We start from the raw sequence: 115343 nt of genomic DNA, 5'->3' as shown, positions 1-115343 counted from the left end.
AACGACTCTTGCAATCGTCACCAACGGAAAAACCGAATCGACGGAAGAAGAATCGAGATCTCGCACCGCAACTTCCGATCGGTCGGTAGAATTCCGAACGCCAAAACTCAATTCCCAAAAAGAAAGGCCTTCTGCGTTGATCGATTTTCTACCGTAAAGCAAAGCCGCTTTGATCGTCTTGGCGGGCGGTTTTAAAAGAAGGAATTGCGATTCGCTCGGATGAAAAACAAGCGCATTTACATTCAGAAAATCGAATGTTTTTGATTGGTTCTCGCCGAAGCCGGCTGGAAAAATTTCAGGCTCGACATAAGATTCAGAATTGTCTGAAGAAGTTATGATTTCCGGCTCGGCATAAAATTCCGGATTATCCGATGAAACTCTGATTTTCCAATCCGCCGATTTCTGCGGAACGAGATTCCATTCTACCAAAGAAAGGAATCGGAACTCTTGATCGAAAATCAAATCTAAAAAAATTCTTCGCTCCGCAATCGAATGGTTCGAAAGATTTTTCCCTTTATATTTCAAAATATCATAAATTTCAAATATAGATTCGGATCGATTCGCGGATATCCAGCCGATAAGAACCGCCGGTTCTTGAATTCGAGAAAGTTCTTCGATTATTTGCGGAATTTGGTTCCGGTATAAATATCCGTCTTTCGTCCAAGCGGCAATTCCGAAAGAATCGAAAACAATCTGCGCGAGGATCGTATTCCGCGGAATTGAAAAGTAGGAATAGTCTTCCGCATTTTTGTAGTCCGGAAACGGAAGCGGTTCTTTCCAAGCTTGAGGCAAGGAAGGATCGATTCGTTTGAGAACTTCACGGAGAGAAAGTCGACTTAACTTTCGATCGGGAAACCAGAGGGCCAATGTTTTCAAAACCGAAGACGATTTCCAAGGGTTGCCTTTCGCCGCCGCTTTTTCCAAAAGAACTCCCGTTTCCAAATCGAAACAATCGGCCAGAACGAAGAGCAAAACGGAATCTTGAACTTTCAGAATTCTTTTTCCTAAAAGGATCAGATGCAGAAAAATTTTTTCAGGAACGGAAGCCGAGTTCCAAAGAGAGAATAAAAGATCTTTGGAACGTTTGGATTGCGCATCGGATCGGATTTCTTCCACGATCGCGATGAGGAAACGGATTTCATTTTGCGTCGAACGGCTGGAAACGTTCTCCGATTGCGTTAAACCGACTTTCTTTCCGTCGCGCCCAGGATCGTCTACGTCCTTCTTCGTCTTTTCCTGAAAATTTCCCGTCAAAAGCGAGATCGTCTCCGAAACATCTCCCACTTCTTTGATAGAAGTTTCGATCATCCAAATGGGTTGTTGTAAATATTCGGAAGCGCAGGCAGTCAGTTCTTCGACGGACAGAATCGGTTTTTCTTTTTTACCGCTCAGATAGGCAAGTGCGGGATCGATTTCTTCCGGGTCGCAAAAACAAAAATAATTCGTCAGAAGACGCCGTTTCCGCGCCGGATCCGATTCTTCTTTGAGTTCGAGAACGAGTTGAAAAAAGGAAATCACCGCGAAAATTATCTCCAAAACAGGATATACGAAATTATAATTTTTAATCGATACACATTTTATCAAAAAGGATTTCGAAAAAGGAAATCCGACTAAAACTTTTCTTGCTATTCGAACCGTTTTGAGTAAGCTCCTTTCGCTGAGAAATTATAAAAACTGGTTAGGCTATGAAAAATTTGATCGATCGTTTCTTCGATTTTTGGAATCGAACTCCCGTCTGGATCCGCAGATCCTTGGTTAGCATTCTCGTCCTCATCGTTCTTGTAAAAGTCGTTTTTTCCCTTTTGATCTTTTGGAAGGCGCCTCGTCTTTCTGGGGAATTGAAGGCTCCCGGACTTGCAAAGCCCGTTTCCGTGATTCGAGATTCTTACGGTGTTCCGCATATCCGATCGGAGGATTCTTCGTCCGCCTACTTTGCGTTAGGTTATGTAAGCGCGAGCGATCGTTTGTTTCAAATGGAAATTCTCCGAAGAGCCGGAAAGGGGGAGTTATCCGAAGTTCTCGGGGCCGATTTGCTTCCCGCGGATATTTTTTTAAGACAGATTCTTTTACGGAGAACGGCGGAGAAGATGTTGCAGGAAGCGACCAAAGGAAACCCGCAGATTTTGAAAGAGCTGGATTCGTTTTTGGAAGGGATCAATTTCTTTTTAAAAACCGAACCGCTTCCGATCGAGTTTACGATTCTGGGTTATCAGCCTAAGCCGTTCGATCGGCTCGACGTTTTGAGCGCATTATCGCTGTTATCTTTTTCGTTTGCGGAAGCGTTACGAACCGATTCTCTTTATACGATTTTGGAGCGAAGACTTCCGAATCGAAACGTCGCCGAAGTGTTTCCGCGACACGATACGGAAGATCCGTTTTCGATTCAGGAGAATCAACCTTCGTATTCTTCTAAAAAATTGACGGAACGTACAAAGGGTTTCCTGCCCCTCGTTTCCGAATCGAAATTTGCTAAAGCGACATCGAACGAACTTTCCGAATTCGGTCATGTGATTCAAAGAACGAACAAGATTCTCTCGGATCTTCCGCTGTTTTTAGGGAGCAATTCCTGGGTGATCGGACCCTCCCGTTCTTCCACCGGCGGCGCGATTCTCGCGAACGATCCTCACATCGGTTACGGCAATCCCGGAACTTGGTACGAGGTTCATATCATCGCGGGCGATCACGAAACATACGGATATCATCTTCCGATCTTTCCGTTTCCTTTGATTGCGCATAACGCGAAAAAGGCGTGGGCTTTGACTATGTTGGAAAACGATGATATGGATTTTTACGAGGAAGAATTGCATCCTGCTAAACCGAACTTGGTAAAAGAAAAAGGAAACTGGGTTCCCGTTCAGGTTTTTCCGGAAACGATTTCCGTAAAAGGACAAGACCCGGTTTCGATTCAGGTTCAAGTCACGTCTCATGGTCCGATCGTTTCCAAGCTGATCCACGGTTATACGGGTCCGGTCGTTTCGATCTATTGGATCTTTCATCATCTTTCCGTTCCGATCTTGGAAACGATTTACTCCTTGGGACGTTGTGCGTCCTTGGAGGAATGTTCCGCCGTTGCCGCAGGTTTGCCTGCGCCGGGGCTCAACGTTTCGTATGCGGATGCGAACGGAAACATCGCATGGTGGGGTGTGGGAAGATTTCCGATTCGCAAAAAGAAAACGAATACGCGAAGAATCTTAAACGGAGCGACGGGAGAAGACGACGTGATCGGTTATGTTCCGTTTGCACAGAATCCGAAGCTCATCAATCCGCCGGAAGGAATCATTCTTACCGCGAATCATGTTCCCACATACGAAATCAAGGGATATGGAAAACCGGAAGGATATTGGCAAGAATCGGATCGGGGAAGAAGGATCTACGAACTTCTTTCTCAAAAGAAAGAATGGTCCGTGGACGATATGAAAAAGATCCAGACCGACGTTCATTCTTTTTCCGCGAGAACGATCGTGCCTTTGATTTCTCTGGAATTGGAAGAGGATAAGAATTGGGTCGGAGTGTTTCGCGAGGCCTTGGACATATATCGTCGATTCAACGGTGAAAACACGTTGGATTCCGCCGGCGCGACGATCTATCATACGCTCAATCAATTCGTAATGTTGAATCTATGGACGGACGAGTTCGGAGAATCCGATTTGAGCGTGTTCGGCGAAAGCGCGGAACGATGGAACGCTTATAAATCGCTTCTTGCTAATCCGAAGTCGGATTTTTGGGACGATCTTGCGACCGTCGAGCGCAAAGAAACAAGAAGGGATATTCTGATCCGTTCTTTTTCGCAAACGGTGCGTTATCTTGCTAAAGAACACGGAGGTTCTCCTTCTTCTTGGAAATGGGGGGACGCTCATAAGATCACGTTCGAACATCCGATGGGAAAGGTGCCCTTGCTCGCGGGAATTTTCAATCAAGGGCCGTTCCCCGTCGTTTCGGGCGAATCCGTGGTCAATCTGATGAATCAAAAGGAAATCAATCCTAAGATGACTCCGAAAGTCGGTCCGTCCAAACGAAGAATCATCGATCTTTCTCATCCTGAAAATTCCTGGTCCGTGTTGCCGACCGGAAACTCGGGAAACATGGGTTCTCCGTTTTACGGGGATCAGATTCGTATGTTCTTAAACGGAGAACATCGTTCGATCCGATTTACTCAGTCGCAGATCGAGCAGGATTCCAAATACGTATTGAAATTCGTTCCGTGACAATTCTTCGTTTCGGCCGTTTATCGGTCGAAGCCGAAAGTATATGCGATCTTTCTAATACGTATGATCGATCATTCTCGCTTCGAAATTTTTGGAGCGTTTGAGGCAATCGAAGGCTTTTCGTTTCCGGAGGCCTTCGAACAGTTTTTTCATCGCTACCGCATACGGAGAATTTTCGTCTTCGCCCATGGAATCGTAGTGTTCGCGCCAAAGTTGAAAATCGAAACCGTGCTCCTGTTCGAAGGAGGCAAAGCCTTCGTATTTCCAATCTCCCACGTAGTAGTCCGGATCGAAAAGATCGCTCATACTCATCGTCGCTCCTTCGATGACGAACTGAAAGACGCGCGCGTTCGGATTCTCCCTCGCAAAATCGCGGATCGCGTTTTCCGCAAAGTCGATCATCTTCTCGACCTGAAACGATCTTTCGAACGGGTCCTTGGAAAGTTGAATTCCTTTTTTCGTTTCGAGAAATTTAAGAATCTCTTTTCTAGTTTTCGTATCCGCGATGCTCAAAGCGGAATTCGGATTTTCCAAATCGGGATTCGCGCCGTTTTCCAAAAGGTATTTAATGATCGGAGTTTTGTCTTGAGGGCCGGGGCGGCAGGCAAAGTGAAGCGGGGTATAAGCGTACGAATTCGGAATCCAATCGGAAACCGCGTTCAAGTCTCCTCCGTGTTTGTGTAACAACTTCAGAATTTCCAAATGATCCGAAGGATCGTGACTGAACGGTCCCAAACACGCTTCGTGAACCGCGTTTCTTTCGTGGATCTTGACGTTCGGATCGGCGCTTTGTTCTTCGAGCAGGTAACGAACCAAATCGAGTTTTCCGAGATTGGCCGCTCTGGGAAGAACGGAATCCTCCAGTTTTACGCCTTGGTCAAAAAGAAATTTCACACATTCCAATCCGCTGAACGCGGCGATTTCCAGAAGTGTGTAACTGGAGTTTTTCAGGTTCGGATCTTTCAGATCGATTCCCTGTTTCTGATATAATTTTAGAATGTCGATTTTTCCGGCGTTAGCGGCTTCAACGACGTCGGCAGGATCGGGCAGAATCTTTTTTTGAAGAAGATATTCGACGACTTCCGTTTTACCGCGATCCCTGCAGGCATAAAAATGAAGCGAGTTTTGATTGGAATCGCGCGTATCTAAGGAAAACCCGAAGGTTTCCAATAACTCCAAAACGGCGGGGCTGTTTTCGCTCGCTGCAAAGAAAAGCGGAGAATTCCCGTAAAACTCCGTTCCTCTGGATTCGAGTTCCTCTTTGATTTTCAGAACTTCGTTCTTTTGAATCCATTGTATCAAAGCGTAACGATGTTCCGCTCTCGCCTTCTTCAACTTGGGTTGTTCGGTTTCGTTCATAGATTAGCTCCCCGTTTGACAACCGGAATTGATTCAATTTTTGTAATGAAAAATTCAAGCGAATCCGGAATCGGAGATTCCATTCTAAATAAATTTTTTCCAAAAATCCTACCGCCTTATAATTAGAAGCGAATCGTCTTTTTTTCAAGAGAGCAAAAGAAAAGAATATTATAATTTTAAACTATTGAGGACTTGTTTCGAAGTTGAAATCCGCGGCGGTTCCATACGTTCCGAAAATCCCCGGAGAAATCCTTCGAAAGAATAAGTGTGGGAACTCCTTCAGGATTCGAATTCTTCAGAATGAAACTTCGTTTTGAGCGTTTTTGCGTTCTTTCCCGTTTCTTTCAAATAACGAACTATGTCTTTTGTATCGCCGTGCGTGAGAAGGATTTCTTCCGCTTCGGTCGCATGAATCGTTTCGATCAATTCGTTCCAATCCGCGTGATCCGATAAGACGAAACCTTTGTGAAAGCTTCCGGCCTTTCTGTTTTTGGAAAGCTGCATCCATCCCGAACAAAACGCGCTTCGAATTTTTTGCGATTTCGGGTTCGGAATCGGAACGCCGGGAGGTGCGACAAACACGAACGGATGTTTGACCTTCTCCGTAAACTGATCGATGGCTTTCGCTTTCGGAAGAGAAATCCCCGATTCTTCGTATCGTTTGTTCATGGAAAGAATCGAATCGTGTACGTAAAAATCCAACGAAGTTCCGGCGGACTCCGCTGCGAGCGAAAGTCCTTTGAGAATTCTTTGCGCTTTCCCCAAGGAATATCCGTATAGAACGGTGATTTCCCCCAGCGCGTGATTTTCCAAGATATAGTTTAGAATATTCTGAAATACGAATTTCGGTTTTTCCCAAAGATAATACGGTTTTGCAAAGGTGGCTTCGGATAAAAACGTATCGCATCGTAAAATTTCGATGGGTTCGCAGGTCGGATCGGGAACCGTTTTGTAATCTCCGCTGATCACCGTGATTCTTCCCTTATATTCGATCCGAACCTGGGCCGATCCCAAAATATGACCGGCGGAATGAAGACTGATCTTAACCCCGTTGCGATAAACGGCTTGTCCATAACGAAGAGTTTCCACGTTTACTTTCGGTCCAAGCCGTTCCAGCGTGAGAGAAAGACCGGGTTCCGCACAAAGATAATGACGAGAACCTCTGCGAGTATGATCGGAATGTGCGTGCGTGAGAATGGCTCGGGAAACTCCTTTCCACGGATCGACATATACGTCCGCTTGGGGTACATACAATCCCGCTTCCGTTAGGACGATCATTTCCATTGACTCCAGAGAAATTCTTTTTCAATTTGGATGGAACGTATTTTCGATGAGCAAAGAAGAAAAACTCAGAAGACTCGCCCTCGTTCAATCCGAGGTTTCCGCCTGCAAACTCTGCAAGCTTCATACGACTCGAACCCAAACCGTTTTCGGGGAAGGAAATCCGGATGCGGAGGTCGTTTTTATCGGAGAAGGTCCGGGCAAACAAGAGGATCTCACCGGCCGGCCGTTCGTGGGTCGAGCCGGTGAACTGCTGACGAGAATCATCGAAAAAGGAATGGGAGTTCCGAGAGAATCCGTTTATATCGCGAATATCGTAAAGTGCAGACCCACCTTGGACATGAAGTTCGAAAAGGATCGCCCGCCCGAGGAAGAGGAAACGAGAGCTTGCGCTCCGTATCTTTTGAGACAGTTGGAAATCATTCAGCCGAAAGTTCTCGTTACGCTCGGAAATCCTTCCACAAGATTTATCTTAAATACCAAGGAAGGAATCACCAAACTCAGAGGAACCTGGGGATCGTTTTTCGGAATTCCGGTGATGCCTACGTATCACCCGAGTTTTGTGATCCGCAACGGCGGGGAGAACAGTCCTCTCAAACGCGAGGTTTGGGAGGACATCAAAAAAGTTATGGATTTGCTGGGGTGGAAACGGCCTTCGTAGTTTCCGGTTCTTTTTCCTTCAACCAATCGGCGATTTTCTGATAAATATCGCCGGGCGCGTCTTCGTATGCGAACAATCCCAAGTGATCGTAGTCGATCGACATTCCGTTGTCTCTTCCCGCTTCCAGATATTCCTTCTTTCCTTTTTTCCGTTTGTAAACGGGATGAATGCTTTCCGTAGGAGATACGTTGTCGATTCTTCCTCCGATAAAAAGGGAAGGAAACGTGGTCGACTCGAACGACTCCCAGGTTTTCGGATTTTCCTCAAGCGCGGGCAAGTAGTTAAAAAGATTCTGATATACGAATAAAGTCGTAGGATCGTCCTCGTCGAAGGATATGAACCGTTTGCAGAAGCTTTCCTTGTTTTTGCAGGAGTTGCTCAGATCGGTTCCGAATCTTTTTTCCGTCTTCATCTGTTCCAGAAAGCTATCGTTGTATTTGTAATCCATTCCCGTTCCGAGAAAGAACGCTTTGGAGATGTCGGGAATCTTCTTCGCTTTAAAAGAATGTAATACGGCTTGTCCTCCGAGGGAAATTCCGCCGAGGATGTATTCTTTTTTTCCGGTGACTTTCTGGATTCTCGCGATCACGTCGGGGATCAGATTTTCCCCGATTTCTTTGAGGTTCACCGATTTATGATCTTCGAAATGAAGAAGCCAAACCGAAAATCCGTTTCCGTTTAACACTCCGATCAAACCGGATTTATCACCGAGATACAAAGCTTTTTTATTGATGAACACGGGATCGACGAGAAGCACCGGAGGATAATGAGAATTCTCATAGGAGAAGGTCGTCAAAAAAAGATTCGGTCCTATGTTCGCCGTTTGAGAGGTGAATTTCTGTTCTGTAATGACCACATAACGCGTACATCCGAAAAGAAGCGCGATCAGCAACGAAGCGATCGCTGCGGTTTTTAATCGTATAAATTTCATTTTTGAGTCCAATTCGATTAGTTTCTTTTATCCAGCCATGCGACGAGAGGAACGAAAACGTCTCTGTCCGCATTCTTCCCGACGATCAAATCGGTGTGACCGTAGTCGTCGGAATGATTGTTCGATCTAGACGCGATGAACAACGTTTTATCTTCGGAACCGATATTGTCGTATGCGTAACGAAGAGAATAAGACATTCCTAATTTATCCCTTCTTCCGGCGATCAACAAGGTCGGAATTTTGATATTCTTGAGTCCGTTCGAATACGAGATCTTGTGATCCAAGCTGCGGATTTCCCCGCTTTCGGCCAGATCTTTGAACTGTAGAATTTCGTTCTTTGCGCCGGGGTTGATCGACGTCGTTTTTACGTCGGAAAGAATCGAAGATTCGATGTTCGGTTTGTGCCAGAAAAGTTCTTCGAACGATTTTTGAGGAAGAAACGGAATTCCCGTTCCTCCTTGGATTCCGGCCCAGGTTTCGGCGGGAACCACCGGCCAAAGATTCATCAGCCAAGTTAAGGAAGTCCAGCGTTTGAGCGCGGAATTCGGGGGGTCCATGATCGCGGGCGATCCGATCGCTACGAAGTTCGCGATTCGTTTTTCGCCGAGGCTTCCGATTCTGGAATAGATGATCATCCCGCCCATGCTGTGACCGACCCAGTTTACCTTATCTTTTCCGGTCGCATTTAACACGTGTTTGATGGCCGCGTCTACGTCGTATCGGATATAATCGTCCATGCTGTATGAAAACGTCTTATCTCCGAAGAATAAGGAAGGATAACCCGCGTCCCTTCTTCCTCTCAGATCCAACAACCAAACGTCGTATCCTTCCTTTTGAAGTCTTCCCACGATGGAACTTTTCTCGTTGATCTTAAGATAGGTTCTGTTTGCGATCAATCCGTGACAGAGAATCACGGGATATTTTTTTGGCGGATGACCCGCTAACGGAGGAAAGTGTTCGAGAGTTAAATCCCAACCGTCTTCCGTTTTGGGATGATGCATTTCACCTTGCAGCTGAATGCTCGCCTTACACTGGGAAAGAAAAATTCCCAGAAAAAGAATCCAGAATGTTCTTCGAATTTTCGCGTTCATTGAAGAAGCAGTTTATCGTTGGTACCAAGAGGATCAAGTAGAATTTAAGATTCAAACTTGTTCCTCTTCTTTTGCGAAAACTCGAAACGAATATTAGGAATTTACCTTTTTGACCTTAAAGCCGGTCTTAAGATATTTATCGATCTTCGGTTTAACAACGTAGTGGCAATACGGTTGTCCCGGATTGGATCGAAAATAATTCTGATGGTAATTCTCCGCCGGAAAGAATTCTTTCAGAGGTTCGACCTGCGTTACGATCGGATCCGAAAAATGCGAGCCGGCTTTTTGAATCGATTCTTCCGCTTGTCGTTTTTGTTCGGGAGAATGATAGAGAATGATGGAACGATACTGCGTTCCCACGTCGTTTCCTTGTCGGTTTAACGTAGTAGGGTCGTGACAGATCCAGAATATCTCCAAAATTTCGGGATAGGAAATCACCTTCGGATCGAACGTGATTTGAACGACTTCCGCGTGTCCGGTCGTTCCCGAACATACGGAACGATAATCGGGGTTGTTCGTATGTCCCGCGGAGTAACCGGATACGATGGTTTCCACTCCATCCACCATTTGATACACTCCTTCGAGACACCAAAAACAGCCGCCGCCTAATGTTGCTTGTTCCATACCTTACGATTCGAACCGCAATGCGAAAGGTTTCAAGAAGTTTCCTCTTTATTAAAAAACGATTTTATATCTTTATGGAAACCGCAAAAACAACGAACTTCTCCTCCTTGGAATTCGATTTGTCCCGGTCGAACACGGCGTCGTACGAACGGAAATATCTTCCTTCGAGACGGACCATCGCGTTTTCGTTCGGGATATAATCCAAGGTCAGGGTCGCGCCGGACGTCAGGAATCCGTTCTTCGTCGCGGTCGTGACGATCGTCTGTTCGGGATCGTACATTCTTTCGAGGCGGACCGAGGTTCGGAAGACTTCGATCGGTCGGTAAGTGATCCAAAACGTTCCATGATACCACTGCCGATACGCGTTGACTCCGGGATCGGGAACGCGCTGAATCCCAACGTCCCCCGACGCCGCGACAATGAAGAATTTCGTAAAATTGTATTGGAATATTATATTATTATAATATCTTGTCTGGCGCGGCTGATTGTCCGGCGCTTCGTTCCCCACGAAGGTGTTGTGGACGACCTTGAACTTATCCGTGAATTTGTATTCGATCTGCGTTCCGATCGCTTTGTCACGGTTGGTTTCGGTGATATTGGACCATCCGTTCATCAGATGGAGTTGAAAGGAAAGTTTTTCGGAATATTGATACGAAAGACGAAAGCCGCTTGAATAATACGGAACGTAGTCGAGGGCAAGCGCGCGGGTATAATTCCAGTTCGAATGCGAGATCCAGCTTTCGAGCCCGATATTCCCGAAATAAATTCCCGCGTCCAACCAGAGATTCTTTGCGAGTTTGATTCCCGCATAGCCTTCTTGAATGTTGCGAACGGAAACCTGATTGGAATTTTTTTCGGAACTGACTTCGGCTTTATAGTTTGAGTTCACCGAATTTCCGAATTGAAACGCGAGTCTTCCTCTGTATCGATCTGTTTCGATTTTACCGTCGATATGCGCTAAGTTGACGTTGATCTCGTCCCAACGCGCGGGTTGCGTCAGATATTTGTTGTCTCTCGAAGTCGGGCGATACGGATTGTGCGCGTAATACGAATCGACAAAAAATCCGAATTGGGGAAGGTGTTTGTTGTCCTGTTCTTTTTCCGAATCGGATTTTGCGGAAGGATTATTTCCATTTTTTGAATATTCCGGATTTTGCACGGATTCCGCGGGGATCCGTGTTTTTTTGGAGAAATCCTTTTTGTCGGCGGGGTCGTTTTCTTTATTGGGAGCGGACTCTTCGTTTTCCTCTTTTTGTTCCTGAGAGTAAAGCGTTCCTATGTCCGAGGTCACGTCGGCAAAAACGATCAGCGCAAGAATTAGGAATAAGTTCCGGATGGGACGGCGATCGGAATTCTTTTTTGCTTTCGAAAAAAAAGAATCCGATTCTTTTCCGATCGAAGATCGGGGGTCATAGATCGATGTTCGTCGAGATTCTAACTGAGAAAAATTCTTTTTTTGGTTCATGATTGAATCTTAATGAATCGATCTCAAAATGCAAGAGGTCGGTCTCGAATCTCCGATAAGGAAACCGCTCTTTTAAGTTAAGAAAGAATTAAGATTCTGCATTCGACACCTTTAAAAATCCAGCTAAAAAGAAGGATCGTTTCCGAAATCGTCGGAAACGGTCCCTGAGTAATCATTTTAAAATTTTGCTACGTAACCCAGACTCACGATAAAGTGATGTTTGGGAAGGTGTTGCTGCTGATAGGAGTTCAGCAGATAGTTCTTGGAAGCAGTATCCAAAGCGAGGGATTGGATTGCGGAAGTCATCGTCTGGTTGTAAGTCCCGTGAATTTTGGACGGGTCCGTTTCTTTGCCGTCGTTCGCGTTCGTATCGGAAGCGACTCCCGTAGGTTTCGAGTAGACGCGGTCGTTGTCAAAAAGATATTGATCCGGTCTATAAACGTCGCTCACGCTTACGTTGACGTCCTTGAAGTTCAGTTGAACTTTTGCGGTGACATCCGTGACTCCCGATCTGCGATCGGTGTTGTTGTTGAAATATTGATAACCGACTTGCATCCCCGGTGTGAGTTTCCAATCCTTTGTAAGCTCGTATTCGTGACTGATCGCTGCTCTGTGATGACTGTTTCCCTGATTGACCCCGTTCGTTTCCGAAGACACGCGGAAGTTGGAAACGAGTTCCGGTTTGAGGTAACTCAAATACGAAGGCTTCCAACCAAAAGTATAATTAAAAAGACTCGCGTTTGAAGGATAGTTCGCGCTGTTCACCGTTAAGAATCCGGTAAAGAACTGACCGATCGAAGTATTCCATTCGTAAACGATCTGACCGATAAAATAATCCCTAACGCCGTTGTTTTCCTTTCGAGGGCGAACCTGATTCGGATCGTAACCGAGCTGACCGGATTGCAGGGATTGAACCACCTTGTTCGTTTCATCCGGACCACCGGGGTTCGATTGGTAAAAGAAGTCGTTGTCCGTGTTGTTTCTTCCGATCAACGGGTTCGCCGAAATCAAATTTAAACGGAAGCCGGGAATCGGAGTGAAAAAATTCACGAACGTTCCCAAAATCAAACCCTGAGAAAAATCGGAATACGATTCGTTGTTTCTACGGCTGAGTCTTTCGCCGAATAAACTGTTTCCTAAAACGAAGACGTCGTTGGAAAGGGACTGACTGAAGCCGAACTCGGGTTTTTTATCCGTCGCCTTTGGAAGATTTTGCGCGTTGTCCTCCGGAATCCCGGAGTTGATATCCGGACTTTGTTTGTCTTGCGCGGAAATCGAAGTTGCGATAAGAAGAAGTGGAAGAATAACTCTAATTATATGTTTCATTTTTTTTGTTCCGTTAATTCGCCGCGGACGTTTTTATCTCCGGGCTCGTTTGTATTTTTTTCGCGCTTGAGTTGACCACGAAAATTCCGGTAATCACGAGAAGAGCCCCGAGAATATCGAAGACGTTCGGAGATTCTCCCAAAAACCAAGTCGTTACCATCGCGACGACCGGAACCAAGTTTCCGAATATGGCCGCCTTATCGGGACCCACTTTTTGAATTCCGTAATTCCAAAATAGATAACCGAAAAACGTCGTGAACACGGCCATATAAAGAATCGCAAACCAAGCGTTGATCGGAAGAACGGACCAGTCTAAATTCGATTCTCCCGAAAAGAGAAGAAACAAGACCAAGGCGATCATTCCGAAAAAAGAAGTGAAAGTTGTTATCTGGATCGTGGAAACTCCTTTGAGATATTTTTTGATTCCTACCGAATAAAACGCCCAACAGATCGCGGCGAGAAAGATGTAAACGATTCCTTTTCCTTCCAGGATATGTCCGAGCGCGGCCCAGTTACCGTCGGAGATGACCAGAAGAACTCCTGAAAAGGAGACTAACGTTCCGAAACATTGGATCCACGTGATCTTCGTTTTCAACAGAAAGTAGGAAAGAAACGCGGTGATTGCGGGGCCGAGTGCGATCACGATCGCCGCGTTTACCGGGGAAGCGTTCTTCATTCCTAAAAAGAAAAACGAGTTGAATCCGAAAACTCCCGCGATTCCGAGGAGAAGCAGACTTTTGAGATGTTCTCTGTCGACTTTGAGAAGTTTTTTATCCGTAAAGAATACGAAGGCGAACAACAACACGGAAGCGATCGCGAAACGAACGGCTCCGGTCTGTGCGGGGGTGAAGTGGTATAACGCTTGTTTGGCGACTTCGAAAGTCGTACCGGTGATCAGCGCGAAAAATATCAGAAAAAGATACGGCCTGAATGATTTCATCTTAATTTTGTTCCTCTTGGGAAAGACGTGTTTCGAATTCCTTGATTTTGTTTTTTGTGAGTTTGATCGTAATCTCTAGATCCTTCTTTTTTTGTTCCAGAGTCGCGAGGTGAGAAGAAAGAATTCGGATTCTTTTGTTCAAAGGAGGTTTCAGGTTTTCACCTCTGGACATCTTTTCCAAAAGACATCCTTCCTTTAGGAATTCCTTAATATCCTTCAGAGGCATGTTGAGTTCTTTGAGAGTTTTAATGTATTTTAGATAATTCAAATCCCTTTGAGAATACTTCCGATCTTTTCCATGATTTCTTTCCGGCTTAGGAAGAATCCCCATCTTTTCGTAATAGCGCAGAGTATGCTGACTGAAATTCGTCATCTCTGAAATTCTGGAGATACTGAGTGAGAGAGGTTGGTTCAAGAGGATTCTCCTTAAATCTAAAAGTTGGACGAACCTAGAGTCTACTCTAGGTGAGTAAAGGTTCAAAAAAATTCGATTTTAAAAAAGAATCAAAAAAAGATTTCGTTTTTGTTATGTTTTTATGACACAGAAATCGATTCCCTCCTTTACAAAAACCGATCTTTCCTCCGGGAAGTTGGCCGAAATCATAGCCGATCGGATGTTGGTGAAACAGTCGTATCGCGATTCTTTTTGGAAAGCGTTCGAATCCAAAAAAAAGAAAAAGCTTACCTCCGCATTCTTGGATCAATTCGAAAAACTGCACGGGTTTCGTCCTCCCGAAGAAATTCTGGAATGGGAAAACGTCCGCATCGCCTATCAGGAAATCATGTACAACGTGAGCGATATTTGGAATATGATCGATCACGGAAGCGGACTTCAGGACGAGGAGGACTACGAAGAAAATTACGAAGAGGAGCTCGACGAACAGGACGAAGACGAAGAAGGAGATTCTTATCCCGATTACAGAGCGGTCTCATTCCAAAAATTCCTTCTAAGTCAATCGAATACGATCGAAGAAAAAGTGAACGCTTTGATCGGATCGTATCAAGGTTTGATGTTTTTATTTACAGGAGTCGCTCATTTCGGATCGGACGGAGGAGGGGACAGTTGCTGGGTCAATCTCCTTCCGCACGCGGAAGGTTCCGCGGAAGTACATCGTTACAATCACGAAATCGGAGAACTCGAAGACGAACCGTTTTTTTCCATCAGCCATTTTATCGCCGCAAATTGGTCGAACGAAGACGACGACTACGACGATGACGAAGATGAGGAAGAGGACGATGAAGAATCCGTTCCGGATATAAGAGTAGAATCCGTGATGGATTCTAAGGTTATCAAACAATACGAAAAAGAAGCGCAGAAGAAATACGATCAAAGACCTTTTTACACAAAATCCTTAGACCTTTTTGAAAGAACGTCTTGGTTGCTCGGACACAGCTACGGAGATCCGGCTTACGCGTATGCGGAAAAACTCGCTTCCGCACCGAACTTTAAGGATTGGGAGGAAGAAAAAAAGCTCCTAAGTAAATCGCATTCTCTTGCCGCGTATTGGATGCTCGCGCACTACTTTATGAAAAATGAAAGCGCTTGCCGCGAAGCTTGCGAACTTTCCCAAAAACTTCCGGGTGAAATTCTTCCCGCGCTCGCAAAGAAGATTCTTTCTCTTCTCGACGGTAAAAGCGATTCGATCGGGAAATTGAATGCGAAGAAACTTCAGGAATTACGCGAACAGACCTTCCGCAACTGCGACTCGAAGCAGATCGAACCGGCCAATCGAAAACGTTTGGAAGAAGCGACGGGACTTGCCGGAAAGAAAAAGATCTCGACCGCCGATCTCAAAAAAAGAATTCAAAACGGAGACGATCCTTTGTCGATCCTGGAAGAATTTCCGGAGGACGTGGAAACGCACGACTTTCTTTTAAAGGAGATCGGTAAAAAGGATACGAAGTTTGGTAAACTCGTAGAGCAATATTTCAAAGAAAGAACGGATTCGAGTTATAACGAATGGCCCTATAAAAAAGAGGATTTGGATCCGCGGCTCTCTCTTCCCGTGTCGGCGGCCTTTCGTCAGGGATTGCATTACGATTCCGAAAACAAAAAAGCATACGCAGGAATCATCAAAACATTAGGAAAATTTGATGATGCGAACGCGATGAGCGCGTTTCGGGACGCGATTCAAAAATTGAAACAAGACGACAAACGTCTGGAAGAGGTGATCGAATGCGTTTTGGACAGCGAACGGGAAGAAGCGCTTACGATTCTTACCGAAGCAGCTTGGAAATTTTTCGAGACGATGGACGCAGCTTTGGAAAAAAAGAAGAAGGTGCAGGACGAAGGGCCGAACCTCAACAATATCTTTACCGTTTTCAGTTATTTGCAACGTGCCTTGAACGAACGTCTTCTCACCGGCGATGAGGAATCGGGAAAACTTGCGAACAAAGTTCTTACCTACCGCAACCAACTCAGCATTTTCGGAATCGCATTGGGATATTCTTTCGCCGTTTCCGCAAAGCTCGGCTTTAAAGAAAATCTGGAATACATTCGCACCTATCTGGAAATGGGTTCGGAGATTAAGGGAAGCGGAGGACGCGATTCTTATCTTGAATTCAATCAGTTGGTCAATCTTTCCGAGGGCGCGATGGCTTGGACTGTTCTGGATCCGGCGTCCGCAAAAACGGGACTCAAAGAACTTTTGGACAAGGCGGAAAAGAATTCGAGCCCGGGAATTGCGATCGATCTTCAGGCTTGTTATCTTTCCGGCCTTCTTCTTTTGGAACCGAACCGGGAAGAATGGATTCAATTAGGCCATAGAATTCTCGGAAACAGAGGAGAAGAATATCGAGCTTACGGTCCGATCCGCGCCGTCGGTAAGGCGAAGATTCAGGAGTTGAAACAGCATTTGTATTATCACGTTTATGCCGATCCGAATCCGATGGTGGATTACACTTGGACTTACATAGAACACGTTGCGCGTCATTCCTGGTTTCAACTGACGGAAAAGGAATTGCCTCCTTTCGACGACGATGACGAATATGCGAATCGGCTCGCAAAAAATCCGAAGGACCTTCCCGGAGGAATTTTAAAACCGGAGAAATACAGCATTCAACACGTATTTCAGAATATTAAAGAAAAGAAATATAAGAATGCGGACGTGGTAAAGATCGGCGGACCTTGGCTGGAGGAATCGCTTCGATATTCTTGCGACGAATATCGATACGGAGGCAATTACGATCGATGGGAGGCGATGAAGGCTCTTTTTATCCAAGGCGAAGCCGCGATTCCCGTTTACGCAAAAATATTAGAACTTCCTTATGCAGGTTCGGATTGGAAATTGTATTGTCTTCAGTTTCTGAGATTTATCGAGCCGGAGGCGAACAAATGGTCTCAGGTTCTGGCGATGGACGAAAATACGATCGTTAAAATTCTTCAGACAAACCCTTCCGAATGGGCCGCTTGGGGAGATTTGTTGAGCGCGAAGTTGTTTCTTCTCAAAGGGAAGGAATCCTTCGATAACTTCTTTTCTCTGCTCAAACGAAGACTCGGTTTTACCAACCCTCACAGTTATACTTCCTCTTCGACCGAAGAAGCGCTGGCTTCGAGGTTGCCGGGAATTCTCCCTTGGTTCGGAAAGGAAGGGGATCAAACCCTGGAACGTTTGTGGCAGGAATCCAAAAAAGAATCCGAAGCTCGTTATATTCTCGATGTCGCCGCTCGGAAAAGTCCCGATTTGGAACTGAAAGAACTCCCCGAAATTTCCGAAGAAGGAATCGAACTCGAACAGAGAATCAACGGGGGAGAATACGGTCCTCGTGCTTGGATTTTTTTGAGTCCGAAAGAAGTTCGATTCGGAATCGAAGAATTTCATCTGCACAGCATTTTGGAAAACTCCAAAACGGAATCGAAATTGGATTCTTCTCTGCTTAAAAAAGATTCCGCAAAAACCTTGTCGGAACTTTGGAAGATGGCGCAAATTCTCGGTTATACGGTCGTGAAAAAGAAGCCCAAAAAAAAGCGCTAGAAATTCGCCGAGTCGTCGTTTGTCGGTCCTTTGCAATGGGGTAGGCATCGATGACAAGGAATCTGCGGAAATGAGAACGGGGAACGACGAAAGATGTGTAAGTCTCGTCGAAACCCCGATCGATTCTGCGGAGGTCGCGGTTGATTCTTGGAAATTGGTCGGAAGTCCGGCGGCTTTCCCCGAATTTACGGGGTTCGTTCCTGCGCTTCCCGTAGGAGTTCCCACAAAATCGGCGCCGAGTTCACGAAACAAACGCTCGGCGTCGGTAAAACTTCCTTTTGTCTCGTTTTAAAATGTGGGAACTCCCACATTTTTCCTTTTCTCCCCCTTTCCGATCGCTTACACTGGTGGAATCCACGGAGGTTCCATGATTCAGAACAATTATTTTTCGGACACACAGGATATTCAGGATCATTTCGAACACATTCTCCCCTGGACAGAAATCATACTCGATTACGAAGGCGATTTTTCCGATAGCTCCGACGGAGGTCCGACCAACCCATCCGAAGCGAAAGAATATTATAAAACCGTGTTGGAGACGGTGGGCGATCTCGCCGGAAATATTCTTTCGCCGCACGTGGCGGAACTCGATCGCGAAGGGCTCAAATTCAAAGACGGTAAGGTCGAGTTCCCGCCGAAGATGCTCGAACTTGTCGCAAAGGTGGTCGAAGCCGGAGTACAAGCCTACGGATTTTCCAGAAAATACGGCGGACTCGGAATTCCCTGGTCAGTGAAATCATTCATTTCAGAAATCTTTTATAGAGTGGACGCGTCACTCGCCATTGCCATCGGCTGCGTGAACCTTGCCGAAATCGTGGAACGTCACGCGAGCCAAGCTATGAAGGACGAATGGATTCCCCGCCTCGCAGCGGGAGAATTCGTCTGCGCGATGGGATTGACCGAACCCGATCACGGATCGGACCTACCGAACCTTCGAACCAAGGCGACCAAGGATTCGAACGGGAACTGGGTCTTAAACGGAACGAAACGATTCATCACGCACGGATGCGGATTCGGAGACATACCCGCGATTCTTTTAACTCTTGCACGTTCGGGAGAAGTCGGCTCCGGCGCGAGAGGGCTTTCTTTCTTTTTGGTCCAAAGCACGGACGTTCAGATCGCCGGAATCGAACACAAACTCGGACTTCATTGTTCGCCGACTTGCGAGGTCGTATTCGAAAATTCTCCCGGACTTTTGATCGGGGAAGAAGGATACGGACTCGTAAAATACACGATGGGTATGTTGAACGGAGCAAGAATGGGAATCGCTCAACAATCCACCGGACTTGCGACCGCGGCATATTATGAAGCTCTAAAATACGCAAAGGAAAGAATTCAGTTCGGCCGACCGTTGATCGAAATTCCCGCGGTCAAAAAAATCGTCGACCGAATCGAAAGGGAAACGATCGCGATGCGTTGTCTAACGTTGGAAGGTTCTCGCGTAATGGATCGTTATTACTGGAGGGCGATGCGTTTGGAAAAACAAGGAGCGAGCGAAAAGGAAGCGAAGAACGATACGGTGGTTCGTTACTGGGAAAAGATCGCGAACGTGCTTACTCCGATCAGCAAATTCTATTGTTCCGAATCCTGTTTGAAGGTCGTCAGCGATGCGCTTCAAATTCACGGAGGATCGGGTTATACCGAAGACTACGATATCGCAAGAATCTATCGCGACGCGAGAATCACCACGATCTACGACGGAACTTCTCAGATCCAGATCAACGCAAGCATCGGAGGAATCACTTCCGGTTTGACTCATACCTTCGGAGAATATTTATCCGAACTCGTAAATCAGTCGGACTCATCCCTCACTCATAAATTGTTCCACGGATTTCAGGAACTGGTCGGGTTATACAAAGACCTTCCTCGAAGAGAGGACAAGGATACTTACGCGGAAGAAATCGTTTTTACTTGTTCGAGACTTTTAGCGGGGATGCTTCTAGAAATTTCCTGCAGAAGAATTCCCGAAGACCGCAAACAAATCCGTCTTAAACACGCGAAGGATTATCATCTTGATACTCTTTCCGCGCTGGAAGGAAATCTTGCAAAACTCAAAGAGGTAAGCGGAGTCCCCGCTTAAACTTCTTCGGTCGTTCAATTTCGGAATTGACTTGGAAATAGGATGGATCCAATCTGGATCCATCATGAGCCTGTAAAACCCGCCTCGATTTCGGGAATATTCTGTTTTCCGAATATTCTCTTTTGCTTTTCAATTTAAATAAAAGAAGAATCGCTACTTCGTTTCCGAGGAGGCGGGGCCGAACTTTTATCGGCAAACCCGTTTTCCAAATTCGTACTTACGCTTCCTAAAAAGAGCCCGGTCGATTGCGTTGGCAACGAGCGATTTCGAACAGTTACCCGTGTTCCCTTTTGCGATGGGAGGTTTATCCATGCAAGATGTAAATTCGAATTCATACGGACCCGATCCGTCCACGCCGCATCCGTTTCCTCAATTTTCGAGAATCGGATTCTTAAAAAACTTCATTCGATCTCCTTGGATCGAAGTGGGAGATTATACCTATTACGACGATCCCGATGGGGCCGAACATTTTGAAACGAAGAATGTTCTGTATCATTACGACTTTCGAGGCGATAAACTCATGATCGGAAAGTTTTGTGCGATCGCGACCGGCGTGAAGTTCATCATGAACGGGGCTAATCACAAGATGGATGCGTTCTCTACTTATCCGTTTGCGATTTTCGGAAATGGATGGGAAAAGGTCATGCCCCGACCGGAAGACTTTCCGGATAAAGGAAACACGATCGTCGGCAACGACGTTTGGATCGGAACCAACGCGGTGATTCTTCCCGGCATAAAAATCGGGAATGGCGCGATCATCGGTGCGTATTCGGTCGTGGCGCGAGACGTTCCGGATTATGCGATCGTCGGCGGAAACTCCGCTCGGGTGATTCGAGAACGATTTCCTCAGGACGTTAAAGAGAAACTCTTAAAGTTGCAGTGGTGGAATTGGCCTCCGGAAAGGATCACGGCTTCCTTGGAGTTCTTGACGAATCTCGATTTCGAAAAATTGGAAGAATTCGCTTAACAAAAAAGATTTCGGCTTATTTTGTGATTTCGCTTAACAAAGTAAGCTGTTCTTTCCTGCATCGTAGAGCCGACGCAATCTCGCCCGCAAAAAAAAACTCTATTCCATTTTTTGAATGCAGGAACGATTTTTTCGATCGAAAGGATTCTCCACTTTTGAAGCGTTCGTAATCCATTGTTTACCGGATTTCGAACAATGATAAAGAACGGCTCCGGAGCGATCGTGATAACCGATCACTTCCTTTAAAAGAGCGACGAGTTCCGAGTAGAGTTTTCGTTTTGCAGACGGATCGGAAGTTTTTCCGAGTTCGATCAAGATCGGAAGCGCTTTGCGGAAAATTTCCGAATCTTTTTCTTTTTCTCCGCCTTGTCGAAGCAGTGTTTCAAGGGCTTCCACCGAGGTCGGTCCGGGATTTTCAAGGTCGATTTGATCGGTGAGTTTCGAAAATTCTTCCAAAACGAAACCGGGTTTTCCTTTATGCGCAAAAACGGAGTGGAAACAAACAAAGATAAGTGAGATAAAGACGATTCTAAGATTTTGAAATTTCGGATACATGGCCGTATTTTATTCAAAACACATCCCTTAGGAAGCATTTTGCTAAACGGACGGGGAAATTATAAGATCGGTCGATAGAATTTCCTAATTCGTTTAACATGAATCGGAATTCGTCGAAATGATAATTCTGAAGATTTGGAATGGAAGGAAAAGAATATGAAATACGAAGTCGCTTTAATTACGGGCGCCTCCGGCGGACTCGGAAGAGAGTTTTCAAAACAACTCGCAGAACGGGGAACGAACCTGATTCTAACCGATATTTCCGCCGCTTCACTCAAAGCTCTACAAAGTGAATTGGAGAAAAAATACAAGATCAAAGTGGAAGCGGTAGCCGCGGACCTTTTCAGCGAGGAAGGAAGAGAAAAGATCGTTTCCTATATAACCCGCAAAAAAATAAAACCGGATCTTCTCGTGAATAACGCGGGACTCGGATATATCGGAGATTTTGCAACCGAACCGGAATCGAGCTTTTTGACTACGATTCGAGTGAATGTAGAAGGACTCGTGCATCTTACTCGGAAAATTCTTCCTCTTTTTTTGGAACAGGGTAAGGGAAGAATTCTAAACTTAGCCTCGAGCGCTTCGTTTCAACCCGTTCCGTATTTTACGATTTACGCCGCATCCAAAGTGTTTGTCGTATATTTCACGGAAGGGCTGAGCCGGGAACTTATTGGAAGCGGAGTCACTGTACATGCGGTTTGTCCGGGGCCGATTCGAACTCCATTTTTTTCCAAAGCATTTCCGGCCGGGTTTCGAACGCCCGAGTTTATATGGCTCACGCCGGAAAATGTCGTAAGAACCGCTCTTACTGGAATGGACAAGAATCGAACGATAATCGTTGTAGGATTGGTCAATAAAATTCAAAAATTCTTAGCCTCGCTTCTGCCGATCGGATTTTCAGCTTGGTTGGGTTCTTTGTTGTTTTCCGTCGGAAAGGGTAGAAAGAATTAGAATTTTTGAATATCTTTTTAAACTCCGTTACTCGCCGTTAAAAGAATCGGCTTGTCGTCCGTAACGACGATCGTATGTTCCTGTTGCGCGACGTAGCTTCCGTCGCGAGTGACCAGCGTCCAACCGTCCGAAGTCTCCAAAGCGATTTCGGATTTGGTTGAAATGAACGTCTCGATCGCAAGGACCATGCCGGATTTTAATTGTTGAGAATAACGTTTGTCCTCGTAACAAGGAATGTATTTCGGGGCTTCATGCAGGCTCGAACCGGTTCCATGTCCCATGAGATTTTTGATGACTGTGAATCCGTAAGACTTCGCTTCTTCGTGGATTGCTCTTCCGATATCGCTGATTTTATTTCCGGTCTTTGCGGCCGACAAACCCTTGTAAAGCGAGGTTCGGGAACAATCGACTAATGAATTTAAAACGGGATGACCTTGTCCTAAAAGGAAGGAACTTCCGTTGTCGCCGAAATAACCGTCTAACTCGGCCGAAACATCGATGTTGATGAGATCCCCGTCTTTCAGGATTTTTTTGGAGGACGGAACTCCGTGCGCGATCTCGCGGTTCACGCTGATGCAAGTCGCACCGGGAAAGTTGTATGTAATCGCGGGGGCGGATCGAGCGCCATATTGTTTCAAAAGTTTTAGTCCGAATTCATCCAGTTCTTTCGTGGACATTCCGGACTTGGCAAAGGATTTCATTTCTTTCAGAACGAGTCCGACGATTTTGCCGATTTTTTTGAGTCCGATCAGATCTTTTTCCGTTTCGATAGACATACGATTTCTCCGTCCCCAGCTTTTCCCTCGTTGATTTCACGTCAATGGATTCTAAATCGAATTCTCCATTTAAAAAATGATATGACCGCTGTTATCATAAGACAATCGGTAATCCTTTCGGGTTAATCGGGAGAATGCGGCCCTTTTTTTAAAAATAGTTTAAGAATCCCATCAATTGATTCGTCTCTTTCTTTAAAATTTAATATAAGAATTCGTAACGATGCCACCTGAATCACCGAACTTACTCAATCACATTCAACCGATCGATTATTCAAAAGGCCAGATTATCTTTCGTCAGGGAGATCAATCCAAGGATCAGATGTTTTTTATCTCCAAAGGTTCCGTCGTTCTTTCCGAAACCGTGGATCACAAAGAGCGTGCGATTTGCCGCATCAGCGAGAATAATTTTTTCGGGGAAATGGCGCTATTGACCGGAGGAAAAAGAACCGCCTCCGCAATCGCGGCATCCGACGGAACTCGTTTGATTTCCTTGGACAGCAGCATCATCGAGAATATGATTCACAAAAATCCCAAGTTTATGTTTCGGCTTTTATTAACCGCCGCAAGCAGGCATTATAGGGAAGAATTGAATTTCACGAAACTTAGTTCTTTTATTAAGATCGATCCGTCTGATTTGGAATTTGCGAACGATTATGAAACATGCAGAATTCATAATTTAGGAGTTATTACGAAAATTTACGGACATCTCAGCAATTATTATTCTCCCGGAAAATACGTTTTTCATTCGGGAGAACCCGCGTCCGAAAAACTTTGGTTCGTTTTGCAAGGAAAGCTGGTGTTAAGCAAGGTGGCAAAAGACGGGACCGAATCCGAAATCCGCGATTATCACCCCGGAGATCTTCTCGATCTTTCGTCTTTGATCGGTTCCAATCCGAGAGTTTTTTCCGTAAAAGCGGTGGACGACGTCGCCGTGATCACTTCGATCGATCGAAATCTTTTGTATCGAGTTCTTACCTTAAATTCGAAACTTTTCTTCAACGTCTTTAAGACGATCGTCTATGACTTTACGATTTTGAATCACTGTTTCAAGCTCAGTAAAGAAGCCCAAGCGAATCTTGGGAACGCACCATCCGAAGCCGTGGCCGCCGTAGCGCAGGAAGCGGTAAGCGAAGAAGTCAACGGAGAAGGATTGGACAAATTAGCGGAGCAGGCATCGAACGCGAGCGACGCGGAGTTGCAGACCGCGGCTTCCGATCCGGAACCGGAAACCGCAAATTCATAACATTAGAAATTTATTATGTTCTAAATCCGAAGAATAATTCCTCGGAGGGGGATTTTTTTCGCTCGGTCAGGATGAACGTATCGACTTTTCCTTTTCCTTTGATTTCGACGTCTTCTCTTTTCTCCATCGAGAATTCTTCAGAAATCAGATTCGCAGTCGACGGAGTGACTTGGATTTGTCCGCTGAGTCCGTGCGATTCCATTCTGCTCGCTACGTTGACCGCGTCTCCCCAAATGTCATAGATGAATTTTTTGGTTCCGATCACTCCGGCTACGACCGGCCCTGTGTTGATTCCGATCCTCATATCCAATTTAAGATTTCCTTCTCGGATTCGGAATCGTTTCAATAGATCCATCATTTCCCAAGCCATATGAGCGATCGCTAATGTATGATTCTGCCTCGGCTGAGGAAGTCCGCCCACGACCATGTAGGCGTCTCCGATCGTTTTGATCTTTTCCAATCCGTATTTTTCCGCCATCAGATCGAAGGCGGAAAATACCTTGTTTAAAATCCGCACCACCTTTTCGGGGTGGAATTTTCCCGCTATTTCGGTAAAACCCACGATATCCGCGAAAAGGATCGTCGCCTCGTTAAAACTCTGCGCGATTACGGAACTGTCCTTTTTGAGTTTATCGGCGATCGGTTTCGGCAATACGTTTAACAATAACTTCTCGGCTCTTTCCTGTTCCTTCTGAACTTTCGCGTAAGCCTTTGCCAATTCCTTCCTAGCTCTTTCGTTTTCTTCCAAAGTGTTTCGGACGGTTCCGAGAACCTGATTGTAACGGTTCGCGATCTGACCGACTTCGGTAAACGGTTCTACCGGTACGTCGTAACTCAAATCTCCGGTCCGTTTCTGATGTTCCATTACTAAAAAGAGATCGATGAGTTCGGTGGTCGCCTTGTGTTCGGAGATGTTGAGTCCCTGGTATTCTTCCTCCGGATCCACTCTGAGTTTAAAGAATCGATTGATGATCGAAAAAAGAATATAAGAAGTTCCGAATGCGAACGCTCCGATCGATACGATTCCCACCAATTGAATCTGAATTTGCCCCCATCGAGTCAGACCCGAGTTGAGGATCTGGAGATTTCCGAAAACCCCCACACAGAGCGTTCCGAAAATTCCCATTCCTAAGTGAACCGGAACCGCGCCGACCGCGTCGTCAATTTTCAGTTTTTCTAATATATCTTCGATGGGGGAAACGAGCATCCCCGCAAAAAGTCCGATGACTCCCGCTTCCACAGCGTTCACAACGTTCGCACAGGCGGTGATCGCCACGAGTCCTCCGAGAGATCCGTTTAACGGGAGAACCGCATCCGGATATCCTTTACGGAACCATCCGATAAACAAACCGGAAAACATCGCGGCTCCCGAAGCGAGAACCGTATTCAGTAAAACCGTGGGAACGTGACGGTCGAAAGCGAGCGTGCTTCCTCCGTTGAATCCGAACCAGCCGACCCAAAGAATAATTCCGCCTAACATTGCTAAGGGGAGATTGCTTCCCGTCACTTTTCGCGGTGCTTCTCCTTCCACGAATCTTCCGGCGCGCGGACCGACCACGAGCAAAAACGCGAGAGCAACCCAACCACCGACGCTGTGAACGACGGACGATCCGGCAAAATCACGAAAACCTAATACGGATAACCATCCGTGGGTTTCGGATTGATACAATCCAGCCCAGACCCAATGTCCCGCGATCGGATAGATAAAACCGGAAATGAGTATGGTCGATATGACGTAAGAAACGAATTTCAATCGTTCGGCGATCGCACCGGAAACGATCGTCGCGGCTGTTCCGCAAAAAACCAATTGAAACAGAAAGAATGCCGGGCTCCAAACGTCGTCCGGAGGAAACACAGGAAGATACCAGGATGTTCCCACGATTCCTTTCCAGGAATTTCCGAACATCAGACCGAATCCTATGAACCAAAAGAGGACCGTTGCGATTCCGAAGTCGGCGATGTTTTTGATCGCAACGTTGATCGAATTCTTTGCCCGAGTGAGACCGGATTCTAAGATTAAAAATCCGCCCTGCATCAATAGAACCAAACCCGAGCAGAGTAAGATCCACAAAACGTCCGTTAGTGTTTTTTCAGTCGCGCCCATAAACATCAAATGCATGCATACTTCCTGTAGAATTGAATCCCGTAGTCTCTATTTCTTTGTTTATAAAATCGGCAAACGAACGTTAGTCTTTGAAAGAATAACGTAGATCGCTTTTTGAATCTTGTTTAGATGAATGAAAAACAGAAGCTCATAACGTTGTAAAACGATTTCCTAAGTTTTCGAAAACTTAATTCTTGTTTCCGATAAGAGGAATTATACGATTCGAATTCGGGTTTTAGACAATGATTTTAAAACGACATTCCTTTTTTGTATTACGAACGTTCCATTAAGAGGCGAACATTATGATTAAAATTGAATACGTTTTTTAAGGATTGGATCGAGATAAAGGCAAGCTGCGGATTCTTTCGGAGATTTGTTTATTTCTTCGGCAGCATTAAAAGAATTCTTCCTTGGGTTTGAATCCTTCCGGCTTGTTCTTCCGCGCGTTGCCCTGTGCCTAAGAAATAATCCAAACGTCCGTGCCCCGTAATCTTAGAACCTCGATCGTGAACGAACACGATTCGGTTCGATTCCGCGAGCAAAGGAGAGTCGAACGTAAGCAAAGCGGGAATTCCTAAAGGAATGTTCGGGTCCATAGCGACGGATCGTTTAGGAATCAATTCGATTCCTCCGCTTCCTCTCGGCGCGGACGATTCCCGTTTAAAAAAAACATATCTCGGATTTTGGAGGATTGCGTCCTTTACTTCTTTAGGATATTCTTGTATACAATCCTTGAGATCCGAAGGGATCAGACTTTTGCAGATTCCTTGCAAGGATTCGGCCGGACTTCGATATTCCTTTCCGTTATCCGAGGCATACGTTATGCGAAACGGATTACGTTGGCGGATTCGAACCACGGCGGAACCTTCGAGTTGTGCGAGATGAAGATCGGTGATCTTCACGAATGCGATGGCCTTCGATTTGCTTTTCCAAACGGAAGAATCGGATAATTCCGCTCTGGAGTCGTAAGGGACGAAGTCTCCGTTTACGATTTTACCGATTCGTTTTCCATTTGCCTCCTTTTTAACGATCAAGTCGGAAGGAGTTACCAGGATCGGGTACAGAAATTCTCCTTCGGGCGCAAGTCTTCCGTCTATTATGACTTCGTAATATCCGGTGATCTTTCCGTTTTGGAGATCGGCGGTTTCCAGAAACTCGAAGGATTCTTGAAGTTCCTTATTTCTTTGCTTTCGATTTTTCCTTTGGAAAATTCTTTTTAATTGTCCGATGGACTTCAGCATTTCCTTTTTATCGTAAGAGGTTTTGCGAAATTCGATCTTCCAATCGGAAGGAAGACGTTCGTAATACGATTCGGATTCTTTTAAGGCTCGATGAAGTGATTGTAGATCATCGTGATGATACAACGAAGGAATTTCCCTTACGCCGATAAAACCGGATTCTTCCAAACCTTTTGCGGAAAAAGAATACGATTGAACGGCGAGAAAAAGGATTACGATCGAACGGAACCGCATTCTTAGATGGATTCGGGGAATAGCATCAGTTTATATTCGGAGGGAGTCATTCCAGTCAAAGTTTTAAACGATTTTTCCATTTCTCTTCCCGAAACAAAGCCCGCCCTGTGCGCGATTTCCGATTGTTTTAGATCCGTTCTGGTTTTCAAGAGATGTTTCGCTTCTTCTACTCTGAATTGATTGACATAAATTTCGAACGATTGCGCTTTCGAAACATCCTGAACATAATTTTCCAAATCTTGAGGAGTGATCTTGAGGATGCTCGCGAGGTCTTCCTTGCTCAATTCGGGATTCTTGAAGATTCTTTCCACTTTCAAAAGATGATCCAAGCTGAATTGGATCGAGGGGGTTTTGTTCGGAAGTTCCCGTTCTAATGTGCGGGGAGGAGATTTAAGTTTCTCCTGCATCTGCTGGATGTCATACGCCCGACTGAGATTTTTTCTTCGTACGAATTTTTCCCGGTCTACGATGCTGACCATGACGACTACATAAATGGAAGGAAGCGACAGCACATAAGCATGAACCAAATATTCATGATATTGAATAAAGTCCAAATAATACAAAACGGAAATCAACACGCTTCCGGCGATCGGAATCATACAAAGCGCGATCTTTCTAGCGGGCCCGAAACTGCGGATGACGCTCAGAGTCGAAAGTACGATCAAAAATGAAACGCCAAGGAAGGTCCAAGAGAACGTTTTCACCACAAAAGGTCGATCCGCGATAAAGGAGGTGAACACGGCGACGAAAACGATCGCGATCGACACTACCGATAATAGCGAACGAAAGATTTTATGAAGCGAAGAAGGGGATAAAAACTGAACCATAAAGTAAGTCGAACAAGCAAGAGCTAAAAATGCGAAAAGAGGAGGAGCGATGTTTTGAAATTCGGGGGCGTTCGGCCAGAGATATTTATATCCGTTCGCATAACACGCCCAACCTTCCAAGGAAACGAAAACCAAAAATCCGACGATGCTCAAATAAATCGGATCCAAGGTTTGTCGATAGATAAACCCCGTGAGAAGAGTGATGAACAAACTTAGCACCAACGTGAACAGAATCAAAAGATTTCTATAATAGTTTCCTTTTTGGTATTCCAAACCCGATTCGAGTAGAATCGGAAAGTTGATGATGGAAGAAGTTTTGATCCAAAGGTAGTATTCGTCGTTTCCGTTTCGAACTTCCGAAGGTTCGAGATGGAACACTGGATAATAATCGTCGATTGATCTGTCAGAATATTGAAATCTATCCCCTGAAATCTGAACCGAAGATTTGGAAAACAAAACCGCCGAGTCCAGCGTTACTTGAGGAATCCGGATAAAACATCTCGATCTAGGATGTTCCTTTATGCTAAACCGAAGCCAAACGGATTCCTTGATAAAACCCAATTTCAAAAAGGAATCCTGTTTCGAGGAATATTCAAGATTTCGATTGGGTTCTTTCGGAATTTCCTTTACGGATGCGGAATCGAATGCGATTTCCAGGCGATCGAACGCGCAAGCTTCTACGTTAGGCGTCGTATGCGCCGTTTTCGGAAGAACGAAACAAAGGAACAACCCGGCGAATACGAGAATGCGATTCCCCCTTACGGTTCTAAATTTTGTTAAGCGAAGAGACATCTGAATCAATATTTTTTAATATCGGAAAATTGAATGCTATTTGCAACGATTTGACGGAATTCTATTTTTATTTTCTTACACGCCGGACCTAAGTCAGATAATACTATCAGAGCTTATCTTACAGTCAAGATTTCAAAATAAATTAAGAGTTATTTTGGAATTTTATTTTGTTATGCGAAGAGGAATCGCTCTAGTAGTTCGTTCGGTTTATTTTATTTCGAACATCATGCTTTCAACTTTGCGAATGCGCGTTTATCGCCCGATCCAATGGGAAATATCTTTTTATATTTTTTAGGATGCTCGCTTCTTTGCGGGATTTAGCGCTGCCTAGAACGATGATTCCAGGAAATTCGATTTTCGAGAGAAAATCCTTATGTCGCTTTTTTAGACATTCTGTGGTAAAAACCGGCTAAATTAGAATTGACTTATCTACCTACTGGTAGGTAAGTTGGCTTTATGAAACTCGAAGGGGATACAAAAGAAAAGATCGTAACTCTTGCCAGGCATTATTTTCAAAGTGTAGGTTTCCAATCGTTCAGTTTTCAGAATATCGCGGACGATTTGGGAATCCGAAAGGCGAGCATTCATTATCACTATCCTTCCAAGGAAGAATTGGGTTTGGAGGTTCTCGAAGTATATTATAAAAACTTTGAGGAGTATACTCAAACCCTGAAGGAGAGACCTCCGCGCGTCCGGTTGTTCGGTCTTTTCAAACTTTACGAAGGGTATACGGGAGAAAACGGAAAGATCTGTCCGTTCGGGGTCGTCGGTACGGAATATCACGTTCTTTCACCCGCGATCCGGGAAAAAACTCTCGTTCTACACAATCAACATCGCGATTTTCTAATACAGACGTTGCACGACGGAATGAAGGAAGGTTCTTTCATTCTTCCCTTAAACGTTAAGGAAACCGCGGATCTGTTTATGTCTGCGATTCAGGGTTCTATGCAGATCTCTAGAATCCGCAAGGACAAGGAATATTTTCCGAAGATGATCAAAAATCTTAAATCGATGATACAAATCAAGGAGCATAAAAATGCCGGTTTCTGAATCCACAACTAAAGCATGGGAAGATATGAATAAGATGGCCGATAAAATGGCCAAAGAATACGGACTGAGTCTCGAACTTCCTCCGAAATCCTTTCAAGAGATGAAGGCCGAGTTCGTTGAATTTGAGGGAGCAAAAAGGATTGTGGTTAAGATTCCGTACGACGATCGTTTTATGAACCCGATCGGGATCTTTCAAGGAGGGATGTTGTGTACCGCGATCGATAATACGTTCGGCCCACTTTCCTATCTCGCCGCAAAAAGACCTTGCGTGACTACGGACTTGTCGACTCAGTTTTTTCGATCTTTTTTTCCGAAAGACGAATACGTTTTGATCGAAGCGAAAGTCGTTTCCAAATCTCCCGCGATGATGACGATGCAGGCGGAAGTCAGAAACCCGAAAAACAAACTGATTGCGATCGCGACTTCGAGCGTTTTGATTCTTCAGGAATCCATGCTTAAAAGAATGACGAGCAAACAGGAACAGGAAGATTAGAATTCTTCCCCGCGGTCAGTTGCAATCGATCTGGCCGCAGTTTTCCCGTTCTTCCTCGGTTTCCAAAGTTACGTGCGCGATTCTCAGTTCCTTTAAAATTTCCCTCGCTTTCGATTTGATGATTCTCTGACGTTCCGAGGAAAGATCGTTTTTCAAAACGAGATGCGCCGTAAGGGCGTTTTCGGTCGTACTCAGCGACCAAATGTGAACATGATGAATATTTAATACTCCTTCGATCGATTTGAGCCCGCGTTCCACGGCTTCGGATTGAATCGCGTCCGGCGTGGAATCCATACTCAATCGCAGGCTTTCCTTAAACAAAGGAACGTTGCCGTAAAGAATCACCAAGCCGATCAAAAGACCCACGACCGGATCGATCCACAAATAACCGAACCAATGGATCAATAAACCCGAAACGATGACTCCGAGCGATACTAAACCGTCCGCGAGAAGATGCAGATAAGCGCCCTTCATATTCAGGTCTTCGTCCTTGCTCTTATGAAACAAAAACGAAGAAGAGAAATTTACCATAACTCCGACTAAAGCTACGATCGCGATCGTTCCACCGGGAACGGGAGCCGGTCTGGACAACTTTTCGATCGACTCGTAGACGATAAAACCGACCGTGCTGAAAATCAAAATCGAATTGAGAAGACTGACCAAGATCGTGGACTTCTTCCAGCCGTACGTAAATCTCGGAGAAGGGCCTTTTTCCTGAAGTTTGATAGCGATCCACGCGAGCAGCAAAGAACTTACGTCCATCAGATTGTGGCCCGCGTCCGAGATCAATGCGAGAGATCCCGACCAAAGACCGATTCCCGCTTCGATCGCCGCATAGAACAGATTCAGAAAGATCGCGATTACGAGAGTTCTGCTCGAACTTCCCGCTACGTGATGATGATCGTGGGAATGATGCGAATGATCGTGAGAATGTCCGTGCGAGTGATGATGGTGATGTCCCATGAGTGCTTCCGAGTTTTTGAAGAATACATTTCCCAGAATAGCGGACCCTCAAGAGTGTAAACAGAAAAAAGAGTTCGTTGTTGAGAACCGGTTCTCTTAAAAGAGGCCTTCCGTTTCGGAAAAGATCGATCCGCTTTTTATTAGACTTTTCTAAACAAGAGAATGGATTACGGGCCGTGGTTGCGATGGAACGTTTTTTTACCGTTTAAGGAATGAAGGATTTCTTCTAACTTTGCGATCCGATCGGAATTCTTCAAACCTTTGTAAGCGCGGATCAAGTTCTTCAGATTGCGTACGTGTTTCGGATTTCGGGTTCGAAGTCTTTCTCCCACGTCCACAGCTTGATTCATATCTCCGGCTTTGCGAAGCATTCTCGCAGTATAACCCAACATGATTTCATCCGAAGGAACGGCGGTCAGATATTCGTGCGCGCAGAATGTCGCTTTATCGTATTCTCTCAATCGAAAGTAGGAAAGGCTTAGTTCGCGATACGCGCCGGGATGAGTTTGTTTTCCGTTTCGCAGATCGGAAAGAAACTGATCCAAAGAATTCTTATCCTTCCGGGAAAGATTTATCTTTACGTTTTTAGGAACTTGACCGTTCCATTCGATTCTCATCATGGAAAGATCGTCCGTAAGAACTCCTTCCCGATTGAGTTGAGAATTGATTTGTTTCAAGTCTCCTTTGCATTCTTCCACGATTCTGAGAATTCTCGTTTCGTCGTGGTTCATGTTTTTCTTTCCGTCCACGTCCAAGAGAATATCGTCCCTTCCGTCCGATCCGTTAAACAGAATATCTCCGGGCATAAACTGAAACGTCTGCACGGACAAGGTTCCTTCCACGAGCTGAGAACCGAGTTTTCTATAAAAAAGATTCTCCCCTAAAAACGAAGCGACCCCGTCTCTGTAAAGAATCGAATACGGATGTTCCGCGTTCATGTAATACGTAAAACCCGTGTCGTCCTCGATCACGCCTAACACGATGGATACGAGCATGGAACCTTCGAAACTTTCGAAAACTCTATGCAATTCTATGAATGCGTTTTTGAGCCATCGTTCCGGATAAAGATCCTTCATAAACGAACTGAATCTCGTCCTTTCGATGATCGATTTGAACACCGCTCCCAGTACGAGCGCGCCTCCCGCTCCCTGCATCGACTTGCCCATCGCGTCGGCGTTGAAAAAAACCGTGACCCTTCTTCCTCGAAGAAGAATGCTTTCCGTTTTACAAAGATCTCCTCCGATCTCGTTGTTTCGGTTCTTGAAGTTGAATTCCTTTTTTTGTTTTAGAAAGAATTCTATCTTTACGCTTCTGCTTTCCGCGGCGTTTCTTCCGAGCGGATTGATGAGTAAAGAAGTGAGAAAGTAGTCTCCGTCCTGTTGATCCTTGAGTCTGCTCAGGTTGTCGAGAGTTTCGGAAAGTTCCCTGGTTCTTTCTTCCACTCTTTGTTCCAATTTTGCATTGAGTTGTTCGGTCTTTTCGTGAAGTTCGCTGAAACGTTCCGCGAGAATGGTAGCGATTCCCATCACATAAAAAAAGAATCCGTATTTACTGAACGCGATTCCGGTGTTGAAGATCATAGAATCCAAAACGTCGAAGATCGCCGTTCCAGTGATAATCACGGTTCCCAAAAAGAGCCGTTTGGCCGCGGGGAGCCTGTGCTGAATCCCTCGGATGAGAATATAAAAATTCACCGGAACCGCAAAACAAATCGCTCCGATCTGCCAGATTCTTAATAAGTATTCGCTCATGTACATCGGAATTACGAGAGTAGGGACCGCGAGAAGAACGTTAAAGATCGAATAGTAAAAGATCATCGGAATCGTTTTACGGTAAAAAAGCTGGCTCATAAAACCGAAGTAGCACGAAATACAAAAGTAAAGAGCGATCAGTTCGATTCTTTGTATGATCGTCGAATCGATTTCGTTTTCGAAAACGGCCGCCGATCGGGTATAGATATAAAGTCCGAGCAACAACGCGAACAGACCGAACGTGAGGTTGTGTTTTTCCCTTCTTCGTTTAATAAAAAGAAAAAGATGATACAACCCGGTCGTGATGTAGATCCCGATCAGAATCAGTACGATCCGGTCCTGTTCCTTGTATATGAGTTCTTTATAATATCCGATTTCGTAACCGGACGTCAGATAAAATCCCGTGTGATCGTATTTCGGATCGCCCGAGAGTTTGATCGTCAATCGGTTGTTTTTTTGTTTTAGGACTTTCCTATCGATTTCATAGACTTGTCCGCGGACGGTCCGATGATAAACGACGTCGGTTTCGGAGATTTCCCCTTCTTTCGCGATTCGTTGTCCGTTGATGTAGATTTCAAAAACCTCTCCGATTTCTCCGAAACGGATTCCGGGTTCCAAAGGACTTTCTAAAAATCCGGGAGGAAGATCGAACTCGGTAAAAAAAGCGAACGTATGAAGTTTCGATTTGTACGGATAGAGTTTGTTCGTCCAAATCGGAAACGAATCGACGCGTTTCCATTCCCCATCGGGGGAGAATTCTTCCGTTAAAAAACGTTCCTCGAATCGATCGAGGACGTTCCAGACGTTACCCTTGCAGACGTCATTCGCGTCGCAGGTTTTTACGAGGTTGACCGAGGAGTTTTCGGCTCGTAAGGAAAACGAAACAAGTTGGAGGAAGACGAAGGTATATGCAAAAATTCTAAATTGATGATTCATCTGATTCTATCAGGATCGGAAATATTCCGTTCGGAAACCGCAGGCCGTTTTTTCCTTCAAGAGGTCAAAGCGGGCGGCGAAATCGACGAAAGTGTCGATTTTAAAATCGATTTTCAATTTGTAAAAAGACCCAGGGGAGAATGGATCGGTACGCTCGTTTTACAAGCATATTTTCGAATTCCGAACACGGTTCTTTGTTTCCTTTTGTTGCAAACTTTCTGTAAAAAATGTCGGGAAATTTGACGTAGAAGGAAACTATTGTTGCAATTGTTGTTTAAAAAAGTATTTATTGTCGATTTATGTTTTGGAAGAAATTGACTCAATTCTTTTCCATTCTCCTTTTGCTGTTATGTCGCAGTCTGAATGCGTATCAAGAGGACGGACATTTCTATACGGTTCAAACCGTTCTGAACAACTTTCATAGTTCCTCTCCCCTTACCAAAGACGAAATCGCGCTTGTTGCGTTTTGCACGCAGCTTCCGGACGAGGTTCCCGAGTTGGATGCGATTTCCGTTTATCAGAAGTTAGCCTTTAAATACCCGTTCGATTTTCTTCTGTGGGTTTTTACCGATCGCGGTTCGCCCGACGTTTTAGGGAGAATGGCGGAAGTGCAACAGTTGCTCCACGGTTTGACCGGAGGAAGCAGCGATCATCTTCGCGGCGTTGCGATCGTTACCTTGGATCAGCTTCGTGCAGATCTCACTTCTAAAAAACAAAGATCTTCGGAAGAACTTTGTGCGCTGGGTTTTGCGTTTCATCTTTTGGGAGATTCGTTCGCTCATCGCAAATTACGGAACGATAAAAAGATGTATCCCACGGGAAGAGGTCACGCTTCCGACATGACGTTGCCCGATCATCCCGTTCACAGCGATTCACGCGTCGCCGATTGGGAGAATTATGCGAAAGGAATTCCGAATCTATTCCGATCCGATTTGAAAGAAGTCGTCATCAAAGACGATTTTCCGAAAGCGAAAGAACTCGCGAATAACAATCCTTGGCATTGTATCTTCGGAACGAAATGCGAGGATCGTTTGAGAAAGATTTTATTGAATCGTTTACGGGAATCCGATTCTTCTCCGAAATACGATCCTCTTCAGAAAGGACGTTATCCGGCCGCGACTTGTCAGGAATACGTGCAGAAGGTAGTCGAGCAGAAGGACATTCCGTTTACTCCCGATTGCGGCAAAACCTGGAAGATATACAAACGGACTTCTTTGAGCGTTTGGAAACGACTCGGTTATTTTCAGGATGAAGACTCGCGCAAACAAATCGAACTCTACGGCGGAGACGACTTATGGCAGAATCCTTAAGCGAAGAAAATCCTAGAAAAAAAAGAAAGAAGAAGGTTAAGAAGAAATCGATCTGGGGAGAAGTTCTGATCGTATTCGCCGGATTTCCGATTTTAATCGCGTGGATTTCGTTTCGTACGTTCTTTTGCTGGGGAAACGTGAGTTATACGAGCGAGGTTTTCTGCACCGTTTCCGGGGTCGTCAATCCGTTGCTGTTGGTTCTTACTTTGGTGCTTCTTCTTTTGACTTTTGTGGATCTTCACAAACTCGGGGACGAACTCGAGGATCTTCCGAAATGGTCGTCGAAACGGATCTATAAAGGATTCCGTTCCCTGGAAAAATGGGATAAGATCCATTTCCTGTTTTCCTTCGTTTCTTTTTTGGGAGCGTTGATCATCGGCATCTATCTCTGGAATCATTTCGAATTTAGCTTATTTTAATATACAGATTGATTTAGTCTTAGGGTTGTTTATGAAAAAATATGAAGCGGTTGTGATTGGAACCGGTTTCGGCGGAGCCGTGACCGGATGTAGACTGAGTAAAAAATGGCCGGGCCAGGTTTTGATTCTGGAGCGAGGTAAACGGTATCCGAAGGGTTCTTTTCCGCGTTCTCCTCACGATATGTCCAAGAACTTTTGGAACGTTCCCGAGGAGAACAGTTCCAAAATCCGTCCGAAAAAACTTTCCAAACTCAATCAGACCGGTTTGTTCGATATTCGGAACTACAAGCACATGGACGTGGTAATCTCCGCCGGGTTAGGCGGGGGATCGCTGATCTACGCGAACGTCTTTTTGGAACCGCCGGATCATATCTTCGACGAACGTTGGCCCGCGAACGTAAAGAAGAAAAGTCTTACGCCGTATTACAAAATCGTAAAGGAAGTTCTGGGTTCGAGACCGATTCCTATCGGCGACGATCCGAGACGAAAAATCGTACGCACAGAACTCTATCAGAAGTTCGCAAAGTCGGCGGGACGAGAATCCAAACTTGCGGACATCAACGTATTTTTCGGGAACGATTTTAAAAAGCCCACGCCGATCGGACTTCAGGAAAAAAACCGTTACGGAGCGGTTCAGACTTCCTGCACGTATTGCGCCGAATGCGATATCGGATGCAACACTCATTCCAAAAACACCCTGGATCTGAATTATCTTTTCGTGGCGGAAAACAAATACAGAGCGGACATTCGCACGGAGCATCTCGTTCATAAGATCGTTCCGATCGGAACGGACGGGAACGACAATCCTTCCGCGCACGGAGAAAACGGTTATAGAATTTATTTCCGAGATCTTTCGGGAGACAAAAGGGGAGAACTCGTTTCCGTCGTCACGAAACGCGTCGTCGTATCCGCGGGAACGTTAGGCAGCACCGAACTTCTTCTTCGATGCAAAGAAGAATTCAAAACTTTGCCGGACATCTCGGATCATCTCGGTAAACAATTTTCAGGAAACGGGGACTTCTTATCCTTTGCGGTGAACGGTAAGAAAGAAGCGAACCCGAATTACGGTCCGGTTATCACTCAATACACGGATTATAATTTATTCAAAAGCTACGATAGCCAACGCGCCTTCGTTTTACAGGATGCGAGTTATCCGGTTTTTGCGGCGTATTTTGCCGAAGCGGCGATTCCTTGGTTCTTGCGGATCGGATTCTTCTTTCATATGTTAGGCGAACTCTTCAAGCGATTCTGGAGCGGAAAGATTTTCGGTAAGGTCGGCTACTTGATGAGCGAACTTATGAAAGGCGACTTATCTTATACTTCGGCCGTATTGCTTTGTATGGGAATCGATCGTTCGGACGGAGCGATGGTTCTCGATCGAAAGAAAGGATTTCAAGTTCAATGGCCGCAAAAGAACAGTATGTCTCTTTATAAGGCGATTCTCGGAGTGATGAAGGATTTCGCTTCGTTTATCAATGCAAAATCTTATTTTCCGCTTCCGACTTGGGCTTGGCCGATCCGCAACAACGTTTCCGTACACCCATTAGGCGGTTGTATACTCGGAACCGCGAAAACCAACGCTGTGACTTCGGCGGATTCCAAGACATTCGGCCAGGTTTTTTCGTATCAAGGGTTGTATGTCGCAGACGGAAGTTTGTCTCCGACCGCGGTCGGGGCCAATCCATCGATGACGATCGCCGCCCTTTCGGAACGAGTCGCCGAGGGAATTACGGGAATCAAGCCGACTGCAAAACTTTGAGTAAAAAATTATAATTCTGCAATCAAGGACACAATATGGAGATTTTTTAGCCAAAAATATTCGTCTAACTGGCTTGCAGAATTAAATACACAAAAATAACATTCGCTTTTAGGATTATTATGAATAGCGCAACGGAATCCATCAAAGACACACTGGAACTGATCAGACCCTATCTTCCCTCCGCGATCGTTCGGAGATTGGGGGATTCCAACGAATCGAAGCTGCAGAGATCGCAGTCCTTCGAAGGCGCCGTTCTATTCTTCGACGTTGTCGGGTTTACCCCCACCACACTCGCGTTAGCCGCTAAAGGTACGCGAGGCATCGACGCGTTGCAAACCGTTCTTTCCAATTACTACACCGCTTTGTTGAAACATTTGAATCAATGGGGAGGCGCGGTGTATCAGTTCGCGGGTGATTCCGTGCTGGTGAGTTTCGAAAAAAAAACGGACGAAACGGATGCGGAAGCCGCGCTCCGCGTAGCGAATTGTGCATTAGGAATCTTTCATTCGATTTCGGAGTTCAGCTCCAACGAACTCTTAGGAGAAACGGTAAACCTACCCGCGAGAGTCGGATTGGCTTATGGAGAATATCAGGAATTTATTTTAGGGGAACAGGATCGTTTTCTCAGAGCGGTGATCGCAGGAACCCCCGTGGATCAATCCATCTCCGCCGAAAAACACGCGTTAGCCGGCGATATCGTTTTGAGTTCTTCGATTTGGGATCTTTTACCGGCATCCAAGACGGGAGAAGCACTCGGTGAAAACTTCTATCGTTTAACCGATTGTGAACGGGTGGAAAATACGCACGTTCCTCCTTCCCGCTCGACCGCGGACGATCGAATTTCCACCGAACGATTTTTCAAACGATGCAAACGTTTTATCGTTCCCGAGTTGTATCAAAGAGTTACGAACGTTCATAGCGCGTTCTCCGGAGATTATCGCGAGGTCGCATCGGTTTTCGTACGCATCGACGCTCCTTTGGAATCCAACGCCGATTCCAAAAACTTCAACGATTTCTTTACGTACGTGCAAGGGGTTGCGGCGGCTTGTTCCGGAACCTTTGTTCTTACGGATCTTTCTGACAAGGGGGGAATCTTCAGCATTCTTTTCGGAGCGCCTGCCGCGCTGGAGAATAAGGAAGCTCTTGCGGCGCGTTTCGCGATTCGATTGATGGAGGGAGCTTCCTCCTATTCCGCTGCAAAGAATATTCAGATCGGAATATCGACAGGAATGGCGTATTGCGGAGATTTAGGCGCGCCTTTCCGAAAGGATTTTACCGCAATCGGTGAGATGATGAACATCGCGGCCCGACTTGCGACTTTAAACGGTCACGATGGAATTCTGATCGATTCTCAGACGAAGAACAAGTTGGGAAAAAATTTCGTATTTCACGAAATCGGAGACGTGGAACTCAAAGGCGTTTCCGGAGCCAAGAAGGTGTTTCAGCTAACGTCCGAACAGAAGAATATTCCGGGACTTCTGATTCAATACAGGGATACGATGATCGGAAGAAAGGAAGAGATCGATCGTCTTCATAAGATGTTGGACGCTTGCATTGAAAAGGGCGGAGTCGTTTGTCGGATCATCGCCGACGCGGGACTCGGTAAATCCAGATTGACCAATACGTTTATCGATCAGGCTTACGATCGGAACGTGGAAATTCTTATCGGTTACTGTTATCCTTACGAAAAATTCACTCCCTTCTATCCTTGGAAGGAATTGTTGAGTCTGTTCTTGGGAATTTTCGAGGAAGATTCGGTGGAAACGCGCGTTTCTAAGGCCGAAAAAGCATTAGAGAATTTGAATTCGTTTGACATCGCTTGGGCCAAGGCGCTTGTCGCGTTGATGGGCGTTCCCGTGGAGGAAGATCCTCTTACGAGAGAAATCGACCGAAAACAAAAGAATGAAAGATTGTTCGAGATCATCATTTCCCTTCTTCAGGAACGCGCTTTGAAAAAACCTTTGATGCTGATTTTCGAGGACGTTCACTGGATCGACGAACTTTCCAGCCGTCTTTTGGAAAAACTCGCGTCCCGTTTGCCTTCGATGAAGGCCATGTTGATTCTAGTGTCGCGGCCGGAAGGACAGTTCGCGGAAGAAGCCGTCTCACCGAACGAAGAACTGATCCGCCTGAAGGAATTCAAACCGGAAGAAGCGAGAGATTTTCTCATTCATAAATTTCACATGGATACGAGTCAGGAAGAATTTTTGGATCAGATTCTCAACCGATCCAGCGGGAATCCGTTTTTTCTCGAGTCCATCGTTCACAACCTGATCGAGGAAGGAACTCTCAAAAAATTAGAGGATGGAACCCTTTCTCCTTCGGATAAAACGCGGGACATTCAAATTCCGAACACGTTGAACGACGTATTGCTCGCGCGAGTGGATCGTTTAGCGGAACGGGAAAAGATCGTATTAAAAACGGCTTCCGTGATCGGACGTTTGATCAACGTCGAAACTCTCAATCATCTTCTTCCCGTGGAGTTCCGCTCCGAGATTCAGAATATCCTTCAGAGTTTGGAAGGTTTGGATCTGACTCCGCTGGAAATCACCGATCCGCTTACGTATATCTTCAAACACATCGTGATCCGCGACATCGTCTACAACACTCTTCTTCATTCGACAAGAGAGGATCTTCATAAACGAATCGCTTCGTTTATCGAAAAGGAAAACGAAAGCAACGTGATCGAGATGGCGGATATTTTGGCGTTTCACTACCGTCAGTGCTCCGATTTCGAAAAGGCTTCCCAGTATTCTTTGATGGCCGCGCGTAAGGCGCGAAGCCGTTATGCGAACCGCGACGCGATCTATCACTACGGTCAAGCCCTCGAATCGATGTCGCAATTTACGAAAGTAAACGGCGAGACGTATTACGAAATCAAACAGGAATTGGCGCACGTTCATCGTCAGCTCGGAGAATACGCGCACGCGGAATCTTTGTTTAAGGAATGTCTGGAAAATAAATCCACGCTCAATTTGATCCGCACATATACCGGACTCGGTCAAGTATATCAGGAACAGGACGACATTCCGCGAGCGATGGAAACTTTGGAGAAGGCGCTTCGAATCACGGGGATTCGTCCGCCGGGAAGTAGACCGGATACGATTTTCAAAATCGTTTTACAGCTTCCGTTCGTTCTTCGTTTTTCCATATTCGGTTCTTCTTATACTTCTGCGAGCAAGGCGGAACGTCTTCGGCTGAGATGTTTGATCTTAGTCACTCTCGCAAAGATGTATATCATGAAGGACATTAAGAAATTCGGATGGTCCGTTTTTACGCAATACAACGCGACACAACGTTTCGACGATCCGGTCCGTCAGTCTTTGGCGGAATGCGCCCTCGGTCAGGTTTTTGTGGGAATGAATCTTTTCGGACCATCCAAACATTTCTTGATTAAGGGAAGAGAACTCGCCGAAAAAACGGGAGATCCGTACGCAAAGGCGATTAGTCTTTTGGTTCAAGGCGTATATTACATGATGCTAAATCGTCCGGATCAAGGTCTTCCGTATCTTCACGATTCGATCGCGATCTATCGGCAGGTCGGCGAGAAGTGGGATCTTCTTTCCGCGCTTTCGTCCGGAGGATTTTTGTATTACTTCCAATCCGATTTCAGAACAGCTAAAAAATATTTCGACGATATCGGCGAGATCGCGGCGGATCTAGGCGCGCAGTTGCAGCTTCGCTGGACGAGAATCTGGTCCCCGTATTTCGGTTATCTTCTCGGGGAAGTCGATCCTCTCGAACTCGAAAAACGATTGTTAGTCGAAGTCGAAAGGGCAGCTCTGGAAAACGACGTGATGAACGAACTTTCCACGATCAATAAACTTCTTAAGCTTGCGATCTTGGAGGGTTGGCCGGAAAAAGCGGCTCATTGGTCCAAACGAAGTTACGCAGGATTTTTAAAGTGCGAAGTGAAATTTCCTCAGCTTCAGATCGGAAACGTATATCTTGCGGAAGCCGCACTTTATGCGCAGCGTGAAACCGGGGATAAGAGTCTGACCAAGATCATCAACTACGGATTAAAGAACGGTTTGAAACTAGGTAAATCGCTTCCGTATTTATACGGTCCGGCGCTGATGCTCAAAGGAAAATTGAAATTTTATGCGGGCGACGCTAAAAAGGCGGAATCCATTTTTAAGGAAGCGGAATCCTTCTTATCAAACACTTTAAATCAATGGGAATACGCGACCGCCTTGTATGAAGCGGGAGTTCTCTTAAAGGATCAGGATCGGATTTCGACCGCGAAGGGAATTCTTCAGAGACTCGAAGCCAAAGCCGATCTCAAAAAGCTGGCGGAGAGTTTGGCGGAATAAGAATTCGAGCGGGTTCAAAGAAACTCGCTCGGATCTCGATCTCATCGCTTTTTTTATCTTGTATCCATCATGGCCGATTGCGGCGAAATTCCTACTTCGCTTTTTTCCCCGCGAAGAACGCGATCGCACCGATCACATACAATTCGTAGTCTTTGAAATTTTCCTGGAGAGCCGCTTCGAGATCCGGAAGAGTATCCTCCGTATTATGGAACACGCCTTTCCGGTTTAGATTTTTCATTCCTCTTCTGGATAAAAGATGTGTTTGTCCGAGATCGTGTAAACCGGTCGCACCAAAGATCACTCCGTCCGGTTTACGGATCTTTAAAAGATTTTTGAAAGCGGTGGAAGCCTTGGTTCGGATCGCTCCTGGAACGCAGTGAAATAAAAAGCTCATCCCGATCGAATCGAATTTTTCCTTCGTGTTGATCGGCTCGAGAATATTCGCGCGATATGCGTTGAACGTTCCGGCGAGATGGGAAAGTCTCCTTCTCGCTTCGATCAGGCTGTTTGCGTTTAAATCCATCACGGAGATGGTAGGTTTTTCGACCGGAAACTTCGCCTTCTGCAAAAGATATCCGGTGCCGACTCCGATATCCAAATGATTTCCGGTTAAATATCGATCGTAAAGATCGACCATGTTTTGCGGCGGACAGCGCCATAACCATCGGCTGATGATATGTAAAACGATCAGATCGTAGAATTTAAGAAAGCTCGTCGTGTAAACTTGTTGTCCCTCGATGACTTCTCGACTGTATTGATTTTCCGAAAGGCCGAGATCGGTATAGAGTTGATTCTGCTGCATTAGGAATCCTTTTTCTTAATGTTTCGTTCTCTCATTCGCTTCGTTAAGAAATGGTTTTTTACACGGAGAATTCTTCAAGTATATTCCTAAATTAAGATATTCTTGTATTTAGGAAATGGGAATTGCAATAAGTTTATGGATAGAATCGATGTGCCGGATTATAACCCGGCACAAATTGAAGCGACTGTGTGTTCCGCCACCGCAGAAATTGTCATTACCGGATGAAATCCGATCGAAGAAGGGATTACCGATCCGTCCGCGATAAAAAGATTCTTATAACCGAAGACTTCTCCCGTTTCGGAAACGACGCCCTTTTCAGGGGTTGCCGCAAGAATGCAACCTCCGAGAGAATGCACGGAAAGAATCCGGTTGAACAGCAAAAACGTCGCCAGCGGTCCGAATTGACCGCCGTACGCGTCGCCGACTTGCTGCATCGAAGCCGTCATGTCTTGGATGAGCTTGCGGTTCTCTTTGGAGTAATTCCACTTGATGTCTATGTTTTTACCGCAACGAACGATTTTGCCGTTCGCGTTGTCTCTTCCGATTGCGAAAAGATTGGTCATGTATTTCGGATCTCCCGCACCCGGTATACCCGGAGGAAGAGGTTTGGAAAGAAGTCCCTTTTTAAATATAAACGGAAGAATCCATTCCAGACTTTTCCAAAAAAGAGGACCGATCAGTCTCAAAAACCAATTCGGTTTATTGATTCCTAAGGAGGCCAGCACGGACATCACGGGTTGGTTGAACGTCGGGGCAGCCATCGTGAATTGAAATCCCTGCGGAAAATAATTGATCACGGTCGTTACGTCCGGTCCGTCCCAAGGTTTCAGATCCGTTTTGCTCGATTCGATTCCTCCGAGAAAATCCCCGTTTCCGGAATATCCTTTTCCGAGATGTTTGCTGATGTTCGGAAGAGTTTTGTATCTGTCTCGACTATTGAAAAGAATCCGATTGGTTCCCAAGGTTCCCGCTGAAAGAACGACTCGTTTCGCGTAAACGGAACGTTTCTCTCCTGTTTCCGTGTTTTCGTAATAAACGACGTAGCCGTTTTGTGGATCGGGCGCGATATGCGAAACCAAAGAATCCGTCTGAAACACCGCCCCGTTTTTTTGAGCGTCAGCAATATAATTAAAATCTAATGTATTCTTCGCGCCGTGATTGCATCCGAATTCGCACTCGGCGCAACGTTCGCAGACGGCTTGTCCCGGCCGGGAAGGTTTGAGCCAGCTTACCGCCTCGTCGGGATCGAAATAGGTGTGACGGTTCAGCTCCGCTGCGGCTCTGAACTTGTTGCGTTTCGGAAGATCCCATTCGGGCGGAACGGGTTTTACGTCGAGTTTGGAAGCGACCTTATCGTAATACGGGTCCAAAAATTTGCGATTGAATGGAGCGGGCCAACGGGGATCTTCGAAAACTTTTTGATCGGGGCGAATATGAATGTTCGCATAGATCAACGAACCTCCGCCCAAACCGGAAGCGGTCACAGTGCCGAGCCCGCTGAAAAAATTCAGTTCGTATAAACCCAGGGATTTTCTTTTTTTCGGATAACGCCAGAGAAGATTGTCCGTTTGACGCACGTCTCTCGGGAACGAACCGGGGGCGTATTTTTTCCCGCGTTCCAAAACCAGCACCTTCTGTCCTTTTTCCGAAAGTCTCAAAGCGCTGATGGAACCTCCGAAACCGGAGCCGATGACGATAGCGTCGTAATATGAATTGTTTTGTGGCATTCTTTTTTCCTAAACTATATTAGAATTTAATAATTTTCCGGATTCTTCAGTAACTGTTTAAGGACTGAAGAATCAGAGGATACACGTCTTTATGCGCGTTTTTACCGAACATACAATCGATATGACCGTAGTCCGGGATCACGTGACGTCTATACTGGTTCGGATTGAAACGATCGATCAGCGATTTGTAAGTTATCTCGGTGCTTTCCGGAAGATAACACTGATTTTCCGCTCCGTGGATGAACGTGATCGGGAGATTCAGACGGTCCAGATTCGGAACATACACGTCTTTGCCTTCCGCGTTTACCACCTTGTGTGCGCGGATCATTTTGGAAAGATGTTCGAACGCCTTGATGTTGGACACGCCGAACATTTCTCCCAAACCGTAGTGATAGGTTTCTTCATTCAAGTTTTCTAATTTATAGAGACTTCCGTATAGAAAGGTGATTCTTCTGCTGACCGGATTCACGTCGTGCGAAAAAAGCGACTGCGGTTGAAGAGCCAAAACGGAATTGAAGAATTTATCCAACCATCCGTCCTTGTCGCTCGTATAAGCGGTCATGTCTTCGACCCCGAGCGCGTCCAAAATCTCCGCGGTGTGAAGACCGACTTTGATATCCATGGAGGTGGGGACTTCCACGTTAGCCGAAATTTGAGAAAGAACGACGGAGCGAACTCCTTCCAGACCTGCGAGAAGCGCCATCGTAAAGGTCGTAGCGCCGAAACAATGCGCGACAACCTGGATCTTGTCGACCTTGGTAAGTTCGCGGACTTTATTCACGGCCGCAGGATAATCCTGAACCGCGATCACGTCTCCCGTATTCGGAAGAGGCGCTGAAGGAAGAGCGATCGACGTTCTGTAATCGAAGAGCCAAACGTCGTATTGGTTTTCAAAAAGATATTCCAAAAGATTGGTGTCGATCGTGTCGATGCTGAAGATCAAACTGGAAACGCCGAGACCCGGCGATAAAAGAACCGGACCTTTTTTTCCGCCTTTGTAGCGTAACAATCGGAGATCGGCTCCATCCGCAGCTTTGAAAAAATGAACTTCCGGCGCGGAAACACGCAAGGGTCGTCTGGTTCGGTGTCTTGCGTCTTTGTCCCAAGGAACGATCGAACTCGCAACTCCGCCGTAAACGTCGTACAATGCACCCGCAAAGAACGCACCGAACTTAGCCATTCCCTTTACGTCGTCGAGAATCGATTTCGAATGGATGACCTTCATCGTGGTCATTTGTTTTGCAAAGTCTTCGGGAAGAATGTGAAGAATTCCTTTTCCGAATACGGGAGAATTCTCCGTTTCGCCGTCATAGATCGTCGTAAAGAGCGTGCTCGTATCTCTCCAGATGTTCGCGAGCCCGTCGTTCTGAATCCACTTCGCTCCCACGAAAAGATATTTCTTACCTTCTTCCGTGTTGAGGATCATACGATAGACCATGTTTCTCGTTTCGATTCGATCCTCTCTCGAGACGAACAGAAGGAATTCACCGCCGGTAACGGTGATGATGTCTTTTGAAATTACGGGGGCGCGTACGGTGCCGAATAACGTGGCCTTGTGATCCGGATTATCGATCATTTCCTGGAGATTTTCGCTTCGGATCGTTAATAAGAATTCGATGGAGGAACCTTCGTCCTTGCCGATCTGATAACCGCGTTCCGTGTCCTCTTTCGATTGAGTGGAAAAGAATCCTCTCATACATTCCGTGAATTCGATTCCCAACGTAGTCTCGTCTGCGGTGTCCGAATGTTTCGGATAGGACGGAAGGCTGTAATTGATCCGAAGTCCTTTCCCTGCGACTAACTTTTCGCACGCTCTTTCGGAGATCGCGCAGATCGTCAGAAGCGGATTGACTCCCAAGGATCTTGGGATCACCGAACCGTCCATGACGTATAAACCTTCGTGTGTCGCTTTTCCGCTTTTGCCGGAATATACTTGGCAGTTTTCATTGACCACGGAAGAAGAAGCGTCTTCTCCCATCGGACAACCGCCGAGAGGATGAACGGAAATCAGATCCTGATCGGTTAATTTGTTCCATACCGGATTTTTAATATACGTTCCCTGGAGAGGAACGGTGGATTCCTTCAGGATCGTGCTGATCTTTTCGAAGATCGGTTTCTTGCCCACGTTCGGCCAGGAAATTCTCAAACGATCGTCCTTCAAAAACATGGTTCCGTCGTTTCCGTCGTGTGCCATAACGAGATAGGTTTGCGTGTTGCGGACCGCGCCCCGATACGGACCCAAAATGATACTTAAGAATATTCTAATTTTCTCAACAATCCACTGGATGATTCCTTTTTTCGTCTTGACTCCCGTGAGTTTGGAGCTGAGTGCGAAGGCCGCGGGTAATTGAGCGCGGATCGCACCGGGAATCGAACCCTCTTCGATGATCATTCCTTCGTTCAACGGAGCGCCGATGCGCGTGTCGATCACGCCGGTGATACAAGGACCGACATCGGCGTTTCCGTTCGTTTTTTTGCTTCCAAAGCCGATTCCGTTGATCTTTGTGTTTCCGTTGTAAGAAAAGCCGAGCATGTCCCCGTTGCCGCTAAAACGAACTCCGACCGCGTCCGAAAGGTTCAGTCCCTTCTCTTTGGAACGGAGAAGAATTTCGGTCGAGCCTAAGGAACCCGCCGCAAGAATCACGTTGTTCGCACGGATGAATAATTCGTCTTTGCTGAATTTTTCGCGATCCATTCCCAGCGGAATAAAATGAACCAGCCAATAGCCGTCCTTCTTTTCGATATAACTCACTTTGACTTCGGTGAAAATCTGCGCTCCGAAGTTGACGGCGTCGGGAAGATAATTCATCAGCGTCGTGTTTTTGGAGGAAACGTTGCAGCCGGTAACGCAATCCCCGCAGTTAGTGCAGGCGTCCTGCATCACTCCGACGTGATTCAATTTGGATTCGAACGTGACGTTGATCGGAGTCGGATAGAATTTCTTTTTGATATAATCCGCCGAACTTTTGAGGGCTTTATGTTTTGCTAATGTTTGATATTTTGCGGGAAGAATATTCGGTCTTAACATCTCTTCCGCGCGGGAATAATACGGATCCATTCCGTGTTTGCCCGCTTCCTCCCGAATGGAGGCCGGCCAAGCGGGATCTTGGAAAACTTCGGGTACGGCTCTGAGACTTACGTTCGCATTGATAAGCGAAGTTCCACCCAAACCGCAGCCGACCAAAACATTGATGTCCTTGTTGATGTGAAAATCGTAAAGACCGCTTTGGGAACCGATATGTTTGTCTTCGTAGTTCGCTTGAACTTCCGCGATGGCGGGGATTTCCCGATTCGGAAATTCTCCCGGCCGGATTTCCTTGCCTCTTTCTAAAAGACAGACTTCGATTCCCGCGCGCGAAAGGCGGGATGCGGCGATTCCACCGCCGTAGCCGGAACCGATAACGACCGTTTCATATTGACTTTTGATTTTTTCTATGCGTTGGGAAATTTTTTTAATCAATGTTTTTGCCTGGGTTAAATTGGCAAAATATTTCCAAAAAAGGAAAATATTGCAAGAAGAATCGAAGGGGAAGGATTTGAATTCTGTGAAATAATCCGATCGTTCTTTGATTGACGAAAGATCGAAACTCCCTCACGCTGTGTTCAAGTCGCATATGATTGTTTGATTCCATTCTGAAATTCTGAACGTTCCGAATCCCTCCGAGGGGAAGGGGCGTTATGTATCTTTACTCCAATAAATCAGAAGGAATCACATGTCACAATCAAACTCAATCCTTGCATCCTATGGATGGGACCCGGAATTTTTTCTTTCGGAAGTCCCTTTGTTCGACGATTTAAGACCGGGCCGAGTGCTATCCGTCTACGGAGAATATTCAAAAATTCTAACGGACTCGGGTGAACGTAGGGGAATTCCCTCGGGCGCGTTATCCGTTTCCGGAGAATTTTTAGTGGCCGGAGACTGGACGCTCGTGCGCGAAATCGACGGAGAAGATCTCTGTATCGTAGAGCAAATTCTCCCTCGAAAAACGTTTTTACGGAGAAGCAATCCGGGAAAACGAAATCAATCGCAGGCCATCGCATCGAATATCGATCTTCTTCTCGTGATCATGGGCATGGACAACGATTACAGCCCGCGAAGAATCGAACGTTATTTGTTCTTGGCAAAGGCCAGTCGCGCGGAAGTCGCGATCGTTTTAAACAAGCAAGATCTTTGTGAAAATCCTAACGAACGATTCGAAGAGATCAAATCGATCGCGGGAGAAATTCCGGTCGAGATGATTTCCGCTTTGGACGGTTCGCAGATCGGCAAGATCGCTTCGTTTATCAAACCTGGAAATACGATCGCGTTTTTGGGTTCTTCCGGCGCCGGAAAATCCACAATCATCAATTCTTTGTTAGGCGAAGAAGTGCAGAAGACGAACGAAGTAAAAGCTTCGGACGGAACCGGAAGGCATACTACCACACATCGGGAACTTTTCCTTCTCTCGGAAGGCGGAGTTCTGATGGACAATCCCGGAATCCGGGAAGTCGGTCTTTTTGCGGGAGGCGACGAGGACGAACTCGAATCTATTTTTCCGGAGATCGCGATCGCCTCGGAAGAATGTCGTTTTAACGATTGTTCTCATAACGGCGAACCGGGTTGCGGAGTCGCGGCCGCTTTGGAAGACGGAAGAATCAGCGAAGAACGGTTCGCTTCTTATTTGAAATTGAACAGAGAATTACGAGCCTATAAAGTGATGACCGATCCCGAGGAAGCGAGAAAGAAGAAGCAGGTGGACAAACAGATGTCCAAAGCTCTGCAAAAGCGACTCAAGGATAAGGGAAGAATCTAAACGATGCGATTTTCTTCGGGGTTACGGAGGTTAAAAGCGTTCCGAATCGCGGAAAAAAAACTTTTTTCCGCAAAAAACCCCGGAGAAGATCGTTTTTTAAGAACTGCGACGGAAATCCGAGGGACTTTAAATCGTATGAAAGACAAATCCTACATTCAACTTTTGGAACACGCGAAATCCGGCGATGCACAGGCTTGGACCCTTCTGCAAAAACGGTTCTCGCGTTTTGCGCTACGACATGCGAATCGGATTCTTCGAGACGAGGATCTTTCCCAGGATGTCGTGCAGGAAACCTTTTGGGACTTATATGTAAATTGCGGAAAGATCCGCACGCCGGAAGCGTTTCCGAGCCTGCTCAAACGGGCGATCGTCAAACACAGCGATCGGATTCTCCGTAAAAAAGAAAACCAACGGCTTGTTTTCGAAGATCCGAGACAAATCGATCAGACCGCGGGCAAAATCCATTCCGACTTTTTCGAAAAGGAACGTTCGGAAACGATCCTTAAAAACATCGATCGATTGAAACCCGAGGATCGAACCCTGATCGAGCTTCATTATTATCGAAATTTTACGTTAGACGAAATATCGAAGTCTCAGGGGAAAACCCTTTCGTTTATCAAAAAACGTCATTTGAAACTCAAAAATATCCTGAGAGACGGCATCGGCGAAGCGTACAGACCCGAGGCTTGTTTCAGAATGTTTTTGGCGGCTTAGGAGAAAATCTTGGAAACGACATTACTTCCTCCTTCTTCGCAAATCGAATCCGTTTATCTCGAACAAAGAAAGGTTTTTCTTTGGGGAGAAGTGAACGATAATTCCGCTCGTTACTTGATCGATCGTTTTTTGTATCTGGAAGCGGTCGATCCCACGAGACCGATTTCTCTTTACATCCATTCTCCCGGAGGGTCGACGTACGCGGGTTTGGCGATTCTCGACGTGATGAATTCGGTAAGTCCTCCGGTTTATACGACTTGTTTGGGAATGGCGATGTCTTTCGGCGCGGTTTTGCTTTTATCGGGCGATCGCGGAAATCGTTCGGCGTATCCGCACAGTAAGATTTTGATCCATCAACCGCACGTAATGGGAGAATTCAAAGGCCCCGCGGAAGACATACGAATTTTCGCCGAGTCCGTAAAACGGGAAAAGGACTTATTAAACGAAATCATGGCAAAAGCCACGGGACAGCCGTTGGATCGTATCATCCAAGATACGGATCGGGATTCCTGGTTTTCATCGAAGGAGGCTTTGGAATACGGAATGATCGATAAGATCATTCTGAAATAGTTGCCGGAATCGCGGAAAAAAGCTCGTCTTATCATTCTATCGGTCCTAAATATGCGGGACCGGTAAAAACATTTTTACCCTAAAAACGGATGTCGCAAACTATAACCAAATCCACGAGTCATCCGTCCTTATGATTCGATTCTTGATAACGGTTCTTTTTTCCTTTGGTCTCGCATTTCCCGTGTTTGGCGAAGGCGCGCTTCCGGATTCAGGAAATATTTCACAGCTTCAGAAAAGCGGATCGTTCCGTTCTTTTGTTCATTATTTCAGCGACGTGGACGGAACGGATCGGAAGGAAAGAATTTTTTCCGGTGATTCTTCCATTGCGTTTCAGCACATTCCTTCCGAATCCTTTTCTCTCGGTTTTACTAAAGCGACGGCTTGGTTTTATATTCCTCTTAAAAACGATACGGCGCGCGACTACTACGGAAAGTTCGAAGTTTACAATCCGTTTTTGGAGGAAGTGGACATTCACTATCGATACGCTCACGAAGGAAAAATCCACGACATCCGCGCCGGTTCCACGCGCTTCTATGAGGAGAATTTTCCCACGCTGGATTTCTATCTTCGTCCGGGAGAGGAAGTCCAAATCGTTTGCAGGATCAAAAGCGGAACCCCTCTTCGTTTTCCTTTCGTGTTGGAATCGGAAAACAAATACGGATTCACGAAACAATTCCGTTCGATCATCGTAGGTTTGACTCTCGGATTCGGAATCGCGATGAGTCTTTACAATCTTTCCCTCTATTTCTTTTTTCGGGCGAGATCCTATTTGTATTACTTTATTATGATTTCCTTCTTTACGGTTTATTTGACCGCTTGGGACGGATTGACTTTGCCGTTGTTTAAACCGGGATACGGGACGTATTATCTTCCTATGACCCTGATTCTGGTTTACGCGTCGGCTTTGTTTTTGTTCTTATTCTCCCTTGAATTCTTATATCCGGAAAAAAAGGACAAACGGGCGGAAATCACGACTTGGATTTACGTAACGTGTAATATTCTGCTGTTTCCGGCTTCGATCCTTTTTACGAATCAGCTCAATCAGTTTTCGTATTATTGGATTTTGATCAATAATCTCATCATCGTTTACTTCTGCGTTGTGAGGATTCAGGACGGTTTTAAAACCGCGAAGATTCTTCTTTTGATCCACATGATCTTTCCGACGGCCGGTATCGTCACGAACCTCAGCGCCTCGGGTGTGATCTCGATGAATTATCTTTCGCTTCATATTCTTAAATTGGCGTTTATCGCGCAGTCGATTCTGTTTTCGATCATGCTCGTTCAGAGAATCAAGGAATTGGAATTCAGACTCAAGGACGGATTACAATCCGAGATTCATAAGAACATCGTACTTTTAAAAAAGGAAATCCAGCAAAGAAGAGAAACGGAATGGGAATTGATTCAAGCGAAGGAGATCGCGGAAAAAGCTTCCAAAGTTAAGAGCAGCTTTCTCGCGAACATGAGTCACGAAATCAGAACGCCTATGAACGGGGTTTTGGGAATGGTTCAGCTTTTGGGAACGACGAGACTCAACGAAGAACAGAAGGAATACGTGAAGATTCTTTCCGGTTCGGCGAAATCGCTTCTTCAGATCATCAATGATATTCTCGATTTTTCAAGAATCGAGGCCGGAAAAATTTCGCTCGATAAGGAAGTTTTTTCGATCCGTTCGGTCTTGGATGAAATCCACGATCTTTTATATCCTCTTGCAAAACGAAAACAGATCGGTTTTCATCTGGAAGGAAAATTTGAAATTCCGGAATACGTTTCGGGCGATCAATTGAGGCTGCGTCAGATTCTTTGGAACTTGACCGGAAACGGAATCAAGTTTACCAATCACGGAGAGGTTGTTCTTAAAGTTTCTCAGAAAAAAATTTCCGATTCGAAAGTGGCGATCGAATTCGTCGTTTCGGATACGGGTATCGGAATTCCTCAGGAAAAACAAAAACAGGTATTTGATGCGTTCTCGCAAAGCGACACTTCCACGGTGAGAAAGTTCGGCGGCTCCGGTTTGGGTCTGAGTATCACGAAACAATTGGTGGAGCTGCAAGGCGGGGTTCTCGGTTTGGAAAGTAAGGAAGGAAAGGGCTCCAAATTTTTCTTTTCGATCGAATATGATATTCCTTCCGAATCCGAAATCGAAAAAATTCTCGGGCCGGACACTACGCGCGATCTTGAAAACGTTTATGCGGAAACGATCCCGAAAAAGATCCGTATTCTCGTCGCGGAAGACAACGAGACCAATTGTCTTTTGATCGAAAGGGCTCTCAAAAAATTAGGTTACGATCCGGCCGTCGTTCATAACGGCAGGGAAGTGATCGAAAGAATGCAGTTGGAAGTATTTGATATAATTCTAATGGACATTCACATGCCCGAAGTCGACGGCATCGAAGCGACGAGATGGATTCGTTCCCGAAAGGAGAACGCGGATCTTCCGATCATCATCGCTCTTACCGCCGACGCGATCGAAAGTAGTAAGGAAAAATACGTTTCCAAAGGAATGAACGACTGTTTGGTTAAACCTCTCGATCTTGTGGGATTGAAAACTACGTTGGACTTTTGGGTGGAACAGGTGGAAGAATCTCACTGGAGATTGTAAACGATCTTCGCGTTCGCTCGGAACATACTTTTAAAATCGTTGAACGCGATTCCGTATCTTTTTAACGCCGGAAGAACGTAAAACGCGGTCCATTGTCTGAGATAAAACGGTTGATTGACTACGAAGTGATGGATTCCGTGGGTCGCGCCGAAATTAAAACAGAAAAGATGAAACGGAAAAACGATCCAGGAATTCAACACCTGGGTTTGATTGTATACGTTCGGAATATTTCCGTAGTAGTGCATGTTCGAGGAAACGATCTGAATCGATGTTTGCCGAATCCAATTCGGAATCAGAAAAACGACTGCCGCCGCATTCAAAAATATTCTTGTCGATTCGATAAACGCGGGTTCCGTGAACGGGTTTTGAAAAAATAGATTCAAAAAATGGAATGTATTTAACAAGAGAAAGGAATACCAAAGCAGAAAAAAGATTTCCCGATACGGTCCGACGATTCTGGGGGTTTTGATTTTTCTGAGCTGCGAATATGCGTCTTTGGCGACTTTTCTTCCCTGGAGAATCAGCGCAAAATTTCCGTCGATCATAGTTAGAATTCTTCGCAAACCGAAAGGCATTCCGTTGCCGATCATTCTCTCTTCGACGTCCTCTTTATTGCCGGAAAGTTTATGATGGAGAAGATGAATTTCTCTGCGAAACCAGGGATTGACCGTGTTCGCGCGAAACAGCCAAACGATCCAAAACATAAAATTCTGTATCTTTGCGTTTCCTTTGTAGTATAGATTATGGATGAGGTCGTGTTCGATCTCGTGTAAAAAAGAAGCAAGAATCGCATTGCTTACGATACAAATCCAAAACGGAATTCGATCGGATAGATAAAGAACTGCAAAGAGAATCATCCCGGCAGCGGACAAAAGCGTAATTCCCAAACCGATCCGATCCTGATATAACGATAAGAAAGGATGTTTTTTTTGAATCCGATCGTTCCGAAACCGAATCCATTGGATGATCTTCCGCGTTTTTTCCTTTTCGGAAAAACGTTCGTAAGGTTTGTTACGGGTTTCCATTCGAGAATTCCCGGCGTTTCCGCCTAACTCGAAATTCTAACCTAAAATCGAGGAATCGGAATCTTTTTTTAATCCGAAGTCGAATAATCGAAACCCGATTTTACCGCTTTTTCTGAATGCGCTCCATTCCATTCCTGCAGGTCGATCGTTCCTCCGGAAAGAGTCGCGACGATTTCCAAACCGGAAAAAACCCTTTGAAAAATTCCGTACCGAAACCGATCCAAAGCTACGAATTCCGAATTTACGGATGCGTATAACACATGTTCATCGATAAGTCGGCGGAACAATCGCACTCCGGTTAAAGAACGGATTCCCGTGTTTTCCAACATTCCTAAGGCTTTCTCCAAGGATGCGGATTCTCCGTTGGGAATCGGAGCGTTTTTGAGAAAGTTTAAAATCCGCGTTACGATAAAAAGAGAATAGAGATCTTCCCTTTCAAAATGTTCGGAAGGAATCGCCATCGAAGTCAGCCTTGAAAGAAAAATATCGGATTCGTTTCTTTCCGGGAAACCGGAAGCGATCGGAGAATTCGGCGTAAGATAAAAAAGCGAGGCTCCCATCAAGACCGGTTGAGCCGCGTTGAATTGAAGCGTCTGAATCATAGAATCCAGACTTTCCATCGGAAGACCGAGAATTTGATACGAAGTGATTTGAAATCCTAAGTCGAAACCTTCCCGTACGATTTGAAGATATTTTTCGATCGTATGCGGTCGTTTGGTGGTTTCCCGTACGAGTTTATCCGAACTGACCAAGGCAAGATTGAGATTCGTAAATCCGGCTTCTTTCATCAAATGAAGCAGTTCGCTGTCCAAGCTGATGTAGGAAATTCCGTTCATCGCCACGAACTGAACGTCTTTTTGCGGAAAGGCCGCGATCAATTCTTCGCAGAGCTGTTTCATCTCGGGCCGAAAGAACGTAAGATTGTCGTCTTCAAAATCGAAAACACGATAACCCAGTTCGTAAGAATCCTTGATTTCGTTTAACACGTTCTCTACGGTGTTTCTTCTATACTTGGTTCCGAAGGTTGTGTGGACCGAACAAAAACTGCATCTGTGCGGACAACTTCTCGAAGTGATGATAAAACGCATCGGCTTTCCTTCGAAAAGATAGTGTTCTTTTTTTAAGGAGGAAAGATCCGGTGGTGGCAACTCGCGGATCGGATAATTTTCTCCGATCGGATTCAGTCGGAGTTCTCCGTTTTCTTTCCAACCGAGAGAGTCAACGAGCGCATAACGTTTGTTCGTCCGAAATTCGTTCAAAAAATCGCAGAGAGGTTTTTCTCCTTCACCTCGAACGATGAAATCAACGTTCTTGTGAGAAAGCATCAGTTCGGGACAAGCGGAAACGTGCGAGCCGCCCATCAAAATGGGAACGTCCAAAACTTGTTTTACCGCATCCGCCGTCTTTAAGGCTTCCCGATAATACGGAGAAAAAAGCGAGGAGATTCCCACTATATCGGGTCGTATCGATTTCACTTCCTCCGCGATGTCTTCGTACGAGGCTCCGAAATGAAAGTATTCGAAAAACGTGGAGAACGGACTTTTATCAGGAACCGGATAATATTCCTTTAAGTATTTGAGTTCGGGTGGAATCGGAACCGTTCTTCTTCCCGCGAGTTTGTTGCCGAGACTTTTGTGAAAATCGCGGAGAATCACTTCTACGTCCGGTAAAAATTTTTGAATCGCTCCTTTCAAATAACAAAGACCGATCGGTTGCAATCGTATATCGGTATCGTAAAAATCTTCTACGGGCGGTTGAATGAGAAGGAGCCGCATGTCGTCATGGAAACGGAGAGAATGGAAAGATCAAGTCTCTTCGTTCTTGAATACAAAGTGAGAATCGGATTTTAACCGTTGACTAAAGCGTGTTTTCGGGTTATACTTCGCGGCACATAAGAGGAGAAGCGAAAATGCCCTATAAACCCACTCAACCGAGTATGGATCTGAGTAAATTGCTGGTTCGACTCGCGAAAGATACTTCGGTTGGAACCTTGGAAGGTGTGCGTTCTATTTTGACCGAATCTTTCGACTGGTCTTCGAAACAATTATCCAAACTTTCGGACGCTCCTCTGATTCAAAACACGAATTTCGCGGAATTCCTTTCCAAATCGGGAGAATCGCTGAAGAACGCCGGCGAAAAAACGGACCAAGGTCTGACTCAGGCTTTGACTTCCACAGCCAAGGCGATGCACCAAGCGTTAGACGCGCTTGATGCGGCCGACGTCGTTGTTAAGCGAACTCTTTTTGAGAACATTCCAGTATCCAGCATCGTGGGAGAATCTTTCGCAGGACTTGTTACCACTTCCCACATTCAAGCGTCCTTTCGTTTGACCGGAAAGGACGCGGGAGTCGCGGAAGTGTTGGGGGATTGGAAGAATTCCAAACTTCCGAAGTTGATCCTTTGTATTCCGGGACTTTTTTGCGACGAAGGACTTTGGAACGCTAAGGGCGAAGTTCCGGTTTCAGATACGATGAAGGAATGCGGTTATTATCCGATCTATCTTCGTTTTAATCCGGGCGTCCATCTATCGACAAACGCAAAATACATGCTGGAACTTGTGGAGAATCTTCTGGGTTCTCCCGAACTTAAAAATCATACGTTAGACGTCATTGCTTACAGTCAGGGCGGTCTGATTTTAAGGAGCGCTCTGTATCAAGCCGAACGGGAGAATTCTTCCTTTCCTAAAAAGATTCGTCACGCTTTGATCATCAATTCCCCGGACGGAGGATCGTATATCGAAAAGATCGGTTTTTGGCTCGGTCTCGGCGCGGAATCGTTGCCGATTTTACCCGTGAGCATCATCGGATTTATCGGAAATCAGAGAAGCGACGCGATCAAGGATCTTTCACACGGAATTATACGGGAAGAGGATTGGATCAAAAACGATCAAATCAAACGATACGTCAACGATTCGTATTTCGGGGAATTGGACGACGTGAATGCGACTCAGATCTATAGTCTTGTAACCGAAGAGGAATCCAAATGGTCTTCTTGGATCGGAGACGGGATCGTGGAAAAACCGAGTTTGACTTTGTTAAGCGACAAAGTGTATCGGAAGAAATCGAACCCTGAATCGAGGGTTTATCGTCTTTTGGAGACTTCTCATTATCAGGTGATGACTCATCCGGAGACGAGAAACATTCTTCGGAAAGTTTTGACCGAACGATTTTGATAGGATTGCAAGTTTTATTTTTGTCGATGGTTTGTCGGAACAATTAAAGAATTCCGATTGTCAAAACGAACCGATTTAGAAATTCCTCGACGTCCGTTTCGAATTTTACGCTCGACTTTCTATTAAAGACGCGGCCTCATTCGAGACCGCCACCTTAACGGTTCGGGTTCGTGTTGCCGGTTGAATTCGAACGCTTATGAAAACGGTTGATCGATCAGGATCGGTTTTCGTAAGATCGCTCTCAAAAGCAGATAACTGAGTAACCCTAAAGGACCGAATAGGAATGTCGCGATCTGACAAGGGATCACGAGCCAACGCGAAATTCCCAGCTTCTCCGCGTTTGCGCTTTCCCAGCTTCCCACAAAAAGGTCGAATGCAAGATAGTGAATCCATCCTGCCGCTAAAACGGCCTGATTCCGGAAAAGAAGAGAAACTCCCTCCAACGAGTCGAACCCTCCTTGTGTTTTACCGAAACTGAATATAAGTAAAGCCGTATATACTCCTCCGAAAAGGAGCGTTCCCAAAAGACCCGTGGTAACGAGCCTTGTGTATTTCCATTGCGGAATCGCGATCAAAAGAATCCAACCCGCTAATGCGACATTGTTTGCGATTTTAAAGAGAAGGGAAAGGTCCATGTTAAACTCCGTTGATTTCCGTTTTTAACGTTTTTTTGAAAAGAAAAGGAACCAGCAGGCTTCCGAACATTCCGAGCCCGCAGATTAAAAATCCGATTTGAATTCCTGTCGAAGGACGAAGCAGCGCTTCTCCGTTCAATGCTTGTATCGTCAGAACTACGGTCAAACCCGCAAAAAAGATCGAAAAGTTTCTGACCGCAGGAACGGAAATCGCATGCGAAACTTTGAAACTTCCGAATAGGAGAGCGATCATCGGAATCAACTGCATCGCATGAATGCCGAGAAAGTGCGGGATTCTCATATCGCCGGCGATCGTACTCCAACCGACTAAAGGAAGACCGGGGCCTCCTTCCGGAGCGCCGAACGTATGCCCTCCGTTTGCTTCCAAAATTCCCGCCTTCATCTGTTCGATTTGTTCGGGTCTCGGAATCGTCATAAAAAAACCGAGAATCATTCCCAAAGCGGCGATTCCCATTCCCCAGCGCAGAGATTCCATAAGAGTCTTATTTTCCAATTTTTGACGCAATAGAAAGATCGCCAAAACAACATGAAAAAACCATAATGTACCGATCGCCGTTCCCATCAGACTGAAGATGAAACCGTTTAAGGGAGTCGTAATATTAAAATGACTCGGAATTCCTCGATAAGCCTGAAACACAATCGAGACGGTTTCCACTGCGAGCATCACGGTGACGATCCAGGAAATGCCGCGGATCGTTTTTTCCCGGCCTTCGACGAATTGAAGAATCCAGACCAACGTAAACGAATACGTTCCGATCGAAAGGGAGAACTTGATCGGTTTGAGCCAAACGGGAGCGTTTGTTACGGTTCTTTCATCGAGAAAAAGCGCCGGAATCAGAATCAAAAGACTGACTGCGTTTACGAACCCGTTCCAAAATAGAGGCGGATTGAGTTTGGAAAAGGGAAGGATCCTATTTAGAATTCTCATAAATTCCTCCGAAAAAGGGTCTTGACCCTTTTGGATAGTATGTTACTACTGTAAACATAAATGTTGGCTATGTCAACATAAAAAAGTAGTCACCGACAACATATTATGGAAAAAAAAGGCGCATCCAAAAAGAAATCTTCTAAAAAACAAACCCCCGAGCCGTATCATCATGGCGATCTCAAAAAGGCGATTATCCAAAGATCCGAAGAAATTTTAGAACAAAAAGGGGTGGAAGGATTGAGTTTGCGGGACATCGCCGCGGATCTCGGAGTCAGCCATGCCGCGCCGTATCGTCACTTTCCCAGAAAGGCCGATCTCCTTTTTACTCTTGCTACGCGCGGTTTTATGGATCTCGCGGAAGAAATGCGTCTCGCTTGGGAAAGCAGCGATGATCCGGTGGAAAGACTCCGTTCGTCCGGGACACGTTATGTGTCTTTGGCGCTAAAACATCCTCGAAGAACCGAATTGATGTTCGGCGGAGCGCTTGCCTGCGAAGAGGGCGCGCCCGAAGAGTTGGAAACGATCGGAAGGGACGCATTTATGGGCTTGTTTCGAATTTTAGAAGACGGTCAAAAAAGAGGTATCTTCAAAGAGGAAGATCCGTACGATCTTTCTTTTACGCTCTGGAGTCTCGTTCACGGCTTTGCGGTTCTCGTCAACGGAAGACAAATTCCTCCGGCGATCTTAGAGGAAAGAACTTTGGAAAAAATCTTGAACTCGACTTTGAACTCCATTCTTACCGGTGTAACCAAGGAGTAAACGAATGAAACTCATCCGAAAGAAAAAGATCTTGGTCGGAATTCCGATCCTGCTTTTCCTTCTGATTTTGGCGATCAAACCCGGTGATAACGGAAAACCGTATTCTCCCTATTTCCAAAACCTCAACGAAGAATTGAAAGAGAACGGTCCTGGCAAACCCATCGTACTTTTGGACTTGGATCGTTTGGACGAGAATCTCGAGGTTCTTAAGGAAAAACTAAAGTCCCCTTTGCGATATCGCATTGTCGTAAAGTCGCTTCCCTCCTTGGATCTTTTACGATATATCGTACGTGCCACGGGAAGCGATCGTTTGATGGTGTTCCATTCGGGAGACGTAGCGATGCTTTTGTCGGACGGAGAATTCAGAAAGTTTAATATTCTTTTGGGAAAACCCATGCCGATCAACGCGGTTGCGGACGTTTATTCCAAGACGGACGCGAAATACTTTCAAAACGTCCGGTGGGGACTAACATTCCGTTTTTGGAATCGATTTCGTTTTTGTTTTCGTTATGGGATCCGAATCAACAACTGACATACTTTACGTACGGCGGCGCGTTTTCCGCAAAGAAAGAATCTCAGTCCGGGCTTCAGGACAATTCGCTTTATGGAGCGAGCACCAATCAGGGAATTCTCAACGGCTCGTTGAAAACTTCCTTGTTTCCGAACGATTTCGTATTTTACAGACCGACTCAAAGCGAGAAGGTGATGGCCGAACTGGGAGAGGTTCATTTGATACGGAAGGGTAAACTTTCCGGTAAATGGAAAACCTTTGTAAACTAATTCGAAGCGATTGGATTCGTTTTTAAACTTGTAGAGTCTTCAATCCGTAAAAAATAGGTTTATTAGGAAAATTGAAAATGAATATCAGAGAAGCCTCCCTACAAGACCTACCCGAACTCGCGGAATTGTTCGACGAATATCGTCAGTTTTATCGGAAAGAATCGGATCTCGCCGGTGCGACAAATTTCATCGAAGAAAGAATCCGCAATCAAGAATCCAAAATCTACGTTTATATGGAAGGCGATCAATACTGCGGATTTACTCAGTTGTATCCGATTTTCACTTCCTTGTCCATGAAGCGCGCTTGGATTTTAAACGATCTTTTCGTTCGGCCCGAATATAGAAAGAAGGGCGGAGCAAGGGCGCTCATCGAACAAAGCGCGGTCCTCGCGAGAGGAACGAACGCGAAATATCTTCAGCTTTCCACCGCGTTCGACAATCACAAGGCGCAAAAATTATACGAGTCGATCGGATTCGTGAAAGACGAAACCTTCTTTCATTATTCCTGGGACGTTTGATCTTTGCGATACGGCGTAGCTGATGTCCGAAGTTGAATATTCAAAAATCGGAATCGTTCAAAAACCTTGTCGGCGCTGCGGCAAGGTTTTCGGATGCGGGGCCGCAGCGAACTTCTGCGAGTGTTTTTCCGTGAAACTTTCACCGGAAGTCAGCGCGCGACTCAAAAAAGAATACGACGATTGTCTTTGTGTCGCCTGTCTCGAAGAACTCAATCGAAGGACTTGAAGTTCTTTTCGGGCGTGCCTCTCGCTAAAATATTCAAAAAAACGAATATAGTTTCGTGATCGGCTTCGAGTCGCGTGCCTTCAGGCTCGCGGAGCCCCGCTCGTCGTCTGCGACGACGCTTCGCGCCTTGCGGCCCGCTCACGCGGAACCTTCCGGCGGTTTTAAATCCAACGGTAAATAAACGCGGAAGACCGTTTGTCCGGGTCGGCTAAACCATTCGATTCTTCCTTCGTTTTTAAGTAGAAGTTTACGGACAAGATCCAAACCTAAACCGCTTCCTTCTCCCACATCCTTGGTGGTGAAGAACGGATCGAAAATTTTCTCTCCGATCTCCGGCGGAATTCCGGGGCCGTCGTCTTCGATTTCCACGACCGCTTCTCCGTTTTGCTGATACAAACGGACGGTAAGTTTTCCTTTGAATTGCATCGCCTGCAAGGCGTTAAAGATCAAATGCGTCCAGATCTGAACGATTTCTTCCCGAACACAATGAACCGGAGGAACTTCTTCGATGGAGCGGACCAAATTCACTCCGCGTCGAATGTAATGCTGATATACGGTAAACACGGTTTCGAGAGTTTCTTCGATATGAACGTTTTTCGTAGAACTTTCGTTGCCCGTTTCCGAATAATTTCTCAGCTCGAATAAAATCTTGGAAGCTCTATCCACCGAAACTCGGATCGTATCCGAATTTCGGAAATAGATTTCCTCCAGATAAATGTATTCCAAAAGCGTTTCGCGATTGGACATTTGAAAAAAAGGTTTATACGTTTCGGGAATGCTTTCGATTCCCATATCGGCAATGGTGTCGGCTAACGTTTCGTGATTGGGAATATTCCATTTTTTTAGAGTGTCGCTGATATTCTTTCTTCTTTTTCTCACCTCCAAACCGGCGATTCCGGAGTCGCCCTTTCTGCAAGTGTCGATAAATTCGATATAGAGTTGTCTTTCTTCGGGAGAAGCTAGAGATAAGATCGAATGAACCTTGGGCAACATCGAGCGCATTTTCGGAACGGATGCAAGAAGAGTTTGATTGGAAGCCTTGATTGCTCCGAGTGGGTTGTTGAGTTCGTGACTGATTCCGGCGGAGAGTTGTCCGAGAGTCGCCATTCGCACCGAGTGAAGAAGCTGATTCTGCGCCTTTCGCAAATTTTCAAGAGCTTCTTCGAGATGTTTTTTCTGCGCTTCGATGAGTTCGTTTCTTTTACGGATTTCCTCGCTTTCTCTCAGCGCGGCCTGCGTTACGATCCGTTCCTCGAGATACATGGAAAGATCTTCCCTCATTTTATCCATCGCGGTCAGCAGTTCGCCGATTTCGTCCTCTCTCGGATAATGCGCTCTCGCGGAAAGATTTCCCTTTGCGATCTGTTCGGAATATGCGATGGCTTTGGATAATCCTTTGAGAACGTATCGATCGAAGGAGAATCGAAGCGTTACCAGAATCAATCCGAGAACCGCAAACGTGGAAATCATCGAGATCGCCCAAATATAAATTAGATCTCCCGAATATAATGAATCCGGAATGGAAACTCTTACGGCCCACGGACGCGGGGAATCTCCCAAAAGAACGGGATAATAATAGTGCGTGAAACCTTCTTTGGCTTCGATAAAAGGTTGTCCGGAAGCGATTCCGTCCGTGATTCTTTTCCGTTCGTTTTCATCCTCGATCAGGTTGCCCACCGTCTCAGGATTTTTTCCGTTTGCGGCAAACGAACCGTCCGGCGATAAAAAAGCGAGATAACCTTGGTTGCGGAAAGGACGGATCGATCCGATTTTAGTCTGCATTCTTTCGATCGTTACGTCCATTCCGACCACACCCGCGAATTTCGAATCGCGGAATACGGGCGCTACGATGGAAACCATGAGGATCGATTTTCCGGATACGAGGTAACTCGTCGGTTCGGTGAGAAATTCTTTTTGTGTCTGTCTCGGTACCGAATAATAGAGTCCTTTCGGTCCGGGATCTTCGTAGTTTACGCAATTCTCATATACGAGTTTGTTTTCGTCGAGGGCACGGTTGATATAAGGAACGAATCTTCCCGAAGAGTCGTGTCCTTTCGCGTTTCTATAAGCGTTGTCCGATCGGTCGTACGCGTTCGGTTCGAAGACGGCCCAGACTCCGAAGTAGTCCGGTTGAATGTGCAGAAATTGTCCTAAGGCATCGACGAACATCGGACGGTTCGGTCTCGTCTTTTCCAGAACGGCCTTGAAGCTGCGCACTGCCCCGAGTCCTACATTCAAGAATTGTGATATTTCTCTCGTATATTTTTCGGAGGCGAGTCTCGCTCCCGATTCGGCTTCCTGTTTGAGTCTTTGATAAGCGACAATGGAATTGATCGTCGTCACTAAAAGCGCGCCCACGGTCAATAAAGCGGTGAGGATAATGGAGATACGGGCGCGAATGCCGAGTTTTCGTTTTTTGCCGATCAGATTCTTTTTTAGGGAACCTGGACGGGAACTTTCGTTATTTCCGTTCGTATCGTGCTCGCTGGAAGGGTTGTCGCTCTTTTTCATAACGATATGCGTCGCGTTCCAAGAGAAGAAGCCGGCTGCAAAGTATTGGACGAAACGATCGAAATGGAAAGAAATTTCCTATTTGATTTAAAATAAATTTCGATTTTTTTTACGAAGGAGTTTCGGGTAATTCTCCGTAAGAAGGCGATCCATAAATTATTAACCTATCGTCATTGTATTCCGATTTGCTAACAGCGTTTAGTCTAGGATGACGCTTAACCTTTTCCGGTCCTGGAATTTACTCAAGCGAACGGGAATTTCAGATGTGTGGTTTTACTATTTTTAGCACAATTGTGTATTCTAATTTTCGAACCTGTGAAATAATCAGAAAATTATTCAAGATTATAGGATGAAAGTGGAAGGATCCGTAAAAAATCGGACCTGCGACCGGAAAAATAGGTCGAATGCGTATCAAGGTCGTTCCTTTCTTCGTTCGATTTCATCTAAGGGGTTTTTCTTGCTTTCCGCAGTATCGATACGCAATCCTATTTTTTCCTGGATGATGATGGCCGCGATCATTCTGTTCGGTTCGGTCGGATTCTCAAGAATGGGCGTTTCCCAAATGCCCGACGTGGACTTTCCCGTGGTCAACGTTTCTCTTACCTTGGTCGGAGCCAACGCGCAGGTGATGGAAACCGACGTGGTAGACCCGATCGAAGAGGTTCTGATGACGGTCGAAGGAGTCACCGAGGTGCGATCGACTTCCTCGGACGGATCGGCGACCGTAACCGTAGAATTGGAACTCAGCCGCGACGTGGATGTCGCGGTGCAGGAGATTCAAACCAAACTCGCGCAGGTTTCCAACAAACTTCCCGAAGAAATGGATCCGGCTGTGATTACGAAATCCAATCCGGATGACATCCCGATCATCTGGGTTTCGGTGACCGCGGTCGATAAAACCGAAAAAGAAAAGATGCTCTTTGTGAAGGATTTTCTGAAGGATAAGTTTCAGAAGATTTCCGGAGTGGGCGAGATCATTCTCGGCGGTTACGTGGATCGGACGATTAACGTTTATCTGGATCCGATCAAACTTTCGAGAAACGAAATCGCCGTCGACGACATCGTCAACACGTTGAAGGAACAAAATCTCGAAGTTCCCTCCGGTCGACTGGAAAATAAAACGAGCGAGATCAGTCTCCGCGCAGTGGGAGAGGTTCCGACCGCAGAGCAATTCGGAAATATCTTTTTGAATTCGAGAAGCGGTTCTCCCTTGTTTCGATCCATCCGTCTGAAGGACATCGCGATCGTAGAAGACGGGTTAGGCGAAGTGCGGAGAGTTTCCCGTTTTAACGGAATTTCCTCCGTCGCAATCGGGATTAAAAAACTCAAAGGGGCGAATGCGGTTCAAGTCGGAGATCTTGTTAAGGCAAAGGTGAAGGAATTAAAGCCGAAACTTCCGAAAGGTTACGATCTTACGGTTTCCAACGATAACACGGGTTATATCCGAGACAGCGTGAACGAACTCGAATTCACTCTGATCTTTTCCGCGATTCTTACCGGATTCGTCTGCCGTTTGTTTTTGGGGAATTGGAAAAGTACGGGGAACGTGCTTCTTGCGATTCCTACTTCGGTGATCGGGACGTTTTTGTTTTTATACTTCGCCGGTTTTACGATCAACACGTTCACGATGTTGGGTTTGTCCCTTGCGACCGGGATCGTGGTCGACGACGCGATCATGGTTCTCGAAAATATTACGCGACATCGGGAAATGGGCAAGTCTTGGTTCGACTCCGCCTTGGACGGCGCTTCCGAAATCCGTTTTGCCGCTTTGGCGGCCACGTTAGCCGTCGTTGCGATCTTTCTTCCCGTCGCGTTTATGAAAGGAATCATAGGAAGATACTTTTTGGAATTCGGCGTCACCATTTCCGTCGCGGTGCTTCTTTCCCTTTTCGAAGCGTTGAGTTTTACTCCGATGCGCGCTTCTTTGTACAGCGAAGGTAAAAAGGAGAATGGAAGGAGATCCTATCTTTCCTCCGTGTTTTCCGTAGACGCGCGCGATTCTTGGAATCGTTGGATTTCAAGGGTTTCGATTTTCAAAAGAATGGACCCTACGATCGAGCGTTTTCTGGATTACGGCACGGGTTTATACGCTCGCTCGATCGACTTCGTATTAAAATATCCTAAATCGATTCTGTATGGAACGACATTTTTGTTTCTTATATCGCTCGGTTTTTTCTTTCTTTTAAAGAAGGAATTCATTCCTCCGCAGGACATGGGGCGTTTTATCGTGCGTGTGCGTTTGCCTCTAGGTTCTTCTTTGCAAAGAACGGACGAAGCCATGAAGAAAGTGGAGCAATATCTCATCCAAAGGAAGGAAATCGACAAGTATATTTCCAACGTGGGAGGTTTCGGAGGAACCGAAGCGAACGCCGGAATGTTCTTTATCACGATGAAGGAAATGGGACACAGACCGAAAAATCCCAAGACAGGAAGAGAAATCACGCAGGCGGGTCTTTTCGGAATTTTACGAAAGGATTTGAAGGAACTCGTTCCGGAAGCCACGTTTTCGGTGCAGGACCTTTCGCAGAGGGGATTCTCCGCGGGAAGGGGATATCCCGTCGAACTCGTGTTAACCGGTCCCGATTGGCAGACGTTATCCGCCCTTTCGGTTCAAATATTAGAAAAATTGAAAGAAAGTAAAACCGTTTTGGACGTGGATACGGATTACGTCGCGGGACAAAAAGAGCTCAGGCTTGTGACCGATCGTGAGGCCGCCGCGCTTCGAGGTGTGAGTATGGCGAACGTCGGAAACACGGTGGGAACTCTGATGGGCGGTAAGAACGTGAGCCGTTTTACGGAGAATGGTCGGAGCTACGATGTGCGCGTTAAAATTCAAAAGGATAAGGGAGAAACGATTGCGGTAATCCCGGACATCAGCGTACGCAACACTTTCGGAGAATTCGTAAAACTGAAGGAAGTCATAAGCATTCAGGAAAAGGAAGCGCTGAAGACGATCACCCGAATCAACCGCGAACGTGCGATCCGCGTTTTCGGAAATCCGACTCCAGCCCTAGGTCAAACCGCTTCGACGGAAAAAGCTCTGGAGATCGCGCGATCGATCCTGCCGGAAGGATATTCGGTTTCGGTGACAGGTTCGGCAAAAACCGCAAAAGAATCGGGAGAAAGTCTGACTCTTGCGTTGCTCTTCGGAATTCTTCTTTCGTATATGATTCTTGCAAGTCAGTTCAACAGTTTGAAACAGCCTCTTTACATTCTTTTGGCGATGCCTTTCAGTTTTACGGGCGCGTTAGTCGCTCTTTATTTGTTCGGTCAGTCGTTCAACATGTATAGTTTTATCGGATTGATTCTTCTTTTGGGATTGGTGAAAAAGAATTCGATTCTTCTTGTCGAGTTCGTCAATCACGTTCGAGCCACGGGTAAAAGCATTCAGGAATCCATTCGGGAAGGTTGTCCGATTCGTTTGCGTCCGGTTCTGATGACTTCCTTCAGTTCGATCGCGGCGGCGATCCCTCCCGCATTGGCGCTCGGACCCGGAGCCGAAACGAGAATTCCGATGGCGGTTACGATCCTGGGAGGGATGACTCTTTCGACTCTCATCACTTTGTTGGTGGTTCCAGCGGCGTATTATCTCGGTGAAACGAAAAAAGAAGAAGCGACTGCAAAGACTTCGTTCGTTTTTCCCGAACCTTCGCCTTCCGTTCCTAAAAATAAAAAAACAAAAAAATGATTTCGAAAAACATTATAAAAAAAGAATATAATTATTCGAGCTTCGCATTGACCGCAATTCTGTTTTCGGTTTTGATTGCGGGTTGTACGGACGACTCCGCGATCCGAACCAACGACGGAGTCGTGGAACCTCGCTTGGAAGAAGTCACAGGAGTGACGACCGGAAAAATCCGGAACATTTCTCCCGAACAAGAATTGAATATCGACGAACTCTACGCATACGCGGTCGAACGGACGGAACGGATCGCGCTCAAAGAAGAGGCGATTCAACAGGCGGATTCGCAAAAGGCGGCGGCCTTCGCGTCCTTCTTCCCTTCTTTGTCCCTGGTATATAACAAATTTTATCGGATTCCCGGACCGAATTCTCACTTTAACCCGTATTATACGGAGCCGAACCCGTATACAGGAGGATCTTCTTCGAGCAGCTTGCCTCCGACGGTCGGCCCCGGGACGAGACTTTTGTTGTCGATTCCGATCCTGAACGGGGTAAGTCAATATACGACATACAAAGCGGCGGGCGCTCTTACTAACGTGAGAATGAACGAGGCTCGTTACGAATCCGGCCGGCTGTATCTGGAAATCGCACAAGCATATTATAATGTTCTCCAGTTGAAAGAGATCATTCTTCTGGAGGAGAAAAAGACGGAATTGGTCCGTAAAACCATCCAAGAACGCAGAAGACTTTTTTCCTTAGGGAGAATCACGCGGGCGGATTTGAGCGGATCGGAAGCGGCTTTTTCCCGTTCCGAAGCGGGTCTGGAGGATTTTAAGTATCAGCTCAAACAAGCGGAGATGGCCTTGGAAAGTCTTGTCGGCGCGGGAGAAGGGGGACTTAGGCTTGCGATTCCCAAAGAAGCGATCGTGATTCCTCACAACCTTACGCCCGAGGAAAGAATCGCCAAACGATACGATGTCATCGCCGCAAAAGAGAATCTCAAGATGGCCGAACTCAATTTGAAAAAAGCCTGGGGAGGGCACCTGCCTTCGGTAACGTTGAACAACTATTATACGATCCCGGAACACAACACGACTCCGAACAAAGACATCACGATGCAGTTGTCGATCAACGTGCCTATATTATCCGCGGGTACGATCACCGCCGGAGTCAAACAGGCGGAATCCGCGGTACGACAAGCGGAATTGCAGTTGTCGCAGGCTAAACGCGTTGCGAGCGACGAGATTCGAAAGGCGTATGAAAGTTCTTTGAACTCGGCCCGTTTGCTATCTTTATATTCGAAAGCGCGCAACTCCGCCGAATCCAATCTCAGCAGTCAAAGAAGGGGATTCAGTTTTAAAACCGCTTCCCGTTTGGAACTTCTGGTTTCGGAAACCTCCTTCTTGGATTCGGAAATCGCGTATCGAAAAGCGTATTATCAACATTCCTTAAATACGATTTGGTATTCCGTTGCGATCGGCGAGCTGCCGAAATTAAAAAAATCGAAAGAAGAGGATAAGACCGGGGGTTAGTTCTTTTTGTACGCTTGACATCTCTTCTCGATGGTTTTAACTATTGGGCATAGTTGAGAGGTAAAAGTCCCCATGATTATCAGTAATTACTTTCAGGACAATGATGATATCAAACTCGTGTTCGACGAGTTGATCGATTGGGATGAAATTGTCCACGCTTACGAGCATAAATTCGAAGACGCGGAAGAATATAAGAAATCCGGAAACGACAGATTGGCATACGCTCCTTCGAGCGTGGAAGAAGCCAAAGAATACTATAAGTCCGTTTTGGAATCCTTGGGCGAGATTATGGGAGAATTCGTCGCTCCCCGCAGCAAGGAAATGGATAAGATCGGACTCAAGTATGAAAACGGAAAAGTGACGTTTCCGAAAGCGCAGGAAGAATGTTACAATACGCTTCGTGACGCCGGTTTGATGCCGATTTCGATCAGCAGAAAATACGGAGGAATGGGTTTGCCCGCAACGGTTCAATCCTTCATGTGCGAGATCGCGGCGAGAGCCGATGCGGCCTTCTGTCTTGCATACGGAAACATCAACATCGTGGAGATCATGGAACGTTATGCGTCACCGGAAATGTGCGAAAAATGGCTTCCCGATATTTCCGCCGGAAAATACAGCGCGGCGATGGCATTGACCGAACCGAACTACGGATCGGATCTTCCGAACGTTCAGACAAGGGCGACTCAAGACGCGAACGGAGTATGGAGAATCAACGGTGCAAAACGTTTTATCACGCATGCCTGCGGTTACGTAAACGCGCCTTCCGTCATTCTTACGTTAGCGAGAACCGGATCGCCCGAAAGCGGCGCGCGAGGTTTGTCTTTCTTTCTCGTAAAAGGAAGCGACGTTCATATCGCAGGCGTGGAACACAAGATGGGACTCCATTGTTCTCCCACTTGCGAAGTCGTGTTCGACAACGCACCGGGAGAATTGATCGGTAAAACCGGATACGGTCTCGTAAAGTATTCGATGGGAATGATGAACGCGGCGCGACTCACGATCGCAACCCAGTCTTTGGGAATCGCAACCGCCGCGTATTACGAAGGTAAGAAATACGCATCGGAAAGAATTCAATTCGGAAAACCGATCGAACAAATTCCCGCGGTCAGAAAGATTCTCGATCGTATGGAACGGGAGATTCTCGCGACACGAGTTCTCATCGCCGAAACGGGAAAGGCGATCGATTTATATCATTGGCCGAAAGAACATCTCATCAAAGTGGAGGGCAAATCAGAACGGGACGTGAGCCAGGATGAAAGTATTCGCCGTTGGGAAAAACTCGCCGATCTTTTTACACCGCTCAGCAAATACTACGCTTCGGAAGGATGCGTTTCCATCGCGTCGGATGCGCTTCAAATTCACGGAGGAAGCGGTTACACCGAAGACTACGACGTGGCGCGGATCTACAGAGACAGCCGAATCACTACGATCTACGAAGGAACGACTCAGCTTCAAGTCGTCGCGGCGATCGGAGGAGTGGTTTCGGGAATGTCACCGACCGGACAACTCAGACAATATGGGGAAGGAGAACTTTCCAAATTCTCCGCCTCGGACGATCTGAAAAAAGTCTGGAACGACCTGGATGCGGCCGTCGCTCTTTTTAAATCGATCCACGACGGAAGCGTGAAGGATTCTTTAGCGTTTGAAGTGGTGGAGATCGCGGCGCGGTTTCTCTGCGGAATGCTCTTGGAAAGATCTCTCAAGGTTTTGAGCGGAAAAGAATTAGAAAAACGGAAAGCGATTTCCCAGGCTTATAATTTGGACAGCATAGCGGTTTCCAGCGCGAATCTGATCAAGCTGGAAAGAGCTTCCAAACAAGCGGTTCCCGCTTAACGAAACGATGACTTCGCCGAGAAAGAACGGCTCGGCGAAGCTTTAAAAGAATATTCGAATATTCTTATTTTCTTAAAGTCTCCGTGGCGCTTCCGCCTGCCCAGGTTCCTTCCAAAAGTCTGCCCCCGTTTTTCACTTCGTAGATCACAGGATCGTTTTGTCCCCAATCCACGGTCAACGTAGTTCCATCCAGAGTTCCGGTTCCCGTAAAGGTTTGTCCGGCAACGGTCCAAGTAAAAAGATATTCTCCGTTCGATTGGGTGATCGTCACGCTTCCGCCGTAAGAGGAGCCGTCCGGATTGGTTCCGGCGACCCGATACTTCCCGCTGATGGAAGAAGCGTTTATTTGGCCGATCTGAGCGGTTGCGGTCGAGATAAAACCGAACACCAGAAGAACGAGGAAAAATCTTGAGATGATTCGAAACATTTGCGTATTCTCCTTAAAGAGTGGAAGAAATCTGCACGTGTTTTTAAAAAAGTCAATTCATTATTGCGAAAAACAAAACGGTTATACAGAAATTATTTCTTCGGAGCTAAAACGGAATCAAACGAAGTCTGCGGAAAGAATCGGTTCCATTATAAGAACAGGTTATAAAATGATTTGATCGAAAAGATGAAGTCTGAAAGATTCGATTCTCCGAAACCGGAAAACGAAATGCGGGAGAATCTAACATCATGTTTGGATGGAATTATATACAATTCGATTCGATGACTCATGTAATTGTTTATAAAAACGGAAAAGTTTCCAAAGAAGGACGAGGTCTTTCATTTTTTTATTTCGCTCCCACGAGTTCGATCGCGGCGATTCCGTTGGGAAGTAACGATCTTCCCTTTATCTTCAACGAATCCACGAACGATTATCAAACCGTTTCGATTCAGGGGCAGATTACGTATAAGATTTCCAATCCGAAGTCTTTGTCCGAACTTTTGGACTTCACGGTGGATTCCAACGGAACGTACAAGAAGAACGAGATCGAAAAGTTGAACCAGAGGATCATCAACTACGCGCAGACTTCGACCTCTTCCTTTATTCACGGGATCGGTCTGAAGGATTCGATCCGTTCCGCAAAGACGATCGAAACGCAAATTCTTCAGGGCTTGCAGACTTCGAGTGCGATTTCCACGTTGGGGATCGAAATTCTGAACGTGAACATTCTCGCGATCCGTCCGAATCCCGAAATGGAACGGGCTTTGGAAACGGAAACGAGAGAACGTCTTCAGCAGGAAGCGGATCAAGCGATTTATGAAAGAAGAAATTTCGCGGTGGAACAGGAACGCAAGATCAAAGAAAGCGAATTGAACACCGAGATCGCCGTCGAGGAAAAGAAAAAACAAATTTCCGAAAAGCAGATGGAGGCGAAGATTCTCGAAGCGGACAACAAACGAAAACTCAGAGAGATGCAGGTTCAGGCCGACATCGCCGTCGAAGAACAAAGAAAAAAGTTCATCGAGATGAAAACAGCCAACCAGAAAAAGGAAGCCGAAGCGCAGGGTTTCGTTACGGAAACGACTCTGAAACCGTTCCGCGATATCGACTGGAGAACGTTAGTCGCCTTGAACAACAACCCCGATCCGAAATTCAACATCTCGCTCGCCTTTAGACAACTCGCGGAAAACGCGGAAAAGATCGGAAGCTTGAACATCAGTCCCGATTTGCTGGAAAATCTTCTTCAGGAAAAGAAAGATTCCAAAAAATGAAGGTCGAATACGCGATCATCGTTAAGAACAAAACGCGCCTGGAAACTTTGATCGAACGGTTCAACACGAAACAGCAGGCGCGTTTTTATATCGAAAGGCTCGGTGGAAGGTTCGAAGAATACGAAGCGGAACACGAGATCTTTCACGAATCCTTGGATCTCGTTCAGAAGAGGATCTCGAAAAAGATCAAATCCAAAATCGTGGAACGGATGTATGTTCCTTCGTTTCTTTTTTCGCAAAAGAACGTGATCGTTACGATCGGTCAGGACGGCCTGGTCGCGAACACGGCGAAATATTCGAAAGGAGTTCCGATCGTCGCCGTCAATCCGGATAAGGAACGATACGACGGTGTTCTGCTTCCGTTCGATAAGAATAATTTTATGCACGCGGTCGAAAACGTGATGGAAGGAAATTTTACTTCCAAGACGGTTCGTTTCGCCGAAGCAAAACTCAACGACGGTCAACGGCTGCTCGCGTTCAACGACTTGTTTATCGGTCCTTCTTCCCATACTTCCGCGAGATATAAGATTTCGTACAATCGGAATCTGGAAGAACAATCTTCGAGCGGGATCATCGTTTCCACTCCTGCTGGTAGTACCGGTTGGCTCAGTTCTATATTCAATATGGCTTATGGAGTTACGGGACTGTTTGAAAAGGAATTAACGCTCAAACGTCCCGCATTGCAGGAAGATCAGCTTTTGTTCGCCGTGCGCGAGCCGTTTCAAAGCGTCCGAACTCAAATCGGAATCACCGCGGGCGTTCTTACGGAAAGATTTCCGTTGACGATCGAGTCGTTGATGCCCGCAGGCGGGGTTATTTTCAGCGACGGAATCGAAAGCGATTATCTTAAGTTTAATTCCGGTTCGATCGCTACAATCGGAGTTTCTTCGGAAAGCGCGACCTTGGTCGTAAAATCCTAAACTGAGTCTCGTTTTTACGATTCAAGGCTTTCGACTTTGATCCGGAAAACCTGCGGTAGGGATGCGGAGCGTGCGAAGCAGTCGTCTCGTTAGAGACGACCGAAGGCGAAAGCCGAAGCGCGGAGCAAGCCCGGTCCTGCGTGTTCGATTTCAGTATCGAATTACGAATCCGTTCGCAGGAACCGCCCGATCTTCCCTAAGTTGCGGGCGCGTCCATCTTGGAAAGAATTTCGCGGATCTTGTCTTCGCTTCCTTTCGGAGTGAGAATCAAAAGAACATCACCTTCTTCTAATTTAGTTTTTCCTGTTGGAACGATATGTCCGTCGCCGCGGTAGATCAAGGTGATCAGAGAGTTTTCCGGAAAGTTCAACGAATACACGAACTTGCCGACCGAATTCGAACCGTAAGGAACGATGAATTCCAAAAGATTGGAATCGCTCTGTTCCCGATTTTCGAATTCGAACGGATACGAAGCTCTTTGTTCCAAAGGCGCGTCCAATCCGAGCCAGCGGACGACTTGAGGAACGCTCGTTCCTTGAAACAACAGGGAAATTAAAACGGTAAAGAATACGAGATGGAAAATCTTATCGGAGCCTTCCACGCCTTGTGCGAACGGAAATGTCGCGAGAATGATCGGGGCCGCTCCTCGAAGTCCGATCCAAGAGACCAATAACTTCTCCCGAAAATTATAACCGGACCGAAAGAGTGAGATGAACACCGCGATCGGTCTCGCAAAAAAAACGAGAAAGAGGGAAAACAAAATTCCCGTTCCGAACAACGGAGGGATTCTGCTCGGATAAACGAGCAGGCCCAACGTTAAGAACATGATGATCTGCATGAGCCAAGCGATTCCGTCTAAGAAGCGGAGATTACTTCGTTTGTGAACGAAGGACTGATTTCCTAAAACGAGCCCCGCGATATAAACCGCTAAGAACGGGTTTCCTCCGATCAATTCGGTCGCAGAATACACGAACAACACGGAAGCCGAAATTAAAACCGGATATAACCCTTCGTATTCGAGTTTGATTCGATTGAGTCCCTTGTAGATCACGTAGCCGAACGCTACGCCCGCCGCCGATCCAATGGAGAATTGCATGAGAATGTGAAGCGCCAATTCTCCCGCTCTCGGAGGTTGCGGTCCTAACAAACTGAGAATACTTACGGTTAAAAGAACAGCTAACGGATCGTTGCTTCCCGATTCGAGTTCGAGCAAGGATGTAAGTCCTTTTTTCATCCCCGTGTTTCTGGTTCTGAGGACGTTGAAAACCGCGGCGGCGTCCGTCGACGAAACGACCGCACCCAATAAGAAGCCGATGATCGGAGAAAACCCGAGAACGTAAACGGAAAAGAGTCCCATCGTCGCCCATGTGATCAAAACGCCCAGGTTTCCTAAGACGATTCCTTTCCAGAGAACGGGTTTTATCTTTTGCCATTCCGTTTCCAAACCGCCGGAGAAGAGAATGTATGCCAACGCGATCGAGCCGACTTGCCTTGCCAGAAGAGGATTGTCGAAGTCGATTCCGCCGGGTCCATCGGACCCGGCGGCCATTCCGATCAGAAGAAAGAGGAGAAGAGAGGGAACCCCGAATTTGGAGGAAACGCGCAGAAGCCCGATACTGAGAATGATCAGGCCGGATAAAACAAGAGTGCCGAATTCAAATTCCATTCAATACCGTAAGAGTAGGATTCCATAAAGTTTGGGTTTTCAGAGATTGCTGATTAGACCCTGAAAGTCCGAATTTAGAACTTTCTATCCTTCCTTTTTTCCAAAAAATAGGAAATGGTACAAGGAATTTTTTCCAATTCGTTTCGGCTGATCGCGGCGATTTCATTTTCCTCTGTTCTCTTTCCGTTCTTTTTTGCTTTTAAAAGAGGGGAATGCGGCTTAACAGCTTGGAACATGAAAATTCGTTCGCGCGCGAGCGGATTTTATGCGACTTGATATATTCTAAATATTGAATATACGGATCGAATTTTCTTTACAAAAATTCCCGGAAAATTGAAGTTCGGAACGGGAGGGAAAGTATGTATATTCCAAAAGCGTTCGAAGAAACCGATGAAAATAAGTTGATCTCGTTTATACGTGAAAATCCGTTCGGAATTTTGTTTTCCGCCGACGATACTTCCTTGGAAGCGTCTCATCTCGTGTTTCATCCGGAAAAGGACGAATCCGGCAGGTTATTTCTCTACGGACATTTTGCAAAAGTCAACGATCACTGGAAGAAGGTTCGCGATCGGGTTTTGGTCGTTTTTTCCGGTGCGCACTGTTACGTCTCTCCGACTTGGTTGGGAGAACCTCATACGGTTCCCACATGGAATTATGCCGCCGTTCACGTTACCGGGAATCTTACGCTTTTGGATGAAGCGGATTCTCAGAAACGGATTGGGCAGTTAGTCGCTTCCTACGAAACGAATCCTTCTTCCGAATGGAAATTGGATTTTAACGATTCTTTCTTCCGAAATCTCGTGCAAAAAGGGATTGCGGCGTTTCAAATCGAAGTCACGAAGATGGAAGGAAAGTTCAAGCTCAGCCAGAATAAGTCGACCGAGATTCAGCAACGGATTGCTTCTAACTTAGAAGCGATGACGGATGAGAATTCAAGGACGATTGCGCGTTGGATGCGTGAGAATTTGAAAGGGAAGAATTCGTAAGGAGACTTGCGGGGACTCAAATCGGAGAGCTCGGTTTTTCGGAATTTTTTGAAAAACTGTCACAGTTGTTCGACCGCCGTCTCTAAGAAATCAAATACCAGTCGAGGAAATCGTCGTGGAATGGGCGCCTTTCGAATGATCGGAGGGAAGTCATGAGGAAGAATTTTCTTTCCGCAAGCGACTTGGTCGGGAGCGAAATCCTCGGAATATCGAGGACTAATTTTCGAAAGAGATTATCCAGAGCGAGAAAGGATCTCTATCAGTTTATGAATTCGAAATGTGGGTTGGTTCGTAAGGAAAACCCGTGTCGATGCGCTCGAAAGACAAAGGGTTTTATAGAATCGGGAATCGGGAATTGGGAATCGTGAATCGTGAATCGTGAATCCGAAAGAATTGAAATTCTTCCATCATTCCTTACAAGCGATCCGGGAATGCGCGCGGGAAAAGTCGCAGTCGTTTGATGAGTATGCGGAACCGCGTTATGCTTCTTTGTATCGTAAACATAAATTCTTAATTCCTTCGGATCAATCCGATAAAATCCGGTCCTTGTTGCGGGATTCCAAATTTCGGGCGGTTTTCGGTCTGAAATAATCGTTTTGAAGTTTCGGATTGTGTCCCGAATTTTTAGAATGATCTGAATTTTTTTCGGATCGATGATCGGATTTTGTCCATTCGGAAAAACTTCGGAACCGATGTCTGTATGGGAATCTTATCACTCAACTCCGACGAGAAAATCAGTTCCAGGCTTCAAGAGATTGAAACCGAGGTCGTTACTCTTTTAGTTTCTAAGGAAACTTTATCTCGGTATCGCGAGGAGGATCGTAAAATTTTAGCGAAGAGAATTCCTATTCTTCTGAAGATTTACGGGAAATATTTAACCGCTGCGAAACGTTTGGGGAACAGGGCGGGAAAGACTTTGTATCAGCCAAGTCCCGGTCGGGGGAATATGGTTCGGATGAACGTGCGCTTGAGTACGGGAAGTTGGGCGTTGTTCGGAACGTTCGCGCAGGCACACGGGGTATCCCGCTGTTATTTATTTCGATATCTTTTGTTGTTGGATGAGGCCGGGGTTGGGGATTCTATCGTGAGAATTATGAATGAAGGAGGTCCAACATTTCACAGGAATTACAAATACATCCTCCACCTCGATCTTTTAAATAACAACATAACTCGGACCCTCGTCTGCGATCCCACCCACATATTTTACGTTTTGGATCCGCGAGACTGGTTCGACATTTAGTCAAACAGACAAACACCAACCTAAAAACAAGATTTAAAACAAACAACCTTCAACCGCTTTGAAACCAAAATTCGAAGCATAACAAAGTATGCCCGCGCGTATCAAACGCACACCCTGACTCCGCATAAGACATTCAATGCGTGGACGAGGTCTTGAAAAACTGAATCTCGACTTACTACTCACGGCAACTACCTAACAACACAAACCGGCACTTTTTTATCGAACACATTCGAAAAATCTAATTTCCTTTTAAAGAAAGCAAAAAGAGGAAAATACGCAAAATTTCCTTTCAACGAAAAACGGATTTGTAGTCTTCGAACTCCCCTTGACAGAAAAAACGACAGACTCTCATCGTGGAAGATATGGAACAACCCAGCTCCAGAGAAAGACTGATACAAACGACCGGCAAACTTCTCCAGGAAAGGGGTTACCATGGTACCGGGTTAAAGGACATTCTCAAATTAAGCGAAACCCCGAGCGGTTCCTTATATCATCACTTTCCGAACGGAAAGGAAGAATTGACCGCACAAGCGATTCAAAGTGCCGGAGAACGTCTTGAAAAACAAATCGAAACCGCTGTCGAAAATCATTCCGATCTTTACGGCGCTCTCCAAGAATTTACGAATCATCTTGCGGAGGAGCTGATCAACTCCGGTTTTCAAAAAGGATGTCCGATCGCTACGGTTGTACTCGAAGTCGCTGCCGACAACGATCGGATCCAGAAAGTCTGTTCTACTACTTATCAAAATTGGCAAAATCTGATTCAAGCTCTGTTGCATCGGTCCGGAATGGAAGAAGAGCGTGTAGAATCTGTCGCCATTCTTCTTTTGTCCGCCGTCGAGGGCGCTCTGATCCTTTGTCGAGCCCACAGAAGCGTCCAACCCCTAAAAGCAGTGGAAAAGCAGTTAGAAGGGATTTTAAGCGTATTGATTCCTGCATAAGAGAATTTCTTGACCAAAATCATCGGCAATAATAATTTTGGTAGAACGATCTATCTAGTCGAAAATTAAATCCCATTCCCGTTTGGAGGCGAAAATGAATCTTTTTATCACAGGGGCATCCGGCTTTGTAGGAGAAGCCGCCACCCGGATTCTTTCTAAAAAACACAAAGTCAAAGCGATGTCCCGTTCGGAAAAAACCGATTCCGTGATCACCAAAGCAGGAGGAGAACCGGTTCGTTCCGAATTGAATTCCGTAGACCCGAATCAACTCAAAGGAATCGACGTCGTCATTCATAGCGCTGCCTATGTGGAACAATGGGGACCGTTTCAGGATTTTTGGAAAGTCAACGTGGACGGTACGGCGCAGCTCCTCGAGGCGGCGAGAAAGGCAGGCGTAAAACGATTCATCTTTATCGGAACCGAAGCGGCTCTGTTTTACGGACAACCGATGATCGACATCGACGAAAGTTATCCATATCCGAAGAATTCTCCGTTTCCGTATTCACGCACAAAGGCGGAAGCCGAAAAACGCGTGTTAGCCGGAAATTCCTCCGAAATGCAGACGATTTCGATCCGTCCGCGTTTGATTTGGGGACCGGGCGATAAAACCGTTCTTCCCGTTCTTTTGAAAATGATCGCCGAAGGAAATTTCTCTTGGATCGACGGGGGAAAGGCTCTTACCAACACGACTCATATTTACAACTTGGTTCACGCGATCGAGCTCGCTTTGACGAAAGGACAAGGCGGTAAGGCGTATTTCGTTACAGACGACGAAGTATTCAATTTTCGTAATTTTCTCGGATCGCTTCTGCTCACTCAAAAAGTCGTAGCCCCGAATCGGTCCGTTCCGGGTTGGCTCGCTCGTTTTTTAGCGAGAATCATCGAAGCCGTTTGGAAACTTTTTGGAATCAAAAACGAACCTCCGTTGACTCGATTCAGCGCGAGCATCATGTCCCGCGATTGTACGATCAAAATCGACAACGCTAAAAAGGATTTAGGTTATTCTCCGTTGCTCAGCGTTCGTCAAGGTCTCGCAGAGATGCCGGTTCTTTGAATCGGCACGCTTTTTCTTTAGAGAAAAAAAGGAAGAATGACGAGTTCGGTCTGAAATTGGAAAAAAAGGATTCGGACGGATATTTGGTCGAGCTGATCTGTTAAACGAAGTGGAGGTATTTTCGATCCGCGATCGGGAATCGGAAATATGTCTACTTTCTTCGGCGTTTGAATTTCACAATTTTCGGTTCTTTTTACTTTACAATTTGCGGAACTGCCTTAAATCAGTCGGCATCTTTCGCGTCTTCTAACGCTAACGGCAGCGCGAGAATCAAGGAAAAACCAGTTCCGTTTTCGAAACAGCCGCAATGCCGAATCCGAGAAATAACATCCCGCAGCCGCTCGCTCAAGAATTCATCAAAACGATTCGGCTTCTCGCCTTATCCGGAAAAAAGAATTTTCGCAATTATTTGATCGATCCGCTGACATACGCTGGTTGGGAAAAGGAGAAGTCGCATTCCGCACAAACCTCCGCAAAAATTATCGATAAGATTCAGGCCGATTCTCTTGATCCCGCTTATGTTCACACGATCGGTCTGAATTGCAAACGCCTCGTGTCGCACGCTCTTGGGGAGAATTTGTCCGCGGTAGGGGACAGTTGCATTTTCTTTTTGGAAAAAATTCAGGAACAGGAAGCGGTCGCGGAAAGTAAAGAAGCGATCGAATTTTTTTCTCTGATCGAAAAACCTTTGGCGGATTTCCGGGAGCTCAACCGTACTAAAAGCGAAAAACTGTTCGAGGACTCGATCAAGAATTTTTCTCCCGAAGAATTGAAACACGTTTTGGAACCGGTGAAACTCGACACACATCGTCAGAAGGTTTATCTGGACGCCGAGGTTCATCGGCTTTACAACATGATTCTCGTAGCGACCAAATCGAACGATCTTCCGAAGTGTAAAAAATTATTATCTTCTTATATTATAAAATTCAGTGATTCCGAGGATTACAATCTTCAGGAAGTGGAAAATCTGATCGGCGCTCTCGCAAAACGGGACGTTTCGTTTAAGGAGAATCTCCGGGATTCTCTCGCGATAGAACTCTATTATCTCATTACCAAGGGAATTCTCGAAGGTAATCCGAGAAAGGCGATTCAGGGAATTCGAAAATACGCGCATATCTTCGAAGGAGATCCGAACGCGAAATATTATTACGAAATCGACGGATTGGAAAGGAAACTCTACGCGATCATACGGGAAAAAGACATGATGAAAGACATCAAGAAGGGAATATAAATGGCGACACTTACGATTCAGGAAAAAAAAGAAGGAAATCTTTTGGTTCTTCAAATTCAAGGAGAGATCGACGCGAAAACCGCGCCGGATTTGAAATTGAAATTGGAATCCTCCATCGGAAACGGCGCGACAAAGATCGTATGCGACTTCTCCGGAGTTTCTTACATCGCTTCGGCGGGAATCGGGGTTCTCAACTCCATTCTGAAATTCTTAAAGGAAAAATCCGGAGAACTCGTATTCGCCAATATCAAAAAAGAGGTTCGAGACACGATGGACCTTATGTATTTTACGAAAAAAATTCGCATCTTCGAATCGGTCAAGGACGCATTGGCGGCGTTTTAATCGCCAAACCTGCGTAAAATGAATTCGAAAAAGGAATTAACGCATACGTTTCCGAACGATCTTTCGGAACTTTCCAAAATCCGGGAAGTTGTCCGTAATTTTTTAGGGAACGAATGCGGAGATCTGATTCGAGGTCGACTCGTGTTCGCGGTGGACGAAGCGATTACGAACGTGATCGAACACGGATTTCCCGATCAAAGGGCGTCTAACGTTGAACTCAAAATGAGACGCAACAAAGACACTTGGAGATTCACCATCACCGACGAAGGAATTCCATTCGATCCCACCTTGAAAAAAAGCGATACTTGGAAGGAGCTTTTCGAAACCGGAGCGGACGGCGGATTCGGTTTAAGATCGTTGAAAAAAATCATGACCGTCCGTTATAAACGTCTCAAACGTCCTGAAAGAAACAGACTCACACTCATTCACACAAGGATAGAAAATGATCCGAAGCAAACTTCTTCGTAAGTTCCTTCCCGGCATCCGAGCCAAACTTTCCTTTTTCACGGCCGTATTGGTCGTGTCGATTCTCGCGCTGACTTCCGCGATCTATTACGGACAACAACAAGCCGCGCTCGAAGAGAAGATGAACTCCGAGCTGAAAGCGCCTTTGGAATACGTAAACGCGGCGGTTCTCGATCTCGAAAATTTAAGCCGAAGTCTGATCCTCATCGAAGAATTCAAAATCCGAGTGAAGGAGAAAAAACAACAACTCAGCAAATTCAAAAGAAAGGTTCTCCGGAAAGAAGGGGGACTTTTCGGCGCGTTGAAATCCATCGGAGCTTCGATCGGATTAAAAGTGAAATACAACTACTATCACAAATCCGTGGACACCTACTTTACGCGCTATCTTTCCGAAAAGGAAATCCGGGAATTCGAAACCAAGGTAAAGGGAGAATTGAGAAAGGAAAACGGAGCTTCCATCGATTCAAATCTCTATGAAAAGATCGTAAATCTTGCCAAACAAACCGCGTCGGCGAGAATCTCCGCCGAATCGGCAAATGCAAGAATCGAACAGATCTCCGAAGAAATCAAAACGATCGAAGAAGAGATCGCCTCCGCGCAGGACGATCTTAAAAGGAAAAATTCCCTCGCGGCGGAAAAGGAAAAGCTCGTTCAGGAAAACAAAAGTCTTTCAAAAGATATTCCGAATTTTGAAACCAAATCGGAGTTAGGCGAAACGGCTCTTACGAAAACGCTGCAGAACTTTTTCAAAGGCGCCTATAAAGATAAGATCGCATCGCTCGGTTTGTTGCCCGATAAGGTTCGGATTTTGGAATACGATACTTCCGGAAAACAAACCTTGGATACCGGTTTGCTGTTTCCTCAATCCTCGGGAACGGGAAAAAAACTTCTCGCGTTGAAAGAATTCGAGGAAAGACGCTCCGGTTTGTTCAAAGGTTCGGACGTATTAAAAACGAATTCCGAATATTCGGAATCCGAGAACTACGAAGTCGGCGGAAGACAATACGAGGTTTCGTATCGGACCGTTTTCAGAAATCCCGGAACGGCGGAACGATCCAAAATCATCGTATCCGAAATTTCGGAGAATCTGGATTCTTGGAAAGAATATCTCGAGGAGGACAAAAAATTCTCCGCAGGCTTGGGTGAAATTTCCCAAAAGCTAAAGGGAAGAATCGCCGAACTCAGAAAAGCCGGAACCGCTAAGCCCGCTTCGGACGCCGAATTCAAAAACCTTTATATTCAATACCGTAAGGTTCTGAAGGCCAGGGATTCTAAATTAGAAGAATTGAATCCTTATAGGAAGGATCGTAAACAATGGGAAGAGAATTGGAAGTCCGAAAAGAATTCTCTTGCAGCCCGATCCAAATCCTTGCACGAGGAACTTCTCCTTTGGCAGAAGAAATCGGTAATGCCCGTAAAATCGGACGAACAAAAAATCTCACCGGAAGAAATCCAAGAGACGATCCGTTTGCTCGAAGCGAAAATCGAAGAGGTTCGTGAATCGTTGGAACGAATGGATTTAAACAAAGAAGATTGGACTCATCTGAATCTTTTTCAAGCCCCCGAATCTTTCGGAGGTCTGCGCGATGCTGCCTTGGATGAATTCGCGTTTTTACCGTATCGTTCCGATTCCAATTTAATGAGGAGATATTGGAAAGACGAAGAAGAACGGAAACTTGCGCAGAAAAAATGGGATCTTCTGCGGGAATGGATCTTTGCGGGAACTTCAGAAACCGAACTTCCCAAGTCGAAACTTCCGATCTTGGATTCGGGAATTTTAATCCGAAGCAGAAGCGAAGCGGAGGAATGGATGTGGGTTCTCGATTCCACTCCGTTGTTAAGCGAACTCGGCGAGGATCCGAAAGGTCTCGGTTACGATCTTCTTCGTAAAAATCATCTGGGATACAACGTGGTTCTTTTGGACCGTACGGAAGGTTTGAGAAAGATCCGTCAAAATCGGGAGGAACTTCTACGTTATACGGCATTGATCGGCGCCTTTGCAGTAATTCTCGCGTATCTGCTTGCTTGGATGGTTGCAAGAAGAATCAAAAAAATCATTCATCAAACCGAAGAAGTCGGTAAGGGAAATCTGGATGTGGAATTTCCTCCCGCGGGTTATGACGAAATCGGGATTTTGAGCGAATCCCTCAATCGGATGACGCACGGTTTAAAGGAACGGGAGGAAATGAAAGGGGAACTCCTCGCCGCCGAAGAAATTCAAAAACGTCTTCTGCCCGAAAAACTTCCAAGCAATTTGGGAGATGCTGCGGAGTTCGGCGCGTTCTACAAAGCGATGGCCGGAGTCGGCGGCGATTACTACGACTTTATCGAGTTGAGTAAAAACGAAGTCGCTCTTTGTGTGGGGGACGTTTCCAATCACGGAGTCGGACCCGCGATCGTTATGTCATTGTTCCGCGCGCAGGTGCGTTCGATTCTCCGCAAAGGCGAACGGGATCTCCGAAAAATTCTTCTCGAACTGAACGAATATCTGTATTCCGATACGCCCGATCATATCTTCGTTACTTTCTTTATCGCCATCTACGATCGAACCACTGCGAAGATGAGATATGCATCCGCGGGGCACGTCAAACCGCTGTTATACGACGCGTCCGAAAAAAAACTCAGGGAACTTCCGGGCGGAGGATTGCCGATCGGAATGGATGAGAATTCCTTTTTTGAAACCACGATCGAACCGAAATCGTTTCAGATGGATCCTGGCGATCTTTTCTTTCAGTACACGGACGGTTTGGACGAAGCGCGTAATCCTCAAAACAAAATGTACGGCAAGGAAAGATTGTTTCAGACGCTCGTGTCAAACGCACATCAATCGCCTACTCAAGTAATCCAATCCATCGTGAATGATTTGGACGGCTACACGGGCAAAAGCATCGGAAGTGCGGGCTTTTCCGAACTTTCTGACGACATCGCTATGATCGCAATGAAGCGCATGAAATAATCGGATTCTTGTTGTAAATGTGAATGTTTCACTTATACTTTCCCGAATCGCAAAGTGAAAGAGGATTGTATGATGCTTCGAAAATGGATTTGTGTTCTCCTGGTATCGAACGTTTTTATCGGAAGCGGTTTCATGAGCGAGCTGACCGCGCAGCCGGTTGCCCCCGCGGTGAAAACCCCGCAAAACACGGAACCGCAAATCAGCAAGAACGATCTTTCCACGCGCCGAAGAATGCTGGAATTTCATCAACTTTCCGGATTCATCACTCTGGGGCTTTGGTTGGCGACCAACTTGGAAGGGGAAAAAGCGAAGGACAGTTTGTATCGAACCTCGGATCAATATGCGAAGGTCCTGCTTTTCGCGCACCCCGAATACGCGAACAATGATCCCGTCTACGCGGTCGCTTTGGCGCAAGGCTTGAACCAAAACAGTATCGCCGCAACGTATTTCCTTTTAAAAGATCCCGCCAATAACTTTCCGCTCTACTTCGCATTAAAATCCCAGGAGGAATGGGAAGCGAAACATTCGGGAGATTTTCACAAACAATTAGCATATTCAACTTTTGGAATGTATATGTTGACCGCAGGACTTGCGTTTTTCGCTCCCAAACGGGTCGTCGACTCGGAGGATTCGGACGTGAATATCTACAGTCCGATCTTTGCGCATAAGGCGTTGATTCCGTTTCACTTGGCCGCCATGTTGATTCTTCCTTCCTTGGGCCAAAGAATCGAAAAACACGGACCCGAAGCCGCAAGGGATATGCAGCAGGTAGGATGGGCTGGGTTCGGAGCCTTCTCGCTGTCTTTACTCGTGATCACATTTTAAGGATTCAAAAAAAGATGAAAAAACTTCGGCAAATCGTTTTCTTAGTTTCGCTTCTATTCGTTTCTCAAACGTACGCTTCCGAAATTCTCAAAAAGGAAATCACCTTTCTGGCGATTCATCCCATGAAAGAAGTTCACGGGGTTTGCAAGGAAGTGAATGCGGATTCACCGAACGTTCAAAGTTCGGGGACGGGATATAAACTGGGTTCTCCCTTTGCGATTAAGATTCCTATTTTAAGAATTCATTCGGGGGACGAAAGTAGGGATTCACATATCATGGAAATATTAGGATATCCTGATACTCCCGAGATCGTTGCACTGATCGAATCCGTGACGCCTTCCGGAGATTCGTATTCGATTCGCGGAAAACTGACGATCCGCGGTTTGACCCGCGACTTTGAATCCCGCGGAAGAGTGGAGCAAAAGGAATCGGGACAAATTCGGGTTTTCGGTAAGGTAAACATAACCTTTTCGGATTTTAAACTAGAAAAACCTTCGCTTTTGTTCATCAAAGCGAAAGAGGAAATCGAAATCGGCTACGACTTCCTGATTAAGATTTAGATAGAATCGATCGTAATTATTTGTTGACAATCCCCCGAACTCGATACCAATACGAAGGCATAAGTTATGCCGTCCTTATTGATCACGCTCGTGTTTTTCTATCTTTTAGGAATGTATCTCGTTCATTACGTGGTAACAAAAAAAGAATTATGATTTTAGGTCATTACGCATCCGCGCTGATTCCTTATTCCAAGTTCAAACGTTATCCGTTCTGGGTTCTTCTTTTATGCGCTAACGTTCCGGAGTTTTTTTGGCTTTTTCTGGCGTTCATCGGGGTCGAACCCGCTTTCCCGTCTTCTTTATTCGAAGCGACGTTTCAGAATCTCCAGGTTCATATGACCTACAGCCACAATTTGATTCCCGCGTTTATTCAGGGAGGAGTCGTTACGGCGGTAATTTATCCGATCTATAAGGATGTTTCGTTTTCGGCTTGGTGCGGCTTCTTGACCGTATTGCACGTGTTATGCGACTTGATCGTGGGTTTCGAACATCAGCTGTTGAGTCCGGATTCTCCCGTCGTTTCGTTGAATTCGTATTATTATTTTCCGCACGTCGCGATTTTGATCGAATTATTATTCAGTCTCGGTTGTATCTTCTGGTATGTTCGAACCGAAAAGTCGAACGGAACCCCCGTCTCCGGGAAAAAACTGGTTCTGCTGTTGTTGATTTTCGGAATCGGAATTCTGATGTGGTTGCCGAACGCAACCATTCCTATGAAGGAGTTACTTCCTTTTTAGGAATCGGATTCTTTCGAAATAAATTTTTGATCTCGGATTGATTTGACGAAAAAGGATTTATCCGAAGTATCGATCGGGGAGTCGATCATTTGGAAGTATTCTTAATCTTCGTTTTATTCTTATTCAGTTTATACACTTTTTTTCAATCCAAAGGATTAAAAACGGAAATCGAAGAACTCAAAGAGCGGATTCGTTCTTTGGAATCGATGCTTTCTCAGGAAAAACCTAAGGAAAGTAAACGACCGCTTGCGGAGGAAAAACCGATCGTTCCGATTACGGACGTGCCTCCGCCGTCCTCCGTTCCGCCCGTTCGACAACAAGAAAAGAAAACGGACAAAATCGAGGTGCGGACCGAAGCCCAAACTCCGGTTCTTGCTAAAACGACATCCGTCGAATTCAAAGAAAAACGAGCGTCGGTTGCGCAGGCTGCGACGGCGGAAAAGATCGAACCGCAGGTTCCTAAAGAGCCCGGATTTTTGGTTCAGCTCTGGAAGAAGATCGAAAAACCTCTTTCGGAAAACTGGACCGGAATTTTGGGAGCGGTTATTCTCGTTGCGGGAATCGGATTCCTCGGAATTTATGCGCTCTTTATTCTTTCCGCAATATATCGTTGTCTTCTTATATTCGGATTTTCTTTTGTTCTTGCGGTTCTTGCGTTCTGGCTCGGAAAAAAACCTGAATTCAAAAACGTATCGCTTGCGCTTCGAAGCAGCGCGGCGGCGGTTCTGCTTTTCGTTTCTTTGGGAAGCGGTTCCATCGATGCGTTGAAATGGTTGGAGAATTCCTATGCGGCTCTCGCGGTTTTGAGTGCGGGACTAATCGTGAATCTTTACGCGGGTTATCGGTCTAAAAACGAAACATTCGCTTCGTTGCATACGATTTTGGGATTGGTGGCGGTGTCGATCCCGCAATCCTCCGGTTTTACGTTAGGCGTAATTGCGTTGATTTGTTTACCGGGCGTGATCTGGAATTACAGGGAACGAAGACAAATTCATCTGTTGGCGGTAAGCACCGGTTTTTTTGCGGCCCATCTCCATTGGCATTATCAGATCTTCTCGCAGGCAAAGCCGGCCGGTATCGAGGTAGTTTTTCCGATTCTTTGTATTCTTCCCGTATTTTGCGGCGCGCTTCTCGTTCATTACCGGGAAACTTTGTACGGGAAAAAAGAATTCGAACTCTTTCCACTCGCAAGTCATCTTCTTAACTGGTCGTATCTTGGAATCAGCCTGATTCATTATTCGCAAAAAACGAAGATCAGCACATTCGTATTGTTTGTCGGCGCAGGAATCGTTTGGTTCTTGTCCAAGGCCGCAAAACGAAAAGAAATTTCCTGGTTGTTTCTTACGGATCGATTGGTTTCCCAATCCTTGATCGTCCTTGGAATTTTTTCGCTGCGACTTTGGAGTTTGGATTCGCTTGCGATTCTCGCGATCCTGTCGTTCGAGATTTTGATCTTTTCCTGGGTTTGTTTTCGGGAAGAAAGCCGATTTTTGGAAAGCGTTTCTCTATCCCTTACGACGATCGTATTCGGAGCGCTGATCGGTTTCTCGTATCGTCAATTTTTTCAATCGGAAAATCCGGGGGTTGCGGTTTCGTCCGCGCTCGTTTCGCAGATAGGTTACGGAGTTCTAATACTTGCGTTAGTCGGCTTTATCGGAATCTTGGAAAAACGATTTCCGATTCTAAAGGAAGAATTGTCCCTGACTTCTTTGCTCATCACGTTGATGAGTCTGCTTGCCGGATTGGGTTTGTTTTCATTCTATCTATTCTTTTCGAACGAGATCTACGGAGTTTGGATCCCATCGATTTTGTTAAGCGCAATTCTGGTTTTAAGGCAGAAATTGTCTTCGACGAGACTTTCGTTTACGATCGTTTTACTCGCGCCTCTCGTCACCTTGAGTTTGTGGAAATCGATCGCTTTTGGAACGTTTGAAAACCACGAACGGGTTCTTGCGTTATCCCTTCCGTGGTTACTGCCGTTTTTAGTTTATTTAAAGAATTCTAATGTTTTAAACGGACAAAAACCGCTTTATTGGCCGGGAATTTTCGGTTTTACGGCGCACCTGGTATTCACGTTTTATTACTATCTGAATCTGAAGGGTTCGCTTTTGTTCGGGCCGTTCGCGATTCTTCTTTCTCTTCTTTATTTGGAACTGGGAAGATGGATTCGGAAGCGGGAAAACGGGGATTCCTCGGACGACGGAAAACTATTCTCCTCTCTTTATGTGTTGTCGTTCGTATTAACGGGAATTTTTTTATTACGACATTTTACCGTAGAGTTTCAATCCGCATCCGTTCTTTTCGGGATTCCCGCCCGTTTTTGGATCGAGATGCTCGCTGCCTCTTTGTTCTTATACTGGATTCTTTTTCCCGAGGAAGAATTCTCCTCTCTCGATTTGCTGCGGTCCGCGCAGCCTTTGTTCTGGGAACTTTTAATTTCGATCGTAGTCATCGGAATTTATACCGAAACACCCGGAAGAATTCTTTCGTTCGCGATGGCGGTCCTGACCTGGGTCATTTTCTTTTTATCGAAACGGAAAACGCTCAAGACCGAACGATTCGCGTTGTACGTTTATTTCTTTTTCATATGGACGAATTTGGAAATTTTCTTAGGCGGAGAATCCACCGTCTTTGCGAATCAAAACGAATTTCCTTGGAAGGAAAGAGGGTTTCAGATCGCATCCGTTTTCGTTCAATTGAGTTCCGTGTTTTTCGTTTTTCCGAGAATCGGTTTGGTAGGATTGGAGACTTCGTTTATCGGTTGGACGGGAATTTGGAAAGCTCCGCTTCGATTCTTTCAAAAGTATTACAACGTATTGCCCGGCTATCTCGGAGTTTTCGGAATCGTTCTGAGTGTGTATATTTATACGAAGGACGTTTTGAATCCGATCTCCAATCTCATCGTCGGACCGGCTTGGGCTTTGTTGTCGATTTCGTTTTTGGAATTCGGGCAATTTTTCGGAAGAAAGATGGATTCTCTTTCGATCGCGATCCTTTCCGATTTTCTTAAACGAGCTTCCTGGCTGGGATTGATCGCGTTTACGGTTCATTACGTTTATGTGGATTTACAGTCCTCCTATATGTATCTTGGATTTTTGTCGGCTTCCAATTGGACCGCGGTCCTCGGGATGTCCGTTTGGATTTATTGGGCGACTTCCAATATTAGAGAAACTGAAAACGTCCGTTTTTGGCAGATCGTATATCCGTTGTTAAACGAAGGTTGTCTTTTCTTTCTGGGTTTGATCTCCTATTCCGTCGTAAGCGAATCTTGGATCAGCGTCGCGTTTGCGGTCGCGGCACTCGGAGTTTTGGAACTCGGGATTCGAAAACAGGAAAACCTTTCGAGATTTCGATGGTATGGAATTCTATTTCATTTGTTTGCCTGCTTTTATCTGACCTTTATCGTGTCGACCGAAGACAATCCAGTCGCACATTGGATGCAGGCTAAGTGGATCCCCGGCGTTCTCACCATTCTTCTTTTATTCTTATTCGTGTTCCGAGCTTATCGAGGATACGGAAAGGAGAATATAGGGTTTCCGCTCGGCCTCGGTTTTTTAAAAGGAATCGCGGACAAGACCGGAACCTATCTCAACGGAGTGGTATATTATCCTTTCTTTATAGGAATTTTTCTATTCCTCTATTGGTCCTTTTCGAGCGCGGTCCTTACTTTGCTTTGGTCCACTCTCGCATTCTTGATCTTCCTGCTAGGATTGTTTTTGAAAGAGTCCTGGTTCCGTTATCTTTCCTTGGGACTTTTGTTGTTCTGCGTGGGAAGGTTGATCTTTCACGACCTTTCTTCTTCCGGAACGATTCTCAAAGCGGTCGTGTTCTTGGGAGTGGGAAGTATATTGCTTTTAATGAATACGATTTATAACAAATACCGGGATCGGTTTTAAATGAAACGATTGATTTTTTTTATAGGGATATTGGGTTTTGGAAGCGTTCTGATGTTCTTATTATACAAAGAACAGATTCAAACGGAACGAAACTCCACGTTAGCTCCCTTTTACCAGATTCTCGGCAAGCCGATTCGAACGATGAACCGCGCGCTAACGAAAGTTTTGTCCGTTGATTCTCTCGACGAAAAGGAATACGGCGACGCGATCCGTGAACGATTTACGGAGATGCAGAATCCGAACGACAAAGATTACGTTTATCTAAATCAGTTGATCGGAACTCTCACTGCGTATAAACAGAAACCGTTCGATTACACGGTTTACGTGATGGAAGAGGAATCGCCGAACGCGTTTGCGCTGCCCGGAGGAGTGATCTTCGTTACGAGAGGTTTGATGACGACTCTCAAGTCCGAACACGAGTTGGTGGCCGTTCTCGCGCACGAGGTGGGTCATATCGAAAAATCGCATTGTATGGACGGCGTTCGTTTCGAACTGCTGGCTGCGAAGATCGGAACGGAAACGTTAGGCAAGCTTGCGGACTTCGCGTTTCAATGGATGACGAGACACGCATACAACAAAACGCAGGAAGACGAAGCGGACGAATACGCGTTCGATTTGATCTTGAATACGATGTATGATCCGAACGGAGTGGGACTTGCGTTTCTTCGATTGGAAAAATATTCTCCCGAGTCGGGAACCAAAAAAGCCAAACTCATCAGCGAATACTTTCAATCGCATCCTCACATGGATTTAAGAAGGGAGAAGTTTTCCGAAAAAGCCGATCAGTGGTGGTCTTCCCATTCCGAGGAAAGAAGATACAAAGGCGGGCGAAACTTGAAGGCGAGAACCACCTTCGAAAAACAAGACTACGACGAAGAATGGATCGAAGGACGAAAATCCTAAATCGATCCGTGATCGATCCGAATCAAATATGAACAAATCCAAACATCAGCAATCACAAAAAGAAAACGAGACGTTTTCCAAAAAGAGTCTTCTGTACTTTTATGCAAATACGGGAGTGACCTTGCTCGCGGGGAATATGCTCAATTACTCTTTGATTATATACTCGCTGGACATCACCGGATCGCAGACGTTTGCAGGCTCGATCTTTTTTGCGAACGTGTTGCCCACGATCTTGTTCAGTTTTTTTGTGGGAGCCGTTCTCGATCGATATTCGCGTTTGAAGATTCTGTATCTCTTTCAGACGAACTACATTCTTTCCGCATTGATTATAGGAATTCTGATCGGAACGGGAAGAATGAACTATGATCTTCGTTGGATTTTAATTCTTCTTGCCGCATACAACGGACTCGCTCTGACGTTTATGATTCCCGGTCGATTGACATTGCTCGGCAATTTGGTCGATGCGAAAGACACGGGAAAGGCAACGATGATGTTGAACATCCTGATTATCGTAGGATTCGGATTGGCTCCGATGATCGTAGGTTTGATCAAACAAAAGCAGGATTGGGATATACTGTTTTATACGATCGGCGCTTTGTATCTGTTCGGATATTTGTTTTTAATCCTGGTAAAAATTCGGGAAACGGTTTCCGTCGAAAAAGAAACGATCTGGGAAGGTCTGAAAACCGGGCTTCTCTTTTTAAAAACCGAAAAAGTCTCCGTGGAACTTTTGATTCTGACCGCGTTCGCGATCTTTATGGTGGGACCGATGCAGGTGGTTCTTCCGCAATTCGCAAAAAACATATTATTGTTAAACGAACAGGGAAGAGGGTTGTATATGGGAACTCTGGGACTCGGATTGTTTATCGGCGGAATCGGAGCGAGACTTCTGCACGACCGTTTTCATCGCGGCTACGTGATGTTGGCCGCGACTTTTCTTACGGGAATCATCGCATTAGCGATCGCTAATTCTCAAAACGCGATTCTATCGGCGGCGCTTCTATTGACTACGGGAATTTTGGGAGGACTTCTCAGTGCGTTGATTCCTTCCACGCTGCAGTTGATCACTCCGGACGGAGTTCGGGGACGGGTCATGAGTTTTTACAGTTTGATCTTTCAGACGACTCCGGCGCTCGCCGGTTTGTTGACCGGCAGGCTCGCAGATCTTTACGGACAACCTTGGTCTTTAGGATTTTCGGGAATTTTTATTTTGATTTCCGCGATTTTCTGTTCGATTTCGTTTAACAAACTGCGCGATCTTCCCTAAGAAGGACTTTCCTAAGTAGCCGCGCAGAAACAAATTGTTTCGGATTAATTTTGAATCAGGGAAGAATGATAACCTTCCGGAGTTTCGTAACCCATAACGTCCAAAATAGTGGCCGCGACGTTCGCTAAACCTGGATTGGAAACGCCCGCATTCAAACGGATTTTCTTTTCCGGATCCAAAATGGAGAACGGAACGGGATTCAGAGTATGACTCGTTTTAGGAACAGGATTTCCCTTTGTATCCTTTTCCACGTTTCCTTTTTTATCCAACTGATACATCTCGTCCGCGTTGCCGTGATCGGCGGTGATCAGTAAAACAATATTCTGTTTTTCGCATATTTTCCAAAGCCGTTCCACGCAGCCGTCCAGAAATTCCATCGCTTGAATCGTAGCGGGAAAATTGCCCGTATGTCCGACCATATCTCCGTTCGCGTAATTCACCCGATAGAAATCCTGTTTGTTTTCGGTAAGGGCTTTTTCCAAAGCTTCAGTGATCAGAAGCGCCTTCATCTCCGGGCTTTGATCGAAAGGAATCACGTCGGATTGAATCTCTTTGTATTCCTCCGAAGTTCGATCAAAGTAGCCGCTTTTGTTTCCGTTCCAGAAATAGGTAACGTGTCCGTATTTTTGTGTTTCGGATAACGCGTACTGAGCGACTCCGCTGTTGGCCATGTATTCGCCGAGGGTTCGATCGATCGCGGGAGGAGCGACTAAAAAACGTTCGGGAAGTTTCAAGTCCCCGTCGTACTGCATAATACCTGCATAGACGATATCAGGAAGAGATCCGCGATCGAACTTGTCGAAATTTTTTTCGGTAAACGCCAAGGAAATTTCGATCGCTCTGTCTCCGCGGAAGTTCGTAAAAACCACGGAGTCTCCGTCGACGATCGGTCCGACCGGATTTCCATTCTCCGCAATTACGAAAGAAGGAAGATATTGATCGATGACTTTCGGATCTTCGGTTCGAAACGTTTCGATCGCTTCTTTTGCGGAGGAGAATTTTCTGCCTTCTCCTTTAACGTGGATTTTCCAACCTCTTTCGACCATGGACCAATCCGCTTCGTAACGATCCATCGTGATGGTCATTCTTCCGCCGCCGGAAGCGATGCGGATATCCGCTCCGTTTTTGCGCAGGGAATCGAGCCAAGTTTCGAAAGGATTCAAATAATCTAATGCGGATTTTTCGGGAACGTCCCTTCCATCCAAAAGGATATGAAGACGAATCTTGGGAACTTTTTCTTCGATCGCCTTGGAAATCAAGGCTTTCGTATGATCGATGTGAGCGTGAACGTTTCCGTCCGAAAAAAGACCTAACAGATGTAAGGTGGAATTCCTCTTCTTTGCGTTTTCGATCACTTCTTTCCAAGCTTGTCCTTGAAAGATTTCTTGACTTGCGATCGAATTCGAAACTAATTTAGCGCCTTGGTCGAAAATTCTTCCGGAGCCTAGAACGTTGTGACCGACTTCGGAATTTCCCATATCTTCGTCGGACGGCATGCCGACCGCTTTTCCGTGCGCTTGAATGTGAAGAGTGGGGGATTGATTCCAGACCTGATTTAAAAAAGGAAGTTTTGCGCCCGCGATTGCGTTTCCGGATTCGGAGCCTTTCGACGAGTATCCGACCCCGTCTAATATAACGAGCAATGCCTTTCTAGACCGAAAGGTATATTTCTTGGTGAGCTTCATGTTAGATTCATGGAACCAGTCGGCTAGGCGAGAAGTCAAGAGAATCAAATCTGAAAAAAACTTGGAAATTTGCTTTCCATTCGTAGATCCGATGAAAAAACTGAAGTTACCATTAAACGAAAAGCCTTCCGAAAAATCTGAAAATTATCTAGATAGTCTAACAGTGGAGAGGCGATGAGTAAGCCGGCCTTAAATCCAGCGTTGGGTGGAAACCAAACGCAACCCAACTTTTTAAAAGTTAAAAAGATCAACGAAGTCGTAAGTTATTATCTGAACGATAGACTTACGCACTCCGTTTATAAGGCCGTAGTTTCGCAGACGAATCATAAAAACGCGAAGTCTCAAAACTTATTTCAAGTGGAATCCAGAGTTCCCGAAGCCGCAGAGCTAACAACAGCCGAAGTCGTTTTTCATATCAAACGTCTGCTGGAAGACGGAGTCGCTCTTCAGTTCGCCTATTTCTATATCGATCCCGCGACTTCCGAATTAAAACTAAAACCTTGTTACGTTGCCTACCCAGATACGGAACTCGGAGATCTAACGCGCATTTATCTTTCTCTTATCGATCTTTCGATCAACTCGATTCTTACGTATTTGGAAAGCAGACCCGTTCTCGGGAAGGAAGTTTTATGGGAAGATTTGGAGGCGGATTTTAAAGGGGAGAATCCTTCGAAATTGAAACTCTTCTTCAATCCGGAAAATTTTTTCAAACCTCCGTATATTAGTATTCCATTAAATTCGGATTACGTAAAGGACATGCTGTTCGAAATCACGGACGGATTGATCAAAAAGGGAAGAATCCGGGAAATACCGGAGTTCGGATATCTTACGGTAAAGTCCAAAGAACTTCAGAGTTTGTTCGAACTCGTGGACGAGTTTCATTTTAAGAAGATCTTTCCAAAATACAAATGGGCTTTATCGGACGCCTTCAATATGATTTCGCACGAGGAACGGCTTCACGCGAACGATCCTTCCGCGACGCCTACCACTTCTTTCGGAAGAAAAAGGGCCGAAGCGATCGAAAAGGTCGTAGATTCCGATCCCGAAAGAAAACAAAAACGCAAGCTGATGGGGGTGGAGCTGATTCGAAGTTTAGGAGATGAAATCGAAAATTCTCTCGGACTTTCCTATCACGAACAGATTCGAAATCGGTTCCACGAAATGAGCGATCATCTAGCAAAACAAACCGGACGTTGGGACAAACTCGTCTTATTCATTCCCGATGAAGAATTCAGAACGTTTCCCGCCGAGTTGAAAAAACTTTTTACAGAAGACATGCATCTCGCCTATTCCACATGGGAAACGAAAGGCGTGACGATGCATTCTTTTATGAGAATCGACGTCGAAACGGTAAAGTCCGTAATCAAGTCTTTGGCGACTGTTGCTTCGGTGGAAGCTTGGAAAGTGTTGAGCATTCGAAACTTGATCGAACTCAACGAAGACGCGCTGCGAGGCGTATTCAAAGACGGAGAATTCGTTAAAGGTTACGGAAAGGTTCTTCGCAAAGGATATGTGGAGTACTTTCCGTGGTATTTTGCGATTCTGGATTTTTTCGGAATCGGAAAGCTGCTACAGGATATGTTCTTTCAATCCGCAAAGGAAAAAATCAGATCCGAACAATCTTTTTTAAGATCCAAAAACCGCGAAGCCGTTTTGAAGTCGGAACAAAGTAAGATTCAGGAAAAATTAAAAGAAGAAGAAAGAATCAAAGCGCTCGAACAAAAATCGAAAGTATCCGAGGCTTTGAATCAATATTATTTTCAAAAGATGATTCCCCCGTTGTTAAAGGACGTTCTCTTTGAAGTTCCGGGAACTTCTTCCGATGTGGTTCATCAAATCATCGATCGGGAAAAGTTCGTACTTCTTTCCGATCCGGCCGGTGATAAGAACGATTCGATCGTGATGTATCCGGACGACGAAACGTTTCGATCTCGCGCGAAAGAAATTCATAAAGTATTGTCCGAAAAAAAGAAGAACTTAGAATTCAAACTCAGAAACAAAGACGAGGATTTTCAAAACGAAAAAATTTCCAGGGCTTTGAAGTATTTGGATTCCTGGTTCGCTTCCAAACCCGATCCGGGAGCAACGTCCGGTAAAGCCGGTAAGGGCGCTTCTTCCGAAAGCACAAACGAAGATCCGTATGAAAATTTTCGAAAGGAAATTTCGAAAGTCAAAGGGAAAGAAAAAATTTCCGTTTAATTTGGCAGATTTTAATACGACTTTGATATAAATTTTGTTAGTCGTGCGAAAATTCTGTTTTCAATTCAAACTTTCTAAGATAGATTGATTCTACGCTCTAAAAAGAGAACGGAGAAATTCGGAAGAATTCTCCCGATAGAAAGGTTGCAAAGACATGTCGATCGTTCGGATTCATTTTTTGGGATTTTTATTTTTAGTATTCATTCTTCTTTCCTGTAGCCAAGCGGAGAAAATCGAAATGGATCTCTCCAAGGGCGGGGTAGGATTGATTGCGAACATTCTTCCCGCGATACTGCCCGTTGACGACAATCCGTTCGATTCCACCAAATTTCCAACGCTGAACGAAGGACAATCCACTTCGGTAACGCTTACGCTAAAAACGAGAGCGGCTTCGGTCGAGCAGTTTAATTTCGCCTGGGCGGATACAGCAGGCGGCCCCACGATTTCTCCCGCGACTTTTACGTATTCCGGTTCGAATACCGCGAACGTAACGATCACCGCAATCGATAACGATTGTTTGGACGATACGATGACGCTTAACGCAACCCGCGTTTCCGATTCGAAAGTGTATGCGTTGAAGTTCAATGTGACGGATCGGGATCGTTGTATTTTTCTTGCGAGCAATTCTTCAACACCGGGCGTAACCGGACCGGGATTTACCGGAAACTTGGGCGGAGTTGCGGGAGCCGACGCAAAATGTCAGGCGGAGAAGCCTTCCGCTTTACCGGGAGCCGCTTCCGAATACAAGGCTTTGTTGGGTATCGATACGGTTCGAAATCCGACTAAGTCCGGCGGCGTACTGGAAACCGATTGGCCGTTGAAAGTCGGAGTTCGTTATTTTTCTTACAGCGCTTCCGCACCGGAGGGAGCTTACATTGCGACCGGGACCAGCAACGGAATCGGGACGGGAAGCGCGATCTTTACGTTTCCATTGAATTCGAGCATCAATCATAGCAGCGATACTTCTACGTTGAGTTTTTGGACAGGAATCGGAAGCTCCTCTTTCGATCCAATGGGCGGTTCTTATACTTGTTCGACGTATACGGACGGTACTACCGGCTTCGGCTACAACGGTGTAACGAACTCAACGAGTTCGTCCGCGATCGCGAGTTATTACTTCAGTTGCTCCACCCCCGCGCGCTTGATTTGTATTCGTCAGTAAAATCTGCAGAACATTCTTAATCGGTCGCAAGCCATACTGATTATCCAAAGCCTGATTTTTGACACTCGGTCCCTTCTAACGAATTCAGAATGGAATCCGCGAGCCATTCCTTTCAACCGATTCTGAATTCGGCCTGTTTATGATGTCCGATTCGATATTTCCGTAACGAACGGAACCGAAAGTTCCTTTGGAAGTTTAAGTTTTTTGTTTTGTTTAATTAAGTATTGACTTAATTAAGAATATGGTTTAATATGCATGTATGAATGCGTTTGCCGCTCTTGCGGACGATACGAGAAGGGAAATCGTGAAATTGGTGGCCAAGAGCGGAGAACTTACTTCGACCGCGATCAGCCGGAATTTCAAGATGAGTCCGCCCGCGATATCACAACACTTAAAAGTATTACAAGAAGCGAAAGTTCTTCATATGAAGAAGGACGCACAAAAACGCATCTATAGTTTAAACGATTCGGGAATCGACGAAGTGGAAGAATGGCTGCTCGATATAAAAAATCTATGGAACAAACGTTTGGACAAACTGGATCGATACATTTCGAAAATTAAAAAGGAGCGATCCCATGATAAAAAATGAAACAGAAACGATCATCGAAGGCAACAAGGTAATCTATAAAAGATATTTTGAAATATCGGCCGAATTACTGTTCGAGATATGGTCATTGGAGGAACATCTGACTCAGTGGTGGGGACCGGACGGCTTCACTTTGACGAGCAATAGCATGAATTTTTCGAACGGGGGGATCTGGGATTTTATCATGCACGGTCCTGACGGACACGATTACAAAAACAAGATTCAGTTTATAGAAATCAAGAAACCGTATCACATCTATTATAAACATCTCGGCGACGGAGAAGGAGCGAAAGACGTCGATTTTCAAGCAAAGGTTACCTTCGAAGAAGTGGGCGAAGGTACGAATCTAACGATGGAACAGATCTTCCCTTCCAAGGAAGAGCTGGAAAGAGTGAATCAAAAATACGGCGCGATCGAAGGCGGAAAGCAACACGTCGCGAATCTGAGCAAATACGCGGAAAGCTTGAAGTAAAAACCTGATTTTCGAATAACATAGATTAAACGATTTCAACGATGCGGGTTTCCTGAAAACGAATTCCCGCGCGCTTTCAAAGAAGTTTTAAAAGAATCTTAGAATTTTACGGTATAAGCGGCAGTCGGAGTGATTTCCGTCAAACCGTTGACCGGACTCTTTACTATAGAAGCGGTAAATTTCCATCCTTCGGGATTCGGATCGGAAAGCGCCGCCTGCATTTTTTCATAATCCCTTGCAAAGAGGAACGTGTGAATCAACTGTAAGCCGTAAATTGCACCTAATAGCCATTGCGCTTGGTTGTATTGGGAAGTCGCGCGGTCGTAATTGCTGAAATAAGGGTTCGTTGCCGTCGCAGTGACTAAAACTCTCGTAATCAAAGCCGTCGCACGAACCGTTTCGTCCGAAGTTACTGGATTTAAGTTCGGATCGGAGAACGCAAGGGCCGTGATTGCAATGGAATTCGTTTTGTATGAGTTTTCTTCCGTAGCTGCCTTTTCTCTTGCATTATTGGCATAGAGAGCCGCTCCAGCAAACAGCGCTAAGCTGATCGCTGCCCATTTTTTTTGACCGACCTTCCATTGGCCCCAGCCCGGAAGAACGGCGGATCTCGCCGTAATGGTCCACTTCGTTTCTTTCCAAGTGGAGGGTGCCGGCTTTTCTTCGGTTTTCGTCTCTTGCTTTGTTATAACTTTCTTGGTTTCTTCTTTTTTAGGATCTTTCAGATTGATTTCGGAAATTTCCGTTTTAGGAATCGTTTGCACTTTTCCGTTTACTTCAATCTGAACTTCGGTTCTCGATTGATTTACGATCTTACCCTGAAGGATTTTACCGTTTTTCAGAGTGATCGTACTTGCCGCCAGAGGGAAAGAAATCGTAAAAACAAGAAATAAAACTCCCGAAGAGGCTACAATTTTAGATATTCGAGACATATAATTATAATTCCGATTCCTAATCATGAAATTTTATGATTCATCTTTTCTACAAGAAATTATCTTTTTGCTTGAAAAAACAAGTAGGAATCGGTGATCCTCATTATGTGGAACACACAACCGAGTTAGAAAAGCTCTATAACCACAACAAAGATGATTTATTTCATTATATAAAAAAATCGTTCTACGACGAAAATTCTGCACAAGACATCCTGCACGATTCGTTTCTAAACTTTTTTCGATATTATGAAAATAAGGATCTCCCCGATCCGACTTCTTGTCGGATGATTCTCTTTAGAATCGCGCGGAATTTAATTATTAACCACGCAAAATCCTATTATCAAAGAAACGTCTCCTTAGTCGGTGAAGACACCGGTAATAATTTTGCGTCCAAGTCCCCAAGCCCGGAATCCTCCGTAATGGAAAAAATTGACCAATCGGATGTTAAAAGTACTATGGATTCCCTTTTGGAAGCCATTTCTCCTGAATACAAAGAGGCTTTGCTGTTACGGTATCAGCAAGACTTGAAACTGGATGAAATTTCTAAAATTCTTGGAATGAGTATTTCCGGTGTTTCAAGGCTGATTGAAAGAGCGGAGAAGGCCTTAGCCCAAGAGGGTAAAAAAATAGGTTTCCAACCGGGGAATTATATATAAGGTATTATTTCCTACCGTCTTATATTTTGAAAAAGAATCAATTCGGACTACTGGTGATAAAAAAATTTCAGAAATGGAAAAAAAAAGGTCAAATTGACTCCTATAGTTTGTTTAACAAACAGGAAGCGGGACGGCTTGAATTGCAGACCCGGGAAGCATGAATATGGAAAATAAAATAAATACTCCCGAATTTGAAGGATACGCGCGACTCCTTAGAGAAAAGGACTCTGTATCTCAACTCCCGGCATTCGATCCGAACTGGATCGGAATGAAGCCCCGCTTCACCGTGGAGGACAAAATAATGACTGTTCCGACTGATACTAAAATTCTGCATTTTCCAAAAACTACATGGCTCGCGGCGGCGGCCGTATTATTACTTACAATCGGAGGAGCTTGGTTTAGCCTAAGAACTCCGAAAGTTGAAACGGAAATCGTTCAAGGAACTCCTCTGAAAGCGGCGGTCGTCTTTGTAAAAGGCAAGGCTTCCGTAATGAGAGATGTGGAAATCAAGTTACACCAAGGCGATCTTTTAAACGAGTCCGACATCATTCTTACCGAAGCGGGCGGAGCGGTCGACATCGGTTTAACGGATTCCAGCGTAATTCGCGTTAAAGAAAACAGTAGATTGATCCTGAAAGAACTGAGAGAAAACAACGGTTCTCAGATCAGAATGAATCTCGCTGCGGGTAGGTTATTAAACGTAGTCGAGAAAGAAAAGAAAGGAAGCAACTTCTACGTGGAAACACCGTCTGCGGTCGCAGCGGTTCGTGGGACTTCGTTTGAAGTAAACGCATCCGAAAGCGAATCCGTGGTCTTCGTGGCGGAAGGCGCCGTCGAAGTTACTTCTCTGAACGCATCCAAAAAAGTATATATCTTAGAAGCTTCTAAACTCGTAACCGTAAACAAAGACGGAGAAGTGGAATCGATCGATCTTTCCAAAGTGAATTCTACACTTCCTGAATATAAGGATATGAAGAAGAATCTTGGAACTCTGGACAGCGAACTTCTGAACGATGTGCAAAATCTGAAAACCGCTAAAACGGAAGAAGAATTGAGCAAGATCTACGATCTCAGCATCGAACATATCATCATGAAGGACGGAAGAGAATTGAGAGGGGTGGTCGTTTCCCAGAAAAAAGGAAAATTGGTCGTTCAAACTCTGAAAGGTTCTTACATCCTGGATGAAGACGCGGTGGATAAGATCAAATATTGATCTAAGTTTCGATCTCTGATGACCAAAAGCCGTTTGAAGGTTTCTTCAAGCGGCTTTTTTATTTACGGAGATTGTTTGGTGTTTGGCGATGTCCGATCGAAGAGGAAACCTATCGAAAGCCAAAATGTCCAATGCAAGGGCGCAAATTTGCGCGTTGGGATTTGCGAAGATTTGAATATTCTAAATTTCTGATCAACCGTCAATACGATCATAAACCCAAGAATCCGCAGACCAGGTTCCCCCTCCGAATAGCAAGAGAGAGAGGCCCATGCTGACCGCGAGAATGTGATATTCGAATCCTTCTCCGCCTTGATTGCCGAACCAGTTCATAAAAAAACCGATTTCCCTATGAGTCCATCCGGCCACCGCCAATGTGCACGTGATTCCGAATGCGGCCAATCGTGTGCCGAGTCCTAAGACGAGAGCGATGGATCCGAAGAACTCGGAAATGATCGCTAAGAAGGCAAGTGCGGTCGGAAATTCAGCCGTGTTCACTAAAAAATCCATCGAAGCTTCGTAACCGACGCCACCGAACCATCCCATAAGTTTTTGAGCGCCGTGAGGAAAAATACAAATTGCGAGACCGATCCGCAGAAAGAGCGGGGCAAGAGATTCTCGTGTGAAAAAGAAACGGTGGATCATATTCGACTCCGGAGAATGTCCGTTGTATATTTCGCCGAAGTTTCCCGAAAGAAAAAAGTAAGGCCCGTTGTTTCTGAAATGAAAGTGTAGAAACTCCTCACTATTTATGTCTCATTATTAAAGAACAAGGTGGCATTGAATAAAAATAATCGCGCAGTTCCGACTATCGAGCGACCTATCGAGCGACCCGTAGGGAGCGAGATACTGAGTTTTTCCGATCCCTAGAGAGGCGTTCGCTGAGTTCAGAAAGTGAGACATGAGTTTCCGAGCGCCAATACGCCGAGTTTACTAAAAGATGAAGATGGATTCTCTTTTAAAACGATGCATTTCGTTCAAGCGCGGTGGAAATCCGGAGGATTCTCCCTTAAAATCGTTGTCGAAACGCCCCAATTCTAAAAATCTGGCATTAGATTATTTGGCGGGAAACCTATGTCCGAAGAAACACAAGAAAAGAAAAACAAAAAAATCAATAAAATGACCGTTGCTGAGATCAACACGGCTCTTCAAACTTCTAAAGAGAAGATGAACGGCAGTTCCAGCAAATACATCCTGCATTTGAATGCTAGATTGGAAGAACTCGCAGCAAAGGGTAAGAAATAATTTCATTCCTTTTTCCGGTCCGTCGGTTTTCGGCGGAACCCGGCCCTTGCTTCTTTTATCTTTCTAAACTTCCCGATCCTTGCTTCAATTCATCGACATAAAACACCAGTATGCGTCGGCCGTTCTGTTCGACGGATTCTCCTGGCATATCAAACCCGGGTCCCGCGTTTGTTTGGTCGGTCCGAACGGTTCCGGCAAATCGACCTTGTTTCGGATCGCGGAAGGAAAATTCTTTCCCGATAGCGGAAGCGTAGCCAAGTCCAAAAACACCGAAATCTCCATATTCCAACAGATTCCGGACTTCGATCCCGAAGCGAAGGTCATCGATACCGCATTAGCAAAACATAAACATTATAAAGAATATTCCGAGCGATTGAACGAAATCAACGGCAAGTTCGATTCGATCTCGCACGACTCGAAAGAATTCACCGAACTTTTGGACGAACAAAGTTCTCTGGAAGAATACGCGTTCACATACGGGGTTCACGAACTCGAATCCAAAGCACGTAAGGTTTTGGGCGGATTGGGATTTTCAAACGCTCAGATGGAGATGAAGGTTCGGGAATTTTCTCCCGGTTATCAACATCGTCTCGGCCTTGCGATCACTCTTTTGAATCCGGGCAACTTACTCTTGTTAGACGAGCCGACCAACCACTTGGACAACGCGTCCAAACAATGGCTCGCGGATTATCTGAATTCCACGGGACAATCCTTCGTTCTTGTGACGCACGATCCCGAATTCTTAAACGCAACGTGCGATACGATCGCCGAACTTTCTCCTTCCGGCGTAATCGAATTTCGAGGAACTCTCGAGGAATACTTCGAACACAAGAACGAACTTCAGGAAAAACTTCAGGCCCAATACGATAAGGAAGAATCCTATCTCAAAAAGAGAATGGAATGGATCGAACGTTTTCGCGCGAAAGCGACCAAGGCGAGACAAGTTCAATCCGCGATCAAGAAACTCGAAAAACGGGATAAGGTGGAAGCGCCGGAAGAATCCTTCTGGAACTCGAAGTCGGATTATCAATTCAACTTTATCTCTTCCGGTAAAATCACCGCAAGGATCGAAGACGGCGCTTTTTCCTATTCGGGAAAACCTCCGTACGTTTTCAGCGGGGGCAATCTCGAAATCTCCGCGGGTGACAAGATCGCAGTCGTCGGTCCGAACGGCGCGGGTAAGTCCACGTTTCTGCGTTGTTTATTAGAAATTCATAAATTAACTTCCGGTAAGATTTATTACGGACCGAAAACGAAGATCGGTTATTTTTCCCAAAACCATCATGAAGAACTGGATCCTTCCAAAAATCTTCTTCAAACGGTGATGGGGGCGTATCCCGATCTGACCGAACAACAGGCGCGAAGTCTTCTCGGTTATTTTTCGTTTTCGGACGACTCGGTTTACAAACAAACCGGTCTTCTTTCCGGGGGAGAACAAAGCCGTCTTCGTTTGGCCCTTCTCGTTCGCTTTCCTACGAACTCGATCTTTTTGGACGAACCTACCAACCACTTGGATTTAGTCGTTCGCGACAATTTACGAAGAGCGCTCATGGCTTATGAAGGTTCTCTTTTGATCATTTCGCACGACCCCGAATTCTTAAAGGATCTTTGCAACCGCACGATTTCGGTGGATCAAGGACAGATTCGGGACTTTAACTGCAGCTTTGCGGATTATCTGAAATACAATCTGGAAGAAACGGCTCCTTCTAAAATGCAGAACGGAAACGGTTCCGCAAAAAAAGAAGACGGTCAACAAACCCGTTCCAAAAAGAACGCCGATAAAAATCGTATTAAAAAAATACAAAAGGATCTGGAACAGATCGAAGCTAAGATCGAACTTTTAGAAAAGTCTAAAAAGAATCTGGAAGAAGTTTTGGCCGATCCCGGTTTTTTTAAGAATCGCAGTTATCAATTGGAACTGGATAATTTCAACGAGGCAAAAAACGAAATCGCTCGTTTGACTTCGGAATGGGAATCGCTTCAATTGGAACTGGAGGAACTTACCGGAACCGTGTGAAACGATTTCTGGAATTGGCAAAACGCTTTCGAACTCAAAGTTGCTTTCGAACTCAAAGTTGCTTTCGAACTCAAAGTTGCTTTCGAACTCAAAGTTGCTTTCGAACTCAAAGTTGCTTTCGAACTCAAAGTTGCTTTCGAACTCAAAGTTGCTTTCGAACTCAAAGTTGCTTTCGAACTCAAAGTTGCTTTCGAACTCAAAGTTGCTTTCGAACTCAAAGTTGCTTTCGAACTCAAAGTTGCTTTCGAACTCAAAGTTGCTTTCGAACTCAAAGTTGCTTTCGAACTCAAAGTTGCTTTCGAACTCAAAGTTGCTTTCGAACTCAAAGTTGCTTTCGAACTCAAAGTTGCTCCCTATGGGTCGCAACTTAGGTCACAACTTAGGTCGCGTTGCAGCATCGGAATTCCGATCGATTTGTCGAAGTATATTTTATCTTTAAACTGGGGAAAACCGTCTTATGACACCGAAAGAATTAAAAACGAGATTGGATCTGAGAAAAGCGGGACAGGATTCGTTCTTTTTACTCGACGTAAGAAATCCGAACGAAGTGGAAATCTGTACGATCGAGGGAACCGATCTTTTAATCCCCGTTGCTGAACTTCCGAACCGCGTTGGCGAAATCAATCCTTGGAAAGAATCAGGTAAGGAAGTGATCGTCTATTGCCGTTCCGGCGGACGTTCGGGAATGGCCTGCGGAATTTTAAAACAATCCGGTTTTGCAAAGGTGCATAACGTGGAAGGCGGAATTCTTCTGTATTCAGACGAAGTCGATCCTTCTTTGGCGAAATACTGAATTTCCAATCCGAGTCGAAAGCTGGACTAAGGAAGAAGTATTAAAGAATCTTAAATTACGATCGCGGCTGCCATTGCAGCGGAATCAATAAATCGTTGATTCGTGGGATTTCGATTTACGGAATCGTTTTCAATTCGTCGATCGGAGCATTCTGTTGCGACAGTCAGGAGCGACATTGAGTTCAAGCGCGGTCTTTGCGTTTTCCCTATGATTTTCGTTGAAACGATCGATTTGGAAAGAGCCGCCCGAAAAAAGATTTCAAGATCGAATCCGATCTAATAAAATGAGGCCGGTCGTTTTACGGAGATTGTCGTTTATTCGCCGAGAAGAATTCTACGGAAATATAAAAAGCCTTCATCCAACGGATCGTCTTTTCCGCCGCGGCGGCGTTTGAGCATATTCGTTAAATCTAATACCATCAAACCGTACATCCAACCCCACATCATTCTCGCAATGGCGGGATATTCCGCTTTCGGAAGTTTGAATTCGTGGCTCGCGCATCCGTTTCGGATCGTTTCCAAAAACACGCGATAGCTTGTGGGTAAACTAGGGAACGCTTTACGGTGCATGTGACCGTGAACGGTGTTGAACATCACCTTGTGAAGTTCCTTATTGTTCAATGAAAAATCCCAATACGCTCTCGCGATTCCGGCTAACTTTTCGAATGCGTTCTTACCGTTCCTTTGCGCGTTGCGGAGAAGCTGAGTGAGTTCGGTTTCTCCCTTTGCAATCAGAACTTGGATGATTTCCTCTTGGCTCTTAAAGTGAGAATAGGGACTTGCGACGCTGCAGTCCAATTTTTCGGCGATCTTTCTCATCGAAAGACCTTCGATTCCTTCTTCCTGTAGGATCTCCATCGCAACTTGTACGATGTTCTCCCGGTTTAGGCTGTTTCTGGATCTTCTTTTGTGTCGAACTGCAGTTGTCATCTTTGATTCTAAACTCGGATCAAGCCGCTTTGGAAACCGGAACCCTTCCCTGAGTCGTCCAAACGTCTCGTTTTATGTTTATGATCCCAACTTTATGCAACCCCTTCATGATCTGAAAGCAAAAATCCACTTCCCACCATTTATATGCGAAGTTCGGGGAAGTCGGGTGACCGTGATGATTGTTCTGATACAATTCTCCCATGGTCAAAACATCGATCGGTAACATATTCTTAGACTCGTCTTTTGTCTTAAAATGATTCCGATAGCCGTATTTATGTCCTCCCCAGTTCACGATTGCGCCGTGAATCGGCCCCATCAGCCAATGAATCGGGAGCAACAAATACCAAGCCCATTGTACTTCTGGAACGAAAGCCATGTAATAAAAGGCGTATAAGGAACCGAATCCGATCCGGAACCACCAATTTTGACCGAGTAGATCGATCGATTTCCAGCGGGGAATAAAATCCCGCGTAAATTCGGGGTTTGCGGGAACTCTATCGTAAGCGAAGTCGTCGTAGATTTTTTTCGTTTTGAGCATCATATCGAACGCATTCTTGGAAAAATGGGGAGAATGCGGATCTTCTTCCGTGTCGCTGTAAGAATGGTGCATACGATGCAGAACCGCATATCCATATGGATTCAGGTAAGAAGGTCCTTGTAGAACCATCGTTAAGAAATGGAAGAATCGCTCCCAGTTACGATTCATCGAAAACATCGCGTGAGCGGCGTATCTGTGTAAAAAGAAGGTTTGGGCGAAAACCGAACCGAACCAATGGACAAAAAATAAAATTAAAATAGGGACCATAAGGGGCCTCCTTTGTTTTTTCTCTTCAGTGAACAATGTTCATTATGACCAAAATAAACGAACGATGTTAATTAAGTAAAGAGAAAAAGGAAAAGAATTCCTACTTTCCAAAATTGGCTTTTTTTGAGGATTTGGAAGAAAAGACAAAACGGGTAGAATCGCCTTATTTCGAAGGTTTCTTTCTATTTTTAGGTGGCATCGGTGGTAGCAAAAAAGGCTGTAAAAAAGAAATCTGTGGGAACTCCTACTTCCAAATCCGCTTTGAAACGCGGTTCGGCCTCGAAGCCGGGTCGCTCGGAAAAACTCACCGAACACCTCTCTATGGATCGCTCGGAAAAACTCAGTATCTCGCTCCCTACGGGTCGCTCGATAGGTCGCTCGACGAGTCGGAACTCCGGCGCATCCGCGAAGGCCTCCGCAAAATCCGGCCCTGCTTTCAAAACGAACGGCAAAAACAACAACGTCATCCTTTCTCAAAAATCACAAATCGGTTCTTCCAAAGCGGGCAAGGGACAACACTTTCCTGCGCCTTGGGATTTAAAGGGAGAAGGATTTCTTTTTCCGCTTTGGGCCAAAAAAGATTACAACCGTGAAATGGGATTCTTTTCCGATGAAGATTCCAAACAATACAAGGGCGGCCTCGGTTCTCTGATGCTTGTGAACTACGAGACCAGTGATGTCGGACCTTATTACGAACTTCTTTATATTCCCGGGAACTTCGAATACAAGGACGAGTCCTACAAACGAATCACGAGAATTTTCGTTTCCAGTCAAAAGTCGGTGGAAGAGGGAATTCTCAACTGGGCGATTCCCAAAGAAAGAGCCGACTTCGTTTGGATGAAGGAAGGAAATCTTACGAAAATTTCCGCGTATCGAAACGGAAAAGAATTCTTTCGCGTTACGATCGCGACAAAAGGTTTTTCCTTTCCGGTTTCGACAAAAGTTCTCCCGTACACCCTTTTGCAAAAATCTCCCGAAGGATATCTACAAACTCAGTTTATCGGTAAGGGCAAGGGAAGAATTGCGACCATCCAAGAGATTTGGAGCGACGAGGCGGTGTTCCCCGACGCGATCAAAGGCGGTATGTTCAAAACGGGAATTCATGCGAACCCCTTCGAGCTTGTGTTTCCCGTTGCGGGCAAGGTGAACTGAGATAGGAAACGGAATCGGCTGAAAGTAAACGCATTCAATATTTAGAATATTAGAGTTATTAGGAGTAATCATGGAAGAAGCGGTCATCCTGGACGGTATTAGAACCCCGTTCGGTAATTTTGGAGGAACTCTCAAGGACCTCAGTGCGGTGGATTTGGGAGTTTTGGCTTCGAAAGCAATCTTAGAAAAAACCGGAGTTTCTCCGGATGCGATCGGCGAATCGATTTTCGGAAACGTAATTCCGACCGGTAAGGAAGCGATTTATCTCGCTCGTCATATCGGTTTGAAAACCGGTCTTCCTCTCGCTGTTCCTGCGTTGACGTTGAACCGTCTTTGCGGCTCCGGTATGGAAGCGATCGTGCAGGCGGCTAAGAAGATTTATCTCGGAGATGCGGATGCGGTTCTGGCGGGCGGCGTAGAGTCGATGAGTAACGCGCCTTACGTTGTAAGAAACGCCCGTTGGGGAGTTCGTTACGGTTCCGCCGAATTCGAAGACACTCTCGAACAAGGTCTTACCGATCAGTATGTCGGTTTGATTATGGGTCAAACCGCGGAGAATCTTGCGGACCAATATAAAATCTCCAGACAAGAACAAGACGAGTGGGCGGCGACTTCTCAAACGCGTGCGGAAAAGGCTACGAACGAAGGCCGTTTGAAAGAGGAGATTCTCCCCGTTACGATCGGCGGTAAAAAACCGGTTACATTAGAAAAAGATGAATTTATCAAAGGCGCTGCGGGTGCGGAAAAACTCGGAACCTTAAAAGCGGTTTTCCGCGAGGGTGGAACGGTCACCGCCGGAAACGCTTCCGGTTTGAACGACGGAGCCGCTGCGACGATCGTTACTTCCGCTTCTTATGCGAAGAAGCTCGGTAAAAAACCTCTCGCGATCATTCGCGGTTACGGTCACGCGGGCTGTGATCCTGCAAAGATGGGAATCGGTCCTGCGATCGCGATTCCTGCCGCCTTGAAAAAAGCGGGATTGAAACTTTCCGATATGAGTTTGGTCGAAGTCAACGAAGCGTTTGCGGCTCAGTATCTCGCGGTTCAAAAAGAACTCGGTCTGGATCCGGCGATCACCAACGTGAACGGCGGTGCGGTTGCGATTGGACATCCGCTCGGAGCGTCCGGCGCGAGAGTTACCATCACTTTGGCGTATGAGTTGAGAAGAAGAAAGGCGAAATACGGAGTGGCTTCTCTTTGTATCGGAGGCGGTCAGGGGATCGCTCTCGTTCTGGAAAATCCGGAAGCATAAGAGAATCGAACGATTACGGTTGGGAAGAATTCTTCCTTACCGTTTCTTCCGAAAAGCCCGGGGTTTCCTCGGGCTTTTTTATTAGCATTTTCTGAAACGTTGTACCTCCTACATTTTCAAATTCGGTTTTGAAAACGGTTGGATTTCCCCCGAAAAAGGGATAACTTCAGGATAGAATCGAAGAAGGAAAGAATTCGAATTCATCCGGGGCTGCGGGTTGTAGTTCCTACAATTTCAAATAGAATTCTTAGGAGTTCCAACAGCGAATAGAAGCCTTCTTTCAAGTTCTACGAGGCATTTGGCTTTCGTACCTTCTTGACGGTAAAGGATTCCCTTCGAATCCTGCATACAGAGCTCTTCAATCCAGGTTCCAATACCGAATTCGAGGCTGTACCGGAAATGAGACACCGGCTATCGGCGATCCAGGCGGGATGCCCGGAACCATCGGACGAGTTCAATTTCGACCAAGGTGTGCTATTAAAATGGAATTTGCCCTTTCCAGCGAACAGAAAGAATTACGCGAACTCGCCCGAAAATTCGCAAAAGAGGAAATGCGTCCTCGCGCGGAACATCACGATCATACGGGAGAATATCCCATTGAAGTCCTAAAGAAAGCCTGGGAAATCGGGCTGATGAACATTCACATCGAACCTCGGTTCAACGGTTCGGGAATGGCGGAACTTGACGATGTTATCATCGGTGAAGAATTATTCTGGGGTTGTTCCGCAATGGCTACCGCAATCCTCGCAAACAATCTCGCGTTAGCTCCGGTTCTCTTAGGAGCGAGCGATCGAATCAAAAAAGAATTCGTTCAACCTATGACGGAAGAATTCAAACTCGCGGCTTATGCGGTAACGGAGCCCGGCGCGGGTTCGGACGTTGCCGCGATCCGCACCTCCGCAAAAAAAGTCGGGGACGAATACATCATCAACGGATCCAAAATGTGGATCACCAACGCCGGTTACGCGGATTGGTTTTTCGTTCTTACCAAAACCGATCCATCCGCGGGTCACAAAGGAATCACGGGATTTATTGTGGATGCCAAATCTCCCGGCATCATCATGGGAAAGAAAGAAATCAACATGGGACAGAAATGTTCCGACACACGAGGAATCACATTCGAAGACGTGAAAGTTCCCGCGTGGCAAATGGTAGGGCGCGAGGGGGAAGGTTTTAAAATTGCGATGGGCGCGTTCGACCACACTCGTCCCGGCGTCGCGATCGGAGCCGTCGGGGTTGCAAGAGCCGCGATGGAACATTCCATCAACTACGCGAACACACGCAATACGTTCGGTCGTCCGATCATGGACAACCAGGGAATTTCCTTTATGATCGCGGAAATGGCGCGCGATATCGAAGCCGGAAGACTTCTTTGTTATCAAGCCGCTTGGATGATCGACAACGGGTTCAGAAACACCTATCAAGCCTCCATCGCGAAGATGTTCTGCGCCGATATGGCTATGAGAGTTTGTACGGACGCCGTTCAAGTTCTGGGCGGATACGGTTTTAACACAGAATATCCGGTTGAAAAATTAATGAGAGACGCTAAGATCTTCCAAATCTACGAAGGAACTTCGCAAATTCAAAGAATGATCGTTTCTCGTTTCCTCGCCGACGGAAAGGGAATCGAGGGACCGAACCTCTGAAAGACTATTCTCTCACATTCGAGGAATTTTCCGCGCAAGCCGAGCGCGGAAATTTAATCCCCGTTTTCAAACAGGTCTTTTTGGACATGGAGACCCCGGTCTCTCTGTTTGCAAAATGGGGATGTGAATCGTCAAAAAATTCTTTCCTGCTCGAATCCGTCGAAGGCGGTGAAAAGCTGGGGAGAAATTCCTTTCTTGGAAAATCACCTTCCCGAATTTTGCAAGGGAAGAACGGCCTTTTTTATATCACCGTCGGCGACGAACCTGCGACCGAAATCATCACATACGATCCTTTAGTGCTTCTCGAAAATCTTCTCGGAGACGACGTTTACGTTCAGGATTATCGTTTGCCTCCGTTTGCGGGCGGCGCCGTGGGGTTTTTGTCCTTCTCCGCGGTTCGTTATTACGAAAACATTCCCGATACAAAACCCGAGGATGAAAACGCGCCCGATTGTTATTTCGCGATCTGCGACGAACTTCTCGTGGTCGATCATATCGATCACGTTTTAAGAATCGTGGTCAACGCAAGAATCGGAGAATTCGCTTCCCTCAAAGAATGTTACGATAGCGTCCTCAAAAAAATCGATTTTATAGAAGAGGAAATCCGAAACGGAGTCATTCCGGACGAAATCAAAAATCCGAAAGCCGTCCACGGAACTTTACAATTAAATCCGAATATTCCGGATGAGGAATATAAGAAGAATGTCGAACGCGCCAAGGAATACATCAAGGCGGGCGATATCTTTCAAGTCGTTCCTTCTAGAAAACTCCGATTTAAGCCGGAGGTTTCTCCGTTTCAAATCTATCGCGGTTTAAGAACGGTCAATCCGAGTCCTTATATGTATTATCTGAAACTCGGTGAAATCACGATCGTGGGAAGTTCTCCCGAGATCATGGTAAAATACGCGGGCAATCAGACGTATTTGCGTCCCATCGCCGGAACTCGTCCTCGGGGTAAGAACGCGAGCGAGGATCAATATCTCGAAGAAAATCTTCTCGCGGATCCGAAGGAAATCGCGGAACATATCATGCTCGTCGATCTTGGACGCAACGATCTCGGAAGAGTTTGTATGCCGGGAAGCGTCCGCGTGAACGACTTCAAAGTCATCGAAAAATATTCTCACGTAATGCACATCGTAAGTCAATGTTCGGGAGAACTCGACGAGGAAAAAACCGTTTACGATCTGATCCGCGCGACTCTTCCCGCTGGAACGGTTTCGGGCGCTCCGAAAATCCGCGCGATGGAAATCATCGACGAATTGGAAACCACCCGCCGCGCGATCTATTCGGGCGCGCTCGGTTATATTTCTTTTTCCGGAGAAAGCGATCTCGCGATCATCATCCGCACGATCGTGTTCTACGGAGACACCGCATTCCTGCAAGCGGGCGGAGGAGTCGTGTATGATTCCGTCGCCGAATCGGAACTGGAAGAAACCAAAAACAAAATGGCCGCTCTTTTAAAAGCGGTGGAGTTTGCGAGAAACGGACTCAAAGGAGAATGGAAGTAATGCTTCTCCTCATCGACAATTACGATTCTTTCACATACAATCTCTATCAGTATTTCTGTCAGATCGGAAACGACGTCGAAGTTTATCGGAACGATAAAATCACGTTAAACGAAATCAACGAACTCAAACCGAAGGGAATCATTCTTTCTCCGGGTCCGGGTCGTCCCGAGGATTCCAAGGTTTGTCTGGACGTGATCCGAGAACTCGGCGGCAAACTTCCGATCTTCGGGGTTTGTCTAGGACATCAGGCGATCGGTCTCGTTCACGGCGGTAAAATCGTTTCCGCGCCATCGATCATGCACGGAAAGGTTTCTTTGATAGAACACGACGGTAAGGATATCTACAGAGGAATTCCTTCTCCCTTCGTTGCAACCCGTTATCATTCTCTCGTGATTCAACCCGAAAGTATGCCGAAAGAATTGGAAATCGCTTCCAAAACGCACGACGGCGTGATTATGGGAGTTCGTCACAAAACCAAAAAACATCTTTACGGAGTTCAATTTCATCCTGAATCCATCATGACCAGCGCCGGACTGGATCTGGTCAGAAACTTTTCCTCTATCGTTCAGGAGCTATGAAGTTTTTTTTCAGACTTCTATCGTATTCCGTACGTTATAAGTATCGATTCTCGCTCGGAATCGTTTTCGCATTATTGACCGCGATCTTAAACGCGGTCTCTTTAACGGCGCTCATCCCTTTATTCGATTCTCTCGGCAACGATAAACAAACCCGCTTTCAACTGCAGATGACCCTGCCCGAACAGAGAATTCTACTGAAACAAAAGGTATTCGGGGAAGAATCCCTGGACGGTCTCGAACGAACCAAACTTCTTTTGATCGACGCGAAAGAATGGGTCAACGGAAGAACGAAAGGTCTCGAACCGAAAGAAGTTGTTTGGGCGATCTGCATCATCGTGATGCCATTGTATCTTCTCAAATTGATTACGTATTTATTATCCGTTTTCTGCATCGCAACCGCGGGTTACAAGGCGGTGAGGGACATACGACAGGAACTTTTCGAAAAGAATCAGCTTCTTCCTTTGACGTATTTCTTTAAGGAAAAGACCGGTCTGATGATGAGCCGTATCATCAACGACGTCGAAGTCGTGGCCGCGGTGATTTCAAGCAACTTCCGGGACGCTACGATCAACTTCTTTTATGTAGTCACACACTTAATGGTATTATTATATTTGAATACCGAGTTGTTGTTGATCGCCTGTCTTACGGTTCCTGTCATCATTCTCCCCGTAACCTTGTTCACGAGAAAAATCACCAAGTCCACAGCGAGATCCCAGGAGAAGATGGCCGATCTCAACGCGAACATCCAAGAGATGATTTCCGGAATCAAGGTGATCCGCGTTTTTAACTCGGAAACGTACGAACAGGAAAAGTTCGGTAAGATCAATCACAACGTCTACCGAAGAAACTTCAAAGGACAGTTTTATCTTCAGATCGCGCCTTCTCTCGTCGAATTGACCTCTTCGATCGTAGTTCTCGGTTTTTTTGCGGCGGGGGCGAGTTTGATCTACAACGGAAGATTCACGCAAGGGGAATTCATGGCCTTCTTGTTGACGCTTCTGTTCTTGCTCAGACCTCTGACGCAGCTTTCGCAGATGGTCGGAAAGATCACGCAGTCCATCGCCTCCGGAAAACGAATTTTCGAAATCATCGATTTGGAAACGGAAGACCACAGCGAAGAGAGCAAGGTAGCCGCTTCTCCCTTGTCACAGAGCATCGAATTTAAGAATTTATTTTTCTCTTATCCCGGGACCAATGCAGCCGTTTTAAAAGACATCAATCTGAAAGTGAAAAAGGGCGAAACGATCGCTCTGATCGGCGCGAGCGGTTGCGGCAAGTCCACTCTCATGGACTTGCTTCCGCGGTTTTTCGATCCGACCTCCGGTTCGATCGAGTTTGACGGAGTCGATGTGCGCGACATCAGTCTCGGCGATCTTCGTAAAAAGATAGGAATCGTTACTCAGGATATTTTTCTCTTTCACGGAACGGTCGCGGATAATATCGC

Annotated in this window: 90 protein-coding genes and 1 pseudogene (2 of these 91 running past the window's edge); 59 read left to right on the top strand and 32 right to left on the bottom strand. The window is 45.8% G+C overall.

The features are described from left to right. Nucleotides 1-1518, bottom strand: the 5' portion of a protein-coding gene (locus LFX25_RS16690; RefSeq protein WP_238731247.1) for a hypothetical protein. 243 nt of this gene lie to the left of the window's left edge; 1518 of the gene's 1761 nt are visible here — the first part of the coding sequence; it begins with the start codon at nt 1516-1518; its stop codon lies beyond the left edge, outside the window. A gap of 167 nt (nt 1519-1685) precedes the next feature. On the opposite strand from LFX25_RS16690, the gene LFX25_RS16685 reads away from it, so the two are divergent. Then, nucleotides 1686-4205 carry a penicillin acylase family protein gene (locus LFX25_RS16685; RefSeq protein ID WP_238731246.1) on the top strand — a complete coding sequence of 840 codons (2520 nt, stop codon included), beginning with the start codon at nt 1686-1688 and terminating at the stop codon, nt 4203-4205. 54 nt (nt 4206-4259) lie between these two features. Here LFX25_RS16685 and LFX25_RS16680 read toward each other — a convergent pair whose 3' ends face one another. Next, on the bottom strand, nt 4260-5564 hold the full coding sequence (locus tag LFX25_RS16680) for an ankyrin repeat domain-containing protein (protein ID WP_238731245.1): 1305 nt from the start codon (nt 5562-5564) through the stop codon (nt 4260-4262). Nucleotides 5565-5843: 279 nt separating this feature from the next. Then, the gene (locus LFX25_RS16675; RefSeq protein WP_238731244.1) at nt 5844-6848 is read right to left on the bottom strand and encodes a ligase-associated DNA damage response exonuclease; all 1005 of its coding nucleotides are present in this window, start codon (nt 6846-6848) and stop codon (nt 5844-5846) included. 46 nt (nt 6849-6894) lie between these two features. Here LFX25_RS16675 and LFX25_RS16670 point away from each other — a divergent pair, with 46 nt between their 5' ends. Then, the gene (locus LFX25_RS16670; RefSeq protein WP_135779175.1) at nt 6895-7506 is read left to right on the top strand and encodes a uracil-DNA glycosylase; all 612 of its coding nucleotides are present in this window, start codon (nt 6895-6897) and stop codon (nt 7504-7506) included. Here LFX25_RS16670 and LFX25_RS16665 read toward each other — a convergent pair. The 7 genes and pseudogenes from LFX25_RS16665 to LFX25_RS16635 form a co-directional block, all read right to left on the bottom strand. Further along, on the bottom strand, nt 7472-8437 hold the full coding sequence (locus LFX25_RS16665) for an alpha/beta hydrolase family protein (RefSeq protein WP_238731243.1): 966 nt from the start codon (nt 8435-8437) through the stop codon (nt 7472-7474). The two genes, LFX25_RS16670 and LFX25_RS16665, sit on opposite strands and share 35 nt — an antisense overlap. 17 nt (nt 8438-8454) lie before the next feature. Continuing rightward, nucleotides 8455-9528, bottom strand: a complete 1074-nt coding sequence (locus LFX25_RS16660; RefSeq protein ID WP_118964438.1) for an alpha/beta fold hydrolase — start codon at nt 9526-9528, stop codon at nt 8455-8457. Nucleotides 9529-9621: 93 nt separating this feature from the next. After that, nucleotides 9622-10152 (bottom strand): peptide-methionine (S)-S-oxide reductase MsrA, encoded by a 531-nt coding sequence (gene msrA / locus LFX25_RS16655; protein WP_118964437.1) that lies wholly within the window; start codon nt 10150-10152, stop codon nt 9622-9624. Nucleotides 10153-10216: 64 nt separating this feature from the next. After that, nucleotides 10217-11239, bottom strand: a pseudogene (locus LFX25_RS16650) (porin); the annotation flags it as partial. 555 nt (nt 11240-11794) lie between these two features. Further along, entirely contained in the window at nt 11795-12943 is a 1149-nt protein-coding gene (locus LFX25_RS16645; protein WP_238731241.1) for a hypothetical protein, read from the bottom strand. A gap of 13 nt (nt 12944-12956) precedes the next feature. Next, nucleotides 12957-13883, bottom strand: coding sequence for a DMT family transporter (locus LFX25_RS16640; RefSeq protein WP_238731240.1), 927 nt, complete (start codon nt 13881-13883; stop codon nt 12957-12959). A 1-nt stretch (nt 13884) separates the two neighbouring features. Then, nucleotides 13885-14298: a MerR family transcriptional regulator gene (locus LFX25_RS16635; RefSeq protein ID WP_238731239.1), complete on the bottom strand. Its 414-nt coding sequence runs from the start codon at nt 14296-14298 to the stop codon at nt 13885-13887. Between the two features lie 121 nt (nt 14299-14419). Here LFX25_RS16635 and LFX25_RS16630 point away from each other — a divergent pair, with 121 nt between their 5' ends. The 4 genes from LFX25_RS16630 (at nt 14420) to LFX25_RS16615 (ending at nt 20904) form a co-directional block, all read left to right on the top strand. Next, nucleotides 14420-17857: a hypothetical protein gene (locus tag LFX25_RS16630; RefSeq protein WP_238731238.1), complete on the top strand. Its 3438-nt coding sequence runs from the start codon at nt 14420-14422 to the stop codon at nt 17855-17857. A 70-nt stretch (nt 17858-17927) separates the two neighbouring features. Further along, nucleotides 17928-18149 carry a hypothetical protein gene (locus LFX25_RS16625; protein ID WP_238731237.1) on the top strand — a complete coding sequence of 74 codons (222 nt, stop codon included), beginning with the start codon at nt 17928-17930 and terminating at the stop codon, nt 18147-18149. Between the two features lie 75 nt (nt 18150-18224). After that, complete coding sequence (locus LFX25_RS16620) at nt 18225-19937, top strand: acyl-CoA dehydrogenase family protein (RefSeq protein ID WP_238731236.1); 1713 nt, start codon at nt 18225-18227, stop codon at nt 19935-19937. A 310-nt stretch (nt 19938-20247) separates the two neighbouring features. Next, nucleotides 20248-20904: a CatB-related O-acetyltransferase gene (locus tag LFX25_RS16615; protein WP_238731235.1), complete on the top strand. Its 657-nt coding sequence runs from the start codon at nt 20248-20250 to the stop codon at nt 20902-20904. Nucleotides 20905-21003: 99 nt separating this feature from the next. Here LFX25_RS16615 and LFX25_RS16610 read toward each other — a convergent pair whose 3' ends face one another. Next, nucleotides 21004-21360 (bottom strand): hypothetical protein, encoded by a 357-nt coding sequence (locus tag LFX25_RS16610; RefSeq protein ID WP_238731234.1) that lies wholly within the window; start codon nt 21358-21360, stop codon nt 21004-21006. Between the two features lie 255 nt (nt 21361-21615). On the opposite strand from LFX25_RS16610, the gene LFX25_RS16605 reads away from it, so the two are divergent. Next, on the top strand, nt 21616-22410 hold the full coding sequence (locus tag LFX25_RS16605; RefSeq protein WP_238731233.1) for an SDR family NAD(P)-dependent oxidoreductase: 795 nt from the start codon (nt 21616-21618) through the stop codon (nt 22408-22410). Nucleotides 22411-22427: 17 nt separating this feature from the next. On the opposite strand, the gene map is transcribed toward LFX25_RS16605, so the two are convergent. Next, complete coding sequence (map, locus tag LFX25_RS16600; RefSeq protein WP_238731232.1) at nt 22428-23186, bottom strand: type I methionyl aminopeptidase; 759 nt, start codon at nt 23184-23186, stop codon at nt 22428-22430. Between the two features lie 220 nt (nt 23187-23406). Here map and LFX25_RS16595 point away from each other — a divergent pair, with 220 nt between their 5' ends. Next, nucleotides 23407-24429, top strand: coding sequence for a cyclic nucleotide-binding domain-containing protein (locus LFX25_RS16595; RefSeq protein WP_238731231.1), 1023 nt, complete (start codon nt 23407-23409; stop codon nt 24427-24429). Nucleotides 24430-24442: 13 nt separating this feature from the next. On the opposite strand, the gene amt is transcribed toward LFX25_RS16595, so the two are convergent. From amt to LFX25_RS16580, 3 genes are all read right to left on the bottom strand, one after another. Next, entirely contained in the window at nt 24443-26548 is a 2106-nt protein-coding gene (amt, locus tag LFX25_RS16590; RefSeq protein WP_238731230.1) for an ammonium transporter, read from the bottom strand. A gap of 362 nt (nt 26549-26910) precedes the next feature. Next, nucleotides 26911-28005, bottom strand: a complete 1095-nt coding sequence (locus tag LFX25_RS16585; protein ID WP_238731229.1) for an MltA domain-containing protein — start codon at nt 28003-28005, stop codon at nt 26911-26913. Between the two features lie 2 nt (nt 28006-28007). Further along, nucleotides 28008-29624, bottom strand: coding sequence for a 7TM diverse intracellular signaling domain-containing protein (locus tag LFX25_RS16580; protein WP_238731228.1), 1617 nt, complete (start codon nt 29622-29624; stop codon nt 28008-28010). Between the two features lie 456 nt (nt 29625-30080). On the opposite strand from LFX25_RS16580, the gene LFX25_RS16575 reads away from it, so the two are divergent. Together LFX25_RS16575 and LFX25_RS16570 are read left to right on the top strand one after the other, a co-directional pair. Next, entirely contained in the window at nt 30081-30674 is a 594-nt protein-coding gene (locus LFX25_RS16575; RefSeq protein WP_238731227.1) for a TetR/AcrR family transcriptional regulator, read from the top strand. After that, nucleotides 30661-31167 (top strand): PaaI family thioesterase, encoded by a 507-nt coding sequence (locus LFX25_RS16570; RefSeq protein ID WP_238731226.1) that lies wholly within the window; start codon nt 30661-30663, stop codon nt 31165-31167. The genes LFX25_RS16575 and LFX25_RS16570 overlap by 14 nt, the downstream gene beginning before the upstream one ends. A gap of 15 nt (nt 31168-31182) precedes the next feature. Here the strand turns inward: LFX25_RS16570 and LFX25_RS16565 are convergent, their stop codons facing one another. Together LFX25_RS16565 and LFX25_RS16560 are read right to left on the bottom strand one after the other, a co-directional pair. Further along, a complete protein-coding gene (locus tag LFX25_RS16565) occupies nt 31183-32130 on the bottom strand; it encodes a cation diffusion facilitator family transporter (RefSeq protein ID WP_238731225.1) in 948 nt (315 codons plus the stop codon). Nucleotides 32131-32297: 167 nt separating this feature from the next. Continuing rightward, nucleotides 32298-34817: a SpoIIE family protein phosphatase gene (locus LFX25_RS16560; RefSeq protein ID WP_238731224.1), complete on the bottom strand. Its 2520-nt coding sequence runs from the start codon at nt 34815-34817 to the stop codon at nt 32298-32300. A 299-nt stretch (nt 34818-35116) separates the two neighbouring features. Between LFX25_RS16560 and LFX25_RS16555 the strand changes: the two genes are divergently transcribed. From LFX25_RS16555 to LFX25_RS16540, 4 genes are all read left to right on the top strand, one after another. Beyond that, complete coding sequence (locus tag LFX25_RS16555; protein WP_238731223.1) at nt 35117-36127, top strand: hypothetical protein; 1011 nt, start codon at nt 35117-35119, stop codon at nt 36125-36127. Further along, nucleotides 36112-36546 (top strand): hypothetical protein, encoded by a 435-nt coding sequence (locus tag LFX25_RS16550; RefSeq protein WP_238731222.1) that lies wholly within the window; start codon nt 36112-36114, stop codon nt 36544-36546. Before LFX25_RS16555 ends, LFX25_RS16550 begins: the two co-directional genes overlap by 16 nt. A 31-nt stretch (nt 36547-36577) precedes the next feature. Continuing rightward, nucleotides 36578-38305, top strand: coding sequence for a GMC oxidoreductase (locus LFX25_RS16545; protein WP_238731221.1), 1728 nt, complete (start codon nt 36578-36580; stop codon nt 38303-38305). A gap of 119 nt (nt 38306-38424) precedes the next feature. Next, a complete protein-coding gene (locus LFX25_RS16540; RefSeq protein WP_238731220.1) occupies nt 38425-42618 on the top strand; it encodes an adenylate/guanylate cyclase domain-containing protein in 4194 nt (1397 codons plus the stop codon). 91 nt (nt 42619-42709) lie between these two features. Here the strand turns inward: LFX25_RS16540 and LFX25_RS16535 are convergent, their stop codons facing one another. The 3 genes from LFX25_RS16535 to LFX25_RS16525 all read right to left on the bottom strand — a co-directional run bounded on the left by LFX25_RS16535 (nt 42710) and on the right by LFX25_RS16525 (nt 48607). Beyond that, nucleotides 42710-43420 (bottom strand): class I SAM-dependent methyltransferase, encoded by a 711-nt coding sequence (locus tag LFX25_RS16535; RefSeq protein WP_238731219.1) that lies wholly within the window; start codon nt 43418-43420, stop codon nt 42710-42712. 158 nt (nt 43421-43578) lie between these two features. After that, the gene (locus tag LFX25_RS16530) at nt 43579-45147 is read right to left on the bottom strand and encodes a GMC oxidoreductase (protein WP_238731218.1); all 1569 of its coding nucleotides are present in this window, start codon (nt 45145-45147) and stop codon (nt 43579-43581) included. A 46-nt stretch (nt 45148-45193) separates the two neighbouring features. After that, nucleotides 45194-48607 (bottom strand): alpha/beta fold hydrolase, encoded by a 3414-nt coding sequence (locus LFX25_RS16525; protein ID WP_238731217.1) that lies wholly within the window; start codon nt 48605-48607, stop codon nt 45194-45196. 253 nt (nt 48608-48860) lie between these two features. Between LFX25_RS16525 and rsgA the strand changes: the two genes are divergently transcribed. From rsgA to LFX25_RS16505, 4 genes are all read left to right on the top strand, one after another. Beyond that, on the top strand, nt 48861-49940 hold the full coding sequence (gene rsgA / locus LFX25_RS16520; RefSeq protein ID WP_238731216.1) for a ribosome small subunit-dependent GTPase A: 1080 nt from the start codon (nt 48861-48863) through the stop codon (nt 49938-49940). A 135-nt stretch (nt 49941-50075) separates the two neighbouring features. After that, a complete protein-coding gene (locus tag LFX25_RS16515; RefSeq protein ID WP_238731215.1) occupies nt 50076-50654 on the top strand; it encodes an RNA polymerase sigma factor in 579 nt (192 codons plus the stop codon). 9 nt (nt 50655-50663) lie between these two features. Further along, complete coding sequence (locus tag LFX25_RS16510) at nt 50664-51224, top strand: ClpP family protease (protein WP_135581285.1); 561 nt, start codon at nt 50664-50666, stop codon at nt 51222-51224. A gap of 130 nt (nt 51225-51354) precedes the next feature. Next, a complete protein-coding gene (locus LFX25_RS16505; RefSeq protein WP_238731214.1) occupies nt 51355-53823 on the top strand; it encodes a hybrid sensor histidine kinase/response regulator in 2469 nt (822 codons plus the stop codon). On the opposite strand, the gene LFX25_RS16500 is transcribed toward LFX25_RS16505, so the two are convergent. Both LFX25_RS16500 and LFX25_RS16495 read right to left on the bottom strand, forming a co-directional pair. Next, nucleotides 53808-54848 carry a fatty acid desaturase gene (locus LFX25_RS16500; protein ID WP_238731213.1) on the bottom strand — a complete coding sequence of 347 codons (1041 nt, stop codon included), beginning with the start codon at nt 54846-54848 and terminating at the stop codon, nt 53808-53810. The genes LFX25_RS16505 and LFX25_RS16500 overlap by 16 nt on opposite strands. Before the next feature lie 68 nt (nt 54849-54916). Then, a complete protein-coding gene (locus tag LFX25_RS16495) occupies nt 54917-56623 on the bottom strand; it encodes a B12-binding domain-containing radical SAM protein (protein ID WP_238731212.1) in 1707 nt (568 codons plus the stop codon). A 134-nt stretch (nt 56624-56757) separates the two neighbouring features. Here LFX25_RS16495 and LFX25_RS16490 point away from each other — a divergent pair, with 134 nt between their 5' ends. Next, nucleotides 56758-58020, top strand: coding sequence for an esterase/lipase family protein (locus tag LFX25_RS16490; RefSeq protein WP_238731211.1), 1263 nt, complete (start codon nt 56758-56760; stop codon nt 58018-58020). A 194-nt stretch (nt 58021-58214) separates the two neighbouring features. Here LFX25_RS16490 and LFX25_RS16485 read toward each other — a convergent pair whose 3' ends face one another. Together LFX25_RS16485 and LFX25_RS16480 are read right to left on the bottom strand one after the other, a co-directional pair. Further along, a complete protein-coding gene (locus LFX25_RS16485; RefSeq protein ID WP_238731210.1) occupies nt 58215-58655 on the bottom strand; it encodes an ABA4-like family protein in 441 nt (146 codons plus the stop codon). Nucleotide 58656: 1 nt separating this feature from the next. Continuing rightward, nucleotides 58657-59604: a hypothetical protein gene (locus tag LFX25_RS16480; RefSeq protein ID WP_238731209.1), complete on the bottom strand. Its 948-nt coding sequence runs from the start codon at nt 59602-59604 to the stop codon at nt 58657-58659. A 105-nt stretch (nt 59605-59709) separates the two neighbouring features. Here LFX25_RS16480 and LFX25_RS16475 point away from each other — a divergent pair, with 105 nt between their 5' ends. From LFX25_RS16475 to LFX25_RS16460, 5 genes are all read left to right on the top strand, one after another. Continuing rightward, nucleotides 59710-60363: a TetR/AcrR family transcriptional regulator gene (locus LFX25_RS16475; protein ID WP_238731208.1), complete on the top strand. Its 654-nt coding sequence runs from the start codon at nt 59710-59712 to the stop codon at nt 60361-60363. A gap of 4 nt (nt 60364-60367) precedes the next feature. Then, nucleotides 60368-60895, top strand: coding sequence for a type III PLP-dependent enzyme domain-containing protein (locus LFX25_RS16470; RefSeq protein ID WP_406600507.1), 528 nt, complete (start codon nt 60368-60370; stop codon nt 60893-60895). Continuing rightward, nucleotides 60862-61143 carry a type III PLP-dependent enzyme domain-containing protein gene (locus LFX25_RS21000; RefSeq protein WP_406600506.1) on the top strand — a complete coding sequence of 94 codons (282 nt, stop codon included), beginning with the start codon at nt 60862-60864 and terminating at the stop codon, nt 61141-61143. Before LFX25_RS16470 ends, LFX25_RS21000 begins: the two co-directional genes overlap by 34 nt. 77 nt (nt 61144-61220) lie before the next feature. Beyond that, nucleotides 61221-61661: a GNAT family N-acetyltransferase gene (locus tag LFX25_RS16465; RefSeq protein WP_238731207.1), complete on the top strand. Its 441-nt coding sequence runs from the start codon at nt 61221-61223 to the stop codon at nt 61659-61661. Between the two features lie 22 nt (nt 61662-61683). After that, entirely contained in the window at nt 61684-61887 is a 204-nt protein-coding gene (locus LFX25_RS16460; protein ID WP_238731206.1) for a cysteine-rich CWC family protein, read from the top strand. A gap of 138 nt (nt 61888-62025) precedes the next feature. On the opposite strand, the gene LFX25_RS16455 is transcribed toward LFX25_RS16460, so the two are convergent. Beyond that, on the bottom strand, nt 62026-64398 hold the full coding sequence (locus tag LFX25_RS16455; protein WP_238731205.1) for an ATP-binding protein: 2373 nt from the start codon (nt 64396-64398) through the stop codon (nt 62026-62028). A gap of 457 nt (nt 64399-64855) precedes the next feature. Here LFX25_RS16455 and LFX25_RS16450 point away from each other — a divergent pair, with 457 nt between their 5' ends. The 3 genes from LFX25_RS16450 to LFX25_RS16440 all read left to right on the top strand — a co-directional run bounded on the left by LFX25_RS16450 (nt 64856) and on the right by LFX25_RS16440 (nt 71385). Beyond that, complete coding sequence (locus LFX25_RS16450; protein ID WP_238731204.1) at nt 64856-68086, top strand: efflux RND transporter permease subunit; 3231 nt, start codon at nt 64856-64858, stop codon at nt 68084-68086. After that, nucleotides 68083-69552, top strand: a complete 1470-nt coding sequence (locus tag LFX25_RS16445) for a TolC family protein (RefSeq protein WP_238731203.1) — start codon at nt 68083-68085, stop codon at nt 69550-69552. Before LFX25_RS16450 ends, LFX25_RS16445 begins: the two co-directional genes overlap by 4 nt. Before the next feature lie 72 nt (nt 69553-69624). Then, nucleotides 69625-71385 carry an acyl-CoA dehydrogenase family protein gene (locus LFX25_RS16440; RefSeq protein ID WP_238731202.1) on the top strand — a complete coding sequence of 587 codons (1761 nt, stop codon included), beginning with the start codon at nt 69625-69627 and terminating at the stop codon, nt 71383-71385. 64 nt (nt 71386-71449) lie between these two features. Here LFX25_RS16440 and lfb1 read toward each other — a convergent pair whose 3' ends face one another. Then, nucleotides 71450-71812 carry an LIC10280 family protein gene (gene lfb1, locus LFX25_RS16435; protein ID WP_118954837.1) on the bottom strand — a complete coding sequence of 121 codons (363 nt, stop codon included), beginning with the start codon at nt 71810-71812 and terminating at the stop codon, nt 71450-71452. A 248-nt stretch (nt 71813-72060) separates the two neighbouring features. Between lfb1 and LFX25_RS16430 the strand changes: the two genes are divergently transcribed. Then, nucleotides 72061-73083, top strand: a complete 1023-nt coding sequence (locus tag LFX25_RS16430) for an SPFH domain-containing protein (protein ID WP_238731201.1) — start codon at nt 72061-72063, stop codon at nt 73081-73083. Beyond that, nucleotides 73080-74003 carry an NAD(+)/NADH kinase gene (locus tag LFX25_RS16425; protein WP_238731200.1) on the top strand — a complete coding sequence of 308 codons (924 nt, stop codon included), beginning with the start codon at nt 73080-73082 and terminating at the stop codon, nt 74001-74003. Before LFX25_RS16430 ends, LFX25_RS16425 begins: the two co-directional genes overlap by 4 nt. Before the next feature lie 196 nt (nt 74004-74199). Here the strand turns inward: LFX25_RS16425 and LFX25_RS16420 are convergent, their stop codons facing one another. Beyond that, complete coding sequence (locus LFX25_RS16420) at nt 74200-75669, bottom strand: potassium/proton antiporter (RefSeq protein ID WP_238731199.1); 1470 nt, start codon at nt 75667-75669, stop codon at nt 74200-74202. 359 nt (nt 75670-76028) lie between these two features. Here LFX25_RS16420 and LFX25_RS16415 point away from each other — a divergent pair, with 359 nt between their 5' ends. The 15 genes from LFX25_RS16415 to LFX25_RS16340 all read left to right on the top strand — a co-directional run bounded on the left by LFX25_RS16415 (nt 76029) and on the right by LFX25_RS16340 (nt 93072). Then, nucleotides 76029-76655, top strand: coding sequence for an FMN-binding negative transcriptional regulator (locus LFX25_RS16415; protein ID WP_238731198.1), 627 nt, complete (start codon nt 76029-76031; stop codon nt 76653-76655). A gap of 378 nt (nt 76656-77033) precedes the next feature. Continuing rightward, nucleotides 77034-77246, top strand: coding sequence for a hypothetical protein (locus tag LFX25_RS20860; RefSeq protein WP_238731197.1), 213 nt, complete (start codon nt 77034-77036; stop codon nt 77244-77246). A 109-nt stretch (nt 77247-77355) separates the two neighbouring features. Further along, nucleotides 77356-77895, top strand: coding sequence for a DUF1564 domain-containing protein (locus tag LFX25_RS16400; protein WP_238731196.1), 540 nt, complete (start codon nt 77356-77358; stop codon nt 77893-77895). A gap of 362 nt (nt 77896-78257) precedes the next feature. Next, nucleotides 78258-78836 (top strand): TetR/AcrR family transcriptional regulator, encoded by a 579-nt coding sequence (locus LFX25_RS16395; RefSeq protein ID WP_238731195.1) that lies wholly within the window; start codon nt 78258-78260, stop codon nt 78834-78836. 94 nt (nt 78837-78930) lie between these two features. Continuing rightward, complete coding sequence (locus LFX25_RS16390) at nt 78931-79890, top strand: NAD-dependent epimerase/dehydratase family protein (protein WP_238731194.1); 960 nt, start codon at nt 78931-78933, stop codon at nt 79888-79890. 307 nt (nt 79891-80197) lie between these two features. Then, on the top strand, nt 80198-81121 hold the full coding sequence (locus LFX25_RS16385; protein ID WP_238731193.1) for a hypothetical protein: 924 nt from the start codon (nt 80198-80200) through the stop codon (nt 81119-81121). Further along, the gene (locus tag LFX25_RS16380; protein WP_238731192.1) at nt 81122-81463 is read left to right on the top strand and encodes an STAS domain-containing protein; all 342 of its coding nucleotides are present in this window, start codon (nt 81122-81124) and stop codon (nt 81461-81463) included. It abuts the gene before it with no gap. An 18-nt stretch (nt 81464-81481) separates the two neighbouring features. Then, entirely contained in the window at nt 81482-81931 is a 450-nt protein-coding gene (locus LFX25_RS16375) for an ATP-binding protein (protein WP_238731191.1), read from the top strand. Beyond that, on the top strand, nt 81906-84884 hold the full coding sequence (locus LFX25_RS16370) for a PP2C family protein-serine/threonine phosphatase (RefSeq protein ID WP_238731190.1): 2979 nt from the start codon (nt 81906-81908) through the stop codon (nt 84882-84884). Before LFX25_RS16375 ends, LFX25_RS16370 begins: the two co-directional genes overlap by 26 nt. 72 nt (nt 84885-84956) lie before the next feature. Beyond that, on the top strand, nt 84957-85709 hold the full coding sequence (locus LFX25_RS16365; protein ID WP_238731635.1) for a hypothetical protein: 753 nt from the start codon (nt 84957-84959) through the stop codon (nt 85707-85709). A 14-nt stretch (nt 85710-85723) separates the two neighbouring features. After that, nucleotides 85724-86269: a YceI family protein gene (locus LFX25_RS16360; RefSeq protein ID WP_238731189.1), complete on the top strand. Its 546-nt coding sequence runs from the start codon at nt 85724-85726 to the stop codon at nt 86267-86269. Nucleotides 86270-86418: 149 nt separating this feature from the next. After that, the gene (locus LFX25_RS16355; RefSeq protein ID WP_238731188.1) at nt 86419-87006 is read left to right on the top strand and encodes a hypothetical protein; all 588 of its coding nucleotides are present in this window, start codon (nt 86419-86421) and stop codon (nt 87004-87006) included. Nucleotides 87007-87095: 89 nt separating this feature from the next. Further along, nucleotides 87096-90902: a DUF2339 domain-containing protein gene (locus LFX25_RS16350; RefSeq protein ID WP_238731187.1), complete on the top strand. Its 3807-nt coding sequence runs from the start codon at nt 87096-87098 to the stop codon at nt 90900-90902. Nucleotides 90903-90953: 51 nt separating this feature from the next. Next, on the top strand, nt 90954-91805 hold the full coding sequence (locus tag LFX25_RS16345; RefSeq protein ID WP_238731186.1) for a M48 family metallopeptidase: 852 nt from the start codon (nt 90954-90956) through the stop codon (nt 91803-91805). A 28-nt stretch (nt 91806-91833) separates the two neighbouring features. Then, a complete protein-coding gene (locus LFX25_RS16340; RefSeq protein ID WP_238731185.1) occupies nt 91834-93072 on the top strand; it encodes an MFS transporter in 1239 nt (412 codons plus the stop codon). Nucleotides 93073-93116: 44 nt separating this feature from the next. Here the strand turns inward: LFX25_RS16340 and gpmI are convergent, their stop codons facing one another. Beyond that, nucleotides 93117-94757, bottom strand: a complete 1641-nt coding sequence (gene gpmI / locus LFX25_RS16335) for a 2,3-bisphosphoglycerate-independent phosphoglycerate mutase (protein WP_238731184.1) — start codon at nt 94755-94757, stop codon at nt 93117-93119. A 174-nt stretch (nt 94758-94931) separates the two neighbouring features. On the opposite strand from gpmI, the gene LFX25_RS16330 reads away from it, so the two are divergent. From LFX25_RS16330 to LFX25_RS16315, 4 genes are all read left to right on the top strand, one after another. Continuing rightward, nucleotides 94932-96956 (top strand): hypothetical protein, encoded by a 2025-nt coding sequence (locus LFX25_RS16330; RefSeq protein WP_238731183.1) that lies wholly within the window; start codon nt 94932-94934, stop codon nt 96954-96956. A gap of 154 nt (nt 96957-97110) precedes the next feature. Continuing rightward, nucleotides 97111-98118, top strand: a complete 1008-nt coding sequence (locus tag LFX25_RS16325) for a DUF1554 domain-containing protein (protein ID WP_238731182.1) — start codon at nt 97111-97113, stop codon at nt 98116-98118. A gap of 259 nt (nt 98119-98377) precedes the next feature. Then, the gene (locus LFX25_RS16320; RefSeq protein ID WP_238731181.1) at nt 98378-98707 is read left to right on the top strand and encodes an ArsR/SmtB family transcription factor; all 330 of its coding nucleotides are present in this window, start codon (nt 98378-98380) and stop codon (nt 98705-98707) included. Next, nucleotides 98694-99176 carry an SRPBCC domain-containing protein gene (locus tag LFX25_RS16315; RefSeq protein ID WP_238731180.1) on the top strand — a complete coding sequence of 161 codons (483 nt, stop codon included), beginning with the start codon at nt 98694-98696 and terminating at the stop codon, nt 99174-99176. The genes LFX25_RS16320 and LFX25_RS16315 overlap by 14 nt, the downstream gene beginning before the upstream one ends. Nucleotides 99177-99274: 98 nt before the next feature. On the opposite strand, the gene LFX25_RS16310 is transcribed toward LFX25_RS16315, so the two are convergent. After that, nucleotides 99275-100108, bottom strand: coding sequence for an LA_0442/LA_0875 N-terminal domain-containing protein (locus LFX25_RS16310; RefSeq protein WP_238731179.1), 834 nt, complete (start codon nt 100106-100108; stop codon nt 99275-99277). 107 nt (nt 100109-100215) lie between these two features. Here LFX25_RS16310 and LFX25_RS16305 point away from each other — a divergent pair, with 107 nt between their 5' ends. Together LFX25_RS16305 and LFX25_RS16300 are read left to right on the top strand one after the other, a co-directional pair. Continuing rightward, complete coding sequence (locus tag LFX25_RS16305; RefSeq protein WP_238731634.1) at nt 100216-100764, top strand: RNA polymerase sigma factor; 549 nt, start codon at nt 100216-100218, stop codon at nt 100762-100764. 163 nt (nt 100765-100927) lie between these two features. Further along, complete coding sequence (locus tag LFX25_RS16300) at nt 100928-101977, top strand: FecR family protein (RefSeq protein ID WP_238731178.1); 1050 nt, start codon at nt 100928-100930, stop codon at nt 101975-101977. Nucleotides 101978-102169: 192 nt separating this feature from the next. Here the strand turns inward: LFX25_RS16300 and LFX25_RS16295 are convergent, their stop codons facing one another. Then, nucleotides 102170-102619 (bottom strand): DoxX family protein, encoded by a 450-nt coding sequence (locus tag LFX25_RS16295; RefSeq protein ID WP_238731177.1) that lies wholly within the window; start codon nt 102617-102619, stop codon nt 102170-102172. A gap of 429 nt (nt 102620-103048) precedes the next feature. Between LFX25_RS16295 and LFX25_RS16290 the strand changes: the two genes are divergently transcribed. The 3 genes from LFX25_RS16290 to LFX25_RS16280 all read left to right on the top strand — a co-directional run bounded on the left by LFX25_RS16290 (nt 103049) and on the right by LFX25_RS16280 (nt 106029). Continuing rightward, the gene (locus LFX25_RS16290; protein ID WP_238731176.1) at nt 103049-103219 is read left to right on the top strand and encodes a hypothetical protein; all 171 of its coding nucleotides are present in this window, start codon (nt 103049-103051) and stop codon (nt 103217-103219) included. Nucleotides 103220-103298: 79 nt separating this feature from the next. Next, nucleotides 103299-105236, top strand: coding sequence for an ABC-F family ATP-binding cassette domain-containing protein (locus LFX25_RS16285; RefSeq protein WP_238731175.1), 1938 nt, complete (start codon nt 103299-103301; stop codon nt 105234-105236). A 457-nt stretch (nt 105237-105693) separates the two neighbouring features. After that, the gene (locus LFX25_RS16280) at nt 105694-106029 is read left to right on the top strand and encodes a rhodanese-like domain-containing protein (protein ID WP_238731174.1); all 336 of its coding nucleotides are present in this window, start codon (nt 105694-105696) and stop codon (nt 106027-106029) included. Between the two features lie 314 nt (nt 106030-106343). Here the strand turns inward: LFX25_RS16280 and LFX25_RS16275 are convergent, their stop codons facing one another. Together LFX25_RS16275 and LFX25_RS16270 are read right to left on the bottom strand one after the other, a co-directional pair. Further along, nucleotides 106344-106958, bottom strand: coding sequence for a TetR/AcrR family transcriptional regulator (locus LFX25_RS16275; RefSeq protein ID WP_255717836.1), 615 nt, complete (start codon nt 106956-106958; stop codon nt 106344-106346). A 19-nt stretch (nt 106959-106977) separates the two neighbouring features. Continuing rightward, the gene (locus tag LFX25_RS16270) at nt 106978-107763 is read right to left on the bottom strand and encodes an acyl-CoA desaturase (RefSeq protein ID WP_238731173.1); all 786 of its coding nucleotides are present in this window, start codon (nt 107761-107763) and stop codon (nt 106978-106980) included. 465 nt (nt 107764-108228) lie between these two features. Here LFX25_RS16270 and LFX25_RS16265 point away from each other — a divergent pair, with 465 nt between their 5' ends. The 6 genes from LFX25_RS16265 to LFX25_RS16240 form a co-directional block, all read left to right on the top strand. Beyond that, a complete protein-coding gene (locus tag LFX25_RS16265) occupies nt 108229-108915 on the top strand; it encodes an acetoacetate decarboxylase family protein (protein WP_406600538.1) in 687 nt (228 codons plus the stop codon). A gap of 70 nt (nt 108916-108985) precedes the next feature. Further along, on the top strand, nt 108986-110167 hold the full coding sequence (locus LFX25_RS16260) for an acetyl-CoA C-acetyltransferase (RefSeq protein WP_238731172.1): 1182 nt from the start codon (nt 108986-108988) through the stop codon (nt 110165-110167). Nucleotides 110168-110649: 482 nt separating this feature from the next. Beyond that, entirely contained in the window at nt 110650-111813 is a 1164-nt protein-coding gene (locus tag LFX25_RS16255) for an acyl-CoA dehydrogenase family protein (protein ID WP_238731171.1), read from the top strand. Nucleotides 111814-111899: 86 nt separating this feature from the next. Beyond that, a complete protein-coding gene (gene trpE, locus LFX25_RS16250) occupies nt 111900-113321 on the top strand; it encodes an anthranilate synthase component I (RefSeq protein WP_238731170.1) in 1422 nt (473 codons plus the stop codon). Next, the gene (locus tag LFX25_RS16245) at nt 113321-113899 is read left to right on the top strand and encodes an anthranilate synthase component II (protein WP_238731631.1); all 579 of its coding nucleotides are present in this window, start codon (nt 113321-113323) and stop codon (nt 113897-113899) included. The genes trpE and LFX25_RS16245 overlap by 1 nt, the downstream gene beginning before the upstream one ends. Beyond that, nucleotides 113896-115343, top strand: the 5' portion of a protein-coding gene (locus LFX25_RS16240) for an ABC transporter ATP-binding protein (protein ID WP_167450714.1). It continues 451 nt past the right edge of the window; 1448 of the gene's 1899 nt are visible here — the first part of the coding sequence; the start codon lies at nt 113896-113898; the stop codon falls past the right edge of the window. The genes LFX25_RS16245 and LFX25_RS16240 overlap by 4 nt, the downstream gene beginning before the upstream one ends.

This window comes from Leptospira sanjuanensis, assembly GCF_022267325.1.
GTDB classification, from domain to species: Bacteria; Spirochaetota; Leptospiria; order Leptospirales; family Leptospiraceae; genus Leptospira; species Leptospira sanjuanensis.
Note: the sequence above shows the minus strand (reverse complement) of the source record. Positions and strands in the feature narration are given on the sequence as shown.

What these genes read in the sequence shown, in the direction of transcription:
- LFX25_RS16575 (WP_238731227.1), top strand. Translation starts at nt 30,081, where the DNA reads ATGAAACTCGAAGGGGATACAAAAGAAAAGATCGTAACTCTTGCCAGG.
- LFX25_RS16385 (WP_238731193.1), top strand. Translation starts at nt 80,198, where the DNA reads ATGCCGAATCCGAGAAATAACATCCCGCAGCCGCTCGCTCAAGAATTC.
- LFX25_RS16580 (WP_238731228.1), bottom strand. Translation starts at nt 29,624, where the DNA reads ATGTCTCTTCGCTTAACAAAATTTAGAACCGTAAGGGGGAATCGCATT.
- LFX25_RS16540 (WP_238731220.1), top strand. Translation starts at nt 38,425, where the DNA reads ATGAATAGCGCAACGGAATCCATCAAAGACACACTGGAACTGATCAGA.
- LFX25_RS16470 (WP_406600507.1), top strand. Translation starts at nt 60,368, where the DNA reads ATGAAACTCATCCGAAAGAAAAAGATCTTGGTCGGAATTCCGATCCTG.
- LFX25_RS16325 (WP_238731182.1), top strand. Translation starts at nt 97,111, where the DNA reads ATGTCGATCGTTCGGATTCATTTTTTGGGATTTTTATTTTTAGTATTC.
- LFX25_RS16665 (WP_238731243.1), bottom strand. Translation starts at nt 8,437, where the DNA reads ATGAAATTTATACGATTAAAAACCGCAGCGATCGCTTCGTTGCTGATC.
- LFX25_RS16330 (WP_238731183.1), top strand. Translation starts at nt 94,932, where the DNA reads ATGAGTAAGCCGGCCTTAAATCCAGCGTTGGGTGGAAACCAAACGCAA.
- LFX25_RS16620 (WP_238731236.1), top strand. Translation starts at nt 18,225, where the DNA reads ATGATTCAGAACAATTATTTTTCGGACACACAGGATATTCAGGATCAT.
- LFX25_RS16535 (WP_238731219.1), bottom strand. Translation starts at nt 43,420, where the DNA reads ATGCAGCAGAATCAACTCTATACCGATCTCGGCCTTTCGGAAAATCAA.
- LFX25_RS16530 (WP_238731218.1), bottom strand. Translation starts at nt 45,147, where the DNA reads ATGCCACAAAACAATTCATATTACGACGCTATCGTCATCGGCTCCGGT.
- LFX25_RS16645 (WP_238731241.1), bottom strand. Translation starts at nt 12,943, where the DNA reads ATGAAACATATAATTAGAGTTATTCTTCCACTTCTTCTTATCGCAACT.
- LFX25_RS16640 (WP_238731240.1), bottom strand. Translation starts at nt 13,883, where the DNA reads ATGAAATCATTCAGGCCGTATCTTTTTCTGATATTTTTCGCGCTGATC.
- gpmI (WP_238731184.1), bottom strand. Translation starts at nt 94,757, where the DNA reads ATGAAGCTCACCAAGAAATATACCTTTCGGTCTAGAAAGGCATTGCTC.
- LFX25_RS16295 (WP_238731177.1), bottom strand. Translation starts at nt 102,619, where the DNA reads ATGATCCACCGTTTCTTTTTCACACGAGAATCTCTTGCCCCGCTCTTT.
- LFX25_RS16255 (WP_238731171.1), top strand. Translation starts at nt 110,650, where the DNA reads ATGGAATTTGCCCTTTCCAGCGAACAGAAAGAATTACGCGAACTCGCC.
- LFX25_RS16555 (WP_238731223.1), top strand. Translation starts at nt 35,117, where the DNA reads ATGTTTTGGAAGAAATTGACTCAATTCTTTTCCATTCTCCTTTTGCTG.
- LFX25_RS16670 (WP_135779175.1), top strand. Translation starts at nt 6,895, where the DNA reads ATGAGCAAAGAAGAAAAACTCAGAAGACTCGCCCTCGTTCAATCCGAG.
- LFX25_RS16245 (WP_238731631.1), top strand. Translation starts at nt 113,321, where the DNA reads ATGCTTCTCCTCATCGACAATTACGATTCTTTCACATACAATCTCTAT.
- LFX25_RS16390 (WP_238731194.1), top strand. Translation starts at nt 78,931, where the DNA reads ATGAATCTTTTTATCACAGGGGCATCCGGCTTTGTAGGAGAAGCCGCC.
- LFX25_RS16660 (WP_118964438.1), bottom strand. Translation starts at nt 9,528, where the DNA reads ATGAACGCGAAAATTCGAAGAACATTCTGGATTCTTTTTCTGGGAATT.
- LFX25_RS16340 (WP_238731185.1), top strand. Translation starts at nt 91,834, where the DNA reads ATGAACAAATCCAAACATCAGCAATCACAAAAAGAAAACGAGACGTTT.
- LFX25_RS16675 (WP_238731244.1), bottom strand. Translation starts at nt 6,848, where the DNA reads ATGGAAATGATCGTCCTAACGGAAGCGGGATTGTATGTACCCCAAGCG.
- LFX25_RS16680 (WP_238731245.1), bottom strand. Translation starts at nt 5,564, where the DNA reads ATGAACGAAACCGAACAACCCAAGTTGAAGAAGGCGAGAGCGGAACAT.
- LFX25_RS16300 (WP_238731178.1), top strand. Translation starts at nt 100,928, where the DNA reads ATGGAAAATAAAATAAATACTCCCGAATTTGAAGGATACGCGCGACTC.
- LFX25_RS16345 (WP_238731186.1), top strand. Translation starts at nt 90,954, where the DNA reads ATGTTCTTATTATACAAAGAACAGATTCAAACGGAACGAAACTCCACG.
- LFX25_RS16490 (WP_238731211.1), top strand. Translation starts at nt 56,758, where the DNA reads ATGCCCTATAAACCCACTCAACCGAGTATGGATCTGAGTAAATTGCTG.
- LFX25_RS16565 (WP_238731225.1), bottom strand. Translation starts at nt 32,130, where the DNA reads ATGGGACATCACCATCATCACTCGCACGGACATTCTCACGATCATTCG.
- LFX25_RS16275 (WP_255717836.1), bottom strand. Translation starts at nt 106,958, where the DNA reads ATGACAACTGCAGTTCGACACAAAAGAAGATCCAGAAACAGCCTAAAC.
- LFX25_RS16370 (WP_238731190.1), top strand. Translation starts at nt 81,906, where the DNA reads ATGATCCGAAGCAAACTTCTTCGTAAGTTCCTTCCCGGCATCCGAGCC.
- LFX25_RS16500 (WP_238731213.1), bottom strand. Translation starts at nt 54,848, where the DNA reads ATGGAAACCCGTAACAAACCTTACGAACGTTTTTCCGAAAAGGAAAAA.
- LFX25_RS16485 (WP_238731210.1), bottom strand. Translation starts at nt 58,655, where the DNA reads ATGGACCTTTCCCTTCTCTTTAAAATCGCAAACAATGTCGCATTAGCG.
- LFX25_RS16595 (WP_238731231.1), top strand. Translation starts at nt 23,407, where the DNA reads ATGCCACCTGAATCACCGAACTTACTCAATCACATTCAACCGATCGAT.
- LFX25_RS16570 (WP_238731226.1), top strand. Translation starts at nt 30,661, where the DNA reads ATGCCGGTTTCTGAATCCACAACTAAAGCATGGGAAGATATGAATAAG.
- LFX25_RS16260 (WP_238731172.1), top strand. Translation starts at nt 108,986, where the DNA reads ATGGAAGAAGCGGTCATCCTGGACGGTATTAGAACCCCGTTCGGTAAT.
- LFX25_RS16480 (WP_238731209.1), bottom strand. Translation starts at nt 59,604, where the DNA reads ATGAGAATTCTAAATAGGATCCTTCCCTTTTCCAAACTCAATCCGCCT.
- LFX25_RS16355 (WP_238731188.1), top strand. Translation starts at nt 86,419, where the DNA reads ATGATTTTAGGTCATTACGCATCCGCGCTGATTCCTTATTCCAAGTTC.
- trpE (WP_238731170.1), top strand. Translation starts at nt 111,900, where the DNA reads ATGGAGACCCCGGTCTCTCTGTTTGCAAAATGGGGATGTGAATCGTCA.
- LFX25_RS16685 (WP_238731246.1), top strand. Translation starts at nt 1,686, where the DNA reads ATGAAAAATTTGATCGATCGTTTCTTCGATTTTTGGAATCGAACTCCC.
- LFX25_RS16455 (WP_238731205.1), bottom strand. Translation starts at nt 64,398, where the DNA reads ATGAAAAAGAGCGACAACCCTTCCAGCGAGCACGATACGAACGGAAAT.
- msrA (WP_118964437.1), bottom strand. Translation starts at nt 10,152, where the DNA reads ATGGAACAAGCAACATTAGGCGGCGGCTGTTTTTGGTGTCTCGAAGGA.
- LFX25_RS16560 (WP_238731224.1), bottom strand. Translation starts at nt 34,817, where the DNA reads ATGAATCATCAATTTAGAATTTTTGCATATACCTTCGTCTTCCTCCAA.
- LFX25_RS16310 (WP_238731179.1), bottom strand. Translation starts at nt 100,108, where the DNA reads ATGTCTCGAATATCTAAAATTGTAGCCTCTTCGGGAGTTTTATTTCTT.
- amt (WP_238731230.1), bottom strand. Translation starts at nt 26,548, where the DNA reads ATGCATTTGATGTTTATGGGCGCGACTGAAAAAACACTAACGGACGTT.
- LFX25_RS16585 (WP_238731229.1), bottom strand. Translation starts at nt 28,005, where the DNA reads ATGCGGTTCCGTTCGATCGTAATCCTTTTTCTCGCCGTTCAATCGTAT.
- LFX25_RS16380 (WP_238731192.1), top strand. Translation starts at nt 81,122, where the DNA reads ATGGCGACACTTACGATTCAGGAAAAAAAAGAAGGAAATCTTTTGGTT.
- LFX25_RS16375 (WP_238731191.1), top strand. Translation starts at nt 81,482, where the DNA reads ATGAATTCGAAAAAGGAATTAACGCATACGTTTCCGAACGATCTTTCG.
- LFX25_RS16465 (WP_238731207.1), top strand. Translation starts at nt 61,221, where the DNA reads ATGAATATCAGAGAAGCCTCCCTACAAGACCTACCCGAACTCGCGGAA.
- LFX25_RS16460 (WP_238731206.1), top strand. Translation starts at nt 61,684, where the DNA reads ATGTCCGAAGTTGAATATTCAAAAATCGGAATCGTTCAAAAACCTTGT.
- LFX25_RS16430 (WP_238731201.1), top strand. Translation starts at nt 72,061, where the DNA reads ATGTTTGGATGGAATTATATACAATTCGATTCGATGACTCATGTAATT.
- LFX25_RS16420 (WP_238731199.1), bottom strand. Translation starts at nt 75,669, where the DNA reads ATGGAATTTGAATTCGGCACTCTTGTTTTATCCGGCCTGATCATTCTC.
- LFX25_RS16515 (WP_238731215.1), top strand. Translation starts at nt 50,076, where the DNA reads ATGAAAGACAAATCCTACATTCAACTTTTGGAACACGCGAAATCCGGC.
- LFX25_RS16365 (WP_238731635.1), top strand. Translation starts at nt 84,957, where the DNA reads ATGCTTCGAAAATGGATTTGTGTTCTCCTGGTATCGAACGTTTTTATC.
- LFX25_RS16445 (WP_238731203.1), top strand. Translation starts at nt 68,083, where the DNA reads ATGATTTCGAAAAACATTATAAAAAAAGAATATAATTATTCGAGCTTC.
- LFX25_RS16550 (WP_238731222.1), top strand. Translation starts at nt 36,112, where the DNA reads ATGGCAGAATCCTTAAGCGAAGAAAATCCTAGAAAAAAAAGAAAGAAG.
- LFX25_RS16400 (WP_238731196.1), top strand. Translation starts at nt 77,356, where the DNA reads ATGGGAATCTTATCACTCAACTCCGACGAGAAAATCAGTTCCAGGCTT.
- LFX25_RS16625 (WP_238731237.1), top strand. Translation starts at nt 17,928, where the DNA reads ATGAGAACGGGGAACGACGAAAGATGTGTAAGTCTCGTCGAAACCCCG.
- LFX25_RS16395 (WP_238731195.1), top strand. Translation starts at nt 78,258, where the DNA reads ATGGAACAACCCAGCTCCAGAGAAAGACTGATACAAACGACCGGCAAA.
- LFX25_RS16290 (WP_238731176.1), top strand. Translation starts at nt 103,049, where the DNA reads ATGTCCGAAGAAACACAAGAAAAGAAAAACAAAAAAATCAATAAAATG.
- map (WP_238731232.1), bottom strand. Translation starts at nt 23,186, where the DNA reads ATGTCTATCGAAACGGAAAAAGATCTGATCGGACTCAAAAAAATCGGC.
- LFX25_RS16505 (WP_238731214.1), top strand. Translation starts at nt 51,355, where the DNA reads ATGATTCGATTCTTGATAACGGTTCTTTTTTCCTTTGGTCTCGCATTT.
- LFX25_RS16320 (WP_238731181.1), top strand. Translation starts at nt 98,378, where the DNA reads ATGAATGCGTTTGCCGCTCTTGCGGACGATACGAGAAGGGAAATCGTG.
- rsgA (WP_238731216.1), top strand. Translation starts at nt 48,861, where the DNA reads ATGTCACAATCAAACTCAATCCTTGCATCCTATGGATGGGACCCGGAA.
- lfb1 (WP_118954837.1), bottom strand. Translation starts at nt 71,812, where the DNA reads ATGTTTCGAATCATCTCAAGATTTTTCCTCGTTCTTCTGGTGTTCGGT.
- LFX25_RS16360 (WP_238731189.1), top strand. Translation starts at nt 85,724, where the DNA reads ATGAAAAAACTTCGGCAAATCGTTTTCTTAGTTTCGCTTCTATTCGTT.
- LFX25_RS16440 (WP_238731202.1), top strand. Translation starts at nt 69,625, where the DNA reads ATGATTATCAGTAATTACTTTCAGGACAATGATGATATCAAACTCGTG.
- LFX25_RS16280 (WP_238731174.1), top strand. Translation starts at nt 105,694, where the DNA reads ATGACACCGAAAGAATTAAAAACGAGATTGGATCTGAGAAAAGCGGGA.
- LFX25_RS16315 (WP_238731180.1), top strand. Translation starts at nt 98,694, where the DNA reads ATGATAAAAAATGAAACAGAAACGATCATCGAAGGCAACAAGGTAATC.
- LFX25_RS16495 (WP_238731212.1), bottom strand. Translation starts at nt 56,623, where the DNA reads ATGCGGCTCCTTCTCATTCAACCGCCCGTAGAAGATTTTTACGATACC.
- LFX25_RS16475 (WP_238731208.1), top strand. Translation starts at nt 59,710, where the DNA reads ATGGAAAAAAAAGGCGCATCCAAAAAGAAATCTTCTAAAAAACAAACC.
- LFX25_RS16615 (WP_238731235.1), top strand. Translation starts at nt 20,248, where the DNA reads ATGCAAGATGTAAATTCGAATTCATACGGACCCGATCCGTCCACGCCG.
- LFX25_RS16605 (WP_238731233.1), top strand. Translation starts at nt 21,616, where the DNA reads ATGAAATACGAAGTCGCTTTAATTACGGGCGCCTCCGGCGGACTCGGA.
- LFX25_RS16630 (WP_238731238.1), top strand. Translation starts at nt 14,420, where the DNA reads ATGACACAGAAATCGATTCCCTCCTTTACAAAAACCGATCTTTCCTCC.
- LFX25_RS16545 (WP_238731221.1), top strand. Translation starts at nt 36,578, where the DNA reads ATGAAAAAATATGAAGCGGTTGTGATTGGAACCGGTTTCGGCGGAGCC.
- LFX25_RS16425 (WP_238731200.1), top strand. Translation starts at nt 73,080, where the DNA reads ATGAAGGTCGAATACGCGATCATCGTTAAGAACAAAACGCGCCTGGAA.
- LFX25_RS16270 (WP_238731173.1), bottom strand. Translation starts at nt 107,763, where the DNA reads ATGGTCCCTATTTTAATTTTATTTTTTGTCCATTGGTTCGGTTCGGTT.
- LFX25_RS16415 (WP_238731198.1), top strand. Translation starts at nt 76,029, where the DNA reads ATGTATATTCCAAAAGCGTTCGAAGAAACCGATGAAAATAAGTTGATC.